This window comes from Aurantimicrobium photophilum, from assembly GCF_003194085.1.
Lineage (GTDB): Bacteria > Actinomycetota > Actinomycetes > Actinomycetales > Microbacteriaceae > Aurantimicrobium > Aurantimicrobium photophilum.
This window is the reverse complement of record NZ_CP023994.1, coordinates 1-112,989: the sequence shown is the minus strand read 5'-3', so window position 1 is coordinate 112,989 and position 112,989 is coordinate 1. Positions and strand designations below refer to the sequence as shown.

The following is a 112,989-nucleotide window of genomic DNA, read 5'->3' as shown; positions in this document are numbered from 1 at the left end:
GACTTGAGGGAGGAAATCACCTGGACCTTTAGGCGTGTCCTTGGTTCCTCAAGTCCCGCAATTTTTTTAGATACGCGTTCTCTGCTTCAAGGCGTTTAACTTGTTGGCGCAGCCGGTCTTCTTCGCTGGAAACTTCCTGGTTTTGAACCGAACCAAAAGGCCTGCCCTTAGGTTTGGGCATCAACGCCTCATCACCGCCTGCTCGCCATTGACGAGCCCATGCGGTCACAAGCTGAACAGAACTTAACTGAAACTCTGCCGCGAGTTCCATCTTTGTCGCACCGGCAAGAAAACGTTCGACTACTTCTTTTTTGATTTCAAAAGAGAAAGTACTTTTGGTTTTGCTTTGCATAAGACAAAGCCTGCCATGAAGCATCCACTTGCGATGGAACTGTTTCGAGGCGTCAACGGAGAAACCTAAACGGTTAGCGGCGGCAACATAACCGAAGCCGGTTTCGAAGAGATCAACGAGCTGTTCTCGTTGAGGTGTTGTGAGTGAACTATTTGGTTGCAAAGAAATACTCCCCAGAAATTGGATACTGATTAATCAGTCCAACTTTTGGGGAGCAGTTCACTGTTGAGCGGGGGTTCTTTGTGTTACGACGAATCTTTAGAGCGGAGCGCCTCGGTCTGCCATGAAGGGCTCGGGGTCAATACCGTTGAAGGCGGGGCTGTCGTGCACCTCGAAGTGAACGTGGCAACCGGTGGCCAGACCCGTAGCACCCACACGAGCAATAAGTGTTCCTGGGCCGACGGTGTCGCCATAGCCAACTTCAATGCCACCCGAGGTGACGTGGCCGTAGCGAGTACGAATACCACCACCGTGGTTAATCTCCACCATGTAGCCGTAACCGCCACCGATTGCGCCGGCATAGGTCACGCGACCACCAGAGGCGGCATAGATTGGTGAGCCACAGCCCGCGGCAAGGTCTGTTGCGTTGTGGAAGGAACCAGTCCAGCCCACACCGGGAATGTAGAAGTTATCGCGAGGACCCCACGAGCTCGAGATGTATCCATTGGGAACCGGGTGGGTCCACCCTGCACCCGAAACGGAAATGCCTCGTGCCGCTGCTTCAGCAGCTGCGCGCTCAGCAGCGATACGTGCAGCCTCGGCAACACCCGCCTCATAGCCAGCAACCGTTGCCGCGGTGGCGTCTTGCAGCGCAGCAAGCTGAGCTTGCATGATCATCTGCTGGTTTTCGCTCTCGGTTAGTTTTGCCTGAGCAGCTTCCTGTGCAGCAGTTGCAGCGGTGAAAGCTGCCTCAGCTTGTGCACGAAGTTCATCACGTGCCTTGAGAGCAACCTTGGCCTGCTTCGACAGCGAAGCAGCCTCGTTCTGTGCTGTCTGGGCGGTGGCATAAATGGCGTTCGATCGTTCCGCGAGCTTACTCATACTGCCGAGCTTGCTCAGGAGTTTGTCTGCACCGTCTGAGGTCTTCTCCATCAGCAGATTCATGCTGAGATCACTACCGCCGGAGCGATACAACTGAGCAGCGAGACGACCAGCCTGGGCAGCTGCAGCATCTGCTTCTGCCTGGCTCTTCGTTGCTTGAGCTTCGAGCTGACCTGCGGTCTGTTCGGCTGCGCCGAACTTCTTCATGGCAACGCCGTATTCTTCACCCTTTTTCGTAGCTTCAGCTATGGCAGCTTCCGTCTCCGCTTGGAGCTGGGCGATGAGGCCTTGAATCTGAGCAATCTGTGCCGTCTTCGCAGCCTCATTACCGCGAGCGTTTTCCACGTCAGCCCAGGAGGGGTAATCAGTTGCCGAAGCAGACTGAGATACCACGACGCCAGAAACCAATCCTGCGATCGCGATGACAGCGATGGCCAGATAGGTCCGCGAATTACGCAGCAACAAGACGGACGCCTTGGGCGTTCCTTCGGTGCTTTTCATTCACTTCTCCTGTTGCATATAGGCACGGTCTCTTCGACAGTAACAAGCGAACTTGGAGAAAGCTGGGAAGGCTCTCCGAGCCTGTGGATACCTCGATTGGCGAACCGCACGCATTTTCCCTATGCTTATCTCTCGGTAGTTGCTTTATCTCTACTTCTTGGCCCCATCGTTTAGCGGCCTAGGACTCCGCCCTTTCACGGCGGCAACACGGGTTCGAATCCCGTTGGGGTCACCAAGATGTAGGATGAACTGATTACCAAGTAAGGCCCTGTAGCGCAGTTGGTTAGCGCGCCGCCCTGTCACGGCGGAGGTCGCGGGTTCAAGTCCCGTCAGGGTCGCGGATGCCCTTCTTCGGAAGGGTTTTTCATCTAAGCGGCTAGTTTGCTTAGGGCTCTGTAGCTCAGTTGGTAGAGCGCACGACTGAAAATCGTGAGGTCACGGGATCGACGCCCGTCGGAGCCACCACCAAACCCCCGCTTGCGCGGGGGTTTTAGATTTTCTGTCGGATGTATCAGTAGCAGATTTCAGAGCTTCCTGCTTACTCTGCGCTGGCCTCGGCTATGACTTTGAGTTCACGTCTCAAATTAGGGCAACACCCAGCCACACATTGGCTTGGCCAAGGTCCCAGAGGTGAGAGTGCTTGAGCAGCAGCTCCGTTAACCCGTTCCAGGATGAGATCCGCGATACCGTCTGTGAAAGCAAGACTGCTCCCAGGAGTGGTGACGCGAGCAAAATACATCCCCAGCTCTGACGCAGTTTCCTGTGCTTCGTTGTCGAGATCCCAAATTACTTCAACGTGGTCGCTCACAAAACCGATTGGAACAACGATGACGCCTTTCTTTCCCGATGCGTGAATATCCCGAATAGCGTCGTTGACGTCAGGTTCGAGCCAAGGTATCTGTGGGGAGCCACTGCGAGATTGATAGACGAGCTGCCATGACACCGAAGAAACTCCTAGATCAGAATGGACTTTATTCATCACTATTTCTGCAGCAGCAAGATGTTGAGCTTCATAAGCTCCACCTGGCTTTTCAAAGGTTTCTCGCAAAGCTGGTGGTCCACTCGTTTCACCCATGGCATCTGGAATGGAATGGGTGGCAAACATGACGTCGATTTCTGAATAATCTAGGCCGTCCTTGACCATTGCTTGGAGTTTGTCCTCAAGGTCTTCAATAACAGGCTGGAGGAAACCTGGGTGATCAAAGTAGTGACGCACTTTGTCGATGACCATTTTGCCGACGAGGTCATTGTCCGCCAGGGCTTGATAGAGGTTCTCTCGATATTGTCTGCACCCTGAGTAGGACGAGTAAGCGCTCGTGACCCACGCAAGAACGCGACGGTGGCCGTTGTCATACATTTCCTTGACGACATCAGCAAAGAACGGTGCACTGTTGCGATTTCCCCAATAGATCGGGAGATCAATCCCTCGTTCGGGGAACCTCTCCCTCATCGCGGCAAGGAGAGCACGGTTTTGTTCATTGATGGGGCTGACGCCACCCAGAGCTAGGTAGTGGTGCGAGACCTCTTCTAGCCTTTCTCGTGGAACACCGCGACCGGCGGTGACGCGCTCGAGATAGGGCATCACTTCGTCAGGACCTTCGGGTCCGCCAAAGGATGTGAGGAGTATTGCGTCGTAGGTCATGAGAAGTTCTCGGCAATCTGTGTCAGTTCAACGTTACGGCCGGTGAAAAAGGGAACTTCTTCGCGGACATGCATTCGAGCTTTGGTGTATCGGAGGTCGCGCATCATGTCGACAATTTCGTGAAGGTCTTCAGATTCGAGAGCAAGCAGCCACTCGTAATCTCCGAGAGCAAAAGACGCCACCGTGCTGGAAGTGATGCCTTCGTATTTGTGACCAGCAACACCGTGTTCGACGAGCATCTCACGACGCTCCTCTTCAGGAATGAGATACCAGTCGTAAGAGCGCACGAAGGGATACATGCACAGCCACTTCTTTGCTTCCTTTCCCAACATGAAGCCGGGCACGTGAGTCCGATTGAACTCTGCAGGACGGTGAAGTCCCATTCCAGACCAGGTGGATTCAAAGTGTTTGCCGAATGCAAGGTGGGAGAACTCTTTGAGAGCATCTTGAACTTCTTCTGCAGAGCTGGCATGTATCCACAACAGCAAGGCTGTATCTCCACGGAACCCTCGAATGTCGTAAGTTCCACGCAAGGTGAGGTCACGGGCAGTCAAGCTCGCAACCCATTCGGTGAACTCTGCTTGGGCAGCTTCCGGCAGAGCGACGGGACTCATCATGCGATATGACGTCCAGTTTGTGTATCGAATGGTGTCGTTGATGGTGTCGAATTTTGTTTCTGTCACGGGGTCATCCTTTGATAGTGATCACGAGTAATGCCAAGTAGTCCGTTTCCGGAAATGTAGGAGCCACACAGTTCGACATCGAGTTTTTGTGCAGTGTTTAGGAGTTGCTCTTGTTGGGCCTTGGCTGGAGTACTTGCTTGATAAAGCGAACCGGGCCAATGCTGAACTACCGCACTGTGAATAGTCGCGTCGTCAATTTGATAAAGCTGGGGAAGGTCTTCCTGGGCTAGAGAAATGAGATCACCCTCAGGAAGAATTCCGTCGCGGCCATAACTCAGGCGAATGAGATGGTGATGCTCTGGCAGGGCATTGTCCACCCATTCCCACTTGGCATTCACGTGAGTTGATGCCTTTGCGGTCACGTCACTGTTCTCTGACATGAGCGCGCCACTACCGAGGGGGAAGGAATCCAGCTGGGTCGATTCGACCAACAAAATCACTAGTGCAACATCGACGGAATGAGTCTCCGGTGTTGCAAGTTCAGCAACTACTTCTTGACTGTCACAGGACGTGAGGACGTGTAAAGCAGTACTGATTCCGGTTGCAATAGTCAGGTGGGTGCTGACGAAGGCTCCGTTACTCGTTTCACAGCGCCACTGGTCATTCTCCTGCTGGACACTGGCTACTTTGCTGTTGAAAGAGAACCAAACTTTCTTGCTCACCAAAAGTCGATAGAGCTCAGCGACGAGAGTGAACATGCCGCCATCAAGACTTGCCACAGCGGCTCCAGGACGCGGCTGGGAGGCGCGAATTTGTCGTGCTGCCAAACACAGAGATCCTGTTTCTCTCAGAGCTCGCAGAAGTGCGGGAATTGTGGATTCGGCCGACAGCGTGTGCGCTGACGAACCGTGAACCCCGCTAAAAAGAGGATCGACTAACTTGTCAACAAACTCAGAACCGAGACGTGTCTTAACCAATTCCGCCACGCTCACACCCTGCAGCTCACCGACTGGTTGTGCATCTAAGCGGCGAGCTTCTTCCAGTCCCTGCGGAGAAATGATGGAAGCGAGCTCGGGGTCCTCAAGTGAACTCGGGATCCCTAAAACACCATGTGGAATCGGATACCGAAGCGTCGGGGAGGCAACGATGCGCGCATCAGTTCGCTGGGGGGAAACGATGTGATCGTTCAAACCCAATTCATCGAGCAGCTGCAGGAAGCTCTCCCCGGCGGTTGAAAACGCTTCAGCGCCAGCATCGATATCAATCTCGCCAATAGTGACGGGTGCAATCAGTCCACCAGCGTGCGCTTCTTTCTCGAGAACTACAACCGTTTCGCCACGGGAAGTCGCCCGAAGCGCTGCCAGCATGCCGGAAATCCCGGCACCAATGACGACCCGATCTGTTTGAATCATGTTGTTGTGCGGTGGATGTATTCAGTAATTCGGGTGAGCACGTCTGGATCTGTTTCAGGGGGAACACCATGGCCCAGATTCACCACATGACCAGGAGCATTCAAACCAGAGGCGATAACTTCATCTATGTGTTCTGCCAACGTCTCCCAGTTTGCTGTCAACAGTTCTGTAGAGATGTTGCCTTGGAGAGGAACCTTGTTAGTGAAAAGTGCTGAAGCACGCTCTAGATCAGTGTTGGAATCGATACCCATCACAGTTGCACCTACTTCATGCATAGATTCCAAGAGTGACTCTGTTCCTACGCCAAAGTGAACGCGCGGAACCGGAACTCCATCCTTGTCAACGAGTAGTGCAAGCTGTGAAAACAATCGTTCTGAATAGGGCTTGGCAAATGTTTCATATTCATCCGGGCTCAGACGTCCTGCCCAGCTATCAAAAACTTGGAGTGCGCTCGCACCTGCAACGACCTGTGCGGAGATGAACTGTGCAGTGATATCTGCACACCAGTTCAAAATCTGAGCCCACAGCTCAGGCTGGTTTCGCATCATCTCTCTGGAATGGGGGAGCTCTTTCGACGGACCACCCTCGATGAGATAGGAGGCAAGAGTAAAGGGAGCTCCACCAAACCCAATCAGGGGAGTTGAAGCTAGTTCCTTCACAAGCATGCCAACAGCAGTTGTGATGGGAGCAAAAGCGTCGCCATCAATCAGGCGCAACGCATCGGCGGCTTCTTTGGTTCGCACCGGATTCTCCAACACAGGACCTACACCTGGCTTGATATCAACATCTAGACCAGCAAGTTTGAGGGGGATCACAATGTCGGAGAAGAAGATAGCGGCGTCCACCCCATGGCGTCGCACGGGTTGCAGAGTGATCTCGACAACCAGTTCAGGAGTGAGGCAGCTATCTAGCATCGCGATGCCTTCGCGCAACTTGCGATACTCAGGTAGCGAGCGACCCGCCTGACGCATGAACCATACGGGCAGAGGAGAGGTGCGGTGACCGCGCATGTTCAACACCAATAAAGATGCGCCAGTTGCGCCGGTGTTTAGTGGGTGTTCCGCGGGTAGATTCACAGGCTCATTCTCTAGAGCGGAGAGGCCAGAAAAGCTGACACAGTGTCAGAAGCCCAGTTGTTATGTTGAGCTTTGTGGCACTCGTCTTTATAGGAACCGACTTCCACGACACCCCGTTAACAGATCTCGAGAAGTTTGAAGCAGCTTCGGCGCAGGTGTTAAACACCTTGAGTCCGCATGATTCTTTTCTTGAAGGGGTCGTCGTGTTGGCGACCTGTAACCGTTTTGAGATTTATTTTGAGGCGGAGTCATTTCACGACTCCATGGACTATGTCACCTCTGCGGTAGCAACTGCATTAGGCGTTTCTTCCGAGGTAGTCACGTCCATGTTGAAGGTTCTCTACGGCGATAGTGTTCCGCAACACCTGTTCTCTGTTGCCGCGGGACTTGAGTCCATGATTGTTGGCGAGGAAGAAATATCTGGGCAGGTCAAACGCTCACTTTCTCTGGCTCATCAGCGGGGCTATGTTTCTAAAAACTTGAACCACTTGTTCCAAAACGCGGCCTCGGTTGCCAAAGCAGTTACGACTGAAACCGGTCTGGGAGCTTCTGGGCGTTCGGTCATCACGACGGCACTGGATGTGGCCTCTGAAGAGTTGGGCGGGATTGCAGGTAAGTCGGTCCTCCTCATTGGCACGGGCGCCTATTCCCGAGTAGTTTCTGCGGCGATTCAGAGGCAGGGCGTAGACAACATCTTTGTGTACTCACGTGCGGGACGGGCTGAGAAGTTTTCAGAAAATCATGAAACAACTCCCGTGAGCAAAGAGCAACTCGTTCAGGTCATGGCAGAGGTAGATCTCGTCATCAGCGCAAGTGGCGCTCCTGGGTATGCCGTCGATGTAACCCTTGCCCAGGAAGTCCTCGCCTACAGATCGGGCAAGTCAGATTTAGTGCTTATCGATGTCTCACTGTCGAAGGATGTTGCGCCGGAGGTGTCTCAGCTCGAGCAAATGAGTGTGATTGATCTTGAGCAGATTAAGCATCGGGCACCTCAAGAACACATTGAATCTGTCCTCACCGCGCGAGAAATCATTCATACTGCTGTGACTGATTTTGAAAACAGCATGGCGTCACGAAGTATCGATCCTGTCGTTGCCGCACTTCGTTCACACATCGGCCTTTGGGTTGATGAAGAGATTGAAAGTGTGAGGCGAAAGTCCGGCAATTCAGCTGCCGAAGAAGTGCAGAAGTCCCTTCGCAAAGTCACAAATGCCATCTTGCATGCACCGTCTGTAAAGGCCAAAGAGCTCGCTGTTGATGGCAATCACGATGACTACATCAATGCTGTTCGGCTTCTTTTTAATATCGAGGTGAACGAAGGTGGCTAAATTACGCGTGGGCACGCGAGGCAGTCTTCTCGCCCTCACCCAGACCCGACTTTTTACCTCCCAGCTATGTCAGAAGCATCCTGATCTGGAGATTGAAGAAGTCCTCATACAGACACAGGGTGACATCAGCACCGAACCGCTCAATCAATCAAAGACCCCGGGCCTGTTCGTCTCTGCCTTACGTGATGCTCTCCTTTCTCATGAGGTCGACTTCATCGTGCATTCCATGAAAGATCTCCCCGCCCAGCCCTTCCCGGGAATCGAGACTGCATGCATCCCCCTCCGTGAAGATTCGCGTGATGGGTTCGTGAGTCGAGGAAATATCCCTCTTATGCAACTGCCTGCAGGGGCTGTCGTTGGGACGTCTTCACCACGACGTGCGGCACGTATTCGGCAGTTGCGAACAGATCTGACCGTGACCTCCATCCGCGGAAATATCGACACAAGAATTGCCAAAGTCGAGCAGGGCGAATTTGATGCCACGTTACTCGCCATGGCAGGGCTAAACCGTATTGGGCGGGCTGATGTGGTCTGCGAAATATTTGAGAACACCGACTTCATTCCGGCAGCAGGACAGGGCGCATTGTCAATTGAATGCCGCTCGGAAGACGCTTATGTCCGAAAGCTTCTCGCTGTTCTCGATGATGAGGAGACCCGACTTCTTGTCGCAGCGGAACGTCATGTCTTAGTCGGATTGGATGCCGGTTGTGCCACAGCAATTGGGGCATGGGCTTTCTGGGAACAAGGAACCCTCATCCTTCGTGCAGAGTTGTCCGTGGAAAGCACGGGAGAGTCTCAACGGGTTGAACTCAGTGCTGAACTAGGTCTTGATGAGTGCCCACGGGCACAAGAATTAGGCCTCGAGATTGCTTCCCGCTTGAAGGCAAGTCCTATCGCAGAGCGGGTGGCTTGGAAATGAGCATACTCCTCATCCGTGCAAACAGAAATGACGTTGATCAGGCTGCACTTGACGTGCATGGTGTCGAGAGCATCGTCGATCCCTATCTGAGCATTTCCAAAGTTAACAATCCTGGAGGGATCGCTCGACTGCGTGAAGCGTTGATTGCACCGGGCAGCAAATGGCTCGTGGTGACCTCGACAAATGCCCTGTCTTTTTTTCAAGCAGAACTTAATCCTGGCGAACTTGAGCAGATTATTCAGACAGCGCCTGATCTCAATTTCGCAGCAATCGGCGCACAAACCGAGAAGCTGCTCAATGACCTCGGTGCTCACAACGTACTTCGTGCAAGCGAGGCAGATTCAGACTCACTGGCTTCGGTGATTGCGAAAACAGAGCCTTGTCCTGTCATCATCCCCTCGAGTTCTATTGCCATGAAGTCACTTTCCCGAACTCTGATCACACATGGCTTTGAGCTTGTGGAAGAAGTGATTTATGCGACTGAAGCCGTTACACATTTCCCCACGTCTGTGAAACAGATAGCCAACGGACAGATTTCAGGAGTGCTGCTTCGCTCCCCGAGTGCTGCTCGTGCCTTTGTTGATTTCAACGGGGTAGTAGACCTTCCTGTCTTTTGTGCTGGGCGCACAACTGCAGCGCAGGCGGGGGTGCTAGGTCTCTCCGTTTCCGCAGTGTCAGTCGACCCCAGCCCTGAAACAGTTGCCCTGACCATCTCCGAATATCTGAAAGCACACAGCTCATGATTAATCGTCTACGACGACTCCGGACAACCCCAGCGATGCGCGAGCTCGTTGCAGATGTCACATTAAGCCCCAAAAACCTCATGCTCCCCATCTTCGTAAAGGAGGGGATCACTGAACCTCGTGAAATCCCGGGCATGCCTGGTGTTCTACAGCACACAGAACAATCCTTCCTTCACGTCCTTGACGACGCGATTGCTGCCGGGATTGTTTCTGTCATGTTCTTTGCTGTTCCTGAAGAGAGAGATGAGGCAGGCAGCCAGGCCTGCTTGTCTGGGGGAATCTTGACTCGAGTAGTCAGGAAAGCCCGTGAGCACGTGGGCAACACGTTAGTGCTCGTTGCAGATCTCTGCCTCGATGAATTCACTGATCATGGACATTGTGGAGTGTTGGATTCCTCCGGAGCGGTTGATAATGACGCGACATTGAAGCACTACGTGGAGATGGCTTCCGTTCTCGCGGAAGCTGGAGCTGATCTCTTGGGAACCAGCGGAATGATGGATGGACAGGTTACTGCCATTCGTGACGGTCTAGATGCCCGTGGGTTTGTGAACACCGGGATTCTTGCCTATGCCGCGAAGTATGCTTCGAACTTCTATGGCCCCTTCCGTAATGCTGTGGAATCTCAACTTTCTGGTGATCGCAAGACCTACCAACAAGATTTTCGCCGAACCAAAGAGGGAGCTGAAGAGATTCTTCTGGACTTGGATGAGGGCGCAGACATGGTGATGGTGAAACCTGCCCTCGCCTATATGGACGTGCTCAGACAAGCGGCACAACTGTCTTCCAAGCCTGTTGCTGCCTATGTGGTGTCTGGTGAATATTCCATGGTGGAAACGGCAGCAGCTCAGGGCGTCATTCCAAGGGAAGCAACTATTTTCGAACTTCTTTATGCCCTCAAGCGAGCTGGCGCAAACATTATCTGCACATACTGGGCACTTGAATTTGCACTCAAACTGAAAGAGCAATCATGACCACTTTTGAGACGTCACTGCAATGGCACAACCGAGCCCAGCGCATCATCCCTGGTGGCGTGAGTTCACCTGTCCGAGCATTTCAATCCGTCGGTGGCACTCCCCGCTACTTCGTCAAAGGCGAAGGGTCGAAAGTTTGGGATGTTGATGGCAACGAATACGTAGACCTTGTGGGTTCGTGGGGACCCATGATTGTTGGTCACACTCATCCACATGTTGTGGGGCGAGTGAAGTCCGCAATGGAGAAGTCTTTCTCATTCGGCGCACCAGGACCGGGTGAAGTATTGCTCGCTGAAGAAATTGCTGCTCGTGTTCCTGCTTGTGAACGCGTGCGATTTGTTTCCTCTGGGACAGAAGCTGTAATGACAGCAGTTCGACTCGCTCGAGCTGCAACTAGCCGCAACCTGATCGTGAAGTTTGCGGGTTGCTATCACGGGCACAGCGATTCCCTTTTAGTTCAGTCAGGCTCCGGTATTGCGACGCTCGGATTGCCTAACTCACCTGGTGTGACGCCTGGCCAGACCCAAGACACCATTGTTGTTCCTTTCAATGACATTGACGCTGTGACGCAGCTCTTTACCGAACGAGGTTCTGAGATTGCCGCAGTGATCACTGAAGCAACCCCTGCGAACATGGGTGTTGTTCCACCCCTGCCAGGTTTCAACAAGTTCCTCTCAGACATTACGAAGAAGCACGGTGCGCTGTTCATCCTGGATGAGGTCATGACAGGCTTCCGAATCTCTCAAGGTGGATGGTGGGGAAAGTTTGGTACTGAAGAGGACTGGACCCCTGACTTGTTCACCTTTGGAAAGGTCATTGGTGGAGGTATGCCGCTGGCTGCCGTGGGTGGCTCTGCTGCCGTCATGGAACTTCTCGCCCCAAGCGGTTCTGTATATCAAGCGGGCACTTTGAGCGGTAATCCTGTTGCCACCGCGGCCGGTCTAGCAACGTTAGAGCTGTGTGACTCAGAGCTTTATACGGCACTTGATTCCAGAGCTCGTGAAGTGGGTTCTGCTATCTCTGATGCCTTAATCGCCGCAGATGTCCAACACAGTTTTCAGCAGGCGGGAAACCTCTTTTCCTTCTTCTTCACGCCTAATAACGTCTACAACTTTGATAACGCAAAAAAGCAGGACACTTCGGCTTTCGCAGTATTCTTCCATTCGTTGCTTGAACAGGGAATTTCGGTACCTCCGTCTGCATTCGAGGCGTGGTTTGTCTCCGGTGCTTTGACAGATGACGACGTGGACAAGATTGCCAAGGCCGCGTCAGTCGCTGCGCAACAAGTGAGACTGCGCTCAAGCTGAGAAATTACTGAAAGCGGTATTACCGCACGCTTATAGGATTAATCGTTATGGTTTCCCCGATTGCAGATACTCGCAGAGAAGCAATCTTGTCGGCTTCTCTCCAGTTGCTCGATGCCTCAGGCGTCGAGGGAATTTCCATGGCGAGTATCGCCCAGGCGACTGGATTGTCACGCCCCGCGATTTATCAATACTTCTCTTCCCGAGAAAACATTCTTGGTGAACTACTCATCAACGACATGGCAGATCTCAGCAATGAGATTGACCGTATTGTCTCTGCCGAACAAGAACCGATGGAACAAGTGCGTCTGTGGATTCACTACTCCCTGGCACACATGGCAAGCAAAGAACACCGTGTGGTGAGGGAGATTTCCGTAAAGAATCTTCGTGAAGAACAACGCGGCGAACTGATGGCAATGCACGGCTACTTTCTGACTAGCCTGATTTCGCCGCTTAAAGAGTTGGGTATCGAGGATCCTTCTTCTCAAGTCAGCCTGATTTTTGCTGCAATTACCTCAGCTGCAGAGCGAATCGATTCGGGTAAGCCTTTCATTTCTGAAGCAGCGGCTTTAGAAAAATTTGTAATTGCTGGAGTAGATGCCGCCCTCTAGCAATTTATTTTTTAGAAACTGAATTGTTTTTGCCCACATTTTGCCCACAAAACCCAAAGAACTAACCCGACTGTTGTGAACGAGTAGCGTCAAAAACCTAAGCGATATAAGGGTTAGTGACTGAAACTCATTCAACAGAATCATCCCCCGCACGACTGAAAATCGTGAGGTCACGGGATCGACGCCCGTCGGAGCCACCACCTCAAAGCCCCTGAATATCAGGGGCTTTTTGTTCGCCTCATTTTCAGGCGGTGCTCAGCTAGTTCCCAGTGATAATCCATAGCCTGTTGGCATGGGATTTCTAGATCGACTCTTTGGAACCAACTCCGATGAGGAGTACCGCCGCACAACCGATCAGGTTCGTCAGGCTTCAGCCGCACGCAACCAAGACGAGATTGCCGTTGAGCGTTACCGCTACCTCCTGCGCACGGCCTCGCCTGAAGCTATTGAACAAGTGCACGAAGAAGCCTTTGCCAAACTCACGCCGGAGCAGCGCAAGATGTTGTTTACCCAGCTCAGTGCTGATGCGCCAGCTGGTGAAGCACCCTTGAGCGATGAACCTCGAGCTCTTGCTGTCTCAGCCACCCGTTCCGAGATGCGCCAGCCCGGCACCATGGAACGAACACTCGGCCAGGCAGGACAGAACGGTCCAGGATTTGGTTCGATGTTTGCCAGTTCACTTCTCGGAAGCGTTGCCGGTTATGTCATCGCCTCAACGCTGATGAGTGCTTTCATGCCCATGGATATGGGCGGAGATATGGCCAGCGACAGCGGAGCTGACACCGGCGCAGATACTGGATCAGATTTTGGTGGAGCTGAAACCATCTCCGCCGATGGTGGCGGTTTTGGTGATGCTGGGTTCGGCGATGCCGGATTTGGTGACTTTGGAGACTTCGGCTTCTAGCCCATCAACAAGATTGAGGCCAAGAGCAAGAAAATCAGCGTGAAGATGGCGGGAGTAACAAACCGCACGACGTTGAGCCATGGCGCAAACTTGACCACCTGACGGCTAGCTGCCGAAGGTGACTTCACGAGTGCCAAATCGGCGGCAACTGCCATGGCCTCTGTTGCACTGGCGTATTGAACGAGAGCGCCCAAGATTCCTGACGCAAGCAGAATGCCAAGGGTGGCCAGGCTCAAAAACAGTGGCCCGCCTGCGAGACCGAGAGTGATCAGACCCACGGTCACAATGAGCAGAAACGTCGGCGCCATTTGGGACACCACAATCTGCTGACGATTCTTGTTCCAGAGTTCGAGAAATTCACGTTCAGTCATGTGCTCATCTTATGACTGGCTCTTGCCAGTACTCGGGATAAACTTGCACTACCGCGCACATCTCGGAAGCCTCCAGCTGCGCACATCATTGTGAAACCTCTGGAGAAGAAATGAAACTATTCCGCGCTCGCTCTGCTGTTGCTCTTGTTGCAGCAACCTCTTTTCTGCTTGCTGGTTGTGCTGCAACCACAACAGAAGCCACTAGCACCACAGCATCATGCGACGGTGTTGAAGTTGTGGTGAACTTCGGCATCCTCGATGGCACCAACAGCTCGCAGTGCATCGAGATTACGGGTTCTTCCGCCAAAGCTATTGATGTTGTCCACGACGCTGGTTTCTCCACGGAAGGCACTGCCACCTATGGCGATGCCATTGTCTGCCGCGTGAATGGTCTGCCTTCACCCACCGAACCTGTTGTGGTGGAGGGACAGGCCGAGTTCACGGAGAGCTGCGCAGATATGCCACCTGCTTACGCCTACTGGGCACTCTGGCAGAAGAGCTCTGACGCTGCCTCGTGGGACTACGCCCAGGCTGGGCTTGGCGACCTCACGGTTAAGAAGGGCGAGTCCCTTGGTCTCGTCTTCACCACCGGCGACAGCACTCCTACTCCTGTAGTCGAATGATCTCTCACAGCCGCGGACGTTGGGCTCCCTTCTGGGTGAGCCTGACGTTTGCTGCTGTTTTCATCCTGTTGCGCATTGTCTACCGGCTGGTCTTCGGAAGTTTCAGCTGGCAGGCCATTGGACAAGCAGCAAGTCTTGCTGTTCCTTTTGCCCTCGTCATCGTGGTCTGTGGTTTCCTTAGCGCGCTGGTGGATGTGCGGAAGCTACTGCCTGCGATGTCAGCGCTGCGTTATGGCCGCTCCATCGGAACAGCACTCGCTATTGCACTGTCCAGCTACCCCACCCTGATTCATCAGGTCAAACTGCTGGGCACAGCTCGCACACTCCGTGGTGTTCGATCTCGTTCAGCTTTCCTTGTTCCACTTCTGGAGCACACCATTGAGCGAGCTGTTGCTCTGGCAGCCGCCATGGATCTGCGTGGCTTTGGGGCAGGCAAGCCAGCGTCAGTGAATGATTCGGCTTCGATCGAACTAGATCACTTCACACTTCGTTACGGCAACAAGACCGTCCTGACTGACGTCACCCTCACCATCCCTGCAGGTGAGATCACTGTTCTCACCGGACAGACCGGGTCGGGCAAGACTGCAGTTCTCGAGAGCATTGCTGGCCTCAGCCAGCACTTCCACAACGGTCAGAACACAGGAACACTCACCGTGGGTGTGATTGATCGCAACCTCACTCCTCCTCGCCTCACCGCAGGGTTGATTGGGTATGTTGGCCAAGACGTTCGTCTCAGTTTTGCCGCCGCTACTGCTCGTGAGGAGCTGGAGTTCGGCCTACGCGTCAGTGGCCACACCACAGCTGAAGCCTCTAATCGTGCTGAGGAGCTTATCGCTCAGTTCTCTCTGGAGGCCTACGCTGACCAGCCCATTGAAATACTTTCTGCGGGAGAGGCAACCCGCGTTGCCATCGCTGCAGCACTGGCATTGCACCCCCGCATCCTTCTTCTGGATGAACCTCTTGCTGATCTAGACCGGGACGCTCGAGCTGAGTTAGTTGCTCTTCTCGCCGAGCTCCAGAAGTTAGAACAACTCACCATCGTGATGGCAGAGCACCACACCTCCGAACTCGAACGCCTCACACCACAGTGGCTTTCGGTGAGTTCTGGCGAGGTGTGTTCAGGCCAATGGGGTTCGGATGTGGACACGCTGCCTGCCCGTTCTCTTCCTGTCGTGGGATCAGATGAAATCTTCCAGGTGAGCAACTTTTCCGTGGTCCAGGGCAGCCGTGAACTTGTTCAAGATGTTTCGCTCTCACTCCATGTTGGTGAGATGCTCGCCATCACCGGTGCCAACGGAGTAGGGAAGTCGAGCCTGCTCCATGCCTTGGCTGCTACAGCTCCCTCGCAGAACATCTTCCGTCTTGTTCCCGAGAACGTGCGCTCCCTCTTCATTACAGAGACCCTCGAAGAGGAGCTCTCTCGAGCTGATTCACTTGCTGACCACAAACACAGCGGACTCGCTGCGATGACCTTCTGGTCTATCCTGGCGACCGAAGAATCTCCTGAGTTACTCAGCGTTCATCCCCGTGATTTGTCTGCAGGAACCCAAGTGGCACTGGCTATTGCACTTCAACTGGCGTGGAAGCCTCAGGTTGTCCTCATCGATGAGCCCACCCGCGGCTTGGACGCCCTCGCACGCACAGCAATGGCTGAAGTTTTGCGCTGTGTTGCCGAAACAGGAACGGCTGTCCTTTTTGCTTCCCACGATGAGGCTTTTGTTGCAGACCAGGGTTGCCGTGTTCTTGCGATTCGTGAGGGTGCACTCGTTCCAGACGAGGTGACCGCATGATTGAACGCCTCAATGTCAAGAATGGTTTTGTCCTCCTTGCCACAGTCCTTGCGGCGAGTGCATTTGCGTGGCCTCTCTTTGCCACGGCTCTTCCCCAACAGGCTCAGGCAGCTGTTCCCGTTGTGGTGTTTGCGCTCGTTCCTGCATTGATCGTGGTTATTTCGTTGCTCCTCGACGGAGCGGTCTCAAGTTCAAAGACGTTGGCACTTCTTGGACTGCTTGCCGCCGTGGGAGCGGCTGTTCGCATTGCAAGCACCGGAGTCGGCGGTTTCGAAGCTGTCTTCATCATTCTGATTCTGGGCGGACGTGCTTATGGTGCCCGGTTCGGTTTCCTGCTCGGAATGCTCACCATCGCGCTGTCTTCTATATTGTGGGGCGGTTTTGGCCCCTGGACTGCGTTCCAGATGTTTGCAGCGGGTTGGGTTGGCGCCGGAGCTGGCTTGATTCCAGGGCGCATCACATGTGTTGCTGACAAGGCAGCTCGACGCAGAGAGATTACGTGGCTCATTGCTTACGGTGTTATTGCGTCATATCTCTTCGGGGCACTGATGAACCTCTGGTTCTGGCCCTTTGGCGTTGGACCAGAAACGTCTATTAGTTATCTTCCCGCCGGGTCACTACCCGATAACCTCAGTCGCTTCGGGGTTTATACCCTGGTGACATCCACTCTCACCTGGGACACTGTGCGGGCCCTGACCACAGGAATTGGCCTTGCACTCATTGGTGTTCCTGCGCTGAAAGCACTGCGTCGGGCAAAGCTCTAGATATATACCGCTTCTTCGAGCGTGTGGGCGTCAGCGATGGGGTGTAATCCGTCGCGGTTCACCACATTGACGAATCTGCGCAGGACAAGCTCCATTTCGGTGGCGAACTGAACCAGATCGAAGTAGGTCGCACTAGGGTTTGGTCCCACGAGCATGTCCAGTGCGTCATCTTCGCCCAGTGAATCGGTCAATGCTGGCCCGAAGATAGCCAGCTCATCAATGTTGTTCATGGCAGCGAGCTTGTGGAGCACGTCACTCATCTCACCGAGTGCCTCCATGCTGACATTGCCCACACCTCCGAGGAGCACCTTTCGGCCGGCCATGTATTCCTTATAGGGAACAATGACCGCCTCAGGTTTGCGGTGTGCGCCCAAAACCACAGGAAGAGCATTCGGATCTGCCCGAAATGTCTTCAGAATCTTTGAAAAGTTCTCACGTGCATCGGCCACGCTGACGATGACATCGGGATTTGAGTACCACACGTTGCTAGGTTATCAAATGTGTACATAATTTTGTGTATTTTTTATGTACATATTTGAAATTGAGTTTGTGGGCACACAAAACAGCCCTTTCGGGCTGTCTCAACGAATAATCGTTACAGTGGGCTAAACGGAGAAGTATTTAGCCTCGGGGTGGTGGAAGACCAAGGCATCTGTGGACTGCTCGGGGTGGAGCTGGAGTTCTTCAGAGAGAACTACACCCACACGCTCAGGGCGCAGCAGCTCCACAACCTTCTTGCGGTCTTCCATGTCGGGGCATGCTGGGTAACCGAGGGAGAAACGGGCTCCGCGGTAGTCCAACTTGAACATTCCGGCTAGATCTTCGGGATCTTCGGCCTTGTATCCCAATTCTTCGCGGGTACGCGAGTGCCAGAACTCAGCCAGAGCCTCAGTGAGCTGCATGGCGAGGCCATTGAGTTCCATATAGTCGCGGTAGGAGTTTTCGGCGAACATCTTGGCGGTAAAAGTGTCCACCGTGGCACCCACGGTGACCAATTGGAAGCCCACGACATCAATCTGGCCACTTTCACGTGACTTGACGAAGTCGGACAGGCATAGGTGACGATCGCGTCGCTGACGCGGGAAGGTGAAGCGCAGACGGTCGGTGCCGATCGCTCCCCCACCAGGCAGGTCTGCTGAGCCACCGTCAGGTGCTAAAAGTCCTGGTCGGCCCAGAATTCCTTCAGGGTCATCGCCGTGGTTGAGGATGACGAGGTCATCACCTTCGGACACGGCAGGGAAGTAGCCATAGACAACCGAGGCATCCATGATGCCCTCGGCCAGGATGCGGTCGAGCCAGTAGCGCAGGCGTGGTCGACCTTCGGTCTCCACGAGCTCCTCATAGCTGGCACCATCATCGGCACGGCTGGGCTTGAGGCCCCACTGGCCCATGAATGTGGCACGTTCATCCAAGAAAGCGGCGTAATCGGCGAGCGCAATGCCCTTCACGATGCGTGTTCCCCAGAACGGAGGCGTGGGAACAGCGTTATCGAGTGCCACGTCAGAGCGTGCAGGCATGTTCTCGGGCTCGGTAACCTCGAGCAGGCTCTTCTTGTGGATGCGCTTCTTGAGTGCAGGCAGGCCCACTGAGTCAGGATCTGCTCCACGAGCAATGGCGACCAGAGGTTCCATGAGTGCCAGGCCTTCAAAAGCATCGCGCGCGTAGCGCACGGTGCCATTGAATACTGAGGCGAGGTCGTCCTCCACAAAAGTACGTGTCAGGGCTGCTCCACCAAGAATGACAGGCCACTTGGTGCCTAAACCGCGGTTTTGGAGTTCCTCGAGGTTCTCTTTCATCACCACGGTGCTCTTGACCAGCAAACCACTCATGCCGATGACATCGGCATTGTTTTCTTCAGCAGCCTGAATGATCTCGTTGATGGTTTTCTTGATGCCGATGTTGATGACGTCATAACCGTTGTTGGTCAAGATGATGTCGACCAAGTTCTTACCGATGTCGTGCACATCGCCACGGACGGTGGCCAGAACGATGGTTCCCTTGCCAGCTTCGTCGCTCTTTTCCATGTGGGGCTCGAGCAGTGCAACGGCCGTCTTCATGACTTCAGCTGATTGCAGAACGAAAGGCAGCTGCATTTCACCACTACCGAAGCGCTCGCCCACAATCTTCATACCCGCAAGCAGGTGGTCGTTGATGATTTCGAGCGGGCTTACCCCGTTGGCGCGAGCAAGGTCGAGGTCTTCTTCAAGCCCCTTGCCTTCGCCATCAATAATGCGACGCTCAAGGCGTTCTCCCACAGGAAGAGCAGCTAGCTCCGCAGCACGAGCGTCCTTCAGGCTGGCAGAGTCCACACCATCGAAGAGATCGAGCATGGTGGAGAGAGGGTCATAGCTCACGTTGCCATCGGCATCGTATTCACGACGATCCCACACCAGATCCAACGCAACCTTGCGCTGGTCTTCAGGGATCGACGCCAGAGGAACAATCTTGGCGGCGTCCACGATGGCTGAGTCGAGGCCTGCCTCAACGGCTTCGTGGATAAAGACCGAGTTCAGCACAGCGCGAGAGGCGGGGTTCAAACCGAAGGAGACATTCGAGACACCCAAGGTGGTGTGGATGCCGGGGTATTTGGCGTTGATCTGGCGAATTGCTTCGATGGTCTCGATGGCATCGCGGCGAGTTTCTTCCTGGCCGGTTGCGATCGGGAAGGTGAGTGCATCCACGATGATGTCGTCGACGCGCATATCCCAGTCGTTGACCAAAGTATCCACCAGACGGCTGGCAATACGAACCTTGTCTGCGGTGGTGCGGGCCTGGCCTTCTTCATCGATGGTGAGAGCGATCACGGCAGCGCCGTGTTCTTTCACCAACGGCATGATGCGACCAAAGCGTGAGGTGGGACCGTCGCCGTCTTCGAAGTTCACCGAGTTGATGACGGGGCGACCACCAATGAGTTCCATACCGGCTTGCAGCACAGCAGGTTCGGTGGAGTCCATCACGAGAGGCAGCGTGGACGCACTCGCAAATCGTGACACGATTTCGCGGGCGTCATCGGTGCCATCGCGGCCGACGTAGTCGACACACACGTCAAGCAGGTGAGCTCCGTCACGCACTTGCTGGCGAGCAATATCTACACAGTCATCCCAACGGCCTTCGAGCATTGCTTCGCGGAATGCCTTGGAACCGTTGGCATTGGTGCGCTCACCAATAGCGAGGAATGCGTTGTCCTGTGTGAAGGGAACGTGCTGATACAGGCTGGCAACACCTGCATCGTGCTCAGGCTTGCGCGGGGTCAGCTTCATGCCGCGGACGCGATCAACAACGGCCTTGAGGTGGGCGGGGGTTGTGCCACAGCAGCCACCAACCAGAGCCAAACCGAACTCTTTCACAAACTGTTCGTGAGCAGTGGCAAGTTCTTCTGGACCGAGTGGGTAACGTGCGCCATCTGCAGTGAGCTCGGGCAAACCAGCGTTGGGCATCACCATGATGGGAACCGTCGAGTACTTCGACAGCTGACGTAGGTGCTCGCTCATCTCGGCAGGACCCGTTGCACAGTTCAGGCCGATCATGTCGATACCCAGAGGCTCTAGGGTGGTCAGCGCAGCGCCAATTTCAGAACCCATCAACATGGTTCCGGTGGTTTCCACCGTGACCTCGACGAAGATGGGCAACTTGATGCCTTCTTCTTCGATGGCTTGCTTGCAGCCGTTGACAGCAGACTTGGTCTGGAGCAAATCCTGTGAAGTTTCAATCAGCAGAGCATCAGCACCACCGCGAATCAGGCCGACGGCCTGCTCAGCGAAAGTTGCCTTGAGGTTGGCATAGGTTGTGTGGCCAAGGCTGGGGAGCTTGGTGCCAGGGCCCATCGAGCCGAGCACCCACCGCATGCGTCCGTCTTGTGCTTCAAATTTCTCAGCACTGGCGCGGGCAATCTCAGCACCTGCTTGAGCAAGCTCAGTAATGCGGTCTTCGATACCGTAATCACCCAGGTTGGACCAGTTCGCGCCGAACGTGTTGGTCTCGACGCAGTCGATTCCAGCTTCGAAATATGCGTCGTGAACAGATGCCACAATGTCGGGACGGCTGACGTTGAGAATCTCATTGCAACCCTCAAGTTGCTGGAAGTCCTCCATGCTGGGGTTTTGATCCTGCAACATGGTTCCCATGGCACCATCAGCAATCACCACTCGTTCTGAAAGTGCTGTCATCAGTGCTTGAGAACGTGCTGGCATCAAGGGAATGGTCACCCTTGAAGTTTACCTTGAGCTTTTAGACCAGATGTTCGCCGAAGAAGGCTTCGATGCGTGACCACGCATCGGCTGCTTCGACGGGTCGTGGCTTGAACCCGATCACGGTGTTCATCAGGGGGCGCAGTGCTTTAGGCCCTGCTTGGGTGGGGTTCATGAAGGCATGGGATGCTTCGGGATAAACCTTCACATCGTGAGGAATACCTGCCTTGGTGAGGGCTGCTTCTAATTTGGGGCCAGCTCCCTTGAGAGACATATCCTTACCGCCGAAACTTGCCACGATGGGACAAGATCCTGCCAGTTGAGCATCGAGATCTTTAGCTGCTTGACCGTAGTTCACAGCGGCAGCGTCATAGCCCTTGCTCACGAGTTGGAGCGCAAAGCCGCCGCCCATGCAGAAACCGACCACACCGATCTTGCCTGTGCAATCGGGACGAGTGAGCAAGAGCTGCTTGGCTGCCTCCACATCCGTATAGGCCTGACCCACGCCGTCCACCAGTGCACGGAAGGTTGCCTTGAGGCACTTGCGCATTCCGCCCCGGCTATAAAGATCCGGCATCAGAACCAGATAACCCGCACTGGCCATCCGGGTAATCTGCGAGCGCATGGACTCGTCGATGCCGAATACTTCATGCACCATCACCACGGCAGGAAAGGGTCCCTCTCCATCAGGAACAGCCAGCACGCCCCGAAGCTCTTCATCTCCAGATAGAGAAATGGAGATGTCTGTGAGCTTCACATCAAACGGCATAGTTAACGCAGCTTCTTCACGACCGGAATTGCTGTGGTGGGCGTCTCGCCCTGGTCGTAGACCTCTGCTGGACTCCCAATCACGAGAGGATCATTCGGTCCAATGACGTTATTGTCTTTGCCGTCGTAATCAAAGGAGTTGAGAACCCACTTCATGGCTTCCAGGCGAGCACGCTTCTTGTCATTGGACTTCACTACGGTCCAGGGAGCAACATCTGTATCTGTTGCGCGGAACATTGCTTCTTTAGCTTCGGTGTAGGCATCCCACTTATCCAGGGACGCGAGGTCTGTGGGGGAAAGTTTCCAGCGCTTGACCGGGTCGGTGCGACGCTCTATAAAGCGGCGTCGCTGTTCTGCTTCACCAACAGAGAACCAAAACTTGAAAATCTTGATACCGGATTGGGCGAGCATGCGCTCAAACTCCGGGGTGGAGCGAATGAACTCGTCATACTGCTCATCAGTGCAGTAACCCATGACGCGTTCAACACCGGCACGGTTATACCAAGAGCGGTCAAACATGACGAGCTCGCCTGCTGCTGGGAGGTGCTCAACATAACGCTGGAAATACCACTGACTGCGTTCACGCTCTGTGGGCTTTTCGAGAGCAACAACACGAGCACCGCGAGGGTTCATGTGTTCCATGAAGCGCTTGATGGTTCCACCCTTGCCGGCAGCATCACGGCCTTCGAACACGATGATGACACGTTGACCTGTTTCTTTAATCCAGACCTGGAGCTTCAATAGCTCCACCTGCAACACATGCTTGCGGTGGTCATATTCTTTGCGCGTCAGCTTGGTGTCATAGGGGAAGCCCTGACGCCACGCGTCATCTTCTGCGAGAGTCTTCGGTGCATCATCGTCAAGAAGATCCTCGGCGGTGAAGGTCGCCTTGAGAATCTCGGCGGTGTCGAAGGTTCCGTCGCTGTTGGGGCTCATAGTTCCAGCCTAGAACTCGCAGGTAAACAAGCGGTAACTGCTTAGGGATGCAGGGGTTGCTTGCGCAGCTTTGCCCACGTGCGGGCGATGATCAGTGCAATAAAAGCGTTGATGGCCATAAAGGTGGCGATACCCAGAATGTAGGCAACGACGCCACCTACTCCGTTAGGTCCATCTGGCTCGAGGAAGGGGTAAGGCCACCATCCGGTGATCATTCCGCGAATGACGGTGAACGCCACCCACGCCAGGGGATAGAGCAAAGCCCACCACATTGCTCGGATACGTAAAGAAATGCGGCCGGAGGAAAACAGCCACTCCAGCACGATGACAACAGGAACCCACACATGGGTACTTTCATTGCACCAGGCAGGTGGTTCATAGCCTTCGGAAGGGATGTTCCTCAGCAACACGTTATAGACAACGCCGGTCACAATCGCATAGGAAAAGACCGAAACCCTAACGATGGTGAACAACCTGGTGTCTCTCACCGTGGTCCAGGCGAGATAGCCACCCACTGCAAACGCCACGATGTTAATCAGGCTGGACTGGATGGTGAAGTAGCTGAAGTACTTCTCAGATAGAAGGCATCATTGGCCACTTCGGACCAGATCTGGGTCACAATTGCTGCGAGAACCCACGCAGAAATTCCCCAGCGGACAAGGGCAGTGATTTTGCGCGACGTTGAGCTCACGAGCATGACGTTAGCACTTCATTCAGCTGGCTAACAGCTCTACGTTCATAGAATTGAGCTATGAACACTGATCAAGGCCTTCTCGCTGAACAGCCCGGAGTATTCGCCCTACTTGCTTTGCTGTTTCTATGGAGCTACGTGTGGAAAGCTTTTGCCCTTTACCGCGCTGGCTCACTTAAGTCGGTGCCCTGGTTCGTGGTGCTGTTTATTCTCAACACCGCAGGAATCCTCGAGATCCTTTACCTCTTCGTTTTCAGCAAGCGCAAGAAGGACTAGTCCTCCTCTGACGTGGTGTGAAGAAGTCTATTCAGGCCACGGTCTTTCGTGCTGTCGAGAGTAGATTGAAACAATGACTTCTCCACGCACACGCTGGTTCGGCCTGCTGTTTATCAGCCTTTCTGTCTCCCTCATCATCGTCGACTCGACCATTATCAATGTGTCGATTCCTTCAATCATTGAAGACCTCGGAATCACCAGCACCCAGGTGCAGTGGGTCCAGGAGTCTTACACTCTCGTCTTTGCTGCACTGATCTTGGTATTCGGTGCACTGTCTGACCGCTTCGGCCGTCGCCGCCTGCTCATTATCGGTATGACGATCTTCGTTATCTCCTCGGTGATTGCTGGATTCTCCGAAGATGGCAACCTGCTCATCGCAGCACGTGTGCTCCAGGGCTTCGGTGGCGCGATGGTTCTGCCCACCACCTTGTCTCTCGTGAACGCCAACTTCCAGGGCAAAGAGCGCGGTATCGCATTCGCAGTCTGGGGTTCCACCATTGGTGGAATGGTGGCCGTTGGCCCCCTTCTCGGTGGCTGGCTCACCACGGACTACTCATGGCGCTGGGCTTTCGGAATCAACATCCCTATCGGCATCATCATCATCATTGGTGCGTTGCTCACCGTTCCTGAATCCAAGGAAGACTTAAACACTGGACGCATCGACTGGATGGGCGCGGTTTACTCAGTCATCGCCATGTCGACCCTGGTCTTCGGTCTCATCGAAGGTCGCACCTACGGCTGGTGGGAAGTCAACAAGCCCTTCACCGTTGGTGATTGGACCTGGCCTGGCAAGGTTTCCATCATTCCTGTGATGTTCTTGGTCTTTGTACTTGCAACGACACTATTCATTACCCACGGTGCTGCTCGCCTGAAGAAGGGCAAACCAGCTCTCATCGCCTTCAAACTGTTCGGCATTGCCTCTTTCCGCAACGGAAACATCGCAGCGATGGTCATTGCGTTGGGTGAATTCGGCATCATCTTGTCTCTGCCACTATGGCTGCAGTTCGTTATCGGTTATGACGCTCTCCAGACCGGTTTCGTTCTGCTGGGCCTCGCAGGTGGAGCATTCGTAGCTTCCGGTCTTGCCGGTGGACTCTCTGGCAAGGTCTCTCCTGTTGACATGGTTCGCCTCGGTATCTTGCTTGAAATTGTCGGTGTTGCCGGTGTTGGTTTTGCCATCAGCCCCACAGCAACCTGGATCAACGTTGTTCCATGGCTCTTCGTCTACGGAATGGGTGTGGGGTTGGCGACTGCGCAGCTGACCAACGTCGTTCTCAAGGATGTTCCTGTTCAGGAATCTGGTCAGGCTTCAGGAACGCAGAGCACTGCTCGCCAGCTTGGCTCGGCGCTCGGTATTGCTGTGCTGGGAACAATCTTGTTCACCTCCGTCCAGGTTGAGCTCACTCAAAAACTTACCGATGAGAAGCTTCCTGCAGCTCAGGTCACTCAAGTTGTTGACTCTGTCGTTGACAGTGCTGGTGGAGCGATTATCGGCCTCGAGCAAAACCCTGAGACGCAGCCCATCGCAACGGCGGCAAAGGTCGCCATCTCTGATGGAACTCGCTATGGTGCATTTGCTGCAGCAGGATTCCTGGGACTGGGCTTCCTCGCCACCCTTTCACTCGGAGCAACCCGCAAGGTTGAAGTGGAGAAGATTCACGAAGGTGGAGACGCTCACGTCATCTAGTGAGAACACGCTTAACCGAAAGAGCCGGCTCCCCAGGGGGCCGGCTCTTTCGTGCTTGGAGGCGAGGTGTGTCTAATGTTTTTCGGGAACGGGTGCGGTGCCGCTGGCTGCGAGCTTCTCGTAGTGGTGACGTGCTTCTTCTTGGCGAATGCCCTCGATGCCAGTGGCAATCTCTGCGCGCAGGTGCTCGGGTCCATAACCAAAAGAGTCAACGAGGTCCTGAGCGTGTGTGCGCAAACGCGTAATCAACCGATCAACATAGGCGGTCACCGCCTCAGCACGCTGTGCTGAGAGGCGTCCCTTAATCAGATACCACGACAGGTTCTTCTCAATGGTGTGAAGTCCGAAGAGGTCGCGGACCCAGGTCAGCACCTGTTTGGTCCCTTCGTCTTCGATGCGGGAGAGGGCGTCAGTGAAGGCTTCCCACTGCAATAAGTGTCCGTGAGCAGATGCTGCCTCGATGAGTTGGCTCTGCTTCTGGTTGAAGACCTCTGCTTCAGTTCCGGACTTTTTAGCGTCACGCAGATCGAGAGCGATTTCCGCGATGATGGTTTCGACGCGATCGGTGAGTAGATCGCGCTGCACCTCAGGATCACGCAGTTCATTGACAGCGCGTGCTGTTGATCCGCGGTCGTGCACGTTCTGGCCGAGGCGGCGCAAACCTGAGCCGGTCACAGCTCGCTCGGTAACCTGCTCCATCATGAGGCGGGCAAGCGTTCCGGTGTCTGCATCCTTGAACTTGCGGCTGTAGTCGGTGAGTAGACGTTTGGCTACGAGCTGTAAGAGGACATTGTTGTCTCCTTCGAAGGTGACATAGATGTCCATGTCAGCACGAAGTGCTGTCAATCTATTCTCTGCCAGGAAACCCTGACCTCCACATGCTTCGCGTGCTTCCTGCAAGGTGTTCAGAGCATGCCAGGTCGACAATGGTTTGAGCGCTGCGGCCAGGGTTTCAAGATCTTGACGGTTGTCATCAGTGTCATCAGCGCCACTGAAGACGGAATCAAACTTCTCGAGAAGGACTTCTTGAGAGAAGGCCTGAGCATAAGTCGTGGCAATGAGCGGAATCAGTCGGCGCTGGTGACGCTGATAGTCCATCAGAACTGTTTCAGACTGTCCGGCCTGTCCGAACTGGCGGCGTTCATTGCCATAGGTCACCGCAATCTGCAGTGCGAGCTTGGAGGCATTGACCGCAGCCCCATCCAGGGAGACGCGGCCTTGCACCAGCGTTCCCAACATCGTGAAGAAGCGTCGACCGGGGCTGGCGATGGGAGAGGTGTAGGTTCCGTCTTCAGCAACATCGCCGTAACGGTTGAGCAGATTGGTTCGGGGAACCCGAACATTGGAGAAGTGCAGACGACCATTATCGATGCCGTTCAAACCACCCTTGAGACCATCGTCTTCGCCGCCAATACCGGGGAAGAAGTTACCGTCGTGGTCGCGCAGCGGAACATAGAACGCGTGAACGCCGTGGTTCACGCCCTTGGTAATGAGCTGGGCAAAGACAACGGCTGCTTTGCCGTGCAGGGCCGCGTTGCCGAGGTAGTCCTTCCATGCGCCGCGGAACGGTGTATTGATTACCCAGTCCTGAGTTTCTTCGTCATAAGTTGCCGTGGTGGCAATCGAGGACACGTCCGAGCCGTGACCGGTTTCGGTCATGGCATAGACGCCGGGGGTTTCGAGAGTGATGGCCGAAGGCAACCAGAGTTCGTGGTGTGGCTTGGTGCCTAAGTGCAGGATTGCTGCAGCGAAGAGTCCCCACTGCACACCTGACTTGATCTGCATAGAGGGATCAGCAACTACCAGTTCCTGGAAAGCGGCGAGATTTCCACCGTGATCTGCTTTGCCACCAAACTCAACAGGGAAGGAGAGATTGACCTGTCCGTTTTGCACCAGCAGTTTGAGCTGTTCCAGAACGCGTGCGCGGTGTTCGTCCTTGGTAAGACCGGGAATGCCCTGCATCTCAGGGCGTCCGGCTAGTTCACGCGAAGCGAGGCGGATATCTGCCCATTTACCGAGCAAAAAGCGTTCCAGAAACTGACGGTCAACGGTTGCTGACTCGTTTTCTGTCTCCATTTTGTCGATGACTGACATGGTGTGGAACCTTTCGAGGTGAATATCTACAACTCCAGACTTATTGCACCGTAAGCAACGACACTCAGCAACATGGGTGTGGAGCTTCTACAACCAACAGGGCGCAAGCCTGTGTTTTGTTTGTTGTTTACGCACCGTGGCTCTCAGGAAACACTTAGGCTGGAACAATGCTCACCGTCCTCTTTGGCCTCTCTGGCGCCCTTGTCTTTGGTAGCGGCGACTTCCTGGGCGGAATGGCCTCAAAGCGCATGGGCGCATTCCTCGCAACAGGTGTTGCTGGTGTGGTGGGCTTATTTGTCTTGTTTGGCCTGAACCTGTTTGTTCCTGGTGAAGTCACCCCAGAAACAGTGTTCTGGGGACTTATTTCAGGCGTCTGTGGCTCTCTTGCCATCTTGTTGCTGTATGCAGCACTGGCCATTGGCCCGATGAGTATTCTCTCTCCGCTCGGCGCCCTCATCTCAGCGATCTTCCCCGTGCTGTGGGCAATCTTTATTGCGGGCGAAACCTTGGCATGGTTTGGCTATCTTGCTCTTGGAATTGGCGCCATTGCCATTGTGTTCGTGGCATTCACTCCAGAAAAAGAAGCCGTCAAGCCACGTCTGCGCGGAATCATCTTTGCGTCAGTTTCGGGCATCTTGATTGGCCTCTTCCTCATCGTGATGGATCAGGTTCCGCAAGGAGCCGGTGTCTACCCGCTCGTATTCAACCGCTTCGTCAATATCACCATCATGTTCAGTGCCGTCGGCGGCATGGCTTTGATTCGCTGGGCACACAAACGTGGCTACTTTGGCCGCGACGGTAAGCCACGAGCTGATCTGGTTGTGGGCGACAAAGGTGTTCTTGATTACAAGAACGGCATCCTGCTGGCGCTGGGCTGTGGAATCCTCGATGCGACCGGAAATGCCCTGCTTCTCTTTGGTATCCAGACAGGAAACCTCAGCGTGATGTCTGTTCTCACCGCGATGTATCCGGCAGGAACCATCATCTTGGCTGCTGTGGTACTTCGCGAGAAGATCACCAAGCTCCAACTCTTGGGTATGGTCCTGGCATTAGCTGCTGCAGGCATGCTGGCTCTGAGCTAGTAACTCTTTACACAAGAAGAGCCGCACCCCAAAGGGGTGCGGCTCTTCTTTGTTTCAGACTTAGACAGCCGATGACGCGAGCTGGTCGAGCAGCTCGTCACCTGGCTGAGCAGGAATCATCTCTGCAGAGATTTCTGCGCGGCCCAAGAGTTCGTTCATACGACGCTGGCGGGTGCGAGGAATGATGGTGACCACCGTTCCCTGCTTTCCCGCACGACCGGTACGACCGGAGCGGTGCATGTAGGTCTTGTACTCATCTGGTGCATCAGCCTGGATGACCAGGTCAATGTCGTCGACGTGAATACCGCGAGCAGCAACGTCTGTTGCCACGAGCACGTTCACGCGACCACTGGTGAGCAGCTGCAGGTTACGAGTACGACGTGACTGGTTGAGGTCACCGTGCAGGCTGGTTGCAGGAATTCCTGCATCCTCGAGCTGGTCAGCAAGCTGCTCTGCATAGGCGCGTGTGCGAGCAAAGATCAGAGTCTTTCCTTCACGAGAAGCAAGCTGCTCGATGACGAAAGGCTTGTCGCGGTGCTCTACAACCAAGACACGGTGGTCAATGGTGGAAGACGCCTGGTCTTCACCGGCAACTTCGTGCACTGCAGGATCCTTGAGGAATTCCTTCACGATAGCGGCAACACCCTTGTCCAAGGTTGCCGAGAACAGCAGACGCTGTCCATCAGCCTTGGTGGCACGCAGGATGCGCTGCACTGGCTCGAGGAAGCCCAAGTCGCACATGTGGTCAGCCTCATCCAGCACCGTGATGGTGATGTGAGAAAGGTCGATGTGACCCTGCTCAACGAGGTCTTCCAGACGACCGGGGGTCGCAATGATGATGTCCACGCCACGGCGCAGGCTCATCACCTGCTTGTGCTGAGGAACACCACCGAAGATGGTGGTGGTGAAGAGACCAACCGAGCGAGCGATGGGCTGCACTGTGCGATCAATCTGCATAGCGAGCTCACGGGTGGGAGCCATAATCAGAGCACGAGGTGCACGTCCCTGCTTGCGGTCCTTGCCACCGTTGTTCTCCATCAGGCGCTCAACAACAGGTGAACCGAAGGCAATGGTCTTGCCCGATCCGGTCTTTCCGCGGCCGAGAACATCCTTGCCGGCAAGAACGTCAGGAATGGTTGCAGCCTGGATGGCGAACGGTGACGCTGCACCCATCGATGCCAGCTGGCGGCAAATGTTGTCACCAAGACCGAGGTCAGCAAAGCTCACGCCATCAACATCTGCAGCAGTGGTTGCCTGTGCTTCGAGGCGCTCAAGTACGACATCCTCCTCAGGAGTGAAGCGTGCCTTCTCGTCCTTTGCAGGGTAGAAGTCAGATGCTGAACGACGAGGGGCTTCGTCCTTGTTGTAACGAGGACGGTCTCCGCCAAAGTTACGTGCGGGACGGTCGTTGCGGTCTCCATAGGAAGGGCGCTCAGAACGCTCTCCTCGGTTATATGCAGGACGTTCGTTACGGTCACCATACGAGGGACGGTCGCCGCCACGTGCATCGCGGTCAAAGCGAGGACGCTCAGAACGCTCACCGTAGGAAGGACGTTCGGAACGCTCTCCACGGTTGTAAGCAGGACGTTCATTACGGTCACCGCGAGGAGCACGATCTCCGTAGGAGGGGCGCTCGCCACGTGGTGCATCGCGGTCGTAGCGAGGACGCTCAGTGCGGTCACCGTATGCTGGGCGATCCCCACCACGGTTGAATGCGGGACGCTCAGAACGCTCACCGCGGTTATACGCGGGGCGCTCGTTACGGTCACCGTAGGAAGGACGGTCTCCACGTGGAGCACGGTCTCCGTATGCGGGACGCTCAGAACGCTCGTAACGAGGACGCTCCGTGCGGTCTCCATACGATGGGCGTTCGGAGCGCTCACCACGGTTGTAAGCAGGGCGCTCGCTACGGTCACCACGAGGTGCGCGGTCGCCGTAAGCGGGACGCTCGCCAGCGGGGGCACTGCGACGTGCGTCGCGGTCTTCGCTGTTCCAGCGGTTCTTGCGAGGAGCCTCTGCAGGTTCTGCGCGGAAGCCGCGGTGTCCTGGGCTGCGAGAACCAGCGGAAGGACCGCCGGTCTTCTTGGCGCCGTAGCGGGGTTCGAAGTTCTTTGCCGGGCGACCGCCGGCAGGTTTCTTGTTCTTAGGCATGACATTTCCTGGGTTGGATTCAAAGCAAAACAGCGCACAAACGCGCTGGAAAGAACCCGGGCAGTCTTTGGCCGGGACCGATTCACATTGAGTGACTATCACCAACAGAATTGTTGGGGAACCGGCCCACCTGACTTACAAACCCATCTGCACCACTGTGCAGTGTCAAGAGCCGACCTCTTGACTATACGGGAGAAGCCGCAAAGGTTCAAGAAAAAGTTTAAGGTTTAACCGAAAATCGCCCCGTAACGGGGCGAAGATCGTGGCGGAGACGGCGGGATTTGAACCCGCGGTCCCCTTACGAGGACTCCACCTTAGCAGGGTGGTGCACTAGGCCGAACTATGCGACGTCTCCATGTATTTCTGCAAGCAGAAGTACCTCAGCAATCATACCCGGAGGATTTCGCCGGGAATAATCGAAGTCTTATTGCTCGTTGAGCGTGCGGCCGGCAGAGCAGGTGTATTGACCTGCTGTTTGACCATTGACGGTCTCGGGAAGGACGGCAACCTCAGGTGCAGGAGTGGTAGCTGGTGCTGCTGTCGCGCTCGACGAAGATGAGGCGGAAGGAGTTGGTGAAGCCTTGGCTGCTTTTGCAGCAGCTTTAGCTGCTGCTTCTGCTGCAGCAGCTGCCTTTGCTTCTGCTTCGGGGTCAGCTACAGAACCATTACCGGTTGTTCCACTGAGGCCAATAGGCTGGTCGGCAAGGATGGCTGCGAAAAGCGCGTCAGCTTCTGCCTGGTTCGGTTGAACCTTGCCGGCATACACCCCTGCACCCCCGGTTGAGCCAGGGTATTGAACAAAGACAATGTTCTCGAGTGGGATGTCCTTGAGAGCCATCGCAATCGACACCATGGTGTCAAGGCTGTTCAAGCTGTTCGACAACGTCATGTTCGAGATGGCTGCTTTAGCCAGACCGAAAAGAGCAACAGGGTTGGTCAGCGTCTGTGCACTCTTGAGCTTGCGCACGAGTGAAGACAAGAAAACCTGCTGGTTGCTGATGCGGCCGAGGTCGCTACCGTCACCGACGCCGTGGCGTGTGCGGAGGAACTGAAGAGCTTGGAGGCCGGACAGGGTGTGCATTCCAGCGTCGAGGAAGGTTTGTGTGTATTCGTCTTCGATGGGCTCAGCAACACAGACTTCGACACCGCCAACTGCGTTAGCCATTTCGATCACGCCATTGAACTGAATCATGGCAGCGAACGGAATGCTCAGGCCGGTGAGCTCTTCAACGGTGAGAACAACACAAGGAAGTCCGCCTTCGTTGAGTGAGCCGTTAATGGGACCAGTCCAGCCACCGCCGCCATAGCCGTCGCCATCAGCGTCGGGGCACTCGGGGTAGCGCACAACCAAGTCACGAGGAATCGAGACCACGGTTGCATTGGTGTGGTCTGCAGAGATGTGAAGAAGAATGTTGACGTCGTTGAGGGTGCTGCCGGGGTCAGCATCGAAGACGTTGGCGTCGGTGCCTTCACGAGAGTCGCTACCTACCAGCAGGAAGTTCACGCCACCTTCGATGGCACCAATGTCGGGGATTTTCTGATCGTTTGCCAGGGCAACACCTGCATTTGCGCTGCGGGTGATGTCCCAGAAAGCAATACCCGCGATGGACAGGGTCGCAACGAGCACGACGGAAAGTCCTGCAGCGATGAAACCGAGAACGGTGCGCGATCCCTTGACGGGTGCAACTCGACCGTGACGAATGACAGCACGAGCAGAGCGAATGCGGCGTTGGCGTGAAGCCTTCTCTTCGCTCATCTGCTCCCCTGACATCGGCGGAAATGAAACTCTATGGCGGAGGGCGTGGGATTCGAACCCACGATGCATTGCTGCACACTGGTTTTCAAGACCAGCTCCATCGGCCGCTCGGACAGCCCTCCTTGTTGTCTTCGTAAAGAAAACAACTTGATGAGTCTACCCGAACTGCTCAGATAAGCGTTCCAGAGGTTCCTGTGAGAGCCCTGAGTTGTGGATTAAGGCAGTTTATTCAATGCCTCAAGGAGGCCCAAGTCCTGTACTTCTCCGCAGACTTCATTCGCAACGGCCTTGATTTCAGGCTCCGCGTTGCCCATGGCAACGCCACGGCCGAGTTCTGCCGCCCACTCAATCATCTGAATGTCATTGTTGCCATCTCCGGCAGCAAAGAGGCGTGAGCGAGGGAAGTCGAGTGCTTCGCGCACCTTCTCCAAAGCAGAAGCCTTAGATACTCCTTCGGGAGCAATATCCAGCCATGCTGCCCAGCCAATGGAGTAGCTGACCTGCTTGAGGCCGATGCGTTCGACAACCTGCAGGAAGTCTTCGGTGTCGTGATCAGGGGAAACCACCACAACGCGGGTTGCTTGCAGATTGAGTAAGCCCTCAAAATCGACCTGATGTGCCATCAGGGTGGGATCTACTCCGGGAAGGGGTTCGGTGAAGTAGTAGTTTCCGTGCTCATCTTCCACGGCATACTTCCCGTCAGGAAGGTGTCCCTTGATGAGCTTGAGTACCTTCTCCGGATTAAAGGTTTCGATGTAGTGCTTGATGTAGCCATCCTCGGCTAACGCATCGCGCTTGAGCAGCATGGCACCGTTGGAACACACCACATACTCAGGCCAGATATCGAGCTGTCGAAGAACCGGAATGGTCTCCACAAGTGAGCGGCCGGTTGCCAACATCACTTCGTGGCCGCGCTGCGCAGCAGCACGAACTGCATCGACTACTTCCGGTGCAACATCTCCGCGATGAGTCAGCAGGGTGCCATCAACATCGAGGGCAACAAGCCATCGATCTTCAGGCGCAACAACTGACACTTAGGAGCCCACCGGAGTGATCACGGACATGCCACCAAGGTAGGGGCGAAGGGCTTCAGGAATGATGACCGAGCCATCCGCCTGCTGGTGAGTTTCCAGGATGGCAACCAACCAGCGCGTGGTGGCCAGGGTTCCGTTGAGGGTGGCAACCGGGGCGGTCTTGCCACTTTCTGTGCGGTAACGAGTTTCCAGGCGACGCGACTGGTAGGTCGTGCAGTTTGAGGTGCTGGTGAGTTCACGGAACGCGCCCTGAGTGGGAACCCAGGCTTCGATGTCGAACTTGCGTGCAGCACTGGAGCCCAGGTCACCCGCAGCAACATCGATCACGCGATATGCCAGACCGAGTGACTGGAGCATTCCTTCCTGCCAGGCAACAAGGCGGTCGTGTTCTGCCTCAGCCTCTTCGGGTGTTGTGTAGACAAACATTTCCAGCTTGTTGAACTGGTGTACGCGGATGATGCCGCGGGTGTCTTTTCCGCTGGATCCGGCTTCGCGGCGGTAGCAGGTGGACCAGCCGGCATAACGCAGTGGGCCGTCGGTGAGGTCAATGATTTCGTCGGCGTGGTAGCCGGCGAGCGCGACCTCACTGGTGCCGGTCAAATACAGATCATCTGCGGGGAGGTAGTAGATCTCGTCTGAGTGCTCGCCCAAGAATCCGGTGCCCTGCATGATGTCGGGACGAACCAGGGTAGGGGTAATCAGGGGAACGAAGCCTGCTTCAAGGGCACGATCGAGTGCCAAGTTCATCAGGGCAAGCTCGAGGCGTGCACCAATACCGCGCAGGAAATAGAAGCGGGCGCCAGAAACCTTGGTGCCACGAGTCATGTCGATAGCGCCGAGGCTTTCACCCAGTTCCAGGTGATCCTTGGGCTCGAAGTCGAAGGTGGGGACAGTTCCCACTTCACGCAACGTGACAAAGTTGTCTTCACCACCGGAAGGAATGCCTTCAATGATGGGGTTCTGAATTTTGCGGGCAGCTTCGGTGTAGGCCTCATCAGCAGCAGTTGCTGCAGCGTTAGCTTCCTTGACCTTCGCAGCGAGCTCGGCAACCTCAGCAAGGAGTGCCTTCTTCTCGTCACCCTGTGCCTGACCGACCTTCTTGCTGAACACGTTCTGTTCTGCGCGCAGCTCTTCGAACGCGGCCAGCGCAGCACGACGGTCTGCATCTGCCTGCAAGGCAACGTCAACGAGGCCTGGGTCAGATCCACGAGCCACCTGAGAGGCTCGAATAACGTCTGGGTTTTCGCGAAGCAATACTGGGTCAATCACATGCCCAGTTTACGGTGACTAGTCGCCGAGTATCTCCGCAAGCCAAGCGCGTGCGTCTGTGAAGATGCCATCGGCATAGCGCTTGGAGTGCTCAGTGGTGACCTTGTCCGCACGAGGGTAGGAACCCAAGAAGATGACCTTGGGGCTGAAACGGCGCAAACCAAGGAGTGCATCGGCCACACGCTCGTCCCGAGCGTGGCCTTCTGCATCAATAACGAAGCGGTAGCGTCCGAACTCATCACCGATAGGGCGTGACTGAATCAGGGAGAGGTTCACACCACGGGTGGCGAACTGCTCGAGCATCTCCAGCAGGGCACCAGAGCGGTCATCAGGCAGTTCTACAATCAAGCTGGTCTTGTCTGAGCCAGTCGGTGCAGGAAGTTCTTTAGTTTTGCTCACCAGAACAAAGCGGGTCACTGCATTGGGGTTGTCGGCGATGCCGGAGGCGAGAACCTCTACGTCATAGTGACGGGCAATACCAGCTGGAGCAATCGCCGCATCTGCGGTGTCGTTTTCCAGCAGGCTAGCCGCTGCTGCCACATTGCTCGAAGAAGGAATGTGGCCGTGGTGAGGAATGCTCTTCTCTAACCAGCCGCGGCACTGTGCATAGGCAACGGGGTGAGCGTTGACGATGTTCACCTCTGCCAGGGTGGTTCCTTTTCGAGCGACGAGTTCGAACTCAACAGGAACCAGGTATTCACCAATAATGCGCAGGTTAGGAATGTTGGCAAGGGCGTCCTGGGTAGCGGTGACGCCGCCTTCGACCGAGTTTTCTATCGCAATCATGGCGGCAACCGAGCGGCCAGAAACAACATCGGCGAGTGCTTCGCCCACGTTATTGACCGAATGCCAGGTCTTTCCCGCAGCTTCAGGGACCTGTGCCAGGGCAGCTTCAGTAAAGGTGCCGGCAGGGCCTAAATAGCTATATGCCGGTGCCGTCGTTACTTTTTCTGAAGAACCCATGTCTCAAATGCTACCGGGACTGGCAAACTTGGCTTGTGACTAACCGCGCAGGAACCCAGGCCCTCCCTTCCGACCTCATCGATATTGATGCCCTCGTGAAGGCGTATTACGACCTCACCCCGGATATGAGCGTGCCCGAGCAGCGCGTCGTCTTCGGCACCAGTGGCCACCGCGGCTCATCGCTCAATGCCGCGTTCAACGAACAGCACATCCTCGCCACCACTCAGGCGATTGTGGAATACCGTGCCCTGCAGGGCATCACCGGTCCTTTGTTTATTGGTGCCGATACGCACGGCTTGAGCCGTCCCGCTCAAGAAACTGCTCTCGAGGTCCTCGCGGCGAACGGCGTGCGCACCCTCAAGGATTCTCGTGATGGCTTCACGCCAACTCCTGCGGTGTCCCACGCAATCCTCGCCTATAACAATGGCTCTCACGCTGATGAAGCCGACGGCATCGTCGTCACCCCCAGCCACAACCCGCCCCAGGATGGTGGCTTCAAATACAACCCTCCTCACGGTGGTCCTGCAGATGGCTCCGCCACCAACTGGATTGCGGCACGAGCTAACGAGCTGATTGAAGCAGGTCTCGTTGATGTGAAGCGCACCAACCCTGAAGGGCTGATCGAGGAGTATGACTTCCTCGAGCACTATGTTGCCGACCTTGAAAACGTCATCGACATGAAGGCCATCGCCGAGTCAGGCGTGCGTATCGGTGCTGATCCTCTTGGTGGAGCATCGGTTGCGTACTGGGCTGCCATCAAGGACCGTTACAACCTGAACCTCACCGTGGTGAATCCCGAGGTTGACCCTGCTTGGTCATTCATGACCCTGGACTGGGACGAGAAGATCCGCATGGATCCGTCCAGCCCCAACGCCATGGCCTCGCTCATTTCTAAGCGCAACGACTTCGACGTGCTCACCGGTAATGATGCCGATGCTGATCGCCACGGCATCGTCACTCCCGATGCAGGTCTGATGAACCCCAACCACTTCTTGGCAGTAGCTATTGAGTATTTGTTTGCCAACCGTCCCGGCTGGCGTCAAGACGCCCGCATTGGTAAGACCCTGGTTTCCAGTTCCATGATCAACTTCGTGGCAGATGGCATGGGCCGCGTGTTGTGGGAAGTTCCCGTGGGCTTCAAGTGGTTTGTTCCAGGACTTGTTGATGGCTCTGTCGGGTTCGGTGGGGAAGAAAGCGCAGGAGCTTCGTTCTTACGCAAGGACGGTACTGTCTGGACCACCGACAAGGACGGCATCATTCTTGCCCTGCTGGCAGCAGAGATCATTGCCGTCACTGGCAAGACTCCGTCGGTTCTCTATAAAGAATTAACCGTGCGTTTTGGTGACCCGGCCTATGCCCGCGTGGATGCCGCAGCGGATCGCGAAGCTAAGGCTCGCCTCGGCAAACTCAGCGGTGATGACATCACCGCAACCGAGCTGGCGGGCGATCCCATCATTGCCAAGCTTTCTCACGCACCCGGCAATGGCGAAGCCATTGGTGGCGTGAAGGTGGAAACAGAGTTTGCCTGGTTTGCCGCCCGGCCGTCAGGTACCGAAGACGTCTACAAGATCTACGCAGAATCCTTCAAGGGTCCTGAGCACCTCAAGCTCGTGCAGGCGGAAGCCAAGAAGATTGTGGACGCTGCTCTGAAGGCTTAGTAAGTCGGTGCTGGCTCGAGACCAAAGAATTCCTCGAGGGTGGCTATGCCGTTGTTGTGCATTGCGGTGGACACTTCTGTGCCGACATAACGGTAATGCCATGGTTCGAATTCATAACCCGTGATGGCTTCAGAGCCGAGCGGGTAGCGAAGGACGAATCCGTATTGCCAAGCATTGGCCGCTAGCCACTGTCCTGCTGCAGTGTCCGCAAAGCAGTTATACAAAGCACAGCCACTGCCGTCATCGAGATCCACGGCAAAACCGGTCTGGTGCTCTGAGTGGCCAGGCTTGGCCGAGTATTGATTGGCCCGCTCTTCACCGTCGCGTGCCACAAAGTTGTTGTAGGTCTGCTCCTGAGTGACATAGCTGCGATAGCCGCTGAGGATGGTCATCCAGATGCCCGCTGCTGAAGCATCGGTTGCAAGCTGTTCCAGAGCAGTTGCCGCGTCAACTCGGAGTAGTCGTGAGTTGGGGTTTCCAATAACGCCGGGAAGAACCAGGTCCCCGGCTTCATAATTCAGAGGGTTCAGTGGGCGATGCTTATTCACCACCACAGTGATGGACCCAGGATCGACCAGGTTATAGGTCGGTGTGGGAGTTGGTGTCGGTGTCGGTGTTGGGGTAGGCGTCACCGAGTGCGTCGCTGTAGCCTTCACCATTGGTTCGGCAGTCCCGGCACACCCAGAAAGTGCCAAAGCTAGTGGAAGGGCCAGAGCGATTACTGCTCGTGTACTCACGAACCCGTGTTCTCCGCGTCATAGGAATCTCGGTTTTCAATGATGAGTTCGATATTGTCGAGTGCCCAGTCAGCAAGGGCCTTCACGGGAACGATCAAAGTCCGTCCGAGCTCTGTGAGGTCGTACTCAAACCAGGGCTGACTTCCTGAGTGAACTTTCCGTTCAACGAGTCCATCTCGTTCTAGCTGGCGCAGTGTCACGGTGAGCATTCGTCGGGAGATTTTGGGAATACGGTCAGCCAGCTCGGTGTATCGCATTGGGCGCATGTTCAACATTCCCAGCAATACCAGGCTCCACTTGTCACCGATGTGAGAGAGCACAGAGAAGAAGGCGTCTTTATCGACACTATTAATGCGCTCTTTCAAGCTCAGCATGTCCTGGCTCATGTGTTCACCTCCTGCGAAGTGTGATTGGTTTCCTGAAACTCTAAGATACTATGAGTTACTTGAGTTACTTTTAGTAACCACATAATTTTCCCCAACCTAAGGCTAGGTATGTCTAAAACAGACGCTCGCGCTCTCGGCGAATCGATCATGTCCAAGCGAGAAATTCTTCTCGTGATGATCGGACTCATGTCCGGCATGTTCCTCTCCGCTCTGGACCAGACTGTTGTCTCCACGTCGATGCGCACCATCGCCGATGACCTGGACGGTATGTCTCTGCAGGCGTGGGTCACCACCGCCTACATGATCATGTCGACCATCTCGACTCCGCTCTATGGCAAGCTCAGCGACATCTTCGGTCGTCGCCCGCTGTTCATCATTGCGATCTCGGTATTCGTTCTAGGTTCACTTCTGGCCGGAACCGCCGACTCGATGTATGCCCTTGCCGGATACCGCGCTATCCAGGGTCTGGGTGCGGGTGGTTTGATGGCGTTGCCTCTGGCCATCATGGGTGACATGCTCGCGCCGCGTGAGCGTGCAAAATACCAGGGCTTCTTCCTGGCTGTATTTGGTGTCTCCTCGGTTATTGGGCCCCTGATTGGCGGTCTGCTGTCCGGAACTCCTGACATCCTGGGTATCACCGGATGGCGCTGGGTCTTCCTCATCAACGTGCCCATCGGCATCGTGGCATTGGCTGTTGTTCTCAAGGCATTGCACCTGCCCAAGACTCACCGCCGCGTGCGGATTGACTGGTGGGGTGCGGCAACAGTTATCACTGCCACCGTTCCGCTGTTAGTTGTTGCAGAGCAGGGTCGCGAGTGGGGCTGGCTCTCCACCGCATCTATTTCTTGCTACCTCATTGGTGTCTTCTCGGCGGTGGCCTTCGTCATGATCGAGCGCTCCATGGGCGATGACGCACTCATCCCGATGAAGATGTTTAAATCGCAGACTTTCACGATGTCCACCATCTTGGGTGTGTTCGTGGGCTTTGGCATGTTCGGTGCCATGATGACCATTCCTCTCTACCTCCAGCTGGTCAAGGGCGCGACGCCCACCGAGAGTGGTCTGCTCATGCTCCCCATGATCTTGGGCATGATGATTGCCAGCATCGTGAGCGGTCAGGTTATGGCTAAGACCGGAAGCTACAAGTGGTTCCCCCGCATTGGTACTGCCTTCATGATCTTGGGCTTCTTGCTCTTCACGCGTCTCACCTGGGATAGCCCCCTATGGTTCGTGATGGTTGGCATGTTCTTCATGGGCGCTGGCCTGGGTCAGCTGATGCAGACCTTGACCGTGGCCAGCCAGAACTCGGTCGGTCCCCGCGATATTGGTGTGGCCACCAGTTCCTCCACCTTCTTCCGCACCATGGGTGGAACTGCCGGTACGGCAATCTTGTTCTCTGTGCTCTTCAACACCATCCCTGAAGCATTGAAGAAAGCCTTCGAAACTCCTGCCATCACTGCTGGTGTAGCCAAGGCATTGGCTGATCCTGCGATTACCTCCAACCCCGCTAATGCCGGCATCCTTGCCGTCTATAAGGACCCCACTGCCGTGGGAACGTCCCTCGATGGCGACACTTCGTTCCTCGTGGGCGCAAATGAGGCACTGGCAAAGCCCTTCCTCGTGGGCTTCGCCGAGGCAACGGTGACCATCTACCAAATTGGTCTCGTTGTTGTTGCAATCGCCTTCATCCTGAGTTGGTTCCTCAAGGCAACTCCTCTTCGTCAGAAGTCTGCGATGCAGGAAGCAGCTGATGAAGATGCCCTCCTTATCGCCGAACGTTCAGCCGAAATGATGGGCTCCATGGTTGAGCCTGGCACCGCAACCGGCGCCATCAAGCTCAAGGAAGCTGAAGCTCGTGAAGCTGCCCGTGTGGCACACAAGGCAAAGTCGGACGCACAGGCAAAGAAGAAAGCTCAAGCTTCTCAGAAGTAAGGGCTAGCTACTCCTTGAGATGGCTCATTACTCTCGGAGTCACATAGGAAGAATCTTCTGCCAAAGCAACCAGCTCGGCTCTCTCTTCTTCAGAGAGTGACTCTAATGCGTCAGAAACTTGTGATGCCTCAGAGTTCGTCGCGACCATGAATCCAGACTAGAACCCGAACACTTATATTTGAGTAATGTCGCAGTCGTTTGTCATCCTGACGCCCCTGAAAAATGCTGCGCGCCATCTCGATCGCTACTTCGAAAATATCGCTTCCTTAGAACAAGACCCCCGCACGCTCAGTCTGGGATTCCTTGTGAGCGACAGCGACGATGGGACTCTCGAGGCTTTACGGGAAAAAGAAGAAGAACTCAAGAAGAGGTATCGGAACATCACGATTGTTGAGAAGAACTTCGACTTCTCGATTCCCAACGGTTTTCACAGGTGGGCTAATGCGATTCAAGCTCCCCGACGAATTGTGTTGGCCAAAAGTAGAAACCACTTGTTGTTCGCCGCACTCAGAGATGAGGACTGGGCCGTCTGGCTTGATGTCGATGTGTCGTGGTTCCCACCGGACGTATTAACACGCATGGTCGCAACGGGGAAATCTATCGTCCACCCCAACTGCGTTATCGAATTAGGCGGCAAGGCCTATGACGGAAATGCGTGGAGACAGGATGGCACCTTATTTATGCATGGCATGAGGTCTCACGACCTCGTTCGCCTCGAGGGCATCGGTGGCACCATGATTTTGATCAAGGCAGACATTCACAGAGACGGCCTGGTCTTTCCTGCATTCCCTTACGGTGTTCGTTCTCCCTATTCTCGAAGCCGCAACGAAGTTGTCGGAGTCGGTGGAGGAGAATCTGAAACGGAGGGACTTGCCATCATGGCTAAAGATATGGGTCATGAAACCTGGGGAATGCCCAACCTCGAAATATTGCATCTTCCTGAATGAAAAAGCGAGCGATACTCATCACCCCGCTTGTTCCAGGCAAAACAGGCAATGGGTTGTCCATGCGAGCTGGAATATGGCTGGAATGTTTGTCTCAAGATTTTGATGTGGATCTCGTGGTGGTTCCGATATATCCCGCCCATCCCAGCGCACCAGATTTTGCTCGCCACTCCGCTTCGACAATCAATATCCTGACCCCGTTAGCTAGTGAGACAGGACTTTACAACATTAGGATCGGAGAGAGCGATATAGACAAGTTGCATAACCTCGCGCGCGCTGCAGCGCTCGTGGTGGTATTCAGGCTAGTCACGGCCGAGCTCACTGCAGCAACCTCACTTCACAGGCTGCCATCCATTCTTGATCTTGATGATGTCGACTGGGTCCGTGAAGAGCGCCTGGGTAATCAACACCTCACAGAGGACATCATCAGGAAAACTTCAGAGTTGAGTAGGAGGTTTGACCTGGTTACTTTTGCTCAGCCACACAGTTCTATTCCGCATCTCAGCGATGTTGTTTCTGCGAATGTGATGACCATTCCCAACGCCAGCCGAGCCCCTGAATCACCCTCCCAAGAGTCAACCGCCAAGACGACAGACCTCCTTTTTGTGGGAACCTTGGGATATGCCCCAAACGAGGAAGGCCTGCTCTGGTTCATCACAGAGGTGGTGCCGTTACTTCCGGGGGTGCGTGTGACACTAGTTGGAGCAAACCCCACCCCAGAACTCTTGAGTTACCAGAGTTCACTCGTTCGCATTCATGCAAATGTTCCAGAAGTTTCGTCGTGGTACCGCACAGCACACGTAGCGATAGTTCCCCTCTTCGCTGGATCTGGAACACGGATCAAAATCCTTGAGGCGTGGGCTCACCACACTCCCGTCGTCACTACAAGCATGGGTATAGAGGGAATCCTCAACACCCAAGGTGCGCTGATTGCTGATTCAGCATCCGCATTCGCCGCTGCCTGCGCATCTCTTCTTCACAGCCCAGATCTCGCAAGGTCTCTGGCACAAGATGGCCATCAGCTGTGGCAAGACCATTACTCATTGAGCAGTTCTCGGCATCACATATCCTTGGCAGTAGAAAAGGTGCTCCCCACATGACTTCTCACGCACACCCCACAAAGCGAGACAACCTCACGATTGTTCCCACGCACGAGGGCTATCTCGTCACGCTTCCTGGCTCCGAACTTGTCACCTGGATTAATCGAACCGCATATATGGTTCTTGTGCTTTCTAACGGCCACAATTCTCCTCGTGGTATTTCGCAAACGGTACAAGCCCTCTTTGATCTGCATCACGACCCCTTTCCTGAAATCCAGAAAGCCCTGCAAGAACTTCACAAATCGGGGCTTCTGGTCGAGTTTCAGGCCATACCTGTTTCACAAAAATCCTTGTTAATTTCAGTGAGGGCGCCCGGGGAGTCGGTGTCGGTCGAAACGTTAAAAAATATCACCACCATGACGAAAGTCTTAGAGCTGGCAGAGGTGAAACATCGCCTCGTCATTGATCCACAGCCTGACTTTGCCCTCTCTCGTAATCGAGCGCTCAGTGCCATGCTCTTGCGAGATGAGTTCTCACATCTCCTATTGCTCGACGGAAACACTTATTCCACCCGTGCGGTAACGGAAGTGTCGTTAGACCACATCATGAGCAGTCAACATGACTTCGTCACCATTCCTGTGAAGCAAGAGGAGCCCAACTGGAATAAAGCCTCAGCCTCTTCAGGGTTAAGCCCAGAGCAACTATCCGGTTTTGCCTATACCTACAACGTCATATTTGAGGGTGTAGAACGCCCTCGCATTCAAAGTAACGGCTACTTTGAGGCCCTCCACACCAGTATGTCTGCTGTAGTGCTTTCGCGGGGAGGAATAGAGAAGCTTTCCGCCAGCAATCACGTGACCAGATACCGCGGACTTGTGGGCGACCAAAGAATCGAATACTTGGAGCATTACTGGGGTTTCTTTGACTCTGTGATTACTTCACACCGCGTTGCCTCAGGAGATGTTGCATTCTGCGAGCGCTGGCGCGCTGCGGGAGGGCACATCATGGCCACCACTGCTGGTTCCTTTGGTCACTCGTTGAGTGGTGCACGGGCACTGCTTGCTCAAGGTTCGAAATGACCGCTGTTGCGATTGTTCCCTACCGGGTTGACCTTTCAGGTAATCGGCGCATCAACGCCGAGGCTGTGTTGAGGTGGCTGAGTGAGCTGAACATCACGGTGCTGTTGTCGGAACATGCTGAGCAACCTGATAGAGAATTGAGCGTACCTGCTGGTGTCATCCGTGTTTTCACAGAAAGTACAGGTTCTTTCAATAAGGCATGCGCCATCAATCGTGGGTTCTCGGCATCAACCGATGACGTCATCGCGATTGTTGACGCCGACACACTGATGGATTCACGGACCTTCATGGCTACCCTGAACCGGGTCGCAAGCCATGACGACGTCATTCGCCCCTTCAGCAGATTAATAGAGCTTGCGGAAGACCAGCGAGACACTTATCTTCAGAGCGCAGTCCTTCCTCAGCCCGCTCAGACAGATCGAGATGATTCCCGAAATGGGGATGTGATTCCCTTGTGTGGTGGAATCGTGATCATGCAACGAGCCCGCTACTTTTCCGTTGGCGGTATGGATGAAAGATTTCAAGGCTGGGGTGGCGAAGATGACGCGCTCAGTGCCGCGTTTGTGCGTACTGGTGCGACCGTGAAAGTACTGAAGAACGAGCCCGCGTTTCACTTGTGGCACGATCGAGACATTCGTTCACGAAGCGGACATGCCCATTATCAAAGAAATCTACAGCTGTTGAACTGGTGGCAAAACTGCTCAGAAGAGGACATGAAGAGTCACGTTACACGAGCTCAGTCGGTCCTTAGAGGCAAGATTCATCTGGATTAATTTCCTGTGAAAGCTTCCCAGGGAGTCTGATTTCTGAGGATGATTTTGGCTTCGACAATCGTGCCGCTAGAGATATCTTCTGCGGCAGCAGGGCCTTCACCAGACCAGTAGAGGCCCAGTGCACCCTGAGGATCTTGTTCAAGTTCAACGAAAACTTCTTGGACGGGACCTGCCGCAAGAAGCTGCTGGGCCTGGCCTGTGTCACCCAAGATGAGCTGCAAGCGTTCGACGGTGACAGGAAGTGGGTCAACTTTTGTTACTTTTCCAACGATGTATCCTGCTTGAGTCAGATCAGTGGTGTCAGGGCTGACTTCCACCTTGAGTCCTGGAACAACATCATCCATGGCGGTGGACGGAACAAAGATCAACCCAATCATGGGCTCCGTGTTGTGGGCCAATGTCACAACAGGGCTGCCAGCAGATATCAAGGCAAATTCAGTTGTGGAAAGGGAGACCACTTTTCCATCAATAGGTGAAGAAATGTCAACAAAATCACCTTCAGGTGTTTTGACGGTGGCGAGGACATCTCCTTTAAGAACCGGGGTTCCACTTGGGATCAGGTTGTTTTCGATTGTTCCACTGACCGTGGAGAAAACTTCAACATTTCCCGGGGGGTTGACCATCACGCCCATAGCCGGTGCCTTGACGGCAAGCTGACCACCGAAGAGCCAGAGCAGACCGCAAACTGCCGCGACGAGAGCAATAAGCAGACCAAATCGTGCTGGTGTGGTGACGAGCTTGAATGGACGATCAACGTCACCCGTTGGCTCTTTACTCATTGCACGATTCCTGAACACATTTAGATTGTAGCCTTGAGGCAAGTACAACACTGATTGTCAGCGGAGCAGGAAGGAAAGGGCACGTGCCTACTGAAGCGCATACTGCACCAAAACCAACTCCCCAACAATTAGAAGAAGAATTAGCGTTTACCCACTCGCTTCGTAAAAACCGAGTTGCTGTTCCCACTGTCCTTCAGATGGAGGTCACCGAGTGCGGTGCAGCCTCTCTGGCCATGATTCTCGCCCACTACGGTAAGTGGGAAACTCTAGAGAACTTGCGCGTCGCATGTGGTGTCTCGAGAGACGGCGCCAGCGCTAAAAGTGTTGTCCAGGCGGCACGACAGTACGGCCTGGAGGCAAAAGGCGTCAGCATCTCCCTTGAATCGCTGGCCAATCAAACTTCTCCGGTCATCGCCTATTGGGATTTTGCCCACTTCGTCGTTGTCGAAGGAACCTCAAGTAAGGGTGTTTTTCTCAACGATCCCGCGCGCGGTCGGGTTCTGATTAGTTGGGAAGAGGCAGACAAATCATTTACCGGCCTTATCTTGCGAATGAAGCCCACTGCAGAATTTACACAGGGTGGCTCTGCTCCCAGTACGTTGGCCTCCATGAAGTGGCGCATACAAAGTATGGGCAGCGGCATCGCTTTCCTGCTTGTTGGTGGCCTCATTTCAGCAGTTCCTGCCTTGCTTGGCCCGCTGGCATTGCAAGCGTTCGTTCAGCAATACCTCATCGCGGGCCTGACCGAATGGGCGGGCATTGCCCTCATGATCATGAGCGCCAGTTTGGGCTTGGGAATGCTGTTGGGCGTCTGGCAAAGCGTCGTTTCCAGAAAACTCACTCAAGCAATGACGGTACGAGAAGCTCAGATTCTTGTCAGGAGAGCCCTGCGGTTACCCACGTCCTTTTATGCCCAGCGCTATCCCGGAGAAATTGCGGCACGTCTGCAGCTCATTGATTCTGTTTCTCTCATTGTTGCCGGAACGATTGTTCCTGCAGCGGTGGGATTCATTACTTCCATTGCCGTAGGTTTTGCGCTCTTTGCCTTCTCTTGGCAACTTGCCGTCATCGCTTTGCTCGCGGCGGGAACTGTTCTACTCACCGTGAGAGCTGTGCAGTCCAAGCGCATCACGCTCTCCGGTCGGCTCGGGCAAGAAAACGCGGCTTATGCCGGTGCCACGAGTTATTCGCTTCGTTCCATCGAAACCATCAAAGCAACCGGCGGTGAAGAACATGCAATGCGCACAGTGCTTGGACACTACGCCAAAGTCAACAGTGTCAACAACGACCTGATGATGTCTTCTTCCGTGTTGGGCATGCTTCCCGGACTGGTCAGTACGATTGCTGGAGCGCTCGTCATAGGCGTGGGCGGACTTCTTGTTGAAAGTGGCTCGCTCTCTGTCGGTGCCTACATAGCAGTGATGGCATTAATTCCGATATTTATGCGCCCCATCGGGCTGTGGTCGTCAGCTATCGACACACTTCAGCAGGCTCGCACCTGGATTACTCGGCTGGATGACCTCCTGCAGCAGCGTGAGGAAATTGTCGGCACTGAACAGCCTGAAGGTAACGGAGTTCTTGAGGTCAAGAACGTCACGTTCCGATACTCACCCTTGGCTGAACCCAGCGTTGATTCTCTCTCATTTCGGTTAGAGCCAGGTAAACGTGTCGCGCTTGTCGGAGCTTCTGGAAGTGGCAAGTCCACCGCAGCACGATTAGTCGTCGGATTATTACACCCCACCAGCGGTGAGGTGTTGCTAGATGGTGTCCCCGTTGGAGAAACGGCCCCTGCCATTCGCGCACAGTCTGTCGGATACGTCGAACAAGACGTTGTTCTGTTTGCCGGCAGCATCCGAGACAACATCACGATGTTTGATGACTTGATTGATACGGCAGACGTCAAGGCTGCTGCCCAAGCTGCTTCCATCGCCGACGAAATAGAGTCGCGCCCAGGCGGGTATGAATCTACTCTCGCCGATGGTGGTCGCAACATGTCAGGCGGCCAACGTCAACGCCTAGAGATTGCGCGCGTCATGCTGCGCAAACCCGGCATCGTTGTCTTAGATGAAGCAACCAGTGCCCTTGATCCCATTGTTGAAGAACAAGTGATGAACTCCTTGTTAGCTTCAGGCTCAGGTCTGCTCATCATTGCTCACCGCTTATCTACTGTGCGCGACTGCGATGAAATCATTGTGATGAACAAGGGTGTTGTTGTTGAGCGTGGAACACACGAGGAACTGCTCTCCACAGGCGGGCACTACGCAGAATTAGTGGGTTCCGAATGAGCCAAGCAGATTCAGCTCAACACGCGGTGAGAAGTGTTGTTGAAGGCGGTCGCGTTGGAGCACACGAATCCACGGAAAATGACCTCATCAATGCGGTTCTGCGGTGCGCAGAATTCGAAGGAAACATTGTTCCCAAGTCTCGAATCTCCCCTGCTTTAAGAACACACCCGCGGACTCCCGATCACGCGGCCAGAGCTCTGGGAATTGCCGTCCGGAAGATTGACCTCACATCAGAAAAGAACTGGTGGATTGCACAATCTGAAGCACTGTTGGTCAACTTCCGCGGCGAATGGGTAGCGATTATTCCACGGGGAGTTCGATCGACGCTGCATCTGTCGAACGGTGGAACAGTGACAGTCACTGCTGAGGTTGCGCGGGATATTGATACCCACGCCTGGGCATTGGTTCCTTCCCTGCAAGATGGTCCCTCTGGGGTGAAACAACTCATTCGTCTGGGTTGGAGCCATGGATCCTTGCGCGATGTGATGTTCCTGGTTGCAACGGCGGTCATTTCTATCGTGATTGGAATGATTGTTCCCGTCACCAGCGGTCTGATCATCGGTGAGTTGGTGCCGGCGGGTGAGGCACAGAGCATTGTTGTGTTGATGGTGATTTTGATCCTGATTGCGGTCATGACCACCTTGATTGCAGCAAGCCAGGGCCTCATCGTGCAACGTCTGTCTGCGCGGTTTGGTATCCGCATCACAGAAGCCATCTATGAACGCGTCTTCCGCCTACCTGCTTCCTTCCACCGCGAGAACGTTCCTGGTGAACTTGGTGAACGTATTGCCGGTGCCGGGATATTCCGAAGCTCCATGGCTTCAATCGTGCCTTCCATTATTTCTGCAGTGGGCGCACTGATCGGCAGCGTTATAGTTCTCGGCTATTTGAGTCCTGGTCTTGCATCTGGAGTAGTCGGGCTTGCAGTACTCGCACTCGTGATCGGCTTAGCCATGCTTCCCAAACTGGGAAAGAATGCTCGTCGTCAAACTGAATCAAACATTGAGCTCACCGGGTTGACTTTCTCGATGCTTGTTGGGATTTCTAAAATCCGAACCGCAGGAGCGGAAGAACGAATGTTCTCTCGCTGGACCTACCGTTTTGCCAAGATGCACATCGCACTTCGTGACGTGAGCCAGACAAACCTCATCATGGGCCTCATCTCGGGTCTCCCCACAGCGTTGGTTCCCATCATTCTTGTGGTTTCAGAAGCAACCGGTGCCAGCAATCTCACTATTGGTGAATTCACCACAGCCACATCAGCCTCGGCATCAGCCGCCGCCGCCATAGTAGGCCTGTTGCCTTTGGCTATTGGCCTTGTTTCTGCATGGCCCAGCATCGTCTCCCTCAAACCCCTTCTGGACGCTGAACCTGAACCATTAGGTAATGCAGGTGGTGACCCTGGCGTTCTCGCAGGACGAGTCAGTTTCGACAGCGTCAACTTTGGTTACATCCCCGAGATGAACATCCTTAACGATGTGTCATTTAATGTTCCTGCCGGAACGATGACAGCCATCGTGGGAGCAAGTGGTTCCGGTAAGTCCACAATCATTAGGCTGCTTTTGGGCTTGGAAACACCGGATTCTGGAACAGTGCTCTATGACGGTCAAGCGCTCAGCTCGCTGGATCGATCTGCTGTCCTTGCCCAGATGGGTATCGTTCCTCAGGAATCTGCACTGATTCCCGGAACAATCCTGGAAAATATTCTGGCTAGCGCTCCTGGCAGTAATGAGACAGACGCCTGGCGTGCAGCAGAACGTGCGGGTATTGCTCAAGACATCCGCGAAATGCCCATGGGCATGCAAACCGTCATCAGCGACGGTGCCAGCACTTTCTCAGGTGGACAGAAGCAACGCCTGATGATTGCTCGAGCTTTGGTCAGAGAGCCTCGAATTCTCATCTTGGACGAGGCAACAAGCGCACTGGATAATCACACCCAGAACATTGTTTCTGAATCGATTGAGAAACTCGGCTCCACCCGAATTGTGGTGGCACACCGCCTCAGCACCATTCGCAAGGCAGATCAGATTATCGTTCTCGATAAAGGAAATGTTATCGAGATGGGCAGCTACGAAGAATTGATGGCACTGGGTGGAGCGTTTACTCAACTCGCTTCACGCCAGCTGGTTTAATCAGAGCTCTTCTTGCTTCGGGCTGCACGAGTGTATTCAGAAGCCGCGTTCAAACTTGCTTCGATGTTGCCTTCAATGTGGACGGGGCCAATGTGATGAGTGGGAGTGCGCAAGTCTGCCCACACCGTTCCTCCCAAAGATCGCCATCGCTGACAGAGGGCATAGTCCTCAGATAAATACACACCCTGTGCATCAACAAACGGATCAAAGAATGTCCAGCCTTCTTTGTGGCCGTCAGATGCATACAGACCTTCGGTTGCATAACTGACAAGTTCACTTTCAGAAATCTTCATCAGAGCCGAACGCGACAGAAGCATGATGGCCGATCCAATGGCATGAACTGGAATAAAACCATTCACTGACTTCTGTTTGCTCTCTGGCCATAGAGCATATTTTGTGGACATCGTCTTCAATTGTTGAGCGCTGGCATCAGGAATCATGTCCAGATGAGAACGTACCTTGTCCCAATCAACTTCTCGGAACGGAACGACACAGCCTACGAAATCATGGCCTGAACGAATAATGCGTTCAATTCCCTCCGGTTCCACGGTGACATCCGCATCAAGCATGAGTAGGTGCGTGAATTTCTCATTGCGCACCACAACGCTGGCAAAGCTATTTCTACTTCGGGTAACAAGCCCATCGGGTTGAGTAACGACCTCAAGGGTCCACCCCAAAGCATCAAAGTGTCGTTGAAGCTTCAGCACAGAGTGCAGGTATTGATGCGCAATAACTCCACCTGCAACGGGTGTTGCGAGGAGTACGTGGGGCGTGGAAGAGCTCACTTAAAACGAGGAGTCAAATGGGATGAAAGTTGAGGCGTAGACGATTTCTGTTGAGTTCATCATCCCGCTACCCGAAGAGCCCCCTGCAGCCAGCTCCAAAGCATCATCGTCAAGTTCAATTTCTGAAGTAGTTGGTTCCTGAGGTTCTGGCGATACAGATTCCATGAATGGTCTCCTTCGTAGGGCGGCTGCGTGATTATTTGCTGTACGGTGTGGGGCAGTTCACAAAATTATGACTAATGCGGTTCTTTATACGTAGTTGGGATGGTCGTGTTAACTGGCTTGATTACCCCGCCTGCGGCAATTTCTAGAGCATCGTCGCCAATTTCAACTTCAGCTGAATTCTCCTGCATGTTCAATCCTCTTATTTTTAGCGCTTCACGGTCTGCAAAATGGGCTAAACCGCAGTTGTGTTCACAGGTTTTGTGAAGGCAAACCCACCTGCAGCGAGCTCGAGAGTTTCATCATCAATTTCTACTTCTTCAGGTTTCTCTGGCATATAACTTTCATTTCTCTAGAAAGATTCTCGAGCTTGTGATGTGAGACTACGTGTTAAGCCCCTATCAATAAAAGGGCAGGGATTACTTATTGTCGTTATTTGATTGAAAATAGATTGTCGAGTTGAAGTAATACGTCGAGTTTGACGTGATGTTTTTCAATCCTCCGGCAGCCAACTCAAGATCGTCATCGTCGATTTCAACCTCATCAGGCTTTTCTGACATGGCGCTCTCCTATGTAATGGTGTCGGTGGTGCTTGCTTGGAAATAGATAGTCGAGTTGTAGCTATAGGAGCTATTTCCTGTTTGAGACGGGTTTTTCGAAAGAATGATTCCGCCAGCAGCCAGCTCAAGCTCGTCGTCGTCAATCTCTATTTCATCTGGTGTGCCTGACATGTGTTTCTCTTTCCACATCTGCCGAGAATATGAACGGTTATTTAAGTCTTTAGCTTAGGCGCTGCGTCTGAGCAATAACCGAAGGAGAAACTGGAGTTCCCTCCGGGGTCATTTCTGAGGCATAAGGCTCCCCCGCAACGATGCGAAGTGGGAGCACTCCTGCCCAGATGGAGCGGTCATCACCATCATCTTCGAATTCATCTGGTCCTGCGTCGCTAACCTTAACGCTGACTCGCTCGAGTGGAACACGAAGCACCATGGTTGCTGCCAATTCTTTCTTGGTGGTCTCGCGAACTTCTTCCCAGCGTCCAGGCATCATGTGGTTGGTGAGAATGGCGAGAGCTTCGAGCTTCTCGTCACCTTCAACGACAGCTGCGCTGCCCATAATCACAGCTGAGCGGTAGTGAATAGAGCTTTCAAAAGCCGAGCGAGCATAGACAAGTCCGTCAAGCAACGTCACGGCGACAGACAGCGGACGTCCGTCCGCCATCTCGCGGAAGATACCTGAGCCGGTAGAACCATGAATCAGCAAAGTGTCGCCATCGCGGCCGATACCCACAGGAAGAACCACGGGCTGATCCCCGCGCAGGACTGCAACGTGGCCCACGATGGCTTCATCGAGAAGGGCATTGAGCGCATCGCGGTCAAAGACCTGCTTCTCAGGAATGCGCTTGACGCGCAGCTCGTCTGTGCGGGGAAGTTCAGCATTACTCAAAGCGAACAGCTCCTTCGAGAGGGGCGAAGCGCGACCGCATCACGGCGAGCGCTTCGGGGTTTTGATCAATCAAGATGAAGTTGCGGCCGAGGGCCGCTGCCACCGCTCCCGTGGTTCCGCTGCCGGCGAAGAAGTCGAGCACGGTGTCACCCTCACGGCTGGATGCCTGAACGATGCGGCGCAAAATGCCTTCGGGCTTTTGCGTGGGATAACCGGTCTTCTCTTTGCCCGTGGGAGAGACGATGGTGTGCCACCAGACATCGGTAGGAAGTTTGCCTTTGGCTGCCTTCTCCGCGGTGACGAGACCGGGAGCCATATAGGGCTCGCGGTCGACTTCTTCCGAGTTGAAGTAGTAGTTCTTGGGGTTCTTCACATAAACCAAGATGGTGTCGTGTTTGGCTGGCCAGCGACCCTTCGCCTTCGCGCCGTAGTCATAAGCCCAGATCAGCTCGTTGATAAAAGAATCACGGCCAAAGAGCGCATCCAGCATCACCTTGGCATAGTGAGCCTCGCGGTAGTCGAGGTGCAAATACAACGTGCCATCATCTGCGAGCAGACGCCAAGCCTCGCGCAGGCGAGGCTCTAAGAAAGCCCAGTAGTCATCAAAGCGATCGTCATACTTCATCAAATCACTGCGGGTGCGCTCATAGCTCTTGCCCTTGAAACCCACCAAGCCTTTGGTGGAATCATCCGCAGCAAGGACCGAAGTCACCTTGCTGCGACTCTGCTCACGCCCCGTGTTGAAGGGAGGGTCGATATAAATCAGTGTGACAGATTCATCCGGCAGTGTCGCCAAAACTTCGAGGTTGTTTCCCTCGATGATGCGACCGTTTGCTGAACTCACTCGCCTATTCTCGCAGTTATCGTCCTAGGCTCGTTCTATGAGCACTGAAGTAGTTCACCAGCCAGGACAAAGTCGCTACGTCATCTTGAGCGATGAGAAGGAAGTGGGCGTCGCCCACTATGTTTCTCGCGAAGGTGACATCATGATTACCGGCACCTTCATTGACCCTGCTCACCGTAATGAGGGGCTCGGTGCGGTGCTGGTTCGAAACACCATCGACGACATCATTGCCACTACCGACAAGAAGGTGACCTCGGGTTGCTGGTTTGTCACGCAATGGCTGGATCTTCACCCCAACTATGTGGAGAAGGCGCGTTCAGGCGGTGTGGATGCTGAACTCGGCAACACGTGCCGCATTGTCTAGCTAGGACGCTACTCGCTCAGAGATCCACGAGATCATGTCATCGATGACCTGTTCTTTATTGGTCTCGTTGAAGATTTCGTGACGAGCCTCGGGATAGATTCCCACGGTCACATCCATCTGGCCAGCGCGCTCGATATAGCTTTCTGCCAGCTTGATGTTGCTGGGCTTGCCGCCGAGCGGGTCTTCTTCGCCCACAATCAACAGCAGGGGAACTTGAGCCATGTCTTTGGCAGGCTTGCCGAACAGGCGTAAGCCATCGGCAAGACCATAAAGCTTGAGAGTGTCTGCTTCGAAAGTCCAGGGGTCTTCCTGGAACGACTTCCAGACGGCAGGGTCACGGCTGAGCCACTCGTGTCCAGTGCAACCGGGAGCATCAAAACGCTTATTCAGCTTGCCTGCATTCATCGAACCAGGCTGGCGGTAGGCACTGCCGGAAAACACCACAGCGGCATAGTCCGCGGCGTGGTCGTTGATGAGCACTTGCCCCATCAACGAGCCCATGCTGTGACCGAGGAGCACGATGGGAACACCAGGGTTTTCGGCGCGAATGATGTTGGTCATCTCGGTGAAGTCAGCAACAGCGGCGCGGAAACCACCGGGGCCCAGCTTGCCGAGCCTGGAGAGATCCCCGCCAAACTGCTTGACGCCCGTGCGGCCGTGGCCGCGCTGGTCAGGAACATAAGCAGAGTAGCCAGCTGAATTCAGAGCGGCAGCAACGTGGGCATAGCGACCCGCGTGATCACCGAGTCCGTGCATGATCTGAACCACGGCGCGAGGGTTCGAAACCGAGTACACGTCATAGGTGATGACGACGCCCTGAGCATCCGTGAACTCTGTCGTGATCATTAGCGAACGCCTTCCATCAGCTTGAGTACCCATTTACGAATGAGTAAGAGCACAATACCGAGTCCGATAGCTGCCAGACCAGAGTAGGCGAAGTAATCGAAGTTCATCTCGGGGTGCTTTTCGTCATAGAGGCCTGCAAGCTGCCCCGACATTGCGGTACCTAACGCTTTGGAAAGAAACAACAGCGCCACCATCTGGGTGCGGAAAACGGTGGGTGCGAGCTTGGTGCTCACAGAGAGGCTGACCGGTGAGATCAGCAGCTCAGCAATAGTGAACACAAACAAGATAGCGACCAGTGCCAGCAGTGGTGCGGTGTGAGGGGCTGCGTTGTAGACCGTGATGAAGAGCAGAAAGGCAATACCCATCACGATTGTTCCCAGGCCCATCTTCACGGGAGTACTGGGCTGCTTGGTTCCCCACTTGGTCCACAGCGCAGCAAATGCGCCAGAGAGCGCCAAGATGAAGACCGGGTTGATGGACTGAACCCAGGAGACGGGCATGTCCCAGCCAAAGATGTTGAGATTCAACTGGTCATTCGCAAAGACCGTCACAACAGTGAACTGCTGCTGATACAACGACCAGAAGGCAGCACAGGCAATGAATAGCGGAATAAAGGCCAGCACGCGATTGCGTTCAATGGGCGTGATGAGTTTGCTACCCAAGATCACAACGAAGTACGCAATGGCTGCTGCCGCGGTCACGATGATGATCACGGTTGCCAAGTTTCCGCTGGTGATGACACCAGAAAGAACAAGCAGAACAACGAGTGCTAACCCTGCTGCGCCAAGTGCCCAGACCAGCCACTTCTTGTTGGAGGGAAGAGGGTTAGGAACAACACGGGTCTGCGGGGGAAGCTTGCGACGACCAATCGAGTACTGGATCAACCCAGCAGCCATTCCTACCGCGGCCAAGCCGAAGCCCCAGTGGAATCCATAGGTGGTCTGCAAGAAACCTGTAGCAAGAGGGCCAATAAAGGCACCCAGGTTGATACCTAAGTAGTACAGCGAGAATCCGGCATCGCGGCGCACATCACCCGGGGCATAGAGCTGTCCCACGATGCTGGTTGCATTCGCTTTCACGCCACCGGCGCCGATAGCAATCAAGATCAGACCAACGGTCAGACCCACATAAGCAGGCAGAACAGCTAAGGCAACGTGGCCAAACATGACCATGACGGCGGCATAGAACAGCACCCGTTCACTGCCGAAGAGGCGGTCAGCAAGCCAGGCACCCAGGATGGTTGCGAGATAAACGCCACCACCATACGCACCCACAATGCCGGTAGCGACCTTGACGTCGATCCCGAGGCCACCCTTGGCGATGGGATAGAACATGTAGAGCAGCAGGATGCCTTGCATTCCATAGAAGGAGAACCGCTCCCACATCTCCACACCGAAGATGGTGGTGAGCTGACGGGGCTGACCAAAGAAGGTCTTTTCAGGTTTGACAGCGTTGGCCGTTGTGCTCATGGGATTACCTACTCTTGCTCACAAAGTCCAGGCGCTCACGTCGGAGCGCCTCCACTTCTGCCTCGACAATATGTTCAAGCTTGCAGTCTACAGCCCAACTCAGAAGTTGTTCAGCTACCTGGGGGTTTCGAACCAAGCAGGGTCCGTGCAGGTAGGTGCCGATGACGCGGCCGTTAATGGCACCCTCGGTTGTGCCATCTCCGTTACCAATTCCCGAGGTGACCGAAGCAAAAGGTTCAACACCGGAGCCCAGATGAGTGAAACCACCATGGTTTTCATAACCAGTGAGAACGGCTGAGATTCCGGAGGGGCCTGTCGAAAGGGGATGCGCCACAAGCTCACCGACAGCACGCTTCTCTAAGCGGTCCGTGGTGACATCAAGTAAGCCAAGACCTGAAGAAGGCTTGCCCTCAGCGTCGAGGAAGGTGTGGCCCAAGATTTGATACCCGGCACAAATCGAAAGCACAGCAGCGCCGTTCTTAACACCCTCGGCGAGCGCTCCGCTGGCGTGCAAAGCTGCTGCAGCTGCTGACTGCGCGGTGTCTTCACCGCCACCCAGAACGTAAATATCTGCGTTTGCGGGGACTTTCTGTCCGGGTGATACCTCGTCAACTGACACCGTGATGCCATGCAGTGCAGCAATGTGGCGCAAAGCAGCCACATTTCCGCCGTCACCATAGGTGCCCAAAAGGGTGGGATAGATGGAGGCAATTTTCACAGTCTTGCTCATGCGTCCACCGCTCCTTCAAGAGCACCGACACGGATCTTCTGGAACGCCGTATAGGTCGCAGCGCAGTCAATGACGTCCAGCTTTCGCACACTCTCAGGCAACTCTGCTTCTGGAGCAAAGGGGTCCTCGACCACAACGCAGTCCACGCCGGCATGGAGTAATCGAACAGCGAGGTCACGTCGACGATTGCCTGAAGCAATCACCGTGCGGCCGGCAAGACGCTCAAAAGGGACATCCCACAACCATGACGGGTCGCGGCCGTCCGCATGGTTCGAGTTAATCATGACAATCACAGGTGTGGGTGCTGGCGGCATGATGTCGAGCAGTTCACTCCAGCCTGCGGGGTTCTTGGCCAACAGCAAGCGCACTTTGAGTGCACCGGATTGAACAATGGCATAGCGACCAGACACAGCAGAGACCGTGGACATGAGTTCCACTGCTTTGGGCAGGTTGTAACCCAGCTCGCTACACGCAGCCAGGGCCATGGTGGCATTAGACGCATTGAAACGACCAGGCAAGTTCAAGTTGGACAGATCAAACTTTTCTCCAGAAGGTGAAACCGCAGTTGCGGAGGTCTTGCCCTTGGTCGCTTTCCACTCAAAGTTCCACGATGGAGTAGGTCGTTTCCGACCACAGCCCGAGCAGCTCCAGGTCTTCTCGTCACGCGTCAGCAGGGTTCCACACTCTGGGCAGACCGAGGAGTCAGCAGTCCACGCCTGACCGGCAGCAACCCAGACAATCTTCTGAGCCTTCTCTGCAGCGAAGACGACAATGGGGTCATCTGCGTTGGCAATGATGAGAACTTCGGGGTTCTCTTCGATCATCTTGCGCCACTTGCGTGCGAGCATCGCCACTTCGCTCATGCGGTCGAGCTGATCACGACTGAGGTTAGCCAAGAGCACAACCTTCGGCTGTGTCTCTTTCACAATGCGAGGCAGATAAGCCTCGTCCACTTCAAGAACAGCCTGAGCACCTGGTGCACCGGTGGCCAAAGCCCACACTGCGCCTTCAGTCATGTTGGCGCCAGTGGTGGGAGAAGAGATCGGTCCACCTTGGCTCATTGCAGTGGCAAGGAGACGAGTAGTGGAGGTCTTGCCGTTGGTTGCTGAGACAAGCGCTGCAACACGACCCTGTGCTAGATCTTCAAGCGCGTGAGGAGAAATCTTGAGGGCAACGGTGCCGCCAATAATCATGCCTTCGCCACGGCCAGCCAGCCTTGATGCGGCGGCTGCGAGTTTGCCCGCAGAAATCGCCAGACGGGTTCTCAGGGGCGTATTCACGTCTCCACTTTATTGGTTCCGGCACACAACCCGGTGGTGACAGGCGCATCCAGTTTCTCTAGTAATTTACTGGGCTGTTTAGATATGAAAGCCCCATGTGGGAGTAGAAAACTCTGATTCCATATTGCTTCTACATTCCTTTGAATGCTGTTGGGTAAAGCTAATAAGTACAACAAAACGCTCAATCCCTTTTCGCAAAGAATGGTCTCAATTTGACTATCGAACTCGATAATCAATAGCTGCTATGTGCAATTCCAATTCTCGGCTTCTGTAGTGAAATCACAATTGAAACTAAAGTCAGAAACAGTTCGCTGCTACTACTTCTCTCCCAGGATTGGCCAACAATGACCGGAACAAACACTCAAGAATTATCTGAATTCGAAATGATGCTTCACGAGCGCGCCATCAGCAAGCTCATCATTAAATTCGCTCGATATCTGGATGAGAAGAACTTTGAGGCGTATTCCCTCTGTTACACAGAGGACGGTGAGCTCATCACGCCCTGGGGTGTGCAAAAAGGTCGTGCTGGAATTCGCGACAAGGTCGAGACAGATTTAGGCAAATACTTCGCAACGCAACACGTCAGCGCTAACCATGACATCCAGATCACAGGCAACACTGCCACGGTGAGATCTTCGCTCTGGGCGACACATGTCCACGATTCCGAAGGTCAACATTTTTGGGCTGGCGGCGGACACTATGACTACAACCTTGTGCTCAATAGTGGCGAGTGGAAAATCGCACGCGTAAAGATCAACCCGGTGTGGAAGTTGACCAATGACGAGCGAGAAACAGAATAAGGCTGAGTCAGTCCTCGAATATTGCTACTGCTCGTGTCCAGCCCGCTGATGCGCCACGAACCTTGGTGGGGAAGCAAGCAACAGTAAAACCCGTAGCTGGTAGTTGATCAAGATGTTGCAACTTTTCAATCTGGCAGTACGCAACATCAGCGCCGGCCTTATGGCCTTCCCAGACAACTGAGGGGTCGCCTGTTGATTCAAATAGCTGGCGGTTGACAGGAATGGGAAGGTCCCAACCCCACGCGTCAGTGCCCACAACCTTTATCCCCTGGCCAGTGAGGTGAAGTGTGGCAGCACGTCCAAAGCCAACCCCAGTATCCACATAGTCCTCACGACCATATGAAGCGGCTGCCACCGTATGCATGAGCACGATGTCAAAGGGCTTGAGTGTGTACTCAATGGCCGCGAGCGCCTGATCAATATCCTCTGGAGTGACGAGGTGTCCGCTTGGAAGGTGAGTGAGATCTAACTTCACACCGGGTCGGAAGAACCAGTCCAAAGGCACTTCATCGATTGTCCATGCACGCTCTCCCCCATTCATCGTGGGGTGATAGTGCCATGGAGCATCCACGTGAGTTCCGGCGTGAGTGGTCATGGTTACTGTTTCTGCAGCAAGACCTTGGCCGTCCGGAAGCTGCTCAGGCAAGATTCCATACATGTTGAACATGTCTTTGAGACCACCGATGTGATCTTTATATTCGATCTTGGGACGCAAAAAGGGGGGATCAACCGGGACAATATCGTCCAAGGGCATAGATAGGTCTACAAATCTCATATCGCCAGCCTAGGTCTCTGCTTTTCTGACCAATCATCCGGTTATGAGATAGCAGGCATATGAGTTATTCCTCTTCTGCAGAGCCACCAAATTCTACAATTTCAGCAGCTGTCCGAAGCATGCTTACCAACCATTTCAAAGCAGGGTCTGCGGTCTTAGAAGGGTGCCAGTGAGCAGCTTCAACCAAGGTCACAGAATTCAGCGGTGTCTTGGCAATTGTTAATCCCAGGGATTCGCTGTATTGCTCACTCAGTCTTTCTGGGACAAAACCCACCATTGAGGAGCCGCTTACCGCAAATGGGACAGGCAGGAATCCCTGAACGGAAACACCTATATGAGGGCTGATTCCCGCGTTAGCAAGCATGTCATCCACATGCGTGTGAACATGCTCACCGAAATTGCTGTGCACGTGACGCAAGTCAGCCAGATCACTCAAAGACAACTGGCCTTCTCGAAGGCGGGGGTTTGTCTTATCGACGATGCAGACAAAGGTGTCGCTGAATAGTGATTGGCGCTTGCCAGGTACTCCACGCCCTGTTCCCGCAATGATGACGTCCCTGCGGAGGAGGTCATTTGGCTCAACGTTCGCCCCTGCCGGGAGGGCATCGAATTCAACATTGACCCCAGGGGCTGCTTGTTCTATGACAGAGAGCAAAGGGCTTGTCATTTGAGACAGCAGGTAATCAGAAGCAGAAATATAAAAGGTACGAGTGCTCGTGGCAGGTTCGAACGTAGGAAGAAGTTCCAGGGTACGAGAAATTTCCACCATAGCGTCTCGGACGACAGGAATCAGCTCTTCACCACGAGGCGTAAGTTCGAAGCCTCGACCAACTCGCACGAGAATTGGGTCGTCGTATTGCTGGCGAAGACGCGCAAGAGCACCACTGACCGCGGGCTGTGTCATTCCAATGAGCTCACCCGCACGTGTGAGGTTACGCTCGCTCAGAATCGCATCGAGCACCACAATGAGGTTGATATCAACCTTGCGAAGATCAGTCATCTCTCACCACTTTGTGCAGGAACGTAGGTCTCCAGTGTAGTTTTCTTGCACTGACTGCCACTACCTATAAGGAACGAGGAAGCTCGCCCGCCCAGACTGCTCGCACATTGGTGAATTCATGCATGCCTTCAATTGAAAGCTCACGTCCATAACCGCTGAGCTTCACACCACCGAAGGGAAGTCGAGGGTCAGAGGCCACGACACCGTTGACAAAAAGTGCACCGGAATTAATTCCCTTGCCCAGTTCGAGTCCACGGTTCATGTCTGAAGTCCAAATTGATGCCGCCAAACCATACTGAGAAGCATCTGCGAGCTCAATGGCCTGCTCCGCATTCTCTGCCTTGACGAGCGCCATAACCGGCCCAAAAGTCTCTTGATTGAATACGGGCATGTCAGGAGTGACATCCGCCAAGACGGTGGGCGCATAAAAGTTTCCATCGCCGGGCAGGCGGTGGCCACCAGTAATCAGACGTGCGCCCATAGCAATCGATCCCTGAACCTGTCGATCAATATCGTCAACGAAGCTGGGCTTGGCCAGGGGGCCGATCTGGGTTGAAGGGTCAAGAGGATCCCCTATCTTCAACGCAGCAACGGCTTTACCGACGCGGTCTTCAAAGCCGTCAATAACTTTGCTGTCCACGACGAATCGCTTTGCACACAAGCAACTTTGGCCAGTGTTTGTAAAACGTGCACGAACAGCCAGGGGCGTTATGGCATCCAGATCAACATCATCGAGAATGACAAACGGATCAGATCCGCCCAGTTCGAGAACGGTCTTCTTGAGAGCGCGTCCAGCAGCTTCAGCAACATTGGCACCAGCACCCTCACTACCAGTGAGAGTGACAGCGGCAACGCGCTTGTCGGCGATGATCTCGTTGACCATGGAGTGCTGCGCAAGCACCAAGGTCTGGAACAAATTTTTGGGGTAACCAGCCCGCTCAAAAACATCTTGGATTGCCAGAGCAGATCCCGTGACATTAGAAGCGTGCTTGAGCAGACCACCATTGCCTGAGGTCAGTGTCGGAGCGGCGAAGCGAATAACCTGCCAATAGGGGAAGTTCCACGGCATAACGGCCAAGATCACGCCGAGTGGCTCATAGGCAACATAGGACGTGACAGCTTCTGTCTTGACCGGCTTGGGTGCCAAGAATTCTTCAGCGTGATCTGCGTAGTAATCGCAGGTCAAGGCACATTTGAGAACCTCTGCACGAGCCTCAGTGACAGGCTTTCCCATCTCCGTTGCAATTAATCCAGCGTGAGTATCAACCTCGTCGCGAAGAATTGCACCTGCTTTGCGCAGCAATTGTGCACGGTAAGCAATGTCTGTGGTCTTCCAATGCTTCTGCGCATCTGCAGTGGATTGAAGTGCAGCGTCCAAACCAGAATGATCAAGTGCTGGGTAGTTCTCGAGGGCTTCTCCGGTGGAGGGGTTTACGGTCTTGACAAGGGAGTTCACAGACGATCCTCGCTGTAGGTACGACGGGCACGGGGAACTGTGTGGCCTGGGCTGACACATTCAGTGACAGTGTTGCAAAGCATGCCCAAACCTTCGATGGTCATTTCCACTACGTCGCCCACTTGAAGCGGAGCGGGGGTCTCGTTTTGCTTAGAACGGCTCCAGTGTTCGGACATCGCACCCATACCTGCAGTGCCAGAAGCTAGGACATCCCCAGCGCCAACGACTGTTCCGCGGGATGCGTGCGAAATAAGCTCTTCAAATGACCAAGACATGTTCTTGCACGAGTCACGGCCATATTCAACACCGTTGACCTTGACGACCATTTCAAGGTCGTAACGGTCACCATCGCGGTATTGCTCAAGCTCATCTGGAGTCGTAATCCACGGACCGAAAGTGTTATTAAAGTCTTTGCCCTTGTTAGGGCCAAGGCCCACTTTCATTTCATTCGCCTGAATATCACGTGCAGACCAGTCATTAAAAATGCAATATCCGGCGATATAGTCGCCTGCTTCTTCAACGCTCACATCACGAGCTTCCTTGAGAATCACGACAGCCATCTCAAGCTCAAAATCAAGACGCTTAGTCAAAGGTGGCATGGGGATGTCATCAGTCGACCCCGAGGTCGCCCAAGGGTTCATGAAATAGAAGCCAGGAGCTTCAAACCAGGCATCAGGAATAGTTCCATCGCCGTCGAAAGATTTCTTCATTCCGGCGACGTGTGCTTCAAATGAAAGGAAGTCACGCATTGCCCGCGGTTCAACTGGGGTCAGATATTTCACTGAGTCAGCTGGAGCACGAAAGTACTTCCCAGCTTGCCCTTCAAGGTAATCACGCTCACGTCGTGGAAGTGCCAATACTTCCAACAGTGTGAGATTGGTCTGCAACGAGAGGATCTTCCCATCGCGAATAACACCGAGATGGGGGAACCCGTTGTGTTGATAGCGAGCGATACGCATTCTTAGTAGTCCAAGGTCTCGTAGAAGTCGCGCTGACGAGTCTCGAGAACAGGAATTGCCTTACCGAGCGCGTACTCCTTGAAGTGGTCATATTCTGCGTGAGCCTTGAATGCGGCCTCATCAGTGTAGACCTCAAAGATTCGGAACGTGTTGGGTTCTGCAGGGTCCTGGTAGGCCTGATAGTAAATGTTGCCTTCTTCAGTTCGCGAAGCAGGAGAGAGGTGCTTCAGTGCTTCTGCTACTACGTCAGCGCTGCCTTCTTTTGCGATCCAAGTCGCGGAGCATACAAATGCCATGATGTGTTCCTTTTCTTTATTGTGAGAGTTAGCCTCGACGCTTGCGGCGACCCAGGTAGGTAGAGAAACCGACAGCGAGAAGTAGGGCGGTTCCGTTGAATACTGGCGATGCCCAACCGCTTGCTCCTGAAAGCACGAGGCCACTGACCGCGATGGAGACAAAGAGTGCACCGATAAGTGTTCCGAACACGTTGAAGAATCCGGGGTTGATTGCGGTTGCTCCAAGGAATACTGCAGCAAGCGCGGCAAACAGAAGTGCGCCGCCGTCTCCTGCTGTTGCACTTCCCATACGTGAAAGCTGAATTACACCGGCAAGACCCGAAATGCTTGAAGCTACAACAAAGCTCCACCAGACATTCTTCTCAACACGAACACCAACCAAGCGTGCACTGTTGACGTTCGAACCGATTGCATAAAGTGAACGACCATAAGGGGTTTGAGACAAGAAGTACCATGCAGCAATAGCAACAATGAGCACCAGGTAGACGACTGTTGGAAGTCCCAAGAATCTGGATGAACCAAACTTCGTGATAGCTGGGTCAATTCCCGAAACGATCGTCTGACCGCCCGTGTACCAGAGGATAATTCCGGAGAGCAAAGTTGCAGTTGCAAGAGTGGTGACAAACGGAGGCATATGGCGCTTGGTCACTAACCAACCGTTGAACAGTCCAACAAGCGAAGCAAGCAAGATTGGGACGATGACTGCTACCCACAGCGGTGCGTGCATATTTGCCATAAGACCTGCACTCATGACCTGGGCCATTGCTGCCACTGCACCGAGCGAGAAGTCAAAGTAACCAGAGATAAGCGGGAACAACGCAGCAATTGCGACAAGCGAAACCACAGCCTGGCTGCCGAGAATCACATTGAGATTCATAACCGTCGGGAATGCTCGCGAGCTTGCTGGGTTTACCGTGAAAAACATAAACACGAGAGCAAGCAAAATAAGGAGGGCGTAACGCTCAAGAATCACTCCGAAGGTGATTCGTTCTTTACCTGAGGGCAAAACTTCTTTGTTGTTCGTCATGAACGTGCCTTCCGTGCAGTTGCGCTTTTAACAACAGGGATTGCTCCTGTTGGGTCTTTGAGGACAAGTCGGTTGAGATAATCTATTTCTAGTTCGCCGGCTACTACTTCGTCGGTTATGCGACCGGATCTGAGAATGGCCACACGGTCACTGAGTGCATGCAGTTCACTAACGTCCGAGGATGCAACGATTACAGCCATCCCGGCTGCTGCTGCTTCTCGAATGACAGAGTAAATATCTGCTCGCGACATGACGTCCACGCCTTGAGTTGGTTCGTCTAGGAGAAGAAGTGAGGGGTTACGCTGCATCCAACGAGCGAGAACAACCTTTTGTTGATTACCGCCAGACATGGATGAGAACAAAGCATCTGGGCCTGCAACCTTGACGGAGAAACGTTCAATGAGCTTTCGTGCAATGCCGCGTTCTTTTGTCCGGGACATCCATCCGCGAACCCAGTTTTCCCGCAACACAGATGCAGCAATGTTTTCACGAACCGAAAGATCCGAGAATGCAGCATCCTGAACACGATTCTCTGGAACCATTGCAACACCAGCATCCATCGCTTCATCGATGTGCTTGGGCGTGAATTCTTTGCCATTCAAAATGATGGTGCCCTTTGAAGGCTTAACAGAACCAAAAATATTAAGAAGTATTGAGGAACGGCCAGAACCGACTAAGCCAGCGATACCAAGAATTTCACCTGCATGCACTGTGAGGTTCACCCCGCGCAATGGCCCACCGTGAATGCTCTTGAGCACAACAACTTCTTCATTTCGAGCATGACTTTGAGAGCCAGTTGGTCTCAGAGACTTCACCAAGCTGCCCGCCATGATTTCTACGAGTTCATCTTCAGTAGGAGAAGCATCAGTAAGCGTTCCTACAACCTTGCCATCACGGAACACCGTGAAGTCATGAGCCACGGAAAGAACTTCCTGCAGACGGTGGCTGACCATGACCACGGTCTGGCCTTTATCTGCTCGGCGACGCACCTGCTCGAGCAAGCGGGTTGATTCGTGCAGAGCAAGGCTAGCTGTGGGCTCATCCAATACCAGGATGAGATCTTCACCCTCTACCTGGTCTTGAAGAGCACGAGCAATAGCAACCATGGTGCGGTCCGAAGGACGGAGAGACTGAACAGGTGCCCATGGATCAGCATCAATTTCGTACTCGGTAAGTAACCTGCTGACGTGTGCGCGAAGTTTCTTCCAATCAACTCCACCGTAGCTTCGCAATGGATATCCCGCGTCGAGAGCAAAGTTTTCCTCAATCGACAGTTCAGGGAAAAGACCCAAATCCTGGTGGACAAATCGGAGTCCTGCTTGTTGTGCAGTTTGAGAGGTGTAACCGGAAAGCGAGTAAGGCTTTCCGAAAATTGTGAGATCTCCTGAGTCTGCCGTGTAGACAGCCGCGAGAATTTTGATCGAAGTGCTCTTGCCGGAACCGTTTCCGCCAAGAAGCGCGTGGACTGTGCCTTTTCGAACGGTCAAGCTTGCATCTGATAACGCTTGTGTTCCACCAAATGATTTATTGAGCCCTGTGATGGTGAGGGCTACTTCTGAGTGGGAGCCAGAGGCGGCTGGGGAAAACCCAGCCGCCTCCGAACCACTAAGTGGCTTGTTGCTCACTACTTGCCCCAGGCGCTCGAGAAGACCTTCTGGTAGTCAACGGCACCTTCGTAGCCGCCAGACTTTGGCATGTTGTGATCAACGTCAACTGCCTGCATTGACTCACCAATCCACGCTGGGGTACCGCCAGAGAGAACACGAGCTGCGGTATCAACCGAACCCCATGCGCCCCAACCAACAGCGAAACCGATGGTTGCGTTAACACCCTGACCGCCTGCGCGGATCATGTCGAGAACAGGAGCGTCACCGCCGCGGCTTACAACCAGCAGCTGCTCAGCACTTCCGGACTGAACGATTGCCTGAGCAAGACCGCCAACAAGCCATCCATCGATAGGAACGATGAGAGTGTTAGCGTCTGGGTTGTTTAGAATCGCGGTGTTGACCTTCTGAAGCATTGAGCCATCCTGAGTTTCAGGGTCGCTTACGTCTACAGTTTCGAGAACCTTGCCCTTGTTACCAAGTGCTTCCAGTTCCTTTGTGAAACCATCGGTGATCCACTGACCGAATACCTGGCCGGTGAAGTTTAGAACAATTGCGTTCACTTCACCGTTGTGCTTACCGAATGCGTAGTCAGCCTGAAGCTTTCCGAACTCTTCCCACTGCTGGATTGGGTTGAAGTCCTCGAGCCAAAGACGCTCTGATGCCCAAAGCTTGGGGTCACAGTCGTCAACGCCACCGCCACCGATGATCTTGACGCCTGCATCAACTGCTTCCTGGAATGCAGCCTGAGCAACGCCACAACCGATACCGATAGGAATGATTACGTTAGCGCCGCCTGCAACACCCTGACGGATGGCAGTTGCGAAGCCTTCTGGGTTCAGCTTGCCGTCTGCGATTGTTGCAGTCCATCCAAGCTTTTCAGCAGCAGCCTTCACAGCAGCTGCGGGTACGGAACATCCTGGAACCTGCTCGCCACAAGATACGACGTACAGGTTGACGTCCTTGGGTACATCCTTGATGCTGTCGAGGTTCAGCTCGGTGCCAACACCGGTGTATGCAACCTCAAGAGCCGCAGCGGCTTCTTCGCTCAGTCCAATGTTGCTGCTTGAGTCGCTACCCGAGTCCGAGCTACAACCAGTCAGCGCCATCGCGGCGATCGCGAGTACCGCGCCCGTCGCCATGAATTTTGCCTTAATCACATTTCCTCCTGCTGTGGAATAGCAAGGGGCGAAATCAACGAGCCCCATTGCTATGTTGTGTGTCCACAGCGGCTTTGCTGCGAACTCTGTCAGTCAAGCATTCAGCGACAAATCCCGGTACATCGTGTCGCTAATGGGTGCTATCGCGGCTGCGTATGTTTTCAAAACGTTATAACAACTTTGCCACGGACATGACGGGCTTCCAACAGCTCACAAGCTTCGCGGAAATGTTCCAATGGAAACCGTGCTTGCACGTTCAACGTGAGCTTCCCAGAGGCCACAAGATGGGCTAGTTCTGAGAGTTTTGAGGCAGATCGTTCGTATCTGCCAGGGGTAGCAAGACCTAATTCAGCAACGGCTCCGTGGTCAACGATGGAACACACTTTCTCTGGCGAAAGGCCTAATCCCAACGCCATATCTATAGCTGGTCGCCCGAAGTTGTCTTGAAATTTTGTCAGTCCATGTGGGGCAGCAAAGGTGAATTGGGCAGCGATATCGCCGGTGTAGTCAACAGGAATTACACCCAGTTGGCGCAAAAACTCAGCATTTGCTGGACTCGCAGAGCCAATGACAGTTGCCCCCTTCGCCAGCGCGAGCTGGCAGAACACCTGCCCTACAGACCCTGCAGCGGCACTGACACCCAAAGTGTCGGCCGCAGAAATGTTCAACGCAGTGATGCACGCGTCAGCTGTAAGTCCAGCAACAGCAAGACCGCCTGCTACTTCCCAAGAAAGTCCAGCAGGCTTTGGTGCAATTTGTGAAGCTCCGAGGACAACATCTTCCGCAATCGCGTTCTGGTCGGCAAATCCCAGAACCTCATCACCAGCAACAATGGGGTCGCCGTTGAAGTAGGTCGATCCAGCAGCAACCTCAGTGACGATTCCAGCAACATCGTTGCCCACACCATGCGGGAAGGTTGCTGGCATCGGGATGAGGCCTGAGCGCATCTTGAAATCGAAGGGATTGAGTGCCGCAGCTTTGACGGAGAGTCGAACCTGGCCGGGCTGCATTTCAGAATGAGGAACCTCTCCGATGTAGAGAACATCGATGCCGCCGAACTCGTCGTAGAGCAGAGCCCGCGGCATTACAGCCCTTTAGGCCCGGAGGAGCCGGATGAATACTCGATCATCCAGCCCTCGATTGTTCCTGAAGTTTCAAACTCAGCAGTGTTGATTATGCGACGAGCATCATCAAGTATGTTCAAAAAATCTTCTGCCAAAAATACAGTGACGAGCTCCCGAGCATCGACTTCTTGAATCAGCTTCTGACCAAGAATCAAGATATTTGCATCGGCATGCTGGCGAGCATCTATGACAAATTCCTTTGAAAGCCCAGGAACTGCACGGCTACCGTTTACCTTGTTAGCCACAATCGTTTCTGGAGCTCCAGTTTCGCCAACAATGATTCCTCTTGCTGGCACACCTGCATCTTCATCTTCAATGACAGCTTGTCCCACTCGAATTGAGTAGAGCGGGTAGTCATCCTCGTTGTCGAATTCTGGAGCACCGTGCCACACAACCTCGAAGCCAGTGGAATCCAGCCACGCCTCGAGAGCACGGCCAAGTTCATAACCTAAGTAATTCGCTCCGAGGTGGATACGCACGATGTTCTCCTAGAGTTCCCAGTGGTTCTTGTTTACCGTAGCGGGGTCGGCAGCCAAGTAACGAACAAAGCGACCTTCAGGGTCACGCTTGGCAATAATCTCTTGCAACTTGGCGTAGTTTTCATCCGCCATGAACTTGAGCTGACGGTTTGTCATGTCACTGTCTCCGAGATACTGGCCCACGGTCACAGGCTGTGCCTCTGCCATCGCGTCGTTCAACCAGGTGCGGTAGTACTGGTCATCTTTTTCGTCTTCATAGACGAAATAGCAGGAAACGTATCCAGGCGACTGGAGCGAGAAGGCCATATCGGGAAGTGGACGCATCAGACCATTGCCCATCCAGATAGTGAATGCCTTTTGTGAGGGAACCTCAGTGAAAAGTTTCTTGAGGCTCTTCGTCACGGTGGTGAATTCACCCTCGACCCACATGTTGTCGCAGTACCAACGGTGATCTTCAGGGTTCATCTGCAACTGCATCTCGCGGTGAGATTCCAGTGAAGACTCCATGCAGGGTTCGTTCACAATGGCACGGTCAAGAATCGGGTTGAGTTGGAACGGAGCAAGAGCTGCTTCGGCTTCTTCACGTGAGTTCACCAATGCGACCGCGGTGATGATGAATACGCGACGAGGGGTGTCAAACATTCCTTCAGGAGAGGTCTGGCTCACCGCAACGATTTCTACCGTGTCCGTGATGGTGGGTTCAATTTCCTGAAGCCAGGTGAAGGCTTCATCGAAATCTTCGAGTTCAAACATCTGAACGGAGTGCCCCAAGTAAGTGAATCGTTCGCGAGTCTGCAAGTGGAACTTCACCACGATGCCGGGGAAAGATGGTCCTGCACCACGAGCAGCCCAATACAGGTCCTCGTTCTGAGTTGCATCACAACGAATCAATTCACCGTCAGCATTCACCACATCAAGGGCAACAATGTGCTCGGCTGCCCAACCCCAGCCGCGCTGGTTCCAGCCCTGGCCACCCTGCAGCAAGAACCCACCGATACCAACGGGTGGGCAGTGTCCACCGTTGAGGAATCGTCCACGTTCTGCGAGGAACGGGTCAAGTTGTGCACCACCTTGAATGGAGGGGCCGGCTGAAGCAATACCCGTAGCTTCATCAAATGAGGCCTTGTTGAGGTGTTCCAGGTCGATCAACAGAGTGTTGTTCTGAACGCTCCACACAGCCCAGGAGTGACCACCTGAACGAACGGTGACGCTGAGGCCATTGTCCTTGGCCCACTTGACTCCATCTGCAACGTCCTGCTCATTTTCAGCAACAAGGACAGCCTCTGGACGTCGGTCGCTCGGACGTCGAATGTTGAAAACTCGGCTAAAGACGCGCTCTTCGAAATCGGGGCTGACTGACTTAACTAATTTGTCTTCGATGCTCATCCGAGAACCGACCCTCCTCCATCAACCACGAGGTTGATTCCAGTAATCCAAGACGCTTCATCAGAAGCGAGGAATAGTGCTGCGTTAACAATGTCTTCGGGCTGTCCCACACGCCCCAGAGGGATTCGTGCGATGTTGTCCTTGAACGGCTGCGGGCCGCCCTCTATCAACCAGGCAGTAGACGGCGTCACCGTGAAACCGGGGCTGACACAGACCACGCGAATGCCATGGGCACCGCCCTCAACAGCGAGCTGTTGAGTGAGGTTGATCACACCGGCTTTTGCAGTTCCATGAGCATTTTGTGGCATGAACTCAACACCACGGGTGCCGGCAATAGAACCAACGTTGACGATCACGCCCTTGCTCTTCTTGAGGTAAGGCCACGCTGCTTTGGATGCATAGAAAACGAGGTTGAGCTCGTTATTCATGACGTAATCCCAGTCCTCAATGGAGAGTTCCTCAATTGAACCGAACTTGGGGTGGGAAGCGTTGTTATAGAGGATGTCTATTCCGCCATAGACTTCCGCGGCAGCATCAATCCAGGCGGCAGATTCTTCTGCGTTCGAAAGGTTCACTGGTGCGAAGTTGGTTATTTCTCCGCCAGCGGCTTTCACAATGGCAACTGTTTCTGCTGCGCCTTCTTCGAAGAGATCGCAACCGACAACTTTGGCACCTTCTGCCGCGAAGCGCAATGCAGATTCACGGCCCATACCGCCACCAATACCGGTGATCAGAGCGACTTTGCCCTGGAGTCGAGACATGTTGTTCCTTTAGACAGGAGGAGCTACGAAAAGGCCGTTGTCGACATCATTGAATGATTCACGAGCTACAAACTCACTCATTGCGTTTGCAGTTCCCCACTGATCCTGAGTAGTGACCTGAGTCACGTCCAACCTACTGGGGTGCCAGTTGTCTTCATCTTCAATTACTGCGAGCTCCGTGGTGAACTCCATCGTGTTCCCGGAGGGGTCAATGAAGTAGGCGAAAGTGTTGTCTCCAGCATTGTGGCGACCAGGTCCCCACACCATGCGAGCACCAGAGCGGAGAATTTTGCCTGTTCCGCGCATCCATTCCTCAACGCCGCGCATCTCGAAGGAGGCGTGGTGCAAAGAAGGGTGTGGGCCTTGAGCAATTGCAAGTGAGTGGTGAGCGTTATTGCAACGCATGAAGTGCATCATGTCGCCCATGTGGGGGTGCACCAAAGTGTCACTAACTGCGAAATCCAAAGCATCAATATAGAACTGAGTGGTTTTGTCTAAACCTGTTGTGTTGAAAACCACATGAGAAAGTTTGACCGGTACAGGCTCTCGAGGGTTAATCTTGCGGCTTTCACGAAGTTCAACATCTGTCGAAACCTCAATGGTGCGGCCATCAATATCAAAGAATCGGAAGCCGTAGCCTCCTCCGAGCTGGGTTAGTTCCTGAGGTTCATGAACAAACCGAACATCCATGGCGTGAAGTTTTGCGGCGAGCGCGTCCACATCAGCACGGGTGTGTGCCCCGAAAGCAACTAGATCGATGCGCTTTTCTCCGCGGCGTAGGCGAACCGAGAAAGGTTCAGGAGACCCTTCTGCTGCGAGGTATGCGACCCCATCGGCTTCTTGAACTAGTGTCAAGCCCCAGTGCTTCGTGTAGAACTCAAGCTGCTCGTCGTACTTTGGTGTTGCCAAAGCGAGGTAACGAAGGTGTGAAAGCTGGCGCACCGTCATGGTGATCTCCTCAATTCGCTGCATAAACTCCACTGTGAGTTCTTGCTCATTTAGAGACTAGGACGATAGTCGTCACGTGTGAACTCAGCTGCTGGAATACCACCTATTGGGTTGGTGATAGCTGACTAATATTCTTGAGATATTTGTTTCCTGCAATGAGTCCGGTTAAAGCCAACAATGTATAAGTCATGGCAACTATTGCGAATGGAAACAGTGCGTTCTTGCCCCCTAAACCGACCAAAGGTGCTGCAAGAGCGGCGCACATAAATTGAAGTGCTCCAGAAATAGCTAGTGCTGTTCCGCTTGATTGCCGAACTTCTCTGAGGGCAAGTGCCGTTGCAGGCCCAAAAATGAACCCCATGCTCGAGGCCATTACGAAAAGGGCGGGTAAGAGAATCCACGCATTGACAATTCCAGTTATCGCCATCAGCAAAACAATTAGCCCTGCAGAAACTTGTATAGAAACTCCGATACGAATAATGCGATTGGGGTCCCAAACTTTCGCTAATCGCGATGTGAAAAAACCGGTCAAAACGAGTCCAGCACCATTGATGGCGAATACGAGTGTGTATTGAATAGGCGAAAACCCCAACAAGCTTTGAACTATAAAAGGGGAAGCGCTGATGTAGGCAAACATCATTCCAAATCCAAACCACAAAGTCATTGAGAAATAAAGGAAATTTCGATTTCTCACTACGTGGAGTCCTGTTTTGAGCATCCCTATGAGACCTCCAGCGTGACGTCGCTCAGGTGCGAGTGTCTCAGGAACAAGGAAGTACACCAAAACCAGAATAACTATGGATGCCGCTGCGAGCAGCCAGAAGATTCCCCGCCAATTCCCCAAGATGCCCATTGCAACAGCGCCACCCAATGGACCAGCAATTGGTCCCAGTCCAGCGATTAATCCCAAAATCGCAAAAATCCTCGCGGCCTCCCGCCCGCTGCTGAGATCTGACACCACAGCACGCCCGACTACAAGCCCAGAGGCTGCGCTTATGCCCATAACTGCACAGCCAATTGCAAGGCCTGAAATAGTTGGTGAATTTGCACTCACTGCCGCGCTTACTGCCATCGTTGCTGTTCCAAGAAGCAGGAGTTTGCGTCTTCCGTATCTGTCCGAAAGTGAACCTAATATCAACTGCCCCACAGCCATCCCAATAGTGAATGCAGATAACGTAATTTGAACTCGGGCCGCCGTTGTATGGAGGTCTTCTGCAATCACCGGGAAAGCGGGTAAATACATGTCCGTCCCAAATGGCCCGAGCACCCCTACGGCCCCCAACGCAATGATCATGGAGACGGTAACAAGCCCTTTATAAATCGCGGTCATGTTGCCAGTCTGTGTGGAGACGATTGACTGCACCAGTTAGTTGTAGTGATACCACCTATACATGCTGGAGCTAGGCTTGGCATCTCCAGTTGTTACCCTTGAACTTCAGACGACAACGCAAAGATGCTTGAAAGGATTTGAGATGACCTTCGCAGGTAAAGACCTCAACCTCCTTATTGCGTTGCGTGCACTGCTCGAAGAAGCAAATGTCACACGGGCTGGCGATCGTATTCAAATGGGGCAGTCCTCAATGAGCTCTGCCCTGTCACGTTTGCGCACGCAGTTTGGCGATGAGCTCCTCGTGCGCGTTGGACGAGACTATGAGCTGACTCCATTGGCGAGGTTGTTGCTCCCGCAGATACAGATGACGTTGCCGCTGATTGAACAAGCCCTGGGGAGCGAAGCCCCCTTCGACCCTCAAACTTCTTATCGGACCTTCACTTTGATGATGTCCGACTTCGCAGCGCTTGAACTAAAAAATGTATTTGCTCTGGCACTCCTAGCCGCTCCAGAAATTCGGATTGACCTTCTGCCTCTCCCGACAAATCCGACCGACAGCCAGCGTGACCTGCTCAAAAATGACTTCATTGCGGCTGTTCCAGGAATCGGTATTGAAGGAGAACACTCAGAACTCTTTGTGGATGAGTACGTCTGCTTGATCGACAAAGACAATCCAGCACTTGTTGATGGTCAGTTGACCTGGGAAGCATTCACTAACCTCCCCCAGGCTGTCTGCGATTTTGGCCAAGCACACCTCACCCCAGCTGACAGAAAGTTGAGAGAGCTTGGGTTCTCTCGCGAAGCTCACGTGAAAACGACAAGCTTTATGCCCTTGCCCTCAGTGGTTTCAGGAACAGAGCTTGTGGCAATAGTGCCCAAGCGACTTGCAGACCGATTTGCCAGCACTTCAAACACCATCGGTGTACCCACTCCATTCGACAAAGTAGTCATCATCCAGACACTGTGGTGGCACGCCTCACACAACACTGACCCTGCGCATGTCTGGTTGAGAAACATCCTGACCAGCACAGCGCCTGCAGCAATCAACTAGCCATATAACTAAGGCTGGGCTGTTGCACTATGCCTGTTCCGCATAGCTATCATCACTGCTAGTTACTTCCCCGCTTTCTCTCCTGCCAATAGCGTGACAAATAAGCAGCAACGACGCATGGCTTGAAATGGAGACGGATCGACATGACCGTAAAGAATGTCCTCGTAATCGGTGGCGGAGTAACCGGAACGGTTGCCAGCATTGCCTTGGCACAAAAGGGCGTCAAAGTAACGCTCATTGAGATTTCACCTGAGTGGTATGGAGTTGGCCACGGAATTACCGTTCAAGGTAACGCCCTCAAGGTTTTCCAAAACATTGGCGCACTCGACCGCATGCTTGAACACGGTCTGGGCTTTAATGATCTCAACGTCAAGCACGCAGATGGCCACACCTTGGTTCACATGGAAGCGCCTCACACTGGTGGGCCCGATCTTCCCTCCACCATGGGTGCGTTGCGTTCAGACCTTCAGACAGTTCTCGTAGACATGATTCACGACCTCGGGGTTGAGGTACGTCTAGGAACTGAAATGGTCTCGTTCGTCAACAAAGAAGACTCTGTCGATGTCACCTTCAACAACGGCACGACTGAGAACTTTGACCTTGTCGTCGCTGCTGATGGCATCAAATCGAAGACCCGCAAGATGCTCGGCAGCAAGCATGACAAGCAGGCCACAGGACTGGGCATCTGGCGAGTGGTTACCAAGCGCACCCCTGAAATGACTTCGTCTGCCGTCTTCTACGAAGGCCCTGAGTACAAGGCTGGGTACACACCGATCTCTGAAGACCTCTGCTACGCCTATGTCCTCACCGATCCAGTGCGTCCCGATAACGGTTTGAGCAACGCTCAAGAAATGAAGCGCCTCCTCGAGGGTTACCACGGAGAATTTGATTTCATTCGCGAGAACATTCAGGAAGACGATTACATGAACTTCCAGCCCATTGAATGGCTTTTCGTAGATGACGAGCCTTGGCACCAGGGTCGTGTCATCATGGTCGGTGACGCCGTTCACGCATGCCCACCCTTGATCGCTCAGGGTGCTGCTCAATGTTCTGAAGACGCATACTTGCTCGCTGAGTACGTCACGCGCGAAGGAGACATGGAGACCCTTCTTACCGAATACACCGAACGTCGTAAGCCTCGAGTCAAGATTGTTGTCGATGCTTCACTTCAGCTTGTTGAGTGGGAAATTCACCCTGATACTCCTGGTGCGAATCCCGCAAAGCTCATGGGTGAATCGCTCGGTGCTCTCACTCAGCCTGCATAAGGATTGTTCATGAGCTCAATTCTTCCAGAGGGAACCATCCCTCGACGTGTTGTTACCGGTCATGACGAGAACGGTGTTTCTGTTGTTCTCTCAGATGGAACAGTTCCTGTGCATCGAGTGATGCCTCAGGACGGTGTTGGCTTCTATGAAATTTGGCAAACAGACGCTATGCCGGCACCAGTTTCTGCGGTTGAACCCAGTGAGCCAACAGAACGCACCCTCCGCGTGCCACCTGAACCCAATGGCACGAAGATTCGCATCAATGAGTTCTTCCCTGGATTCATCAACGAAATCGGCAACCAATCACCGGTGCACCGCACCGAGTCGATTGATTACGGCATCGTGCTCGAGGGTGAAATTGTCTTAGTCCTGGATGACAGCGAAGTATCACTCAAGGCTGGCGATGTTGTAGTTCAGCGTGGCACTGACCATGCTTGGGCTAACCGGAGCGAAAAGGTCTGCCGCGTAGCTTTTATCTTGGTTGACGGTTCTTACACGCCAGAACTGAAGAACCTACTTCCTGCTGACGCGCAACTGATGCACAACGGTCCTCACGACTAGGTCTTGTGATGTTTCTTGACCACGTAGGACTCAGTGTTGCGGACCTCGACGCCCAAGCGTCGTGGTATTCGAACGCATTGGGTCTGGAGCAGAATACGTCTTTTGAGGTCGAATCACTTCAACTTCGTGGGATGTTTCTGACCAGCCCCTCAGGGATAGCGATTGAACTCTTACAGCGGTCTGGTTCACGCTCCGGATTGCAGGCGTCAAGCCCAGCAGAAGCATTACTGACACAAGGTTATGGTCATATCTGCCTCCGGGTTGAGGGCGTTGATTCATTACATGCCCAACTGCTTGCAGCAGGGGCAACTGAACGAATGGCGCCTCAGCAGTCGCCAGAACCTGGTGTTCGTATGTCATTTGTTGCAGATCCTGAGGGAAACCTTATCGAACTGCTCGACCGCAAGGGACCAGTTGGCTCATGAATAAACCTCTAGAAATTCCTGGTATTGCAGGTAAAACTGTCGTGATTACGGGTGCCGCCGGCGGCCAGGGCGCTGCAGAAACTCTTGTGCTCTTAGCCTCAGGTGCAACTGTCATTGCTACCGACATTGTCTATGCTGCACCTGAATCTTTACTCTCAGCAGCTGAAGGACTTCCCGGAACCCTGTATTACCAGCAACTTGATGTCGCGGCTGAGTCAGGCTGGGTCAACGTTGCTGACTTTGCTGTAGGTCTGGGTAACGGCGTTCAGGGTTTGGTCAATAACGCGGGAATCCCTTTCCGAGGCCGTATTGGCGAAGTCAAGCTTGAAGACTGGAACCGAGTCTTCGCAATCAATACAGCCGGGCCAATGTTGGGTATTCAAGCAATTTCTCCGTTAATGGGACCTGGCTCTTCTATTGTGAACGTGGGATCAGCCGCTGCTCTCAACGCTCATTACACCGCTGCTTACACCTCGAGCAAGTGGGCGCTTCGCGGCTTAACACATGTAACCGCTACAGAATTTGGTCCTCGCGGGATTCGAACAAACATTGTTCACCCGGGATACATCGAAACTCCCATGATGGCCGCGGCTCCAGCCATCATGACGGATGCACAACTGGCGCTCACACCACAAGAACGAACAGGCCAGCCCGAAGAAGTTGCCGCAGTTGTGGCATTCCTCATCTCAGACGCTTCTTCCTACGTCAACGGCGCAGAAATACCTATTGATGGTGGCTTCACCTCTTCGGCAGGTGTCAAATACATGTCAGATCTCATCAAAAACTCACAGCAGAACTCAAAGTAAGGACACAGCAAATGTATATGTACTTCCCCACAAACTACGTTTGGAGTCTTGCCGTCGTCGCAACTCTCAACAACGGAGGATTCATCGACGAGGTAGACCGTGCGTGCAAGCCTGTCCTCGAAGCATCTAAGAATGGTGACGACGCAGGAACTGAGGAACTCTACGCTGCCTGGGTTGCAGTAGCCGACCGTCTGATTGCCTCGGCAGAGGACGATGAGAAGCGTGGGCGCATCATTGGTGCAGGAGATAAGTATTACCGTTCTTCCCTTTACGTTTCACAGTCAGAGCGACTCCAGTCCCCAACGTGGGAAGGCCGCAAGGCTGCTTACCAGAAGAGCATGGACCTGCTTCAGAAGCACGTTGACCTCAGTGGCGCGCCGATGACACGTGTCGAAATACCTTATGAGGGTTCGCACATGCCCGGCTACTTCTACCAGGCCGAGAGCCTGGATGGTAAGCCCACCCCTGTAGTTATTCAGTGGAACGGTTTCGACTCCACCAAAGAGATGATGTACTACTCGGGCTTCCCCCAGATGCTTGCCCGACGCGGCATTTCTACCCTGATGGTGGACACACCAGGTTCAGGTGAGGCCCTGCGTCTGCGCGGACTCACTGCTCGTCACGACACCGAAGCTTGGGCTTCCGCCATCATTGACTTCACTGAAGGCATAGACGGTATTGATAGCGACAAGATTGGACTCGTGGGCTGGTCATTGGGTGGTTACTACGCCCCTCGTGCTGCAGCATTCGAGAAGCGCGTGAAGTTGGCTGTTGCGTGGGGTGCAAACCACAACTGGGCTGAGGTTCAGCAAGGTCGCCGTAACCGTGAAGGTGAAAACCCTGTACCTCACTACTGGGAACACGCATTCTGGGTATGGAATGTCGACAACATCGACGATTTCATGGAGGTCACCAAGGACATGCACCTCAATGGTGTTGCCGAGAAGATTACCTGCCCGCTTTTGATTACTCACGGTGCTAACGACCGCCAGATCAACGTGAAGTACGCGCAGCAAACTTACGATCAGGCTGTAAACAGCTCAAAGCGTGAACTGCGTATTTTCGATGAGCCCGAAGGTGGCACTGAACACATCAGCATCGACAACATGCCTTATGTTGCCGGCTACATCGCTGACTGGGTTGCAGAAACTTTCGCTGAACTGTCCTAGTTCAGTCGAGTAAGACCGAGGCGCCCACACCAGCAAAGTCGTGGGCGTCTCCGTTTTCCCCTGTCTAGACATAATCCAAGGAGAATAAGTACATGTCAGACTTTACGCTTTCCGAACACGCAGACATCTCCATCGAGCGCCCCGAACGCTACGGCAAGCAGCTTGCCTCACACATCTCCCACAAAACTGAGGTTTCAGAGATCGAGGGCGGCTGGCAGGCCAAGATTCGCACCGGTGAAGGAAAAATCCTGCCTCAGACAGAGACTCTGGTTCTTGAAGCACAAGCTCACGACGAAGAAACCCTCGCCATCGTCAAAGATGTTTTAGAGCATCACTTACGAAAGTTCGCAGCCAAGCTGGAGCCATTTGATGTCCATTGGGAAAAGACCTCCGAGGTATAGCCAGTTGGTATGAAGGCATCGGGGGAAGAGAGTACAACAACTCACTTCTTCCAGCTATAAATAGAACAGGGCAAGGGTGCCCAGTTTTAAAGGGAGTTCAGCAATGTCGATTATTCAGGCAGCTTTTGCAGCAATCGTTGGTGATGAGAATGTTCTCACCCCAGAAACTGAAGGCTTTGAAGCACGCCACAGCGATCCCTACGCTTTCGATCCTGATTACAAAGCTGTCTCGCCCGGAGCCGTTCTTCCCGCGAATACTTCCGAAGTCCAAGCTATTGTCAAAGCAGCAAATGAGCTTGGTGTTGGACTTTGGGTGGTTTCTCGTGGTCGCAATCTTGGGTACGGCGGAGCGATGCCTCGTCGTTCCACTGACTGGCTTCTAGACCTTGGTCGCATGAACAAGATTGTCTCTGTTGACGTTGAACTTGGATACATCGTTGTCGAGCCTGGTGTCAGTTTCTTCGCACTGTATGAATACCTTCGCGAAAATGACCTTCCGTACTGGGCTTCTGTTCCAGATCTTGGCTACGGAAGTCCTATTGGCAATGCCCTCGAACGTGGTTTTGGATACTCAGCACATGGCGAGCACTCAAAGTACCTTTGTGGCCTCGAAGTAGTTCTTCCTACGGGAGAACTCATGCGAACCGGCATGGGCGCCGACGCTGAATCAAACGCCACATATGTCTACAAAGGTGGGAACGGTCCTGACGTCATCGGTCTTTTTCAACAGTCGAATTTAGGAATTGTGACTCAAGCTGGAATTTGGCTTCTCCCAAAGCCAGAAACCACGGCAGCGATCTTGGTTGCAGCAGCAACCCAAGAGGGCCTTGCCGATTTGGTCGACACCATCCGTCCGCTTCAGCTCAATAACACTATTGACTCCAACGTCATTATTGGCTCTGGTCTTGCTGTTGCATCTGGCATCATGCCTCGTGCTGCAATCTTTCAAGGCGAGGGCCCCATGCCTTTCGAAGCAATTAAAGCCGTTACTGAGAAAATTGGCGTCGGAATATGGAACGCCAAATTTGGCATCTACGGAGACGACGCAATCGTGAAGGCAAAAGTCGCCGCAGTCGAAGCAGCAGTGAGTTCGAACCTTCCTGATGCGAAAATGAGCGTTCATTACTACGACGACACAGTCACCATCGAAACCGCTCACCCAGGCGATCGAGGACAGTTGGGTATCCCTTCAGGTGACCTTATCCAGATGGCTGCATGGCGAGGTGGAGAACCTGCTCATACGGACTTCTCAGTGGTTGCTACCACTCGTGGCTCAGAGGCACAGCGCCTTGTGGATCTCGTGAAAGAGACTGTCAACAGCTATGGCCTCGACCATGTTGGTGGGTTCACGATGTTCGGTCGTCACGCCATCATGTTGAACCTTCTTGCATTCGATAAGTCCAACCTCGAAGAACAAGCACTTATCAATACTGTTTTCGCTGAACTAATCGAAAAGGCTGATGCGGCTGGCTTTGCTCCCTACCGAGCACACCCTGCTTTCATGGACCGCATTTCAGATGCCTATGACTTCAACGATCACTCACTGCGTAGGTTCATCACGACTCTCAAAGATGCCGTTGACCCTCGAGGAATCCTCAATGCAGGAAAGCAGGGAGTTTGGCCCAAAGGGGAACGTCCCAAGAAGTAACTAGCCAGGAAGTACTGCAGACCAGCCACCGTCAACCATTAAATTGGCACCGGTGACGTACGCAGCTTCTTCGCTGGCAAGGAACACAACACAGTTAGCGATCTCTTCGACTGTTCCCACTCGTTTGAGCGGAATGTGTTGCGCAATGCTTGCCATAGGGTGATCGGGGGCAAGTAAATCTTTCGCGGTTGCAGGCGTTGCAACCATGCCGGGACTGACCGAATTTGCGCGAATACCGAATTGGGCGCCCTCACCCGCTAGTTGCTTGGCCATCGCAATAACTCCGCCTTTGGTAGCGCTATGAGCAATCCTTGTGTTGGTTACTGAACCCGTCACACCCGCCGTTGAACCCACTAGAACAATGTTCCCTTGTGAGCTCTTCAGAGCTCCCCACGCTGCTTTGACGGGGATAAACACCACATCAAGCTCATGGGCTAAAACAAAATGCCATTCGTCCAGACTGACTTCAGAGATTGGGTTGAACTTAGTAGCACCCGCATTCGCAAACAGCACATCAATGCCGCCTAAATCTTCGACGACAGAGTTGATCCATCGCGTCGTTGCTACTTCATTTGTGAGATCAACTGGTGCAGTTGAATACATCGTTCCACCAGCAGTACGAATGAGTTCTGCAGTTTCCTGATTGGCCGTCTCGTTCAAATCACAACCAGCGATGATGGCGCCCTCTGACGCAAACTTCAATGCAGCCGCTCTGCCCAGTCCCCCACCGGTTCCCGTAATGGCAACAACCTTGCCAGTGAAGCGGTCTGCGCGAGACATTAGAGTGCCTCGAGAACCACTGCGGACCCTTGACCGCCACCGCCACAAATGCCGGCTGCTCCGATCTTGCCTGCTCCCAAATCCTTGAGGGTGCGAGCGAGGTGCCCCACGATACGAACACCAGAGGCCCCAATAGGGTGCCCTAAGGCGATTGCCCCTCCATGAATGTTCACTAAGGCTGAATTGATGTTCAGGTCTCGCGTGGACTGAACACCCACCGCTGCGAAGGCTTCATTGATCTCTACAGCTGAGAGATCTGACGTGCGTAACTTCTCCTTTGCTAAAGCTGCTTTGATTGCATTTGAGGGCTGTGAATGAAGTGAATAGTCCGGTCCACTAACGAATGCTGTAGACAACACTTTTGCAATTCCTGGGATCCCTGCATTTGACGCAGCCTTGTCACTCATCAAGACAACCGCCGCTGCACCATCAGTGAGCTGGGAAGAATTACCGGCGGTGATGGTTCCTTCCGTGCCAAACGCGGGTCGTAACTTGGCCAATGACTCTTCCGTGGTTTCTGGTCTGACTCCATCGTCGCTGGTTAGTGTCACTGTCCCACTTCGAGTGGATATCTCAAAAGGAGCAATCTCCCCGGACAAGAACACTTCAGAGGCAAATGCTCGTTGGTGGGAACGTGCTGCTACAGCATCCTGATCTGCCCGTGTGATTGCGAGGGGTGAAATGTAATCTTCGGTGGAAGACCCCATCGAACGAAGCTCAAAAGCATCAGTCAAGCCATCGAATTCGAGGGTGTCAATCATCGTAACTGGGCCATACTTTTTACCGGCACGTGAACCAACCCACGCATGAGGAGCAAGAGACATTGACTCTTGGCCTGCGGCCACGACGACGTCAGCTTCGCCTGACTCAATCAAGCGAACACCGGCAGCGATTGCTTCGATTCCTGAGAGGCACACTGCGTTGAGCGTCATGGCGGGTGTGCTCAACGGGATGCCTGACTGAACCGCAGCCTGACGTGCAGGGTTCTGACCAGCGCCACCTTGAAGTACTTGCCCCGCATAGACGAGATCCACCAATTCTGGGCTGATACCTGCGTTGGATAGTGCGGCCTTGATGGCATGTGCCCCAAGGCTCACGGCACTCACACTCGATAGCGCACCATTCATTTTGGTAAAGGGGGTGCGGGCATATCCGACAATCAGAACAGACACAACAGCTCTCTTTTCTTAATCTATGCGGCTAGTTCGACGGTGAATGAAGCGCCTGTTTGTTCAGTAACGTCCTCAATGCTGACTCCAGGAGCTGTCGCTCGGAGTACTAGTCCGGTTAATGTGACATCGAAGACAGCGATATCGGAGATGATTCGATCCACGCACTTTGCACCGGTGAGAGGCAGATCACACTCAGCCACAATCTTGGGGGTGCCATCCTTTGCTACATGTTCCGTCACAACAATTACTCGTGGAGTTCCAGCAACTAAATCCATTGCACCGCCCATCCCTTTGACGAGTTTGCCCGGGATAGTCCAGTTAGCTAAGTCGCCATTGCCAGAGACTTGCATTGCTCCAAGAATGGCAATGGCAACGTGGCCGCCGCGAATCATGGCAAACGAAGTCGCCGAGTCAAAATAGCTGCCACCAGGGAGCAAAGTGACAGTTTGCTTACCCGCATTGATCAGGTCTGCATCCTCTTCTCCCTCAAAGGGGAAAGGCCCCATACCCAGAAGTCCGTTTTCGCTCTGCAAAGTGACCCGCACTCCGTCGGGAAGATGGTTTGCCACCAATGTAGGAATACCGATTCCCAGGTTGACGTAGTCACCGTCATTGAGTTCTTGGGCAGCAATGGCTGCCATCTCGTTTCTTGTCCAAGCCATATTTATGCCACCTCTGAAATTTTCTGGGGTCGTACAGTCCGCTGCTCAATGGCTTTGACCCGGGGATTGGACTGCAGCAAGTGCTGAACGAAAATTCCGGGTGTGACAATCATGTTGGGGTTGAGGTAGTCCTCCACGATGTCTTCAGCTTCGGCAACCGTTACTCGGCCACATTGCGCCACGAGGGGATTGAAATTTCGTGCAGTGTGACGATAAATCAAGTTGCCCTCTGAGTCAGCCATGTAGGCATGAACTAGAGAAAGGTCAGCCACAATGCCACGTTCAAGAATGTACGTTTCTCCGTCGAACTCTTTGTGCTCTTTGCCTTCGGCAACAGGAGTACCTACTCCCGTTTTTGTATAAAACCCAGGAATCCCAGAACCACCAGCTCGCATACGTTCGGCCAGAGTCCCCTGAGGAACAAACTCCACCTCGAGCGCTCCGTTGAGATATTGCTCAGCAAAGAGTTTGTTTTCTCCCACATAGGAAGCGAGAACTTTCTTAACCTGCTTGTTCTCCAACAGAATGCCGAGGCCTTTCCCGTCCACTCCCATGTTGTTGGAGACGATGGTCAAATCAGTAGCACCTGAATCACGCACCGCCTCAATCAGATCAGTAGGATTCCCACTGAGTCCGAACCCACCTACGGCGATTGTTGCGCCATCAAAAACGACCTGCCGGATTAAATCGGCAGCAGAAGATCTAATTTTGGACATCATTGTTCCTCACGCATCATTTCCTTATTCAATACTGGAGTTGAACGAGGAATATTCATGCACTGGGGGGTATCAGTAATCACAATGGAACCATTGCGGATTTTGGTGAATTCAAATTGCAGGTTTCCATTTGCAAAGCTTCTTCGCTACTAATTAGAGCTAAGTTCCATGTTGGAGATATCTGGTAGAGGATTCATTCCTCTTCAATCCGAACATTTGGATAACTTATGCTTTACCTTTTCCAAGCGCGGCTTGGGCGGTCTTCTAAACGCATCTATTTTGAACGGCTAATAAGCTCATGTCATGGACAACTTGGACCGTCGCATCATTGATCAACTGCGTCAGAATTCTCGAGCCGCCTATGGAGACATTGGTGGAGTCATCGGGCTCTCAGCTTCAGCGGTAAAACGTCGTGTTGACCGCCTGATGGCAGACGGTGTGATCCGTGGTTTCACCATCCACGTTGACCCCTCCGTGGAGGGCTTGGAGACGGAAGCCTATGTCGAGTTGTTCTGCCGTGGCACGGTCGCACCGGATGAACTTCGTCGCTTGTTAGAGGGAGTTCCTGACGTCGTGGATGCTGGAACTGTCTCAGGAAGTGCTGATGCCATTGTTCACATGCGCAGCCACAACATTGCCAGCTTGGAAGATGCGCTTGAGGCAGTTCGCAATGCACCCAATGTGGACCACACGCGAACTTCTATCGTGATGTCGCGTTTGATTTATCGCCAATAGTTCGCCCCCGAACGTCCCCACTAGGCTGGGATTATGAGCAAAGAAGCCTACGACGTCGTCATCGTCGGTGGTGGTCACAACGGTCTGACTGCCGCTGCCTATCTCGCTAAGACTGGCCGGTCTGTCCTCGTGCTGGAGAAGAGCGATCACCTCGGTGGTGCTGCTATTTCTGCCCAGGCATTTGAGGGTGTGGATGCCCGCCTGTCTCGTTATAGCTACTTGGTCAGCTTGCTGCCCCAGAAGATCATCGAGGACCTCGGTCTCGACGTGAAACTCATTCGTCGCCGCTATTCTTCCTACACTCCCGTTCCTGACAACCCGGAGGTGGGTCTGCTCGTGGACAACCAGGACTCTGCTGCGACTGCGTCTTCTTTCTCTCGTATTGGTGAAGCAGAAGACGCTGCCGGGTTTGAGAAGTTCTATGCCAAGACCATCACGTTGGCCAAGGCACTGTGGCCTTCTGTGACTGAACCGCTCGTCACTCGTTCCGAGGCCAAGGCCATCGTCGGTGACGACGCTGTCTGGGATGAATTCATCGAGCGTCCTCTGGGTGAAGTTATTGAACGCGACATCCAGGGTGAGATCGCTCGGGGTGTTGTCTACACCGACGGCATCATCGGAACCTTCTCGGCTCCCCACGATGCGAGCTTGGATCAGAACCGCTGCTTCCTGTATCACGTGATTGGTGGCACAACAGGTGACTGGGATGTTCCTGTCGGTGGCATGGGTGCCGTCTCGGGTGAGATTGCACGCGCTGCTCGCGTAGCTGGTGCAACTCTTGTCACCGAAGCTGAAGTCACCGCTATCGCACCTGCCGAGAAGGCCGGCGAAGCCGCCTCCGTTTTTTACAGCAAGGATGGCGTTGCTACTGAGGTGACAACGCCTTGGGTTCTCTCCAATGTCTCACCCTGGGTTCTCTCTGAACTTCTGGGCGAAACGCCTGAATCTACTTCTCGCCCAGAGGGAGCTCAGGTCAAGGTGAACCTGTTGCTCAAGCGTCTGCCCAAGCTGGCTGACCCTAACGTCACTCCTGAACAGGCTTTCGGTGGAACATTCCACATCAACGAGAGCTACTCTCAGCTGCAGACTGCGTTTGACGAAGCTGCTTCGGGCAAGGTTCCTTCGACCCTGCCCTGTGAGATTTACTGCCACTCGCTGAGTGACCCCAGTATCTTGGGCCCCGAGCTCCGTGCTTCTGGTGCTCAGACCCTGACCGTCTTTGGTATCCACGCACCTCACTCCCTGGTGAACCGCGAGAACAACGATGCTGTCCGTGCTGAGTTGCAAGCAGCTGTCTTGCGATCACTCAACAGCGTTCTGGCAGAGCCCATCGAAGACGTGCTGTTGCGCGATGCCAACGGTGACCTGTGTGTTGAAACCAAGACCACCCTCGACCTCGAAGATGCCCTCAACCTGACCGGCGGAAACATTTTCCACGGTCTGCTCTCCTGGCCGTGGGTTGAAGATGGAGATGACCTCTCCACTCCCGCGAAGCGCTGGGGAGTGGCAACGGAGTACCCAGGGGTCTTGCTCTGTGGTTCTGGTGCACGTCGCGGTGGTGCTGTCTCCGGCATTGGTGGCCACAACGCCGCCATGGCTGTGCTGGAAAGTAACTAATTCAGCCCATGCCTCCCATTGAGAACCTCATCGCGTTTAGCATCGCGGCGCTGGTGATCATTTTGATCCCCGGCCCCTCGGTGATGTTTGCCGTCGGGCGCTCGCTTGCCCTCGGCAAGGGCGCCGGTGTTCTCACCGTGGTGGGTAATGCGATGGGCACCTTGGTGTGGCTCATCGCAGTAGTTCTGGGTTTGGGTGCCATCGTGGCCAGCTCAGAGTTCTTGTTTTACGGCATCAAGTATCTTGGTGCTGCCTATCTTGCGTACCTGGGTATTCAAGCGTTCCGTCACCGCAAAGACCACGGCTTCGATGTGGATGCCACGGGTGCTCCGCAATCCAAGTTCAAGACATTACGTGAAGGCTTCTTCGTTGGCCTGAGTAATCCAAAGACCATGGTGTTCTTCACGGCAGTGCTTCCTGGCTTTGTGGATGTGAAGCAGGGCAATGTCATGCTTCAACTTCTGATCCTCGGTATCATCTTCGAGATCATCGGTATCTTGAGTGACTCGATGTATGCCATCGGTGCAGGGTTAGCCAGAGACTGGTTCGCGAAGGACGTGAAACGTCTTGCCATTGTTCAGGGCACCGGAGGTGTCCTGATTGTCGGTTTGGCCATCTGGGTGGCCTTCTTCGATTCTCTTTAGTCCCGGGACTTAGATTTCTCGCAGAATGTCGTAGAACCTTCTATTGATGAAGATTCGATCCCTGCCAACCTTTTTATCTTCTAATATCCCTGCTTGTTGAAGCGACTCAAGCCATTTGGTTGCAGTCAGTCGTGTGACACCACATTTTTCAACCACATCTGAAATTCTGCAAAAAGGTTTGGCAAACAAAACATTCACTAAGTACGGGTCATTACGAACACCAGGAACCTCACGGAAAAGTGCCACATAGGTGTTGTAGAGACTAAAGATCTCCTCCACGAGGTCTGTCGTTCTCTCACACGTTTCTCTCACCGCATTCAGCATGAACAGAATCCACTCTTCCCACGCTGCATTCTGTGTCACAGCGAGCAACTTGGAGTAATACTCCTCTTTGTGGGTAATGATGAACCGCGAGAGATACAGGATTGGCAAAGTCAGTAACCGCTTTTCGAGCAGAAAAAGGATGTTGAGCACTCGGCCGGTACGACCATTACCGTCGCTGAAGGGATGTATTGCTTCAAACTGGTAATGCATCACCGCCATTGCGATGAGGGGATCTAGCTCTGTTGTCGAATGTAAAAACTCTTCCCAATTGGATATCAATGAGTGAAGAACGTCTCTACCCTCAGGTGGCGTATAAACAGCAGCTCCAGTTGTTGCATTGCCAATAAAAGTTCCCGGCAACGTGCGAATGTCCATTTGTCGATTTTTTATTTCTGAGCACACATACTGAGCTACTGAAAAACTCAATGGTCGGGTATCTAAAAAGTCAATTGCAGAAAATACTGCCCTGCGATATCGAAACGTTTCTTTCAGCTCAGGGCTTGATGAAATCGTTTCGTTTTCAAAATGTTGAAACAGATCATCACGCGTCGTCAAGATATTTTCAATCTCTGAACTGGCTTGTGCCTCAATGAGAGGGAGTGCGTTCAACAAAATAACGGGCTCTGGAATAAACCTGACGACTTGATTCAGTGTTGCTAGTGCTGCGCGAGCCTCGGTGGTGGCCCTCAATACCTGCTTGGTCTCAATCTCTGTGGCAGGAGGCAACAATGGAAGGCTGTTATACGGCAGATCTGGGTTCCATTGCATGTAGCAATGTTATCTGAAATTCGGACATATGTATATTTTTTTGCAAAAACTATACATATTTTAGAAACATGTATATCTAGCTATACATATCTTCGTATTTAGTCGAGCAGCAGAGCGGGTTCTTCAACCACGCTGGCAACGTCAGCCAAGAAACGGCTTGCCACGTCACCATCAACAACACGGTGGTCGAAGCTGGCACCCAACGTGGTGACGAATCGTGGACGAACTTCTCCGTCAACAACCCAGGGCTTCTGCTTGATGGTTCCGAGGGCCAAGATGCCCACTTCACCGGGGTTCAAGATGGGGGTTCCGGTGTCCATACCAAACACACCGATGTTGGTAACCGTGATGGTTCCGCCAGCCATGTCTGCAGGTGAGGTCTTGCCGTCACGCGCATTCAAAGTGAGCTGCTCCAGAGACTGAGCCAGCTCAAGCAGGCTCATTTCCTGAGCGTCTTTCACGTTGGGAACAATGAGGCCACGTGGAGTTGCAGCAGCAACACCCAAGTTCACATAGCGGTGAACAATGATCTCTTTGTCGGTCCAGGTGGAGTTAACCGTGGGGTTGCGTCGCACTGCCCAGATGATGGCCTTGGCCAGAATCAGCAGTGGCGACACCTTCACACCCGCAAAGTCTGGAGAGTTCTTCAAACGCTTGACGAACTCCATGGTGCGGGTGGCATCAACGTCAACGAACACAGAAACGTGAGGAGCAGTGAATGCGCTCTGCACCATCGCTGTCGCGATGGCCTTGCGCACACCCTTGACCGGAATGCGCTCTTCGCGCTCTTCTGGCCACTCAGGTGTTTGGATGTTGCGGAAAACGCTGGCCTGAGACGCGTGACGAATCACGTCATCGCGCGTGATCTCGCCTGCAAGACCGGTTGCTTCCACCTCTGCGAGGTTCACATCCAAGTCTTTGGCAAGCTTGCGAATAGGGGGCTTGGCAATAACGGGAACTGCTTCGGTGACAGGCAGCGACGCAGGGCGCTTGGCAACAGGTACAGGAGCAACTGCCTGAGGAATTGGGGTTACTACAGCAGGTGCTGCGGGAGGAGTCGGTGCAGGTGCGTTACCGCCACGGCGACGACGCGTCGCAGCATGACCACCAACGCCATAGCCAACGAGAACACTTCCGGAACCTTCTTCTTTGGCGTCAACAGCCCCGTCGATCTCGCTGTCAGCGGTGACGAATACTTCATTCGCCATCGCTGCCTGAGCGAGGGTGGGTGTGGGAGAGGTCAGCATGGAGTGGCCGGCGGTTGCGATGGTGATGATGGCGGTGCCAACTTCAACTGTTTCGCCTTCTTGGGCAAGAAGTTCGCCAACCTGTCCCTCATAGGGGCTGGGCAGCTCAACGAGAGACTTCGCAGTCTCGATCTCAACGAGGACATCGTTGATGGAGACCGAGTCACCTGGCTTGACCTTCCACGAGACAATTTCTGCCTCGGTGAGACCTTCGCCAACGTCGGGGAGATAGAACTTAGACACCGTCATCTGGTCACTCCTAGTAACTCAGCACTCGGTCGACTGCGTCAAGGACGCGGTCCGAGTCGGGTAGGTAGATGGCCTCGAGCTTTGCTGGAGGGAAGGGGGTATCGAAACCGGTCACGCGCAGCACGGGTGCTTCGAGTGAGTAGAACGCCTTCTCGGTAATCGTTGCGGCAAGCTCGGATGCGAGGCTCACGTTGCCGGGAGCTTCCTGCGCAATGACACAACGACCGGTCTTGCGCACCGATTCAAGAATGGGTGCGTAGTCGATGGGCGAAAGCGAGCGAACGTCGATGACCTCCAGACTCATTCCCTCGGTTGCGGCAACTTCTGCAGCCTGCAAGAGAACGCTGACCATCGCTCCGTGGCCAATGACGGTGACGTCATTGCCGGGGCGAACCACGCGGCTGGCGTGAAGGGGGAAGTTGGAGGCCGAAGTATCCACATCTGCCTTGGGCCAGTAGCGGCTCATGGGCTCGAAGAAAATGACGGGGTCGTTCGATGCAATGGCTTCCTGAATCATCCAGTAGGCATCGTGAGCGTTGCTGGGGCTGACCACACGCAAACCTGCGGTGTGGAGGAAGTACGCCTCGTTGCTTTCCTGGTGGTGTTCAACCGCACCAATGTGACCGCCGTAAGGAATACGGATCACTACGGGGAACTGCATGGCACCCTCGTGACGGTTGGTCAGTTTCGCCAGCTGGCTGGTGATCTGATCAAAGGCGGGGTAAACGAAACCGTTGAACTGGATTTCCACCACGGGGCGGTAGCCACGCATGGCCAAACCGATGGCGGATCCCACGATGCCCGACTCTGCAAGAGGGGTATCGAGAACACGGTCTGCGCCGAATTCGGTCTTAAGACCTTCGGTCACGCGGAAGACACCACCAAGGGTTCCAATGTCTTCACCCATGAGGATGACTTTGGGGTCGTTCAACATTGCTTGGCGAAGACCGAGGTTGATTGCTTTACCTAAAGGAAGGTTTTCAATAGCCATTAGTGACCGCCTCCCTGCTCATCAAAGGACGCTTCGTAGTTGGCAAGCCATGCACTCTGCTCTTGCATCAAAGGGTGTGGTTCCGAGTACACGTGGTTGAACATGCTCGAAGGATCTGGGTTCTCCAGTTCAATGGTGCGGCGACGAATATCGCTGGCGAAGTCAGCAGCTTCTTGGTGAACCTCATCAAAGAAGGACTGCGGGGCACCCGCGTTACGCAGGAATGCTTCCATGCGAGAAATGGGGTCGCGGGCAATCCATGAATCCAACTCAGCATCGGTGCGGTACTTCGTGGGGTCATCACTCGAGGTGTGAGCACCGATGCGGTAGGTGTGAGCCTCAATCAGGCTGGGGCCCTTGCCGCTTCGAGCGTCATCGAGCTGCTTCGCGGTAACTGCGTAGCTAGCAAAGACGTCATTACCGTCGACCTGAACACCCGGAATACCGAAGCCTTCTCCGCGCTTGTAGAGAGGAACGCGTGCCTGAGTGCTGACAGGCACTGAGATAGCCCAGTGGTTGTTCTGGACGAAGAAAACCTGAGGAGTTTGGTAGCTGGCAGCGAAGACGAGCGCCTCGCTGACGTCACCCTGGCTGGTTGCACCATCACCGAAGTAGACAATGACGGCCTGGTCAGTGTCGGGGTTCCCGGTGTTGGTTGCGCCATCGAACTTGATGCCCATGCCGTAACCGGTAGCGTGCAGTGCCTGCGAACCAATCACGAGTGTGTAGATGTGGAAGTTGCCATGCTCAGGCAGGGTGGGATCCCAACCGCCGTGCGTCAGGCCGCGGAGAACACGAATGATTTCCAAGACATCGATGCCGCGAATCATGCCAATAGCGTGCTCGCGGTAGGCGGGGAAGATGTGGTCTTGCTTCTTGGTCGCGTGTGCAGAACCTACCTGCGCACCTTCTTGACCGTGGCTAGGAACCCAGAGAGCAAGCTGACCCTGGCGCTGCAAGTTGGTTGCTTCGGTGTCGAAGCGGCGAATGACGACCATGTCGCGGTAGAACTTGCGGTGGTCTGCTTCAGTCAGGCGCTGGAAATAGGGCAGAAACTCTTCTGCACTCGCGCTGGGGGCATAGTGTCCCTCGGGCGTGAGGAACTGCACCATGGGATCTAAAGTCTCATCGGCCATGTACCCAATCTATCCCGTCACAGCCCTCTGAACTGGTAGGTCTCCTACAATCTCTCGCGAAAACCGTAGGAGTATCCCAACTAAAGAACTCACCTGCCAGAATGGAGCTATGAAGTCTCTCCTGCTCTCTACCGTGATCAACGCAATTGCGCTCTGGCTCACCACAGTGATGATGCCTCAAAACATCCGCATCATCCCGGAAAACCAGCAGACCCTGGGTTACGTTCTGACCCTGGCTTTTGTGGCATTCATCTTCGGAATTGTGAACGGAACCATTGGTCGCGTTCTGCGCTTCCTCGCTTTCCCGCTGTTCATCTTGACCCTCGGTTTCATGGCTCTCGTGGTCAACGCCTTCTTGCTGCTGTTCGTTGCGTGGCTGACACAGGTTCTGGGCTTCGGATACGGCCTTGAGGTTGCTGGGTTCTGGGCCGGGTTCTGGGCTGCAATCGTGCTCTCGATTGTCAGCTGGATTCTGGGCCTCATTCTTCGCCCTGCTGCCGGGAAGTAATTACTGCACTCGATCTGCCCGCCATGTTGTGACGGTAGCTTTGCCCTGCATACGCTCGGTTAGTTGTTGTTTTCCCGCAGTAAGTTTGCTGTCGCCACTGCGATCCATCACAGCGGCTGTTTCCACATAACGCGAGAGATTATGGGCCGGCAATAACTCGCCTCGGGGCACTTGAGCTGTGGAATACAGCGACCTAGTCACGGTGAGGTGTGCTGCCGTGGCGGTAGGAACTGCAACTCCGCTCAAAGACGGAATAACATCCTCTGCATGTTCCACAGCAATCACGTTGACTTCTTCAGGAATGTCCACTTGGTGCAGGGGTGCTCCTACCGTCACCACATCACTCACCCGGTAGTCACCTGATGCAGCCAACTGCGCAGCAACAAGACCTCCCTGAGAATGTCCCACAATAATGACGTTGTCTTCCGCTGAGATTCCCGCTTCTCTCATGGCTTGAACAGCAGCGTTGTAGCTTCCAGAATCAAGCTCGGCGATGGCAGAGATGTTGCTGGTCATATCCCAGGGTTCGTTAGTGGGCTCCACACCCGCATCGATGGTTCCGCTGAGATAGACCACATACCCGCTCTCGTAGTGTTCAATCCTGATTTGGGACGCCCCCTCATCTGCTCGTGGAATACGAGAAATGAGATCTCGATACCCCTCCGGTGCTGGAGATTCACTTGTTGAATCCTGATGGACCCGGACTCGGGTTTCCTGCAGGGTTTTTGATCCCACAAGACCTAAACCCGCGATAGCTGCGCCGGCAACCAGGTCTTCGCCGGCAAGTGCTCCGCGCTGAGCAGGTTGAGGAAGGCCAAGCAGGCCGGCTACGAAGTCATCGGCGCCCGAGGTGAGATGAGCAGTTGCCTGAACAACCAGGGGTTGACTCAAGAACTGCCCTGAATCTGGAAGAGAGTGTTCCAGTCGGGTCACGAACTGATCAAACGGGCTTCCTGGTGTAAGTCGTCTGGCCGCGGCCAACGCAAGAACAATGGCTACTCCCCCGATAACTTCTGGGCCGAAGGAAGCAATCAATCCCGGTATTACCCGACCCAGATTCCACATCAGTGTGGAGCTCAGGTTCTCTGACACCTGGAGCAGGTAGTGCTCTCGCTGGGCATACTGCCGCGATCCCTCAGCCGTGGCTTGAGCAAGCTCACGAAGTTTCTGAGCAGCAATCTGAGCTCGATGAAAAGCCTGCTGGGCTTGTGGGGAAGTGAAAGCTAATGGATGTGCAGAGGCCAGTGCCTGCTCGAGTTGCCACAACCTGGCATGCACCCGCCCTGATAAATCATCGAGAGCGACAGTGTCGACGCCCGTGCCCACCCGCATCAGGACAACCCTGATTCTGCTGAGAGAACAGACCACCGTGCCTGGCGAAGCTCTGCCATAACGAGTTCAACATTGTGATCAAACGCACGTCGAGCAGGTCCAAACCACAACTGATCGGGCACGGCAGTGTGAAGCGTGACCACTGCAGCATCGAGGGCATCGGCGAGCGCCAGCCACTGGCCATGCCGGGCTGGCAGGGAGCCGGAAATGAGCTGAGGTTCAATCACGTGGACACTGTGCCGAAGGAAAAGCTGCTCTCGACCCAGAAGAAGTCATGATGTGGAGCGTTTGCTCCGGCTACGCCTGTGAAGGGATAGCTGTTTTGTTTGGGAGAATAGAAGCATGACGCTTCCTATTCAGGTCCTCAGCCCGCTCGATGGTCGATACCAGGCCGTTGTTTCGCCACTGGGCGAGTACCTCTCGGAAGCAGGGTTGAACCGTGCTCGCGTCACCGTGGAAGTTGAGTGGTTGATTTACCTCACCAACCACTCCATGTTTGGCACCAGCCCCTTGAGTGCTGACAATGTCTCTGCCCTTCGTGCACTGGTGACTGATTTTGGTCAGGCAGAGATTGATGAGCTTGCTCGTCTTGAAGCCACCACTCGTCACGACGTGAAGGCAGTGGAGTACTTGGTTCGTGCCAAGCTGTCCGAGCTAGGTCTGGACCACATTGCTGAGCTCACCCACTTTGCCTGCACCTCTGAGGACATTAACAACCTCTCGTACGCCCTGATCGTTCGTGATGCGACCAAGAACATTTGGCTGCCGGCTTTTAAGGCCGTGATTGCTCGTCTGCGCGAACTCTCTGTTCAATACCGCGACGAGGCCATGCTGGCCAAGACCCACGGGCAGCCGGCAACCCCCACCACCATGGGTAAAGAACTTGCTGTGTTTGTCTACCGCCTCGAGCGCATTCAGAAGCAGATCGAGGGTTCGGAATACCTCGGTAAGTTCTCGGGTGCAACCGGAACCTTCTCTGCTCACCTTGCAGCCGAATCAGAAGCTAACTGGCCGAAGATTTCAGAAGAGTTTGTGACATCACTGGGTCTGACCTGGAACCCGTTGACCACCCAGATCGAATCACATGACTGGCAGGCAGAGCTCTACACCCGGATCTCTCACGCCAACCGGGTGATTCACAACCTTGCAACTGACATCTGGACCTACATCTCGATGGGCTACTTCCGTCAGATTCCTCAAGCTGGTGCGACCGGTTCGTCCACCATGCCTCACAAGATCAACCCCATCCGCTTCGAGAATGCTGAAGCCAACCTTGAGCTCTCCTCTGCAGTCCTTGACTCACTCTCCGCAACGTTGGTCACCAGCCGTTTGCAGCGTGACCTCACCGACTCCACCACCCAGCGCAACGTGGGCGTCGGTTACGGTCACTCTCTCCTGGCTCTGGACAACATTCGCCGTGGTCTGAGCGAGATTGACCTCGACTCGGATGCTTTAGCCCACGATCTCGACACCAACTGGGAAATCCTAGGTGAAGCTATTCAGACCGTGATTCGTGCTGAGGTTGCTGCTGGTCGTTCGACCATCTCTGACCCTTATGCCCTGCTCAAGGAACTCACTCGTGGCAAGCGCATTGGTCGCGATGACCTCATTGCCTTCGTTTCTGGTCTCGAGATCGGTGACGCAGCAAAGGCGCGACTGCTCGAGCTCACACCTGCGGGCTATGTGGGTCTGGCTTCTGACTTGGTTGATTACCTCACGTAAGAATTAACGAAAGAAAGCCCCTCGCAAGAGGGGCTTTCTTGGTTAGAGACTTAGTGAGCAGATTTCTCGGGTGAGTGATCCTGCTCTTCGATATCAAGCAGCTCCTGCTTATTGGGCTTGATTGCCAGCACAAACATGGCCATCGAAACCAAGCACACAATAAACACCGCACCAAATGAAATGCTGCTGAGGATGAGGTCACGTGAGGACATCAACACAACCAGCCCGGTGAAGAGTCCCAGGAGTGCCGAGACAATCAGTAGCTCAACGGGCTTCAAGCGGTCGCGAAGAGTGGGAGTGGTCATGAGGAAACCTTACGGGTTGTGGATTGTGCATCGGAACGAAGTGAAATGCCGGCAATGACTTGGTAAACACCCACGATGGCTGCATATGCACCAAAGATGCCCACGGCATAGACGTCATTCATGGGAACAACTGCTTCAATAATGGCCAAGATTGCTGTGAACCCACCGATAGTGAGCCATTCTTTAGCAACCGTGCGGTTGCTCTCTCGATATCCCGCATAGAGTTCGAGAGCTGCAGTGATTCCAGCCCAGATACTCAGCACCAACAGAAGTGCAGGAAGGCCGCCGGTGAGCGTTGCAGAGGCGATAGCCGCAGCAACGACAGTTGCTATCGCTTGTATTCCAACCAGAGTTCGGTTCAACCCCTCAAGCGGGACAGACATGACGGTGAAGATGAGCGTGGACGCCAGCAGGAAGGCAAACCCGACAAATACGGTGAGGCCGACAACTGCAGCGTGGTTGCGCGAGAAGGTGATCACGACAGCAGCTACCAACGCGGGGATGGAACGCAAAATAAGTGCGTTACCCACACGAGTTAGAGAGCTGTCAGCGATTGCCACGGCTCAAGTCTAAGGCCGAACGAGAGAGTGAAATTCCCGTTAAACCTTGGGCATATCGGCGAAGCGAGAGAGGTGACCCTGGAATCCGACCGTAATTGTCGCGGTTGGACCATTACGGTGCTTGGCCACGATGAAGTCTGCCTCACCTGCGCGGGGGTTCTCTTTTTCGTATGCACTTTCACGGTGCAGAAGAATTACCATGTCAGCGTCCTGCTCGAGCGATCCCGATTCACGCAGGTCCGAGATGGCTGGCTTCTTATCTGCACGCTGTTCCGGTCCACGGTTCAGCTGTGACAGCGCAATAACGGGAACTTGGAGTTCCTTTGCCATGAGCTTGAGTGCACGAGAAAACTCAGAAACTTCTTGCTGACGGCTTTCGACCTTCTTGCCGGAGGTCATCAGCTGCAAGTAGTCGATAACGACCATCTTCAGGCCGACCTTCTGCTTGAGGCGACGGCATTTTGCGCGAATTTCAACCAGGGTCATGTTGGGGCTGTCATCGATGTAGAAGGGGGCATCGTTGATACGGCCACGGGTGCTGGCGATAGTGGTCCAGTCGCGGTTATCTACTGTTCCCTTACGCATGTTCTGCAGAGGAACGGAGGCTTCAGCCGAGAGCAGACGCATCGCGATTTCCGACTTACCCATTTCGAGAGAGAAGAAGATGGCGGGGAGGTTGTTCTTGATCGATGCAGCACGGCAGAAGTCCAGTGCCAGAGTCGACTTACCCAGCGCAGGACGTGCTGCCACGATGATGAGTTGGCCAGGGTGGAAGCCGTTAGTGAGCTCATCGAGGTCAGCAAAGCCGGTGGGAACTCCGGTCATTTGACCGTCGCGACCCTTGGCAGCCTCAATCTCAAGGATTGCGGTATCCACCGCGTCCGTCAGCGGAACATAGTCTTCGGTTTCGACAGAACCGGTGACCTGGTAGATCTCTGCCTGAGCGGTGTTGACCAGGTCAACTGCTTCACCTTCACCGGCATACCCCATCTGCACGATGCGGGTTCCGGCTTCAACCAGACGACGCAATAGTGCGCGCTCGGAGACGATGTTGGCGTAATAACCAGCATTTGCTGCAGTGGGAACGAGTGCGGTGAGAGTGTGCAGGTATTCCGCACCACCAGCACGGCCCAGTTCACCGGACTTGGTGAGCTCGTCGGTGACGGTGATCACATCGGTGGGTTCACCGTGTGAATACAACGACATCACAGCATCGAAGATGACTTCGTGCTTGGGGATGTAGAAATCGTTGCCACGAAGAATCTCGACGACGTCTGCCACAGCGTCTTTGCTGAGCAGCATGCCGCCGAGAGCACTTTGCTCCGCCAGTAGATCGTGCGGGGGAGTCCGTTCGCCCTGCCAGTTTTCGCGAGAGTCTCCTGGAGAACCGAGGTGGGCAATCGACATGCTCACGTGTCCTTCCTTTGACTGTGCAGGTGGGTTATCTGAACTGTAACCCGCTCCTCTGACAATGGTCTGTGACAGACCTATTGAGAGTTGTATCCCAACTGTAGGAACACCTTCAACCACAACCAAATGAACCTGTGGATAACTCTGTGCATGAATCTCAAGAAACGCCGGTGAGACTGTTCATAAGCTGGGGGTAACGCTGTGGACAAAGGAAAAAATTTACCTAATTTATTGCTTCTGAACTGCGTTTTTAGTTATCAACGGGTGTGAACATTAATTTCCTTCAAGCATGTGTTTAAGCTTGGGGAAAATTAGCCTCTATGTGTATAAATATGGCCCCTTAAAGGTCTTGCGCTGTACCCCCATTAGGAGTAATGGTGACCTCGTTTGGGCATAAAGAAAGGGCGGAAAGCCGAAGCTTTCCGCCCTCTGCGGTTCTTTACAGGGAATTACTTTGCAGCAACAACCTGGATGGTGATGGTTGCAACGATGTCGTCACGCAGACGAACGGTTGCTTCGTGCTCACCAGTGAACTTGATGGGGTTCGCGATCTCGATCTTGCGCTTGTCGATAACGCCAACTCCGGCGCTCTCCACTGCAGCAGCAATGTGATCGGTCTTGACCGAACCAAAGAGACGGCCGTCGCGTCCAACCTTGACAGCAAGCTTTACCTTGGTGCCTTCGATCTTGGACTTGAGCGCCTGTGCCTCTTCAAGGGTTGCGAGTTCGCGAGCGGTACGAGCAGCACGAATCTGCTCAACCTGCTTTTCGCCACCACGAGACCAGACAACTGCGAGGCCCTGAGGAATGAGGTAGTTACGGGCAAAACCGTTCTTTACCTCGACAACGTCGCCTGCCGAACCAACGCCGGAGACTTCATTCGTAAGAATCAACTTAGACATGTTCGAACTCCTTAGCGGCCAGCGCCTGCGTAGGGAAGAAGAGCCATCTCGCGGGCGTTCTTAACTGCCTTGGCGATGAGGCGCTGCTCCTGGACAGAAACACCGGTGATACGGCGAGCGCGGATCTTTCCACGCTCAGAAACGAACTTGCGAAGAGTGGCGACGTCCTTGTAGTCGATCACACCAACGCGGATAGCCTTCGCAGGTGCGAGAGCCTTAGCGCCCTTGCCACCGCGGAGTGGCTTGCGGGCTCCGCCGCTAGCTTTTCCAGCCATGATTACCTAACTTTCGTAAATTTTTTATCAAGGATCAACGAGCGTTGAGCCTGAAGAGGATTGTTTAGAACGGCGTATCGTCTGCGGGGATACCGGGGGTGTTCCAAGGGTCTGCTGCAGGAGCGGTTGGCGAACCCCAAGGTTCGTCGTTGCCTGCAGGGACTCCGGGGCGACCCGAGGATGCCGCGCGGCTCACAGTTGCCGTGGCGTAGCGAAGCGAAGGACCGATCTCATCTACTTCGAGTTCGATCGTGGTTCGCTTTTCGCCTTCCTTGGTCTCATACGAGCGCTGCTTGAGTCGACCGGTTGCGATGACGCGGGAGCCCTTAGTCAGGCTGCCTGCGACGTGCTCGGCAAACTCGCGCCAAACGCTGGCACGAAGGAAGAGAGCCTCGCCATCTTTCCACTCGCTTGATGCGCGATCGTAATTGCGCGGAGTAGAGGCAATGGTGAAGTTGGCGACTGCGAGTCCGTTCTGCGTGTAACGCAGTTCGGGGTCACTCGTGAGGTTTCCCACAACGGTGATGACTGTTTCGCCGGCCATGTTACTTACGCGTCCTTCGAAGCCTTGGCGGGAGCAGCAGCCTTGCGGGCAGCCTTCTCGTCAGCAAGCTTTGCAGCAGCGGCAACCATAGCAATGGCTTCCTCTGCGCGCAGAACCTTGGTACGCATGACAGCTTCGGAAAGCTTCAGCTGGCGGTCGAGCTCGACAGTTGCGTCGGCGCTAGACGTGAAGTTAACGACGGCGTAGATGCCCTCGGATTTCTTGTTGATCTCGTAAGCCAAACGACGCTTACCCCAGATGTCAACGTTCTCGATGGTTCCACCATCGTTACGAATGACGTTGAGGAACTTGTCAAGGCTGGGAGCTACGGTGCGCTCATCGATCTCTGGATCGAGGATGACCATCAACTCGTACTGATGCATGACTAACCCACCTCCTTCGGACTAAAACGGATACAGACGGTCTGTATCAGGAGGGTTGTGCATGTGCCATCTGAGGAGGCCGGATATTTCCGGCGCACAGACAACTTCCCCAGTCTAGACCGGGGTGGTCCGTTAATCCAATCCGTGCAAGCCCGGCATCGGCGTGAACTAGCGGTTTGCCCACCAGGCGAGCAGGCGTTCGCGGGCGAGGTCGGCCCCAATGGGCCCCTCGTCCAAGCGAACGTTAAGCAAGTAGTTATACGCCTCGCCGACCTCACGCCCGGCAGGGATGCCCAAGATGGCCATGATTTCTTCACCGTTGAGATCGGGGCGCACTGCCGCCATCTCTTCAGCCTCGGAGAGTTCCTTAATGCGGTTCTCGAGGTCGTCATAGGCAAAGGACAGGCGATCTGCCTTGCGCTTGTTGCGGGTGGTGACATCGGCGCGGGTCAAGATATGCAGTCGTTCGAGCAGATCTCCGGCATCGCGGGCATAGCGGCGCACAGCCGAATCACTCCACGCCGCATCGGAGTAGCCAAAGAAGCGCAGGTGGAGTTCGATCAGGCGTGCCACGTTCTGCGTGGTTTCCTTATCAAAGCGCAGTGCTTTCATGCGCTTGACCGACAGCTTTGCGCCCACCAAGTCGTGGTGATGGAAGCTCACTGCCCCACCAGATTCCAGCTGACGTGTGGCGGGCTTGCCAATATCGTGCAGGAGAGCAGCCAAGCGAAGCGTGAGATCGGCGGGTTCGCCAGGGTGGCGTTCCTTCTCGAGATCAATGGCTTGTTCCAGCACCGTCAAGCTGTGTTCATAGACATCTTTGTGGTGGTGGTGTTCGTCTACTTCCAGGCGCAGGGCAGGAATTTCGGGCAAGACGTAACTGGCGATTCCGGTGCGCACGAGCAGTTCAATACCGGCACGTGGCTTGTCGGTGAGTAGGAGTTTGCACAGCTCTTCGTTCACCCGCTCTGCTGAGATGTTCTCAATAGAGCTCGCGAACTCGGTCATCGCCCACTCGGTTTCCTCGTCCAACTGGAATCCCAGTTGAGAAGAGAACCTGGCTGCACGCATCATGCGCAGAGGGTCTTCGGTGAAAGAGACCTCTGCCGACTTGGGTGCGCGAAGAATTCCCGCCATCAAGTCTTCGACACCACCAGAGGGGTCGACCAGAACTAATTCAGGTAGCCGAACGGCCATCGCGTTGACGCGGAAGTCGCGCCTGGTGAGATCTTCTTCGAGGCTGTCGCCGAAGGCGACAACAGGCTTGCGCGTCTTGCCGTCATATTGATCGGCACGGTAGGTCGTGATTTCGACCTTCTCGCCCGCAATTTGAGCACCGATGGTGCCAAAGTCGCGACCGATGTCCCAGTGCGCTTCTGCAATGGGTTCCACCACACGGATGATGTCATCAGGCAGCGCATTCGTGGTGAAGTCCAGGTCATGCACCTCGTGGCCCAAGAACGCATCACGGACTGGACCGCCCACGAGGGCAAGTTCGTATCCGGCATCGGCAAATGCTGCCGCCAAGCGTGAAACGCTGGGCGACTTACTCAACTGAGTAAGTGATTCGATGGCGGAGGCTGCACTGTGCATTTCCCGCCATTCTACGGGGAGCGTCAGGGAGTTATTCAGTTGCGACGCCTACAATGGCAGGATGCCTTCCCTGCTGATTCGACGCGTCACGATGTCGTTTTCAGCAGCCTTCGTCGCCCTGCTCCTTCTCGTTGCTGGACTGGCTTCCTCGAATCTTCCTCAGGCACACGCTGACGAATCTGTCAGCGTTGTTCTTACCCCCGCAACGGTGAGCGCATCCCCTGGCCAAAACCTCACCGTCACCGTAAATGTAACCAACTCGGGTTCCGGGACACTGACCGCAGGTGAAGCCATCTTCACCGCACCTTCGGCAGCGCTGTCCACCGTTGCTGATCTTGATGCCTGGTTTGCAGCCGAAGACAATGACGCACAGCCCGGTCGCTACCTCGCCACAGCTGATGTCCCCGAGATTGCCGCCGGCAAAAGCGCTGACGTCGTCATCGAATTACCTCTTTCTTCCGGTCGTTTCGGAGGAATCTGGGGTGTTCGAGGTCTGGCCGTGGATTACCAGGTCGGTGGCGACAGCGTGGGTTCTGCTCGTTCCTCGTTTGTCTGGACAACGGCGGTAACTCCCGAAAAGACCGCGTTTACAGGGATTTTGCCCATCGTGCCCCCACCCAGCACCTCTGGTTTGCTCACCGCAGAGGAATTGACCGAGCTCACCGGCCCCAGCGGAATCTTGACTAGACAACTCGATGTTGCTCGAGGTCGCCCGGTTGTCTTGGCTGTTGACCCCCGCATCCTCGCCTCGATCGAGGCTCTGGGTGACAAAGCACCCGAGTCCGTGTTGTCGTGGCTCGGTGTGCTGACTTCGTTGCCCAATGAAAGCTTCCTGCTGGCCTACGCCGATGCAGATATTTCAGCACAGGCACAATCAGGCGCATCGGCGCTGATTTCCCCTTCCACCACGGACGTCATCGTCCCTGTCGTGGAAGCGGTTCCGTCGGCAACCCCTAGCCCCACGGCAGCTCCCCTGCCCACTGCGGCTGTGTTCACCCCCACTTTGAATGACGTGGCATGGCCTGTTGCGTCCTCAGTAATTGGTTCTGATCTGGGAATTTTCTCCACAAGCGGGCTGACTACTGCGATTCTGTCTTCGACAAATGTCAACGGAAACGACATGTCTGCTGGTGTTGCCGGTGGTCTGCCCAGTGTGGTCACCCTCAGCGGTTTGAGCTCAGCGCTGAACCACAACGATGTTTCCCGTGCTGCCTCCTACTTGGCGGTGTCATCCGTTGATGAAAGCCAGGGCGGCCGCTCCTTCGCTGCTCTTCCACGTGAAACATTCAGCATTACCGGATTGACCAAACTTGGACTCACTCTGGACACTCTGCTAGCTCAGGAATGGGTGAGCACTGGCACGATGTCATCTGGCCTCGCCTCAGCAAGCTCTGCCCTGGAGATTGTTGATTCCCCCGAGTCTTCTCATCGAATCTCGGTTGTCAGCAACTTGTTGGCCCGAAATGCTGCGGTTTCCGCGTTTTCGACCATTGCCGAAGATCCCTCGCTGATTACCAACCCCGCCACCCGCGAACTCGCTGCCGTGTTGTCTGTGGGCTGGTTGGGAAATTCTGACTGGTCCACTGCTGTGGGCGAGAGCTTGCGCTCATCTGAGAAAGTATTGAAGTCAGTTTCTGTTGTGACCAGCAGCACCATCAACATGGTGGGCGGTCAGGCAAACATTCCTCTCTCTGTTTACAACGGTTTGCTTCAGCCCGTCACGGTTGTGGTCAATGCTGATCCCAACAATGCCCGGTTGATTGTCAAAGGCTCTGAAAAAGTCACCATCCAGCCAGAATCCCAGGCCAAAGCACAAATTCCTGTTCAAGCACAGGTCAGCAACGGCAGTTCTGTCCTGACCGTGAGCTTGCAATCAGTGGATGGCGTAGCCATCGGTGAACCCGTCTCCATCCCCATCAACGTGCGTGCAGATTGGGAAACCTGGGGCTTAGGTGCGGTAGCACTTGCCTTTGTTGGCCTGCTAACCGCAGGTGTTATTCGCACCCTGCGCCGTCGAAAGACTGGCTCCCCAGAAGCTTCCTAAGCTTTACCGGAATATTCACTGAGTATTCACTCACGGCACCCGACATATCTCCAACTTTCGGGAATAACCGGCCAGTAGACTGGGTTTACATCTGTGCCTGCACGTTCGGGCACACCTTTTCTTTTCTTGGAGTTTTTGTGCGTCAAGTCATCATCATTGGTTCGGGTCCAGCTGGCTACACCGCTGCGATCTATGCTGCTCGCGCAAACTTCAAGCCCCTCGTCATCGCTTCTTCTGTTGAAGCCGGTGGCGAGCTTATGAACACCACTGAAGTTGAAAACTTCCCTGGCTTCCCCGAGGGAATCATGGGTCCTGAACTCATGATGAAGATGCAGGAGCAGGCTGAGAAGTTTGGTGCTGAAATCCTGATGGATGACGTGGTCAGTGTTGAACTTGCTGGTGAAATCAAGCGCGTGACCACCGGTGGTGGCCAGACTTTCGAAGCCCTCAGCGTGATTTTTGCTACCGGTTCTGCCAACCGCAAGCTCGGCCTTCCTGACGAAGACCGTCTTTCCGGTCACGGTGTTTCCTGGTGTGCAACGTGCGATGGCTTCTTCTTCCGCCAGAAGACGGTGGCCATTGTCGGCGGTGGCGACTCCGCCATGGAAGAAGCAAACTTCCTCACCCGTTTTGCGGACAAGGTCTATGTCATTCACCGCTCAGAGACCCTGCGTGCATCGAAGATCATGCAGGACCGCGCTCTGGCGAACCCCAAGATCGAATTCCTGTGGAACTCCACCATTGAGTCGCTCAATGGTGCCGAGGCTCTCACCGGTGTGACCATCAAGAACACCGTCACCGGTGATCTCAGTGAGGTTGAACTGCAGGGATTGTTCATTGCCATCGGTAATGACCCTCGTACTCAGCTCATTCATGGCCAGTTAGACCTCGCACCAGAGGGAACTGTTGCTGTGGAGGGTCGCACCTCCAAGACAAACCTCACCGGTGTCTTTGCTGCCGGTGACGTGGTTGACCCCACCTACCGCCAGGCTGTTACCGCCGCGGCGAGTGGCACTGTTGCTGCACTCGATGCAGAGCACTACCTCCAGTCACTTCCTGCCGAGTTGCTCGCGCAGGCCGAAAACAACTAATACCAAGGAGAAATCATGTCTGCAGCACCCGCAGTTACTGACGCAAGCTTCGACGCAGACGTCCTCAAGAGCGGCAAGCCCGTTCTCGTTGACTTCTGGGCTGAGTGGTGTGGCCCCTGCCGCGCCGTTGGACCCATCCTCGACCAGATTCGTGCCGAGCACGGCGACAAGATCGAGATCGTCAAGCTCAACGTGGATGAGAACCCTCAGACCGCCATGGCTTACCAGATCACCTCGATTCCTGCGATGAAGGTCTTCGTCAACGGTGAGGTCACCAAGACCATCATCGGTGCCAAGCCCAAGCCAGCACTCGAGCACGATCTCGCTGACTACATCGGCTAAATCACTCTTTTCGAAGGCCGCCTGAGTATCTCGGGCGGCCTTCGGCAGTTAAGCCCGATTAATCCCAACTACGATTGTTCTGTGGCCGAGACAAACGAGACTCGTCAAGGAACAAACCTTGACCCCTGGTTCAATCACTACGCCAGCCGTTCTGCAGGGCTGAGCGCATCTGAAGTGCGCGCCCTTTTCGCGGTGGCCTCTCGTCCCGAAGTTGTTTCTCTTGCCGGTGGCATGCCGTATGTTCGCGCGCTTCCTGAGTCCCTGGTCAACGGTGCTCTCGAAAAGGTCATGAGCGAAAACGGCCCGATGGCGATGCAATACGGCTCAGGCCAGGGTGTTCCTGCTTTGCGCGAGCAAATCCTCGAAATCATGGCCCTCGAAGGCATTTCCGCCTCGGTGGATGATGTGGTTGTCACCACCGGTAGCCAGCAGGCTCTAGATCTGGTGACCAAGCTCTTCATTGATCCCGGTGACGTAATCCTTGCCGAAGCCCCCAGCTATGTGGGCGCTATTGGTGTATTCCGTAGCTACCAGGCAGATGTTGTGCACGTTCTCATGGATGAGAACGGTCTCATTCCTGAGAAACTGCGCGAAGCCATAGCTGACGTGAAGGCCTCTGGCCGCACCATCAAGTTCCTCTACACAATCCCCAACTTCCACAACCCTGCTGGTGTGACTCTTTCAGCAGAGCGCCGCCCCGAAATCCTCGAGATTTGCCAGAGCAACGGCATTCTCATCCTGGAAGACAACCCCTACGGTCTGCTTTCCTTCGAAGAGGACGTTCCACCCGCTATCCGTTCACTCAACGAAGACGGCGTTATTTACCTAGGGTCGTTCTCCAAGACATTGGCTCCCGGATTCCGCGTGGGCTGGGCTCTCGCCCCCCACGCCATCCGCGAAAAGCTGGTCTTGGCGGCTGAAGCAGCGATTTTGTGCCCCAGCTCGTTCAGCCAGATGGTGATTTCGGAATATCTGAGCCAGGCCGACTGGAAGGGTCAGATCGAAACCTTCCGTGGTGTTTACAAAGAGCGCCGTGACGCCATGCTCGAAGCGTTGGAAGAACACCTGCCTGACTTGAGCTGGAATGTGCCCAACGGTGGTTTCTATATCTGGTGCTCTTTGCCCGAAAACCTTGATTCCAAGGCGATGCTGCCTCGTGCGGTGACCGAATTGGTTGCCTACACACCAGGTACCGCGTTCTTCGCAGACGGTGGCGGACGTCAAAACATCCGCCTGTCCTTCTGCTACCCCACTCCCGAGAACATCAAGATCGGCATCCGCCGTCTTGCCACCGTGATTCGTGGAGAATTGGACCTGCTGGCTGACTTTGCCGGAACCGGTTCTCTCACCGCTGCGGCCGGTGATGACAACGTCATCGCCCCACCACCTGACCTGAGCTAACGAAAACGAGGCTTTTTATGTCATCTCTCAACATTGCGGTTCTTTCCGGTGGTATTTCTCACGAGCGTGAGGTGTCTTTGCGCTCAGGTCGTCGCGTTGCCGACGCATTGACCGCGCGCGGCCACAACGTCACCATCATTGACCCCGATGCCAACCTGTTTGCCACGCTCAAGAACCTGAACCCTGATGTGGTGTGGCCTGCACTGCACGGATCCAGTGGTGAAGACGGTGCTGTGCTGGATCTTCTGCACGCTGCTGGTTACAACTACGTCGGCCCCTCCGCTTCCGCAGCTCGTCTGGCCTGGTCCAAGCCGGTGGCCAAGACCTTGGTTTCACGCGCTGGTGTGAGGACCGCGCCGTCGATCACCGTTGCACGTGAAGCATTCCGTGAGCTTGGCGCTGGTTCAGTTTTGGAATTAATTGCTTCTGAGCTGGGAAATCATGTCGTTGTGAAGCCTGCTTCGGGTGGATCTGCGCAGGGTGTTTCCATTGTGACCAAGGCAGAGGATCTCCCCCGTGCGATGGTGGATGCCTTCACCTACCACGACGTCGCACTCGTAGAGAAGTTCATTGCGGGCACTGAGGTGGCCGTGACGGTCACAGACGGTGCTTCTGGAGCTACTGCCCTGCCTGCGGTAGAAATCGTCCCTCTAGACGGCGTCTACAGCTTCGAGGCTCGTTACAACGCCGGAGAAACCACGTTCTTCGTCCCCGCACGTGTCTCGGACGAGATTGCGGAGAAGATTTCCGCTGCCGCCGTCACTGCACATGACACTCTGGGCCTGTCTCAGCTCTCGCGCATTGACCTGATCGTGGACGAGGCAGGCGAGCCCTGGTTCCTAGAGGCCAATGCACTTCCGGGACTAACCGAGACCTCGAGTGCACCGCTGGCTATCGAAGCTTCGGGAGTTGACCTCGGTCAGCTTTACGAAGCACTCGCACGCGCAGCAGCTAACTAGGCGGTTTCCCGCCCACGTTTCACGTGGAAACTAGTTCTGGCCGAACGGGGTCTCACCCAGTTCGGTGAGGATGCGGTTGAGGTCACCAATTGTGGCAAATTCGATGCTGATCAGGCCTTTTTTCGCGCTGAGAGCAATCTTCACTCGCGTATCAAGTCGATCTCCGAGGCGTTCAGCGATCTCGTCGAGGTGGCCGCGGCGGGTGCCCGCCACAGGCTTGGGCTTCTTCGCAGTGGGGGCTTCCCCGGCCAATGCCTCGGCGGCGCGGACCGAAAGGTCCTCGTTCACAATCTTGTCTGCCAGGCGCTGCATGGCATCAGGGTCACCCACGGCCAAGATGGCACGAGCGTGACCCGCACTGAGAACACCGGCAGCCACACGCTTCTGAACCAGGGGGGGAAGGCGGAGCAGACGAATGGTGTTGGAGATCTGGGGACGTGAACGGCCAATGCGCTCAGCGAGCTGTTCTTGGGTAATACCAAAGTCAGCCATGAGCTGCTGGTAGGCAGAGGCTTCTTCGAGTGGGTTCAGCTGGGAGCGGTGGAGGTTTTCCAGCAGAGCATCGCGGAGCATGTCTTCATCCGCGGTGTCACGAATGATGACCGGAATCTGCTCGAGGCCCACTTCCTTAGACGCACGCAAACGACGCTCACCCATGATGAGCTCGTAGTTTTCAGAACCAGGGATGGTGCGAACCACGATCGGCTGCAGAATTCCGATTTCACGGATGCTGTGGACCAGTTCAGCAAGATCTTCAGGGTTGAAGACCTTACGAGGCTGCTGAGGGTTGGGAACAACCAGGTTGGGGGAGATGAAGGCGAGGCGGGCGCCAGGTACCTCAACGAGGTCAGCGTCATTGTTCTCGACCACGGGAATGGCGCCGGTGCCAACCTGGTCGGGGAAGAACACGTCCACGGGACGTTCGGAGGTGGGGGCGGTGGGAATGAGTGAGCCAATGCCGCGGCCAAGGCCGGTGCGCTTATTCGTTGCCATGTGTGGCCTCCTGGGTAGTAGTGCTGGCAGCTCCGGGGGCGCCACGGAGGGCAATCTCGTGTGCTGCTTCGATATAAGAAATAGATCCGACCGACATGGTGTCGTAGCTCACCACAGTCTGGCTATAGCTTGGAGCCTCAGAAACGCGCACAGCGCGAGGAATGACGGCGTTGAGCACCTGCTGGGGGAAGTGCTGGCGCACATCAGCGGCGACTTCGTGAGCCAGGCGAGTGCGGCTATCAAACATGGTGAGCAAGATGGTCGAGACCTGAAGATAGGGGTTGAGTCCCTGATTAATCATCTCGATCGTGCTCAGCAGCTGAGAAAGACCCTCGAGGGCGTAGTACTCACACTGAATGGGGATGAGAACTTCACGTGCTGAGGAGAATGCGTTGATGGTGAGCAGGCCCAATGAGGGTGGGCAGTCAATGAAGACGTAGTGGAAATCATTACCGGGCTCATTGAAGAAACGTTCCAGGGCGTCCCGGAGAAGGAACTCACGGCGATCGATGCTGAACATCTGAATTTCTGCGCCGGCAAGATCGAGGTTAGATGGCGCGCAATAGAGCTCGCCTTCCTCGGTGCTCTTCTGAATAACAGAGCTCAGTGGCTTACCTTCGACCAGTACGTCGTAAATGCTAGGAATATCGCCGTGGTGGTCGATTCCTAGCGCTGTAGAGGCATTTCCCTGGGGGTCAAGGTCAATAACCAGCACTTTCGCGCCAAAGCGAGCAAGAGCCGCAGCAATGTTCACCGTCGTCGTGGTCTTACCCACGCCACCCTTTTGGTTCGAGACAGTAAAGACGCGTGGACGAGAAGGCAGTGGGGGAGCAGGGCGCTCCAGAATGCGGCGTCGAGCGGTCAGATCACTGAGTTCGCGCGCCAAAGGGGAATCGACGCCACTGAGTGACGTATCAATCGATTCTTCTGGATGTTTCACGTGAAACCTTTGGATCAAATGAGTGCGGAACGAGGTCTACTCAACTGTAGCCCGAACCACCCTCGTTACTTCATCGAGGATTCCCTCACCCAGGGTGAGAACCTCTACGTTGTGGAGTTTGAAGGCACGAATCTGCTTAGCGGCAGCATCGATCTCTGCAGCAGCGCCAGCGCCCTTCATGAGAACAAGTTCTCCGCCTGGGCGAACCAGGGGAGCTGTCATGGGGATGAGCTTTTTGAGAGCACTGACGGCACGTGCCGTAACTTGATCTAAGAGAACGTCACGACGAACATCTTCGGCTCGATCACGGACAACCGTGACGTTCTTGAGGTCTAGTGCGGCTACTTGGTCGTTCAACCACGCGGTACGACGTTCCATGGGCTCAATGAGTACAAACTCGACATCTGGTCGAGCAATAGCGAGAACCAGTCCGGGGAGACCTGCACCGCTGCCCACGTCACCCACGCGGCCATTCAACAAGGGCGCAACAATGCCGCAGTTGAGAATGTGCCGTGACCACAAACGAGGGAGCTCGAGGGGGCCAATCAGGCCCAATTCCTCACCATATTGTGCCAAGTTCGCCGTAAATTGGCGGGCTACAGCAAGTTGATCTCCAAACACGAGAGCCGCTTGAGCTGGCTCCGCTTCATATTCGGGAGTCAATGTTTCACGTGAAACTATGCGCCGGCGGTGATAACGGTGTGGCGGTCTTTGCCCTCACCGTCGGAGTGTGACACCAGGCCACGCTCGCTCACCAAGTCGTGCACAAGCTTGCGCTCGTAGGAACTCATAGGAGGAAGTGCTGCGGCAGCTGCCCCTGCTTCGAGGCGTGCGGCTGCGGCATCAACCAGGGCTGCGAGCTCCTGCTCGCGGGTCTGGCGTGATCCGCCCACGTCAAGAATGAGGCGTGAATACTGGCCAGTCTTGTTCTGAACAGCCAAACGAGTGAGCTCCTGCAGGGCAGAAACGGTCTCGGGGCGAGAAAGAACACGGACATTGCCCTGCTCCGATGCGGTTACGGATACATAAGCACGTCCGTTGCGGGCATCAATGTCCAGATCGCCATCGAGATCAGCGATGTCGAGGAGTTCTTCTATGTAGTCAGCGGCAACATCTCCCTCGTTCTCGAGGTCTTTGATGGTCGGAGCTGCTTTGGGCTCAGTAGTGAGGTCTTCAGACATGATTACTTCTTCTTTCCGGACTTCTTTGCGCGGTTTTTACCAACAGGCTGCGCACGCTGTGCTGGCTTAGGGGCTTCAACTTCAATAACTTCAGTGGTTCCCTTGGGGAGCTTGCCGCGGCGAGCAAGGCGCTCCTCGCGGTCCTTAGCTGCCTGGCTACCAGGAGTGGGCATGTTTCGGATCACAATGAACTGCTGACCCATGGTCCAGAAGTTGGACACCAGCCAGTAGAACATGACGCCGAGGGGGAAAGTGAAGCCAGAGAAGGCAAAAACAAGGGGGAGTAGGTACAACAGGATGCGCTGCTGACGGAAAGCGGGGCTCGCCTTGGTCTCTTCTGACATGTTCTTGGAGACGATCTGCAGCTGAGTGATGAACTGTGATGCGGTCATAAGCACAACCATCACCATGGCGATAACCATGACGGCAACCTGCTGAGGCTGAGCGTTCATTGCGCTCACAAAAGTCGAGTGCAGAGGGGCAATACCGAAAATCGAAGCAGAACCAAACTGTTCAGCAAGCTGCTGGTTCAGCGGACCAACACCTGCCTTGGAGTTCTGTGCTTCGTTCAATACCGAGAACAAACCAAAGAAAATAGGCATCTGCAGCAACAGGGGCAGGCAGGAACTCAGTGGATTGCTGCCCGTGCGGCGGTAAAGCTCCATGGTCTCGCGAGACATAGCTTCGCGGGAGAACTGGTCCTTCTTACCCTTGTACTTGTCCTGAATCTTCTTCAGCTGAGGCGCAATTTCCAGCATCTTGCGCTGGCTCTTGATCTGCTTGACGAATACCGGAATCAGGGCGGCGCGAACGACAACAACAAGGCCGACGATGGCAAGAACCCAGGTAGCACCTGCCGCAGGGTCCATTCCCATGCTGGTAAACAACCAGTGGAAGAAGACGAGGATTAGCTCAATAGCCCACTTAATGGGCCACAGAATTGCACCAATGATATCCATACGAGCGCTATGCCCTTCCTTGATTCAGCACAACGAAACCTAGTGTTGTGACTGTAAAAATCTTGTGCTTCGCGGGCGGCACATCATCGACGCCACCGAGTGCCCACGGGTTGCACCTCCCTAGCCTACGCAGTGTTAAGGCAGAACCCACAATGAGACCGCGTTGTTGCAGTGCTTGAAGTCCATAATGAGAGCAGGTTGGGTAGTACCTACAGACATCTCCATAGAGCGGAGAGATCACTTTCCGGTAGACCAGGGCCAACGAAATCATGATATTTCGGGGTAACAAGAAGAGAAACCACAAAATCTTCTTCATGATGAGGCGCTCAACTTCTCAAGGGTGCGAAGTACATCAGCATGCAGGTCCTCCCACGATGCCGTCGCGGCAGCAGGAAGTGCTCTAATCACGATGTCGGCGCTGCGCGCGTCTTTGACCTCCCAGGCAATTGCCCGGAGCTGACGGCGGACCCGGTTACGTGTGGGTGCATTACCAAGAGCTTTAGAGGTGACAATCCCGAAACGAGAAAGACCTCGGTCACTGGGAGCTGCATATGCAACAACCAAAGACGAGGTCTGTTTCGTTCCGCGACGAGTAATTCGGCGGAAGTCCGTTGGCAAAGCCAATCGGTGTGCCCGATCGAGCACGGCCGATACTAAGCGGAGAGTTCGGTGCGGCCCTTACGGCGGCGTGCAGCAAGGATGGCGCGGCCGGCGCGGGTACGCATGCGAAGGCGGAAGCCGTGCACCTTGGCGCGGCGGCGGTTGTTTGGCTGGAACGTTCTCTTGCTCATAAGTCAATCTCCATGAAGGCTGATGTCGCGCGCCCACGAGAGCGCGGCGCAAAACATTGGGATGCGCAATGGCATCAACCGATTAAATCTAAGGCTTTACAGCGCTCCCGTCAAACCAGAGCACACACCAACCCAAGATTATGAGTGTGAACGAGCAAAGTTTTTTGTAACGACACGCAAATAATGGAAACTGGAGTTGCCTTCATCCACAGGTTTTCGATACGGTCGAGAGAGTTATCCCCAGCTTTTCACGCTTGAGACCGGAGGTCCACGTGAAACATCCAGAATGCGGTGGATAAGTATGGGAACAACCAGAGGGGAAACACATGTCCGACGACAACATGCGCGGTACGTGGACTTCCATTCTTGAAGCCCTCGCTTCTGATCCTGGTGTTACTCCTCCGCTGTATGGTTTTGCCTCGCTCATTGAGCCCAAGGGCATCATGGCGGGAACCTTCTATTTAGAAGTTCCTAATGACTTCACCCGGAGCATGGTTGAACAGCGTCTTCGTGGACCATTGCTTTCCGCTATCGGCAGCCTGGGTGAACTGAGTGAAGTTTCTACGTTTGCCATTGTGGTCAACCCCGATCTGGTCGCAACTGAAGAATCTGCTCCTGCCGTTGAAGTGGAAGAAATCAAAGAGGACCGTAACCCGGTCACTGCTCCCACCATCATGGCTACCGAGAGTGAACTCGAGTCACGCCTGAACCCTCGCTATAACTTCGACAGCTTTGTTATTGGTGGTTCAAACCGCTTTGCTCACGCAGCAGCAGTGGCCGTAGCTGAAGCGCCGGCCAAGGCTTACAACCCTTTGTTTATCTATGGTGAGTCAGGTTTGGGTAAAACCCACTTGCTCCACGCCATTGGTCACTATGCACAGAGTTTGTATCCCACCATTCGTGTTCGTTATGTCAGTAGCGAAGAGTTCACGAACGATTTCATTAACTCCATTGCCAATAACCGTGGCGCTGCATTCCAGTCCCGGTATCGCAATATCGACATTCTGCTGATCGATGACATTCAGTTCTTGCAAGGTAAAGCTGAAACTCAGGAAGCCTTCTTCCACACCTTCAACACGTTGCACGACCACAACAAACAAGTTGTGATTACCAGCGATGTTCAGCCCAAGCACCTAACCGGCTTTGAAGACCGCATGCGTACTCGTTTTGAGTGGGGTCTCATTACAGATGTTCAAACACCTGACCTTGAGACCCGTATTGCGATTCTTCGTAAGAAGGCAGAGCGCGAAAAGCTCAGTGTTCCTGACGACATCATGGAATTCATCGCCACGAAGGTCACCAGCAACATTCGTGAGCTTGAGGGAACACTCATTCGCGTAACCGCGTTTGCCAACCTCAATAAGCAGGCCGTGGATCTTCCCTTGGTGCAAACGGTGTTGAAAGACCTCATCACATTGGATGAAGACGACATCATTGCCCCCATTGACATCATCAATAACACTGCGGACTATTTCCGCTTAGGTATTGACGAGCTCACCGGTACATCCCGGGCTCAGGCAATTGCTACCGCACGTCAAATTGCTATGTATTTATGCCGTGAAATGACGAACCTGTCACTACCAAAAATTGGTCAGCTTTTTGGTGGCCGCGATCACACCACCGTGATGCACGCCTGCAAGAAGATTGCTGAATTAATGAAGGAACGTCGTTCTATCTACAACCAGGTCACTGAACTAACCACCAGAATCAAGCAACGTAGCTCATACGCACGTAATAACTAG

At 54.3% G+C, this 112,989-nt stretch carries 114 protein-coding genes, 5 tRNA genes and 1 pseudogene (1 of these 120 only partly in view); 45 read left to right on the top strand and 75 right to left on the bottom strand.

Annotated features, from left to right (window positions below):
* Both AURMO_RS08960 and AURMO_RS00575 read right to left on the bottom strand, forming a co-directional pair.
* A pseudogene (locus tag AURMO_RS08960) lies at positions 1-361 on the bottom strand (IS3 family transposase) (its annotated part extends 833 nt beyond the left edge of the window); the annotation flags it as partial.
* Positions 362-610: 249 nt separating this feature from the next.
* Entirely contained in the window at positions 611-1,894 is a 1,284-nt protein-coding gene (locus AURMO_RS00575; RefSeq protein ID WP_110232665.1) for a M23 family metallopeptidase, read from the bottom strand.
* Between the two features lie 159 nt (positions 1,895-2,053).
* Here AURMO_RS00575 and AURMO_RS00570 point away from each other — a divergent pair.
* From AURMO_RS00570 to AURMO_RS00560, 3 genes are all read left to right on the top strand, one after another.
* Positions 2,054-2,129 (top strand) — tRNA-Glu (locus AURMO_RS00570).
* A gap of 29 nt (positions 2,130-2,158) precedes the next feature.
* A tRNA-Asp gene (locus AURMO_RS00565) sits at positions 2,159-2,232 on the top strand.
* A 51-nt stretch (positions 2,233-2,283) separates the two neighbouring features.
* A tRNA-Phe gene (locus AURMO_RS00560) sits at positions 2,284-2,359 on the top strand.
* Between the two features lie 73 nt (positions 2,360-2,432).
* Here AURMO_RS00560 and AURMO_RS00555 read toward each other — a convergent pair.
* The 4 genes from AURMO_RS00555 to hemE are packed head-to-tail and all read right to left on the bottom strand — an operon-like array spanning position 2,433 to position 6,647.
* The gene (locus AURMO_RS00555) at positions 2,433-3,536 is read right to left on the bottom strand and encodes a ferrochelatase (RefSeq protein WP_110232664.1); all 1,104 of its coding nucleotides are present in this window, start codon (positions 3,534-3,536) and stop codon (positions 2,433-2,435) included.
* Positions 3,533-4,219 (bottom strand): hydrogen peroxide-dependent heme synthase, encoded by a 687-nt coding sequence (gene hemQ / locus AURMO_RS00550; protein ID WP_239406840.1) that lies wholly within the window; start codon positions 4,217-4,219, stop codon positions 3,533-3,535. Before hemQ ends, AURMO_RS00555 begins: the two co-directional genes overlap by 4 nt.
* The gene (gene hemG, locus AURMO_RS00545; protein ID WP_110232663.1) at positions 4,216-5,571 is read right to left on the bottom strand and encodes a protoporphyrinogen oxidase; all 1,356 of its coding nucleotides are present in this window, start codon (positions 5,569-5,571) and stop codon (positions 4,216-4,218) included. The genes hemQ and hemG overlap by 4 nt, the downstream gene beginning before the upstream one ends.
* A complete protein-coding gene (hemE, locus tag AURMO_RS00540) occupies positions 5,568-6,647 on the bottom strand; it encodes a uroporphyrinogen decarboxylase (RefSeq protein WP_110232662.1) in 1,080 nt (359 codons plus the stop codon). The genes hemG and hemE overlap by 4 nt, the downstream gene beginning before the upstream one ends.
* A 62-nt stretch (positions 6,648-6,709) precedes the next feature.
* On the opposite strand from hemE, the gene AURMO_RS00535 reads away from it, so the two are divergent.
* From AURMO_RS00535 to AURMO_RS00505, 7 genes are all read left to right on the top strand, one after another.
* The gene (locus AURMO_RS00535) at positions 6,710-7,975 is read left to right on the top strand and encodes a glutamyl-tRNA reductase (protein ID WP_110232661.1); all 1,266 of its coding nucleotides are present in this window, start codon (positions 6,710-6,712) and stop codon (positions 7,973-7,975) included.
* Entirely contained in the window at positions 7,968-8,894 is a 927-nt protein-coding gene (gene hemC, locus AURMO_RS00530) for a hydroxymethylbilane synthase (RefSeq protein ID WP_110232660.1), read from the top strand. The genes AURMO_RS00535 and hemC overlap by 8 nt, the downstream gene beginning before the upstream one ends.
* Complete coding sequence (locus AURMO_RS00525; RefSeq protein WP_110232659.1) at positions 8,891-9,637, top strand: uroporphyrinogen-III synthase; 747 nt, start codon at positions 8,891-8,893, stop codon at positions 9,635-9,637. Before hemC ends, AURMO_RS00525 begins: the two co-directional genes overlap by 4 nt.
* Entirely contained in the window at positions 9,634-10,608 is a 975-nt protein-coding gene (gene hemB, locus AURMO_RS00520; RefSeq protein WP_110232658.1) for a porphobilinogen synthase, read from the top strand. The genes AURMO_RS00525 and hemB overlap by 4 nt, the downstream gene beginning before the upstream one ends.
* Positions 10,605-11,915, top strand: coding sequence for a glutamate-1-semialdehyde 2,1-aminomutase (gene hemL, locus AURMO_RS00515; RefSeq protein WP_110232657.1), 1,311 nt, complete (start codon positions 10,605-10,607; stop codon positions 11,913-11,915). The genes hemB and hemL overlap by 4 nt, the downstream gene beginning before the upstream one ends.
* A gap of 47 nt (positions 11,916-11,962) precedes the next feature.
* Positions 11,963-12,523: a TetR/AcrR family transcriptional regulator gene (locus tag AURMO_RS00510; RefSeq protein WP_110232656.1), complete on the top strand. Its 561-nt coding sequence runs from the start codon at positions 11,963-11,965 to the stop codon at positions 12,521-12,523.
* A gap of 292 nt (positions 12,524-12,815) precedes the next feature.
* Complete coding sequence (locus tag AURMO_RS00505) at positions 12,816-13,427, top strand: hypothetical protein (RefSeq protein WP_110232655.1); 612 nt, start codon at positions 12,816-12,818, stop codon at positions 13,425-13,427.
* Here AURMO_RS00505 and AURMO_RS00500 read toward each other — a convergent pair.
* On the bottom strand, positions 13,424-13,798 hold the full coding sequence (locus AURMO_RS00500) for a hypothetical protein (RefSeq protein WP_110232654.1): 375 nt from the start codon (positions 13,796-13,798) through the stop codon (positions 13,424-13,426). The genes AURMO_RS00505 and AURMO_RS00500 overlap by 4 nt on opposite strands.
* A 110-nt stretch (positions 13,799-13,908) precedes the next feature.
* On the opposite strand from AURMO_RS00500, the gene AURMO_RS00495 reads away from it, so the two are divergent.
* Genes AURMO_RS00495 through AURMO_RS00485 form a run of 3 tightly spaced genes read left to right on the top strand, consistent with a single transcriptional unit; the run spans position 13,909 to position 16,975 of the window.
* Entirely contained in the window at positions 13,909-14,421 is a 513-nt protein-coding gene (locus AURMO_RS00495; RefSeq protein ID WP_110232653.1) for a hypothetical protein, read from the top strand.
* On the top strand, positions 14,418-16,211 hold the full coding sequence (locus AURMO_RS00490) for an ATP-binding cassette domain-containing protein (RefSeq protein ID WP_110232652.1): 1,794 nt from the start codon (positions 14,418-14,420) through the stop codon (positions 16,209-16,211). Before AURMO_RS00495 ends, AURMO_RS00490 begins: the two co-directional genes overlap by 4 nt.
* The gene (locus AURMO_RS00485) at positions 16,208-16,975 is read left to right on the top strand and encodes an ECF transporter S component (protein WP_110232651.1); all 768 of its coding nucleotides are present in this window, start codon (positions 16,208-16,210) and stop codon (positions 16,973-16,975) included. Before AURMO_RS00490 ends, AURMO_RS00485 begins: the two co-directional genes overlap by 4 nt.
* On the opposite strand, the gene AURMO_RS00480 is transcribed toward AURMO_RS00485, so the two are convergent.
* From AURMO_RS00480 to AURMO_RS08860, 6 genes are all read right to left on the bottom strand, one after another.
* Positions 16,972-17,457, bottom strand: a complete 486-nt coding sequence (locus AURMO_RS00480) for a hypothetical protein (protein ID WP_110232650.1) — start codon at positions 17,455-17,457, stop codon at positions 16,972-16,974. The two genes, AURMO_RS00485 and AURMO_RS00480, sit on opposite strands and share 4 nt — an antisense overlap.
* Before the next feature lie 123 nt (positions 17,458-17,580).
* Positions 17,581-21,165 (bottom strand): methionine synthase, encoded by a 3,585-nt coding sequence (metH, locus tag AURMO_RS00475; RefSeq protein WP_110234815.1) that lies wholly within the window; start codon positions 21,163-21,165, stop codon positions 17,581-17,583.
* Between the two features lie 37 nt (positions 21,166-21,202).
* Positions 21,203-21,931: a dienelactone hydrolase family protein gene (locus tag AURMO_RS00470; RefSeq protein ID WP_110232649.1), complete on the bottom strand. Its 729-nt coding sequence runs from the start codon at positions 21,929-21,931 to the stop codon at positions 21,203-21,205.
* A gap of 2 nt (positions 21,932-21,933) precedes the next feature.
* Positions 21,934-22,866 (bottom strand): polyphosphate kinase 2, encoded by a 933-nt coding sequence (gene ppk2, locus AURMO_RS00465; RefSeq protein WP_110232648.1) that lies wholly within the window; start codon positions 22,864-22,866, stop codon positions 21,934-21,936.
* A gap of 41 nt (positions 22,867-22,907) precedes the next feature.
* Entirely contained in the window at positions 22,908-23,393 is a 486-nt protein-coding gene (locus tag AURMO_RS00460) for a Pr6Pr family membrane protein (protein ID WP_162532618.1), read from the bottom strand.
* Positions 23,394-23,401: 8 nt separating this feature from the next.
* The gene (locus AURMO_RS08860; RefSeq protein WP_162532617.1) at positions 23,402-23,557 is read right to left on the bottom strand and encodes a hypothetical protein; all 156 of its coding nucleotides are present in this window, start codon (positions 23,555-23,557) and stop codon (positions 23,402-23,404) included.
* Between the two features lie 60 nt (positions 23,558-23,617).
* Here AURMO_RS08860 and AURMO_RS00455 point away from each other — a divergent pair, with 60 nt between their 5' ends.
* Together AURMO_RS00455 and AURMO_RS00450 are read left to right on the top strand one after the other, a co-directional pair.
* Positions 23,618-23,833 (top strand): DUF5652 family protein, encoded by a 216-nt coding sequence (locus AURMO_RS00455; protein WP_110232646.1) that lies wholly within the window; start codon positions 23,618-23,620, stop codon positions 23,831-23,833.
* Positions 23,834-23,906: 73 nt separating this feature from the next.
* Positions 23,907-25,520 (top strand): DHA2 family efflux MFS transporter permease subunit, encoded by a 1,614-nt coding sequence (locus AURMO_RS00450; RefSeq protein WP_110232645.1) that lies wholly within the window; start codon positions 23,907-23,909, stop codon positions 25,518-25,520.
* A 72-nt stretch (positions 25,521-25,592) separates the two neighbouring features.
* On the opposite strand, the gene AURMO_RS00445 is transcribed toward AURMO_RS00450, so the two are convergent.
* Positions 25,593-27,614 (bottom strand): acyl-CoA dehydrogenase family protein, encoded by a 2,022-nt coding sequence (locus AURMO_RS00445; protein ID WP_110232644.1) that lies wholly within the window; start codon positions 27,612-27,614, stop codon positions 25,593-25,595.
* A 167-nt stretch (positions 27,615-27,781) separates the two neighbouring features.
* On the opposite strand from AURMO_RS00445, the gene AURMO_RS00440 reads away from it, so the two are divergent.
* Positions 27,782-28,696, top strand: coding sequence for an EamA family transporter (locus AURMO_RS00440; protein ID WP_110232643.1), 915 nt, complete (start codon positions 27,782-27,784; stop codon positions 28,694-28,696).
* Between the two features lie 60 nt (positions 28,697-28,756).
* On the opposite strand, the gene AURMO_RS00435 is transcribed toward AURMO_RS00440, so the two are convergent.
* The 7 genes from AURMO_RS00435 to pheA all read right to left on the bottom strand — a co-directional run bounded on the left by AURMO_RS00435 (position 28,757) and on the right by pheA (position 35,869).
* On the bottom strand, positions 28,757-30,847 hold the full coding sequence (locus tag AURMO_RS00435) for a DEAD/DEAH box helicase (protein ID WP_110232642.1): 2,091 nt from the start codon (positions 30,845-30,847) through the stop codon (positions 28,757-28,759).
* 263 nt (positions 30,848-31,110) lie between these two features.
* Positions 31,111-31,202: transfer RNA gene (locus AURMO_RS00430), tRNA-Ser, on the bottom strand.
* A 69-nt stretch (positions 31,203-31,271) separates the two neighbouring features.
* Entirely contained in the window at positions 31,272-32,603 is a 1,332-nt protein-coding gene (locus AURMO_RS00425) for an LCP family protein (RefSeq protein ID WP_110232641.1), read from the bottom strand.
* A 34-nt stretch (positions 32,604-32,637) separates the two neighbouring features.
* Positions 32,638-32,725, bottom strand: a tRNA-Ser gene (locus AURMO_RS00420).
* 93 nt (positions 32,726-32,818) lie between these two features.
* Entirely contained in the window at positions 32,819-33,637 is an 819-nt protein-coding gene (locus AURMO_RS00415; protein ID WP_110232640.1) for an HAD family hydrolase, read from the bottom strand.
* On the bottom strand, positions 33,638-34,906 hold the full coding sequence (gene serS / locus AURMO_RS00410; RefSeq protein ID WP_110232639.1) for a serine--tRNA ligase: 1,269 nt from the start codon (positions 34,904-34,906) through the stop codon (positions 33,638-33,640). It abuts the gene before it with no gap.
* Positions 34,907-34,924: 18 nt separating this feature from the next.
* Complete coding sequence (pheA, locus tag AURMO_RS00405) at positions 34,925-35,869, bottom strand: prephenate dehydratase (RefSeq protein WP_110232638.1); 945 nt, start codon at positions 35,867-35,869, stop codon at positions 34,925-34,927.
* Between the two features lie 35 nt (positions 35,870-35,904).
* Between pheA and pgm the strand changes: the two genes are divergently transcribed.
* Positions 35,905-37,527, top strand: coding sequence for a phosphoglucomutase (alpha-D-glucose-1,6-bisphosphate-dependent) (gene pgm, locus AURMO_RS00400; RefSeq protein WP_110232637.1), 1,623 nt, complete (start codon positions 35,905-35,907; stop codon positions 37,525-37,527).
* On the opposite strand, the gene AURMO_RS00395 is transcribed toward pgm, so the two are convergent.
* Both AURMO_RS00395 and AURMO_RS00390 read right to left on the bottom strand, forming a co-directional pair.
* Complete coding sequence (locus AURMO_RS00395) at positions 37,524-38,264, bottom strand: M15 family metallopeptidase (protein ID WP_239406839.1); 741 nt, start codon at positions 38,262-38,264, stop codon at positions 37,524-37,526. The genes pgm and AURMO_RS00395 overlap by 4 nt on opposite strands.
* Positions 38,261-38,650: a winged helix-turn-helix transcriptional regulator gene (locus tag AURMO_RS00390; protein WP_239406838.1), complete on the bottom strand. Its 390-nt coding sequence runs from the start codon at positions 38,648-38,650 to the stop codon at positions 38,261-38,263. The genes AURMO_RS00395 and AURMO_RS00390 overlap by 4 nt, the downstream gene beginning before the upstream one ends.
* A gap of 108 nt (positions 38,651-38,758) precedes the next feature.
* Here AURMO_RS00390 and AURMO_RS00385 point away from each other — a divergent pair, with 108 nt between their 5' ends.
* Positions 38,759-40,582: an MDR family MFS transporter gene (locus tag AURMO_RS00385; protein WP_239406837.1), complete on the top strand. Its 1,824-nt coding sequence runs from the start codon at positions 38,759-38,761 to the stop codon at positions 40,580-40,582.
* Positions 40,583-40,589: 7 nt separating this feature from the next.
* Here AURMO_RS00385 and AURMO_RS08855 read toward each other — a convergent pair whose 3' ends face one another.
* Positions 40,590-40,730 carry a hypothetical protein gene (locus AURMO_RS08855; RefSeq protein WP_162532616.1) on the bottom strand — a complete coding sequence of 47 codons (141 nt, stop codon included), beginning with the start codon at positions 40,728-40,730 and terminating at the stop codon, positions 40,590-40,592.
* Between the two features lie 37 nt (positions 40,731-40,767).
* Here AURMO_RS08855 and AURMO_RS00380 point away from each other — a divergent pair, with 37 nt between their 5' ends.
* From AURMO_RS00380 to AURMO_RS00365, 4 genes are read left to right on the top strand one after another with little or no spacing between them, the layout of a single operon-like run.
* Positions 40,768-41,529, top strand: coding sequence for a glycosyltransferase family protein (locus tag AURMO_RS00380; protein WP_110232634.1), 762 nt, complete (start codon positions 40,768-40,770; stop codon positions 41,527-41,529).
* On the top strand, positions 41,526-42,626 hold the full coding sequence (locus AURMO_RS00375; RefSeq protein ID WP_110232633.1) for a glycosyltransferase: 1,101 nt from the start codon (positions 41,526-41,528) through the stop codon (positions 42,624-42,626). Before AURMO_RS00380 ends, AURMO_RS00375 begins: the two co-directional genes overlap by 4 nt.
* Positions 42,623-43,645 carry a hypothetical protein gene (locus tag AURMO_RS00370; protein ID WP_110232632.1) on the top strand — a complete coding sequence of 341 codons (1,023 nt, stop codon included), beginning with the start codon at positions 42,623-42,625 and terminating at the stop codon, positions 43,643-43,645. Before AURMO_RS00375 ends, AURMO_RS00370 begins: the two co-directional genes overlap by 4 nt.
* Positions 43,642-44,418 carry a galactosyltransferase-related protein gene (locus AURMO_RS00365; RefSeq protein ID WP_110232631.1) on the top strand — a complete coding sequence of 259 codons (777 nt, stop codon included), beginning with the start codon at positions 43,642-43,644 and terminating at the stop codon, positions 44,416-44,418. Before AURMO_RS00370 ends, AURMO_RS00365 begins: the two co-directional genes overlap by 4 nt.
* Here the strand turns inward: AURMO_RS00365 and AURMO_RS00360 are convergent.
* Positions 44,415-45,197, bottom strand: coding sequence for an HlyD family efflux transporter periplasmic adaptor subunit (locus AURMO_RS00360; protein ID WP_110232630.1), 783 nt, complete (start codon positions 45,195-45,197; stop codon positions 44,415-44,417). The genes AURMO_RS00365 and AURMO_RS00360 overlap by 4 nt on opposite strands.
* A gap of 83 nt (positions 45,198-45,280) precedes the next feature.
* On the opposite strand from AURMO_RS00360, the gene AURMO_RS00355 reads away from it, so the two are divergent.
* Together AURMO_RS00355 and AURMO_RS00350 are read left to right on the top strand one after the other, a co-directional pair.
* Positions 45,281-47,482 carry a cysteine peptidase family C39 domain-containing protein gene (locus AURMO_RS00355; protein ID WP_110232629.1) on the top strand — a complete coding sequence of 734 codons (2,202 nt, stop codon included), beginning with the start codon at positions 45,281-45,283 and terminating at the stop codon, positions 47,480-47,482.
* Positions 47,479-49,614 carry an ATP-binding cassette domain-containing protein gene (locus tag AURMO_RS00350; RefSeq protein WP_110232628.1) on the top strand — a complete coding sequence of 712 codons (2,136 nt, stop codon included), beginning with the start codon at positions 47,479-47,481 and terminating at the stop codon, positions 49,612-49,614. The genes AURMO_RS00355 and AURMO_RS00350 overlap by 4 nt, the downstream gene beginning before the upstream one ends.
* Here the strand turns inward: AURMO_RS00350 and AURMO_RS00345 are convergent.
* From AURMO_RS00345 to AURMO_RS00335, 6 genes are all read right to left on the bottom strand, one after another.
* Complete coding sequence (locus AURMO_RS00345) at positions 49,611-50,399, bottom strand: glycosyltransferase family protein (RefSeq protein WP_162532615.1); 789 nt, start codon at positions 50,397-50,399, stop codon at positions 49,611-49,613. The two genes, AURMO_RS00350 and AURMO_RS00345, sit on opposite strands and share 4 nt — an antisense overlap.
* Positions 50,400-50,564, bottom strand: coding sequence for a hypothetical protein (locus tag AURMO_RS08850; protein WP_162532614.1), 165 nt, complete (start codon positions 50,562-50,564; stop codon positions 50,400-50,402). It abuts the gene before it with no gap.
* Between the two features lie 416 nt (positions 50,565-50,980).
* Positions 50,981-51,121 (bottom strand): hypothetical protein, encoded by a 141-nt coding sequence (locus AURMO_RS08845; protein ID WP_162532613.1) that lies wholly within the window; start codon positions 51,119-51,121, stop codon positions 50,981-50,983.
* A 9-nt stretch (positions 51,122-51,130) separates the two neighbouring features.
* Positions 51,131-51,292: a hypothetical protein gene (locus AURMO_RS08840; protein WP_162532612.1), complete on the bottom strand. Its 162-nt coding sequence runs from the start codon at positions 51,290-51,292 to the stop codon at positions 51,131-51,133.
* 49 nt (positions 51,293-51,341) lie between these two features.
* Positions 51,342-52,007, bottom strand: coding sequence for a pyridoxamine 5'-phosphate oxidase family protein (locus tag AURMO_RS00340; RefSeq protein ID WP_204163623.1), 666 nt, complete (start codon positions 52,005-52,007; stop codon positions 51,342-51,344).
* Positions 52,000-52,851: a DNA-methyltransferase gene (locus tag AURMO_RS00335; protein ID WP_110232626.1), complete on the bottom strand. Its 852-nt coding sequence runs from the start codon at positions 52,849-52,851 to the stop codon at positions 52,000-52,002. Before AURMO_RS00335 ends, AURMO_RS00340 begins: the two co-directional genes overlap by 8 nt.
* Before the next feature lie 37 nt (positions 52,852-52,888).
* On the opposite strand from AURMO_RS00335, the gene AURMO_RS00330 reads away from it, so the two are divergent.
* Positions 52,889-53,215, top strand: a complete 327-nt coding sequence (locus tag AURMO_RS00330; protein WP_110232625.1) for a GNAT family N-acetyltransferase — start codon at positions 52,889-52,891, stop codon at positions 53,213-53,215.
* On the opposite strand, the gene AURMO_RS00325 is transcribed toward AURMO_RS00330, so the two are convergent.
* The 4 genes from AURMO_RS00325 to AURMO_RS00310 are packed head-to-tail and all read right to left on the bottom strand — an operon-like array spanning position 53,216 to position 57,540.
* Positions 53,216-54,061 (bottom strand): alpha/beta fold hydrolase, encoded by an 846-nt coding sequence (locus AURMO_RS00325; RefSeq protein WP_110232624.1) that lies wholly within the window; start codon positions 54,059-54,061, stop codon positions 53,216-53,218.
* Positions 54,061-55,530: a peptide MFS transporter gene (locus AURMO_RS00320; RefSeq protein ID WP_110232623.1), complete on the bottom strand. Its 1,470-nt coding sequence runs from the start codon at positions 55,528-55,530 to the stop codon at positions 54,061-54,063. The genes AURMO_RS00325 and AURMO_RS00320 overlap by 1 nt, the downstream gene beginning before the upstream one ends.
* A gap of 4 nt (positions 55,531-55,534) precedes the next feature.
* The gene (locus AURMO_RS00315) at positions 55,535-56,260 is read right to left on the bottom strand and encodes a type 1 glutamine amidotransferase (RefSeq protein ID WP_110232622.1); all 726 of its coding nucleotides are present in this window, start codon (positions 56,258-56,260) and stop codon (positions 55,535-55,537) included.
* Positions 56,257-57,540 (bottom strand): Mur ligase family protein, encoded by a 1,284-nt coding sequence (locus tag AURMO_RS00310; protein ID WP_239406836.1) that lies wholly within the window; start codon positions 57,538-57,540, stop codon positions 56,257-56,259. The genes AURMO_RS00315 and AURMO_RS00310 overlap by 4 nt, the downstream gene beginning before the upstream one ends.
* A gap of 344 nt (positions 57,541-57,884) precedes the next feature.
* On the opposite strand from AURMO_RS00310, the gene AURMO_RS00300 reads away from it, so the two are divergent.
* Positions 57,885-58,340 carry a nuclear transport factor 2 family protein gene (locus AURMO_RS00300; protein ID WP_110232620.1) on the top strand — a complete coding sequence of 152 codons (456 nt, stop codon included), beginning with the start codon at positions 57,885-57,887 and terminating at the stop codon, positions 58,338-58,340.
* A 7-nt stretch (positions 58,341-58,347) separates the two neighbouring features.
* Here AURMO_RS00300 and AURMO_RS00295 read toward each other — a convergent pair whose 3' ends face one another.
* The 14 genes from AURMO_RS00295 to AURMO_RS00230 all read right to left on the bottom strand — a co-directional run bounded on the left by AURMO_RS00295 (position 58,348) and on the right by AURMO_RS00230 (position 72,645).
* Positions 58,348-59,115, bottom strand: coding sequence for a cyclase family protein (locus AURMO_RS00295; RefSeq protein WP_110232619.1), 768 nt, complete (start codon positions 59,113-59,115; stop codon positions 58,348-58,350).
* Positions 59,116-59,179: 64 nt separating this feature from the next.
* Entirely contained in the window at positions 59,180-60,115 is a 936-nt protein-coding gene (locus AURMO_RS00290; protein ID WP_110232618.1) for a LysR family transcriptional regulator, read from the bottom strand.
* Between the two features lie 64 nt (positions 60,116-60,179).
* Positions 60,180-61,571 carry an NAD-dependent succinate-semialdehyde dehydrogenase gene (locus AURMO_RS00285; protein WP_204163622.1) on the bottom strand — a complete coding sequence of 464 codons (1,392 nt, stop codon included), beginning with the start codon at positions 61,569-61,571 and terminating at the stop codon, positions 60,180-60,182.
* Positions 61,568-62,530: a fumarylacetoacetate hydrolase family protein gene (locus AURMO_RS00280; protein ID WP_110232616.1), complete on the bottom strand. Its 963-nt coding sequence runs from the start codon at positions 62,528-62,530 to the stop codon at positions 61,568-61,570. The genes AURMO_RS00285 and AURMO_RS00280 overlap by 4 nt, the downstream gene beginning before the upstream one ends.
* A 2-nt stretch (positions 62,531-62,532) precedes the next feature.
* Positions 62,533-62,826, bottom strand: a complete 294-nt coding sequence (locus tag AURMO_RS00275; protein WP_110232615.1) for a putative quinol monooxygenase — start codon at positions 62,824-62,826, stop codon at positions 62,533-62,535.
* Positions 62,827-62,854: 28 nt separating this feature from the next.
* Positions 62,855-63,853 carry an ABC transporter permease gene (locus AURMO_RS00270; RefSeq protein WP_110232614.1) on the bottom strand — a complete coding sequence of 333 codons (999 nt, stop codon included), beginning with the start codon at positions 63,851-63,853 and terminating at the stop codon, positions 62,855-62,857.
* The gene (locus AURMO_RS00265) at positions 63,850-65,478 is read right to left on the bottom strand and encodes a sugar ABC transporter ATP-binding protein (RefSeq protein WP_110232613.1); all 1,629 of its coding nucleotides are present in this window, start codon (positions 65,476-65,478) and stop codon (positions 63,850-63,852) included. The genes AURMO_RS00270 and AURMO_RS00265 overlap by 4 nt, the downstream gene beginning before the upstream one ends.
* On the bottom strand, positions 65,478-66,599 hold the full coding sequence (locus AURMO_RS00260; protein ID WP_162532611.1) for a sugar ABC transporter substrate-binding protein: 1,122 nt from the start codon (positions 66,597-66,599) through the stop codon (positions 65,478-65,480). Before AURMO_RS00260 ends, AURMO_RS00265 begins: the two co-directional genes overlap by 1 nt.
* A gap of 179 nt (positions 66,600-66,778) precedes the next feature.
* Positions 66,779-67,702 carry an NADP-dependent oxidoreductase gene (locus AURMO_RS00255; RefSeq protein WP_110232611.1) on the bottom strand — a complete coding sequence of 308 codons (924 nt, stop codon included), beginning with the start codon at positions 67,700-67,702 and terminating at the stop codon, positions 66,779-66,781.
* The gene (locus tag AURMO_RS00250) at positions 67,702-68,220 is read right to left on the bottom strand and encodes an RpiB/LacA/LacB family sugar-phosphate isomerase (protein ID WP_162532610.1); all 519 of its coding nucleotides are present in this window, start codon (positions 68,218-68,220) and stop codon (positions 67,702-67,704) included. The genes AURMO_RS00255 and AURMO_RS00250 overlap by 1 nt, the downstream gene beginning before the upstream one ends.
* Positions 68,221-68,229: 9 nt before the next feature.
* Entirely contained in the window at positions 68,230-69,606 is a 1,377-nt protein-coding gene (locus tag AURMO_RS00245) for an FAD-binding oxidoreductase (protein WP_110232609.1), read from the bottom strand.
* The gene (locus AURMO_RS00240; RefSeq protein WP_110232608.1) at positions 69,603-70,367 is read right to left on the bottom strand and encodes an SDR family NAD(P)-dependent oxidoreductase; all 765 of its coding nucleotides are present in this window, start codon (positions 70,365-70,367) and stop codon (positions 69,603-69,605) included. Before AURMO_RS00240 ends, AURMO_RS00245 begins: the two co-directional genes overlap by 4 nt.
* Before the next feature lie 9 nt (positions 70,368-70,376).
* Complete coding sequence (locus AURMO_RS00235; RefSeq protein WP_204163620.1) at positions 70,377-71,339, bottom strand: VOC family protein; 963 nt, start codon at positions 71,337-71,339, stop codon at positions 70,377-70,379.
* 79 nt (positions 71,340-71,418) lie between these two features.
* The gene (locus tag AURMO_RS00230) at positions 71,419-72,645 is read right to left on the bottom strand and encodes a multidrug effflux MFS transporter (RefSeq protein ID WP_110232607.1); all 1,227 of its coding nucleotides are present in this window, start codon (positions 72,643-72,645) and stop codon (positions 71,419-71,421) included.
* A gap of 142 nt (positions 72,646-72,787) precedes the next feature.
* On the opposite strand from AURMO_RS00230, the gene AURMO_RS00225 reads away from it, so the two are divergent.
* The 8 genes from AURMO_RS00225 to AURMO_RS00190 all read left to right on the top strand — a co-directional run bounded on the left by AURMO_RS00225 (position 72,788) and on the right by AURMO_RS00190 (position 79,971).
* A complete protein-coding gene (locus AURMO_RS00225) occupies positions 72,788-73,696 on the top strand; it encodes a LysR family transcriptional regulator (protein ID WP_162532609.1) in 909 nt (302 codons plus the stop codon).
* 143 nt (positions 73,697-73,839) lie between these two features.
* Positions 73,840-74,961, top strand: coding sequence for an FAD-dependent monooxygenase (locus AURMO_RS00220; protein WP_110232605.1), 1,122 nt, complete (start codon positions 73,840-73,842; stop codon positions 74,959-74,961).
* A gap of 9 nt (positions 74,962-74,970) precedes the next feature.
* On the top strand, positions 74,971-75,522 hold the full coding sequence (locus tag AURMO_RS00215) for a cupin domain-containing protein (RefSeq protein ID WP_110232604.1): 552 nt from the start codon (positions 74,971-74,973) through the stop codon (positions 75,520-75,522).
* Positions 75,523-75,530: 8 nt separating this feature from the next.
* Entirely contained in the window at positions 75,531-75,947 is a 417-nt protein-coding gene (locus tag AURMO_RS00210; RefSeq protein WP_239406893.1) for a VOC family protein, read from the top strand.
* Complete coding sequence (locus AURMO_RS00205; RefSeq protein WP_110232602.1) at positions 75,944-76,753, top strand: SDR family NAD(P)-dependent oxidoreductase; 810 nt, start codon at positions 75,944-75,946, stop codon at positions 76,751-76,753. The genes AURMO_RS00210 and AURMO_RS00205 overlap by 4 nt, the downstream gene beginning before the upstream one ends.
* Positions 76,754-76,770: 17 nt before the next feature.
* The gene (locus tag AURMO_RS00200; RefSeq protein WP_204163619.1) at positions 76,771-77,922 is read left to right on the top strand and encodes an alpha/beta hydrolase family protein; all 1,152 of its coding nucleotides are present in this window, start codon (positions 76,771-76,773) and stop codon (positions 77,920-77,922) included.
* A gap of 92 nt (positions 77,923-78,014) precedes the next feature.
* Positions 78,015-78,323, top strand: a complete 309-nt coding sequence (locus tag AURMO_RS00195; RefSeq protein ID WP_110232600.1) for a DUF2218 domain-containing protein — start codon at positions 78,015-78,017, stop codon at positions 78,321-78,323.
* 103 nt (positions 78,324-78,426) lie between these two features.
* Positions 78,427-79,971, top strand: a complete 1,545-nt coding sequence (locus AURMO_RS00190; protein ID WP_110232599.1) for an FAD-binding oxidoreductase — start codon at positions 78,427-78,429, stop codon at positions 79,969-79,971.
* On the opposite strand, the gene AURMO_RS00185 is transcribed toward AURMO_RS00190, so the two are convergent.
* Genes AURMO_RS00185 through AURMO_RS00170 form a run of 4 tightly spaced genes read right to left on the bottom strand, consistent with a single transcriptional unit; the run spans position 79,972 to position 83,301 of the window.
* The gene (locus AURMO_RS00185; RefSeq protein ID WP_110232598.1) at positions 79,972-80,751 is read right to left on the bottom strand and encodes an SDR family NAD(P)-dependent oxidoreductase; all 780 of its coding nucleotides are present in this window, start codon (positions 80,749-80,751) and stop codon (positions 79,972-79,974) included.
* Positions 80,751-81,923, bottom strand: coding sequence for an acetyl-CoA C-acyltransferase (locus AURMO_RS00180; protein ID WP_110232597.1), 1,173 nt, complete (start codon positions 81,921-81,923; stop codon positions 80,751-80,753). The genes AURMO_RS00185 and AURMO_RS00180 overlap by 1 nt, the downstream gene beginning before the upstream one ends.
* Before the next feature lie 20 nt (positions 81,924-81,943).
* Positions 81,944-82,585: a CoA transferase subunit B gene (locus AURMO_RS00175; protein WP_110232596.1), complete on the bottom strand. Its 642-nt coding sequence runs from the start codon at positions 82,583-82,585 to the stop codon at positions 81,944-81,946.
* A gap of 2 nt (positions 82,586-82,587) precedes the next feature.
* The gene (locus tag AURMO_RS00170; RefSeq protein ID WP_204163618.1) at positions 82,588-83,301 is read right to left on the bottom strand and encodes a CoA transferase subunit A; all 714 of its coding nucleotides are present in this window, start codon (positions 83,299-83,301) and stop codon (positions 82,588-82,590) included.
* Between the two features lie 303 nt (positions 83,302-83,604).
* Here AURMO_RS00170 and AURMO_RS00165 point away from each other — a divergent pair, with 303 nt between their 5' ends.
* Genes AURMO_RS00165 through AURMO_RS00155 form a run of 3 tightly spaced genes read left to right on the top strand, consistent with a single transcriptional unit; the run spans position 83,605 to position 86,297 of the window.
* A complete protein-coding gene (locus AURMO_RS00165) occupies positions 83,605-84,036 on the top strand; it encodes an Lrp/AsnC family transcriptional regulator (protein ID WP_110232594.1) in 432 nt (143 codons plus the stop codon).
* 33 nt (positions 84,037-84,069) lie between these two features.
* Positions 84,070-85,653, top strand: coding sequence for a phytoene desaturase family protein (locus AURMO_RS00160; RefSeq protein WP_110232593.1), 1,584 nt, complete (start codon positions 84,070-84,072; stop codon positions 85,651-85,653).
* Positions 85,654-85,661: 8 nt separating this feature from the next.
* Positions 85,662-86,297: a LysE family translocator gene (locus tag AURMO_RS00155; RefSeq protein WP_110232592.1), complete on the top strand. Its 636-nt coding sequence runs from the start codon at positions 85,662-85,664 to the stop codon at positions 86,295-86,297.
* 9 nt (positions 86,298-86,306) lie between these two features.
* On the opposite strand, the gene AURMO_RS00150 is transcribed toward AURMO_RS00155, so the two are convergent.
* The 4 genes from AURMO_RS00150 to AURMO_RS00135 all read right to left on the bottom strand — a co-directional run bounded on the left by AURMO_RS00150 (position 86,307) and on the right by AURMO_RS00135 (position 91,012).
* Complete coding sequence (locus tag AURMO_RS00150) at positions 86,307-87,389, bottom strand: Fic family protein (RefSeq protein ID WP_110232591.1); 1,083 nt, start codon at positions 87,387-87,389, stop codon at positions 86,307-86,309.
* Between the two features lie 98 nt (positions 87,390-87,487).
* A complete protein-coding gene (locus AURMO_RS00145; RefSeq protein WP_110232590.1) occupies positions 87,488-88,885 on the bottom strand; it encodes a dihydrolipoamide acetyltransferase family protein in 1,398 nt (465 codons plus the stop codon).
* Positions 88,886-88,895: 10 nt separating this feature from the next.
* A complete protein-coding gene (locus tag AURMO_RS00140) occupies positions 88,896-89,876 on the bottom strand; it encodes an alpha-ketoacid dehydrogenase subunit beta (protein ID WP_110232589.1) in 981 nt (326 codons plus the stop codon).
* Positions 89,876-91,012 (bottom strand): thiamine pyrophosphate-dependent dehydrogenase E1 component subunit alpha, encoded by a 1,137-nt coding sequence (locus AURMO_RS00135; protein ID WP_110232588.1) that lies wholly within the window; start codon positions 91,010-91,012, stop codon positions 89,876-89,878. Before AURMO_RS00135 ends, AURMO_RS00140 begins: the two co-directional genes overlap by 1 nt.
* A gap of 109 nt (positions 91,013-91,121) precedes the next feature.
* Between AURMO_RS00135 and AURMO_RS00130 the strand changes: the two genes are divergently transcribed.
* Positions 91,122-91,520: a phage holin family protein gene (locus tag AURMO_RS00130; protein WP_110232587.1), complete on the top strand. Its 399-nt coding sequence runs from the start codon at positions 91,122-91,124 to the stop codon at positions 91,518-91,520.
* Here the strand turns inward: AURMO_RS00130 and AURMO_RS00125 are convergent, their stop codons facing one another.
* Both AURMO_RS00125 and AURMO_RS00120 read right to left on the bottom strand, forming a co-directional pair.
* Complete coding sequence (locus AURMO_RS00125; RefSeq protein WP_110232586.1) at positions 91,521-92,852, bottom strand: alpha/beta hydrolase; 1,332 nt, start codon at positions 92,850-92,852, stop codon at positions 91,521-91,523.
* Positions 92,852-93,079 carry a hypothetical protein gene (locus AURMO_RS00120; RefSeq protein ID WP_110232585.1) on the bottom strand — a complete coding sequence of 76 codons (228 nt, stop codon included), beginning with the start codon at positions 93,077-93,079 and terminating at the stop codon, positions 92,852-92,854. Before AURMO_RS00120 ends, AURMO_RS00125 begins: the two co-directional genes overlap by 1 nt.
* A 115-nt stretch (positions 93,080-93,194) precedes the next feature.
* Here AURMO_RS00120 and purB point away from each other — a divergent pair, with 115 nt between their 5' ends.
* On the top strand, positions 93,195-94,574 hold the full coding sequence (gene purB, locus AURMO_RS00115; RefSeq protein WP_110232584.1) for an adenylosuccinate lyase: 1,380 nt from the start codon (positions 93,195-93,197) through the stop codon (positions 94,572-94,574).
* 50 nt (positions 94,575-94,624) lie between these two features.
* Here the strand turns inward: purB and AURMO_RS00110 are convergent, their stop codons facing one another.
* From AURMO_RS00110 to AURMO_RS00075, 8 genes are all read right to left on the bottom strand, one after another.
* The gene (locus AURMO_RS00110) at positions 94,625-94,879 is read right to left on the bottom strand and encodes a hypothetical protein (protein WP_110232583.1); all 255 of its coding nucleotides are present in this window, start codon (positions 94,877-94,879) and stop codon (positions 94,625-94,627) included.
* The gene (locus AURMO_RS00105; RefSeq protein WP_110232582.1) at positions 94,876-95,439 is read right to left on the bottom strand and encodes a hypothetical protein; all 564 of its coding nucleotides are present in this window, start codon (positions 95,437-95,439) and stop codon (positions 94,876-94,878) included. Before AURMO_RS00105 ends, AURMO_RS00110 begins: the two co-directional genes overlap by 4 nt.
* Before the next feature lie 39 nt (positions 95,440-95,478).
* Positions 95,479-96,846 (bottom strand): replicative DNA helicase, encoded by a 1,368-nt coding sequence (gene dnaB, locus AURMO_RS00100; RefSeq protein WP_110232581.1) that lies wholly within the window; start codon positions 96,844-96,846, stop codon positions 95,479-95,481.
* 452 nt (positions 96,847-97,298) lie between these two features.
* Positions 97,299-97,751 (bottom strand): 50S ribosomal protein L9, encoded by a 453-nt coding sequence (gene rplI / locus AURMO_RS00095; RefSeq protein WP_110232580.1) that lies wholly within the window; start codon positions 97,749-97,751, stop codon positions 97,299-97,301.
* A gap of 11 nt (positions 97,752-97,762) precedes the next feature.
* Positions 97,763-98,026, bottom strand: coding sequence for a 30S ribosomal protein S18 (gene rpsR, locus AURMO_RS00090; protein ID WP_096382948.1), 264 nt, complete (start codon positions 98,024-98,026; stop codon positions 97,763-97,765).
* Between the two features lie 64 nt (positions 98,027-98,090).
* On the bottom strand, positions 98,091-98,570 hold the full coding sequence (locus AURMO_RS00085) for a single-stranded DNA-binding protein (protein ID WP_110232579.1): 480 nt from the start codon (positions 98,568-98,570) through the stop codon (positions 98,091-98,093).
* A gap of 5 nt (positions 98,571-98,575) precedes the next feature.
* A complete protein-coding gene (gene rpsF, locus AURMO_RS00080) occupies positions 98,576-98,953 on the bottom strand; it encodes a 30S ribosomal protein S6 (protein WP_096382942.1) in 378 nt (125 codons plus the stop codon).
* 168 nt (positions 98,954-99,121) lie between these two features.
* Positions 99,122-100,546, bottom strand: a complete 1,425-nt coding sequence (locus tag AURMO_RS00075; RefSeq protein ID WP_110232578.1) for a CCA tRNA nucleotidyltransferase — start codon at positions 100,544-100,546, stop codon at positions 99,122-99,124.
* A 61-nt stretch (positions 100,547-100,607) separates the two neighbouring features.
* Between AURMO_RS00075 and AURMO_RS00070 the strand changes: the two genes are divergently transcribed.
* The 5 genes from AURMO_RS00070 to AURMO_RS00050 all read left to right on the top strand — a co-directional run bounded on the left by AURMO_RS00070 (position 100,608) and on the right by AURMO_RS00050 (position 106,383).
* Positions 100,608-102,590 (top strand): DUF6049 family protein, encoded by a 1,983-nt coding sequence (locus AURMO_RS00070; RefSeq protein WP_110232577.1) that lies wholly within the window; start codon positions 100,608-100,610, stop codon positions 102,588-102,590.
* A 137-nt stretch (positions 102,591-102,727) separates the two neighbouring features.
* On the top strand, positions 102,728-103,681 hold the full coding sequence (gene trxB, locus AURMO_RS00065; protein WP_110232576.1) for a thioredoxin-disulfide reductase: 954 nt from the start codon (positions 102,728-102,730) through the stop codon (positions 103,679-103,681).
* A 15-nt stretch (positions 103,682-103,696) separates the two neighbouring features.
* Positions 103,697-104,023 carry a thioredoxin gene (gene trxA / locus AURMO_RS00060; RefSeq protein ID WP_110232575.1) on the top strand — a complete coding sequence of 109 codons (327 nt, stop codon included), beginning with the start codon at positions 103,697-103,699 and terminating at the stop codon, positions 104,021-104,023.
* An 81-nt stretch (positions 104,024-104,104) separates the two neighbouring features.
* Positions 104,105-105,424, top strand: a complete 1,320-nt coding sequence (locus tag AURMO_RS00055) for an aminotransferase-like domain-containing protein (protein WP_110232574.1) — start codon at positions 104,105-104,107, stop codon at positions 105,422-105,424.
* A 17-nt stretch (positions 105,425-105,441) separates the two neighbouring features.
* Positions 105,442-106,383 carry a D-alanine--D-alanine ligase family protein gene (locus AURMO_RS00050; protein WP_110232573.1) on the top strand — a complete coding sequence of 314 codons (942 nt, stop codon included), beginning with the start codon at positions 105,442-105,444 and terminating at the stop codon, positions 106,381-106,383.
* A gap of 30 nt (positions 106,384-106,413) precedes the next feature.
* Here the strand turns inward: AURMO_RS00050 and AURMO_RS00045 are convergent, their stop codons facing one another.
* From AURMO_RS00045 to rpmH, 8 genes are read right to left on the bottom strand one after another with little or no spacing between them, the layout of a single operon-like run.
* The gene (locus AURMO_RS00045) at positions 106,414-107,376 is read right to left on the bottom strand and encodes a ParB/RepB/Spo0J family partition protein (RefSeq protein ID WP_110232572.1); all 963 of its coding nucleotides are present in this window, start codon (positions 107,374-107,376) and stop codon (positions 106,414-106,416) included.
* Positions 107,363-108,316, bottom strand: a complete 954-nt coding sequence (locus tag AURMO_RS00040) for a ParA family protein (protein WP_239406835.1) — start codon at positions 108,314-108,316, stop codon at positions 107,363-107,365. The genes AURMO_RS00045 and AURMO_RS00040 overlap by 14 nt, the downstream gene beginning before the upstream one ends.
* A 36-nt stretch (positions 108,317-108,352) precedes the next feature.
* Positions 108,353-108,979: a 16S rRNA (guanine(527)-N(7))-methyltransferase RsmG gene (gene rsmG, locus AURMO_RS00035; protein WP_110232571.1), complete on the bottom strand. Its 627-nt coding sequence runs from the start codon at positions 108,977-108,979 to the stop codon at positions 108,353-108,355.
* Between the two features lie 14 nt (positions 108,980-108,993).
* On the bottom strand, positions 108,994-109,497 hold the full coding sequence (locus AURMO_RS00030) for a Jag family protein (RefSeq protein ID WP_110232570.1): 504 nt from the start codon (positions 109,495-109,497) through the stop codon (positions 108,994-108,996).
* A gap of 2 nt (positions 109,498-109,499) precedes the next feature.
* Entirely contained in the window at positions 109,500-110,456 is a 957-nt protein-coding gene (gene yidC / locus AURMO_RS00025; protein ID WP_110232569.1) for a membrane protein insertase YidC, read from the bottom strand.
* A gap of 7 nt (positions 110,457-110,463) precedes the next feature.
* Positions 110,464-110,727 carry a membrane protein insertion efficiency factor YidD gene (gene yidD / locus AURMO_RS00020; RefSeq protein ID WP_239406892.1) on the bottom strand — a complete coding sequence of 88 codons (264 nt, stop codon included), beginning with the start codon at positions 110,725-110,727 and terminating at the stop codon, positions 110,464-110,466.
* A 41-nt stretch (positions 110,728-110,768) separates the two neighbouring features.
* Positions 110,769-111,101 (bottom strand): ribonuclease P protein component, encoded by a 333-nt coding sequence (rnpA, locus tag AURMO_RS00015; protein WP_110232567.1) that lies wholly within the window; start codon positions 111,099-111,101, stop codon positions 110,769-110,771.
* 8 nt (positions 111,102-111,109) lie between these two features.
* Positions 111,110-111,247 (bottom strand): 50S ribosomal protein L34, encoded by a 138-nt coding sequence (rpmH, locus tag AURMO_RS00010; protein ID WP_022881903.1) that lies wholly within the window; start codon positions 111,245-111,247, stop codon positions 111,110-111,112.
* 326 nt (positions 111,248-111,573) lie between these two features.
* Here rpmH and dnaA point away from each other — a divergent pair, with 326 nt between their 5' ends.
* Entirely contained in the window at positions 111,574-112,989 is a 1,416-nt protein-coding gene (gene dnaA, locus AURMO_RS00005) for a chromosomal replication initiator protein DnaA (RefSeq protein WP_110232566.1), read from the top strand.

Coding starts and splice junctions, on each gene's coding strand:
- AURMO_RS00575 (WP_110232665.1), bottom strand. CDS start 1,894: ATGAAAAGCACCGAAGGAACGCCCAAGGCGTCCGTCTTGTTGCTGCGT.
- AURMO_RS00555 (WP_110232664.1), bottom strand. CDS start 3,536: ATGACCTACGACGCAATACTCCTCACATCCTTTGGCGGACCCGAAGGT.
- hemG (WP_110232663.1), bottom strand. CDS start 5,571: ATGATTCAAACAGATCGGGTCGTCATTGGTGCCGGGATTTCCGGCATG.
- AURMO_RS00535 (WP_110232661.1), top strand. CDS start 6,710: ATGTTGAGCTTTGTGGCACTCGTCTTTATAGGAACCGACTTCCACGAC.
- AURMO_RS00525 (WP_110232659.1), top strand. CDS start 8,891: ATGAGCATACTCCTCATCCGTGCAAACAGAAATGACGTTGATCAGGCT.
- hemB (WP_110232658.1), top strand. CDS start 9,634: ATGATTAATCGTCTACGACGACTCCGGACAACCCCAGCGATGCGCGAG.
- hemL (WP_110232657.1), top strand. CDS start 10,605: ATGACCACTTTTGAGACGTCACTGCAATGGCACAACCGAGCCCAGCGC.
- AURMO_RS00510 (WP_110232656.1), top strand. CDS start 11,963: ATGGTTTCCCCGATTGCAGATACTCGCAGAGAAGCAATCTTGTCGGCT.
- AURMO_RS00505 (WP_110232655.1), top strand. CDS start 12,816: ATGGGATTTCTAGATCGACTCTTTGGAACCAACTCCGATGAGGAGTAC.
- AURMO_RS00500 (WP_110232654.1), bottom strand. CDS start 13,798: ATGACTGAACGTGAATTTCTCGAACTCTGGAACAAGAATCGTCAGCAG.
- AURMO_RS00495 (WP_110232653.1), top strand. CDS start 13,909: ATGAAACTATTCCGCGCTCGCTCTGCTGTTGCTCTTGTTGCAGCAACC.
- AURMO_RS00490 (WP_110232652.1), top strand. CDS start 14,418: ATGATCTCTCACAGCCGCGGACGTTGGGCTCCCTTCTGGGTGAGCCTG.
- AURMO_RS00485 (WP_110232651.1), top strand. CDS start 16,208: ATGATTGAACGCCTCAATGTCAAGAATGGTTTTGTCCTCCTTGCCACA.
- metH (WP_110234815.1), bottom strand. CDS start 21,165: ATGCCAGCACGTTCTCAAGCACTGATGACAGCACTTTCAGAACGAGTG.
- AURMO_RS00470 (WP_110232649.1), bottom strand. CDS start 21,931: ATGCCGTTTGATGTGAAGCTCACAGACATCTCCATTTCTCTATCTGGA.
- ppk2 (WP_110232648.1), bottom strand. CDS start 22,866: ATGAGCCCCAACAGCGACGGAACCTTCGACACCGCCGAGATTCTCAAG.
- AURMO_RS00455 (WP_110232646.1), top strand. CDS start 23,618: ATGAACACTGATCAAGGCCTTCTCGCTGAACAGCCCGGAGTATTCGCC.
- AURMO_RS00450 (WP_110232645.1), top strand. CDS start 23,907: ATGACTTCTCCACGCACACGCTGGTTCGGCCTGCTGTTTATCAGCCTT.
- AURMO_RS00445 (WP_110232644.1), bottom strand. CDS start 27,614: ATGTCAGTCATCGACAAAATGGAGACAGAAAACGAGTCAGCAACCGTT.
- AURMO_RS00440 (WP_110232643.1), top strand. CDS start 27,782: ATGCTCACCGTCCTCTTTGGCCTCTCTGGCGCCCTTGTCTTTGGTAGC.
- AURMO_RS00435 (WP_110232642.1), bottom strand. CDS start 30,847: ATGCCTAAGAACAAGAAACCTGCCGGCGGTCGCCCGGCAAAGAACTTC.
- AURMO_RS00425 (WP_110232641.1), bottom strand. CDS start 32,603: ATGAGCGAAGAGAAGGCTTCACGCCAACGCCGCATTCGCTCTGCTCGT.
- pheA (WP_110232638.1), bottom strand. CDS start 35,869: ATGGGTTCTTCAGAAAAAGTAACGACGGCACCGGCATATAGCTATTTA.
- AURMO_RS00390 (WP_239406838.1), bottom strand. CDS start 38,650: ATGAGCCAGGACATGCTGAGCTTGAAAGAGCGCATTAATAGTGTCGAT.
- AURMO_RS00385 (WP_239406837.1), top strand. CDS start 38,759: ATGTCTAAAACAGACGCTCGCGCTCTCGGCGAATCGATCATGTCCAAG.
- AURMO_RS08855 (WP_162532616.1), bottom strand. CDS start 40,730: ATGGTCGCGACGAACTCTGAGGCATCACAAGTTTCTGACGCATTAGAG.
- AURMO_RS00380 (WP_110232634.1), top strand. CDS start 40,768: ATGTCGCAGTCGTTTGTCATCCTGACGCCCCTGAAAAATGCTGCGCGC.
- AURMO_RS00375 (WP_110232633.1), top strand. CDS start 41,526: ATGAAAAAGCGAGCGATACTCATCACCCCGCTTGTTCCAGGCAAAACA.
- AURMO_RS00370 (WP_110232632.1), top strand. CDS start 42,623: ATGACTTCTCACGCACACCCCACAAAGCGAGACAACCTCACGATTGTT.
- AURMO_RS00365 (WP_110232631.1), top strand. CDS start 43,642: ATGACCGCTGTTGCGATTGTTCCCTACCGGGTTGACCTTTCAGGTAAT.
- AURMO_RS00360 (WP_110232630.1), bottom strand. CDS start 45,197: ATGAGTAAAGAGCCAACGGGTGACGTTGATCGTCCATTCAAGCTCGTC.
- AURMO_RS00350 (WP_110232628.1), top strand. CDS start 47,479: ATGAGCCAAGCAGATTCAGCTCAACACGCGGTGAGAAGTGTTGTTGAA.
- AURMO_RS08850 (WP_162532614.1), bottom strand. CDS start 50,564: ATGGAATCTGTATCGCCAGAACCTCAGGAACCAACTACTTCAGAAATT.
- AURMO_RS08845 (WP_162532613.1), bottom strand. CDS start 51,121: ATGTCAGAAAAGCCTGATGAGGTTGAAATCGACGATGACGATCTTGAG.
- AURMO_RS08840 (WP_162532612.1), bottom strand. CDS start 51,292: ATGTCAGGCACACCAGATGAAATAGAGATTGACGACGACGAGCTTGAG.
- AURMO_RS00330 (WP_110232625.1), top strand. CDS start 52,889: ATGAGCACTGAAGTAGTTCACCAGCCAGGACAAAGTCGCTACGTCATC.
- AURMO_RS00325 (WP_110232624.1), bottom strand. CDS start 54,061: ATGATCACGACAGAGTTCACGGATGCTCAGGGCGTCGTCATCACCTAT.
- AURMO_RS00320 (WP_110232623.1), bottom strand. CDS start 55,530: ATGAGCACAACGGCCAACGCTGTCAAACCTGAAAAGACCTTCTTTGGT.
- AURMO_RS00315 (WP_110232622.1), bottom strand. CDS start 56,260: ATGAGCAAGACTGTGAAAATTGCCTCCATCTATCCCACCCTTTTGGGC.
- AURMO_RS00300 (WP_110232620.1), top strand. CDS start 57,885: ATGACCGGAACAAACACTCAAGAATTATCTGAATTCGAAATGATGCTT.
- AURMO_RS00295 (WP_110232619.1), bottom strand. CDS start 59,115: ATGAGATTTGTAGACCTATCTATGCCCTTGGACGATATTGTCCCGGTT.
- AURMO_RS00290 (WP_110232618.1), bottom strand. CDS start 60,115: ATGACTGATCTTCGCAAGGTTGATATCAACCTCATTGTGGTGCTCGAT.
- AURMO_RS00280 (WP_110232616.1), bottom strand. CDS start 62,530: ATGCGTATCGCTCGCTATCAACACAACGGGTTCCCCCATCTCGGTGTT.
- AURMO_RS00275 (WP_110232615.1), bottom strand. CDS start 62,826: ATGGCATTTGTATGCTCCGCGACTTGGATCGCAAAAGAAGGCAGCGCT.
- AURMO_RS00270 (WP_110232614.1), bottom strand. CDS start 63,853: ATGACGAACAACAAAGAAGTTTTGCCCTCAGGTAAAGAACGAATCACC.
- AURMO_RS00260 (WP_162532611.1), bottom strand. CDS start 66,599: ATGGCGACGGGCGCGGTACTCGCGATCGCCGCGATGGCGCTGACTGGT.
- AURMO_RS00255 (WP_110232611.1), bottom strand. CDS start 67,702: ATGCCGCGGGCTCTGCTCTACGACGAGTTCGGCGGCATCGATGTTCTC.
- AURMO_RS00245 (WP_110232609.1), bottom strand. CDS start 69,606: ATGAGCATCGAAGACAAATTAGTTAAGTCAGTCAGCCCCGATTTCGAA.
- AURMO_RS00240 (WP_110232608.1), bottom strand. CDS start 70,367: ATGTCTCGACTCCAGGGCAAAGTCGCTCTGATCACCGGTATTGGTGGC.
- AURMO_RS00235 (WP_204163620.1), bottom strand. CDS start 71,339: ATGCAGCGAATTGAGGAGATCACCATGACGGTGCGCCAGCTTTCACAC.
- AURMO_RS00230 (WP_110232607.1), bottom strand. CDS start 72,645: ATGACCGCGATTTATAAAGGGCTTGTTACCGTCTCCATGATCATTGCG.
- AURMO_RS00225 (WP_162532609.1), top strand. CDS start 72,788: ATGACCTTCGCAGGTAAAGACCTCAACCTCCTTATTGCGTTGCGTGCA.
- AURMO_RS00220 (WP_110232605.1), top strand. CDS start 73,840: ATGACCGTAAAGAATGTCCTCGTAATCGGTGGCGGAGTAACCGGAACG.
- AURMO_RS00215 (WP_110232604.1), top strand. CDS start 74,971: ATGAGCTCAATTCTTCCAGAGGGAACCATCCCTCGACGTGTTGTTACC.
- AURMO_RS00210 (WP_239406893.1), top strand. CDS start 75,531: ATGTTTCTTGACCACGTAGGACTCAGTGTTGCGGACCTCGACGCCCAA.
- AURMO_RS00205 (WP_110232602.1), top strand. CDS start 75,944: ATGAATAAACCTCTAGAAATTCCTGGTATTGCAGGTAAAACTGTCGTG.
- AURMO_RS00200 (WP_204163619.1), top strand. CDS start 76,771: ATGTACTTCCCCACAAACTACGTTTGGAGTCTTGCCGTCGTCGCAACT.
- AURMO_RS00195 (WP_110232600.1), top strand. CDS start 78,015: ATGTCAGACTTTACGCTTTCCGAACACGCAGACATCTCCATCGAGCGC.
- AURMO_RS00190 (WP_110232599.1), top strand. CDS start 78,427: ATGTCGATTATTCAGGCAGCTTTTGCAGCAATCGTTGGTGATGAGAAT.
- AURMO_RS00185 (WP_110232598.1), bottom strand. CDS start 80,751: ATGTCTCGCGCAGACCGCTTCACTGGCAAGGTTGTTGCCATTACGGGA.
- AURMO_RS00175 (WP_110232596.1), bottom strand. CDS start 82,585: ATGGCTTGGACAAGAAACGAGATGGCAGCCATTGCTGCCCAAGAACTC.
- AURMO_RS00170 (WP_204163618.1), bottom strand. CDS start 83,301: ATGTCCAAAATTAGATCTTCTGCTGCCGATTTAATCCGGCAGGTCGTT.
- AURMO_RS00165 (WP_110232594.1), top strand. CDS start 83,605: ATGGACAACTTGGACCGTCGCATCATTGATCAACTGCGTCAGAATTCT.
- AURMO_RS00160 (WP_110232593.1), top strand. CDS start 84,070: ATGAGCAAAGAAGCCTACGACGTCGTCATCGTCGGTGGTGGTCACAAC.
- AURMO_RS00155 (WP_110232592.1), top strand. CDS start 85,662: ATGCCTCCCATTGAGAACCTCATCGCGTTTAGCATCGCGGCGCTGGTG.
- AURMO_RS00150 (WP_110232591.1), bottom strand. CDS start 87,389: ATGCAATGGAACCCAGATCTGCCGTATAACAGCCTTCCATTGTTGCCT.
- AURMO_RS00145 (WP_110232590.1), bottom strand. CDS start 88,885: ATGACGGTGTCTAAGTTCTATCTCCCCGACGTTGGCGAAGGTCTCACC.
- AURMO_RS00140 (WP_110232589.1), bottom strand. CDS start 89,876: ATGGCTATTGAAAACCTTCCTTTAGGTAAAGCAATCAACCTCGGTCTT.
- AURMO_RS00135 (WP_110232588.1), bottom strand. CDS start 91,012: ATGGCCGATGAGACTTTAGATCCCATGGTGCAGTTCCTCACGCCCGAG.
- AURMO_RS00130 (WP_110232587.1), top strand. CDS start 91,122: ATGAAGTCTCTCCTGCTCTCTACCGTGATCAACGCAATTGCGCTCTGG.
- AURMO_RS00125 (WP_110232586.1), bottom strand. CDS start 92,852: ATGCGGGTGGGCACGGGCGTCGACACTGTCGCTCTCGATGATTTATCA.
- purB (WP_110232584.1), top strand. CDS start 93,195: ATGACGCTTCCTATTCAGGTCCTCAGCCCGCTCGATGGTCGATACCAG.
- AURMO_RS00110 (WP_110232583.1), bottom strand. CDS start 94,879: ATGACCACTCCCACTCTTCGCGACCGCTTGAAGCCCGTTGAGCTACTG.
- dnaB (WP_110232581.1), bottom strand. CDS start 96,846: ATGTCGATTGCCCACCTCGGTTCTCCAGGAGACTCTCGCGAAAACTGG.
- rplI (WP_110232580.1), bottom strand. CDS start 97,751: ATGTCTAAGTTGATTCTTACGAATGAAGTCTCCGGCGTTGGTTCGGCA.
- rpsR (WP_096382948.1), bottom strand. CDS start 98,026: ATGGCTGGAAAAGCTAGCGGCGGAGCCCGCAAGCCACTCCGCGGTGGC.
- AURMO_RS00085 (WP_110232579.1), bottom strand. CDS start 98,570: ATGGCCGGCGAAACAGTCATCACCGTTGTGGGAAACCTCACGAGTGAC.
- rpsF (WP_096382942.1), bottom strand. CDS start 98,953: ATGCATCAGTACGAGTTGATGGTCATCCTCGATCCAGAGATCGATGAG.
- AURMO_RS00075 (WP_110232578.1), bottom strand. CDS start 100,546: ATGCACAGTGCAGCCTCCGCCATCGAATCACTTACTCAGTTGAGTAAG.
- AURMO_RS00070 (WP_110232577.1), top strand. CDS start 100,608: ATGCCTTCCCTGCTGATTCGACGCGTCACGATGTCGTTTTCAGCAGCC.
- trxA (WP_110232575.1), top strand. CDS start 103,697: ATGTCTGCAGCACCCGCAGTTACTGACGCAAGCTTCGACGCAGACGTC.
- AURMO_RS00050 (WP_110232573.1), top strand. CDS start 105,442: ATGTCATCTCTCAACATTGCGGTTCTTTCCGGTGGTATTTCTCACGAG.
- AURMO_RS00045 (WP_110232572.1), bottom strand. CDS start 107,376: ATGGCAACGAATAAGCGCACCGGCCTTGGCCGCGGCATTGGCTCACTC.
- AURMO_RS00030 (WP_110232570.1), bottom strand. CDS start 109,497: ATGTCTGAAGACCTCACTACTGAGCCCAAAGCAGCTCCGACCATCAAA.
- yidC (WP_110232569.1), bottom strand. CDS start 110,456: ATGGATATCATTGGTGCAATTCTGTGGCCCATTAAGTGGGCTATTGAG.
- yidD (WP_239406892.1), bottom strand. CDS start 110,727: ATGATTTCGTTGGCCCTGGTCTACCGGAAAGTGATCTCTCCGCTCTAT.
- rpmH (WP_022881903.1), bottom strand. CDS start 111,247: ATGAGCAAGAGAACGTTCCAGCCAAACAACCGCCGCCGCGCCAAGGTG.
- dnaA (WP_110232566.1), top strand. CDS start 111,574: ATGTCCGACGACAACATGCGCGGTACGTGGACTTCCATTCTTGAAGCC.